General features: G+C 45.9%; 98 protein-coding genes, 2 pseudogenes, 1 riboswitch and 1 other annotated feature (1 of these 102 running past the window's edge). Of the genes and pseudogenes, 82 read left to right on the plus strand and 18 right to left on the minus strand.

The window, feature by feature from the left end; translation table 11 throughout:
* Window positions 1–357: 357 nt before the first annotated feature.
* A complete protein-coding gene (locus tag GC098_RS26650) occupies window positions 358–942 on the plus strand; it encodes a helix-turn-helix transcriptional regulator (RefSeq protein ID WP_171646233.1) in 585 nt (194 codons plus the stop codon).
* 135 nt (window positions 943–1,077) lie between these two features.
* On the opposite strand, the gene GC098_RS26655 is transcribed toward GC098_RS26650, so the two are convergent.
* Window positions 1,078–1,923 (minus strand): AraC family transcriptional regulator, encoded by an 846-nt coding sequence (locus GC098_RS26655; RefSeq protein ID WP_171646234.1) that lies wholly within the window; start codon window positions 1,921–1,923, stop codon window positions 1,078–1,080.
* 176 nt (window positions 1,924–2,099) lie between these two features.
* On the opposite strand from GC098_RS26655, the gene GC098_RS26660 reads away from it, so the two are divergent.
* From GC098_RS26660 to GC098_RS26680, 5 genes are all read left to right on the plus strand, one after another.
* On the plus strand, window positions 2,100–3,584 hold the full coding sequence (locus tag GC098_RS26660) for a tagaturonate epimerase family protein (RefSeq protein ID WP_312880354.1): 1,485 nt from the start codon (window positions 2,100–2,102) through the stop codon (window positions 3,582–3,584).
* Between the two features lie 168 nt (window positions 3,585–3,752).
* The gene (locus GC098_RS26665) at window positions 3,753–5,153 is read left to right on the plus strand and encodes an extracellular solute-binding protein (protein WP_171646235.1); all 1,401 of its coding nucleotides are present in this window, start codon (window positions 3,753–3,755) and stop codon (window positions 5,151–5,153) included.
* 187 nt (window positions 5,154–5,340) lie between these two features.
* Window positions 5,341–6,402: an SGNH/GDSL hydrolase family protein gene (locus GC098_RS26670; RefSeq protein ID WP_171646236.1), complete on the plus strand. Its 1,062-nt coding sequence runs from the start codon at window positions 5,341–5,343 to the stop codon at window positions 6,400–6,402.
* 12 nt (window positions 6,403–6,414) lie between these two features.
* Window positions 6,415–7,977 (plus strand): extracellular solute-binding protein, encoded by a 1,563-nt coding sequence (locus GC098_RS26675; RefSeq protein ID WP_171646237.1) that lies wholly within the window; start codon window positions 6,415–6,417, stop codon window positions 7,975–7,977.
* Between the two features lie 72 nt (window positions 7,978–8,049).
* Window positions 8,050–10,104, plus strand: coding sequence for an alpha/beta hydrolase (locus tag GC098_RS26680; RefSeq protein WP_246358995.1), 2,055 nt, complete (start codon window positions 8,050–8,052; stop codon window positions 10,102–10,104).
* A 322-nt stretch (window positions 10,105–10,426) separates the two neighbouring features.
* Here the strand turns inward: GC098_RS26680 and GC098_RS26685 are convergent, their stop codons facing one another.
* Window positions 10,427–10,735: a hypothetical protein gene (locus GC098_RS26685; RefSeq protein ID WP_171646238.1), complete on the minus strand. Its 309-nt coding sequence runs from the start codon at window positions 10,733–10,735 to the stop codon at window positions 10,427–10,429.
* Window positions 10,736–10,791: 56 nt separating this feature from the next.
* Entirely contained in the window at window positions 10,792–11,085 is a 294-nt protein-coding gene (locus tag GC098_RS26690; protein ID WP_171646239.1) for a DUF3055 domain-containing protein, read from the minus strand.
* A gap of 200 nt (window positions 11,086–11,285) precedes the next feature.
* On the opposite strand from GC098_RS26690, the gene GC098_RS26695 reads away from it, so the two are divergent.
* Both GC098_RS26695 and tyrS read left to right on the plus strand, forming a co-directional pair.
* Window positions 11,286–12,299, plus strand: coding sequence for an HRDC domain-containing protein (locus GC098_RS26695; protein WP_171646240.1), 1,014 nt, complete (start codon window positions 11,286–11,288; stop codon window positions 12,297–12,299).
* Window positions 12,300–12,351: 52 nt separating this feature from the next.
* Window positions 12,352–12,621 (plus strand) — a binding site (T-box leader).
* A 52-nt stretch (window positions 12,622–12,673) separates the two neighbouring features.
* Window positions 12,674–13,933: a tyrosine--tRNA ligase gene (tyrS, locus tag GC098_RS26700; RefSeq protein WP_376773960.1), complete on the plus strand. Its 1,260-nt coding sequence runs from the start codon at window positions 12,674–12,676 to the stop codon at window positions 13,931–13,933.
* Between the two features lie 66 nt (window positions 13,934–13,999).
* Here tyrS and corA read toward each other — a convergent pair whose 3' ends face one another.
* Window positions 14,000–14,935: a magnesium/cobalt transporter CorA gene (gene corA / locus GC098_RS26705; protein ID WP_171646241.1), complete on the minus strand. Its 936-nt coding sequence runs from the start codon at window positions 14,933–14,935 to the stop codon at window positions 14,000–14,002.
* A gap of 303 nt (window positions 14,936–15,238) precedes the next feature.
* Window positions 15,239–15,466, minus strand: coding sequence for a hypothetical protein (locus GC098_RS26710; protein ID WP_171646242.1), 228 nt, complete (start codon window positions 15,464–15,466; stop codon window positions 15,239–15,241).
* A 238-nt stretch (window positions 15,467–15,704) separates the two neighbouring features.
* Window positions 15,705–15,833, plus strand: a riboswitch (SAM riboswitch).
* A gap of 101 nt (window positions 15,834–15,934) precedes the next feature.
* Here GC098_RS26710 and metA point away from each other — a divergent pair.
* The 10 genes from metA (at window position 15,935) to GC098_RS26755 (ending at window position 27,588) form a co-directional block, all read left to right on the plus strand.
* Window positions 15,935–16,879: a homoserine O-acetyltransferase MetA gene (metA, locus tag GC098_RS26715; RefSeq protein ID WP_171646243.1), complete on the plus strand. Its 945-nt coding sequence runs from the start codon at window positions 15,935–15,937 to the stop codon at window positions 16,877–16,879.
* A gap of 35 nt (window positions 16,880–16,914) precedes the next feature.
* On the plus strand, window positions 16,915–18,081 hold the full coding sequence (locus tag GC098_RS26720; RefSeq protein WP_281367135.1) for an aminotransferase class I/II-fold pyridoxal phosphate-dependent enzyme: 1,167 nt from the start codon (window positions 16,915–16,917) through the stop codon (window positions 18,079–18,081).
* The gene (locus tag GC098_RS26725) at window positions 18,081–19,253 is read left to right on the plus strand and encodes a trans-sulfuration enzyme family protein (RefSeq protein WP_171646245.1); all 1,173 of its coding nucleotides are present in this window, start codon (window positions 18,081–18,083) and stop codon (window positions 19,251–19,253) included. Before GC098_RS26720 ends, GC098_RS26725 begins: the two co-directional genes overlap by 1 nt.
* A 136-nt stretch (window positions 19,254–19,389) precedes the next feature.
* Window positions 19,390–20,526: a cyclic dehypoxanthinyl futalosine synthase gene (gene mqnC, locus GC098_RS26730; protein ID WP_171646246.1), complete on the plus strand. Its 1,137-nt coding sequence runs from the start codon at window positions 19,390–19,392 to the stop codon at window positions 20,524–20,526.
* Between the two features lie 656 nt (window positions 20,527–21,182).
* Window positions 21,183–22,124, plus strand: coding sequence for a putative sporulation protein YtxC (gene ytxC, locus GC098_RS26735; protein WP_171646247.1), 942 nt, complete (start codon window positions 21,183–21,185; stop codon window positions 22,122–22,124).
* A 347-nt stretch (window positions 22,125–22,471) separates the two neighbouring features.
* Entirely contained in the window at window positions 22,472–24,406 is a 1,935-nt protein-coding gene (gene thrS / locus GC098_RS26740) for a threonine--tRNA ligase (RefSeq protein ID WP_029194118.1), read from the plus strand.
* A 188-nt stretch (window positions 24,407–24,594) separates the two neighbouring features.
* Window positions 24,595–25,248 (plus strand): 3D domain-containing protein, encoded by a 654-nt coding sequence (locus GC098_RS26745; RefSeq protein ID WP_171646248.1) that lies wholly within the window; start codon window positions 24,595–24,597, stop codon window positions 25,246–25,248.
* Between the two features lie 86 nt (window positions 25,249–25,334).
* On the plus strand, window positions 25,335–25,463 hold the full coding sequence (locus tag GC098_RS40960) for a hypothetical protein (protein ID WP_261302307.1): 129 nt from the start codon (window positions 25,335–25,337) through the stop codon (window positions 25,461–25,463).
* A gap of 145 nt (window positions 25,464–25,608) precedes the next feature.
* Window positions 25,609–27,132, plus strand: coding sequence for a methyl-accepting chemotaxis protein (locus tag GC098_RS26750; RefSeq protein ID WP_246359006.1), 1,524 nt, complete (start codon window positions 25,609–25,611; stop codon window positions 27,130–27,132).
* 78 nt (window positions 27,133–27,210) lie between these two features.
* A complete protein-coding gene (locus GC098_RS26755) occupies window positions 27,211–27,588 on the plus strand; it encodes a hypothetical protein (RefSeq protein ID WP_171646250.1) in 378 nt (125 codons plus the stop codon).
* A gap of 42 nt (window positions 27,589–27,630) precedes the next feature.
* Here the strand turns inward: GC098_RS26755 and GC098_RS26760 are convergent, their stop codons facing one another.
* The gene (locus GC098_RS26760) at window positions 27,631–28,920 is read right to left on the minus strand and encodes an ammonium transporter (RefSeq protein ID WP_171646251.1); all 1,290 of its coding nucleotides are present in this window, start codon (window positions 28,918–28,920) and stop codon (window positions 27,631–27,633) included.
* 268 nt (window positions 28,921–29,188) lie between these two features.
* Between GC098_RS26760 and liaF the strand changes: the two genes are divergently transcribed.
* From liaF to GC098_RS26870, 22 genes are all read left to right on the plus strand, one after another.
* Window positions 29,189–30,301, plus strand: a complete 1,113-nt coding sequence (gene liaF / locus GC098_RS26765) for a cell wall-active antibiotics response protein LiaF (RefSeq protein WP_171646252.1) — start codon at window positions 29,189–29,191, stop codon at window positions 30,299–30,301.
* Between the two features lie 9 nt (window positions 30,302–30,310).
* Entirely contained in the window at window positions 30,311–31,378 is a 1,068-nt protein-coding gene (locus tag GC098_RS26770; RefSeq protein WP_171646253.1) for a HAMP domain-containing sensor histidine kinase, read from the plus strand.
* Complete coding sequence (locus tag GC098_RS26775; protein ID WP_171646254.1) at window positions 31,368–32,018, plus strand: response regulator transcription factor; 651 nt, start codon at window positions 31,368–31,370, stop codon at window positions 32,016–32,018. The genes GC098_RS26770 and GC098_RS26775 overlap by 11 nt, the downstream gene beginning before the upstream one ends.
* Before the next feature lie 87 nt (window positions 32,019–32,105).
* The gene (locus GC098_RS26780; protein WP_171646255.1) at window positions 32,106–32,519 is read left to right on the plus strand and encodes a YugN family protein; all 414 of its coding nucleotides are present in this window, start codon (window positions 32,106–32,108) and stop codon (window positions 32,517–32,519) included.
* Between the two features lie 141 nt (window positions 32,520–32,660).
* Window positions 32,661–34,265 (plus strand): S1C family serine protease, encoded by a 1,605-nt coding sequence (locus GC098_RS26785; RefSeq protein WP_171646256.1) that lies wholly within the window; start codon window positions 32,661–32,663, stop codon window positions 34,263–34,265.
* Between the two features lie 146 nt (window positions 34,266–34,411).
* Window positions 34,412–35,101 carry a response regulator transcription factor gene (locus tag GC098_RS26790; protein ID WP_171646257.1) on the plus strand — a complete coding sequence of 230 codons (690 nt, stop codon included), beginning with the start codon at window positions 34,412–34,414 and terminating at the stop codon, window positions 35,099–35,101.
* Window position 35,102: 1 nt separating this feature from the next.
* Window positions 35,103–36,575 carry a sensor histidine kinase gene (locus tag GC098_RS26795; RefSeq protein WP_171646258.1) on the plus strand — a complete coding sequence of 491 codons (1,473 nt, stop codon included), beginning with the start codon at window positions 35,103–35,105 and terminating at the stop codon, window positions 36,573–36,575.
* A 46-nt stretch (window positions 36,576–36,621) separates the two neighbouring features.
* Complete coding sequence (locus GC098_RS26800) at window positions 36,622–37,578, plus strand: 4-hydroxy-3-methylbut-2-enyl diphosphate reductase (protein WP_171646259.1); 957 nt, start codon at window positions 36,622–36,624, stop codon at window positions 37,576–37,578.
* Window positions 37,579–37,638: 60 nt separating this feature from the next.
* Window positions 37,639–38,160: a DUF2062 domain-containing protein gene (locus tag GC098_RS26805; protein WP_312880355.1), complete on the plus strand. Its 522-nt coding sequence runs from the start codon at window positions 37,639–37,641 to the stop codon at window positions 38,158–38,160.
* A gap of 129 nt (window positions 38,161–38,289) precedes the next feature.
* Complete coding sequence (gene aroF / locus GC098_RS26810; protein WP_171646261.1) at window positions 38,290–39,333, plus strand: 3-deoxy-7-phosphoheptulonate synthase; 1,044 nt, start codon at window positions 38,290–38,292, stop codon at window positions 39,331–39,333.
* Between the two features lie 239 nt (window positions 39,334–39,572).
* Window positions 39,573–40,997, plus strand: coding sequence for a type I glutamate--ammonia ligase (gene glnA / locus GC098_RS26815; protein ID WP_171646262.1), 1,425 nt, complete (start codon window positions 39,573–39,575; stop codon window positions 40,995–40,997).
* Window positions 40,998–41,178: 181 nt separating this feature from the next.
* Window positions 41,179–41,733 carry an NADPH-dependent FMN reductase gene (locus GC098_RS26820; protein ID WP_171646263.1) on the plus strand — a complete coding sequence of 185 codons (555 nt, stop codon included), beginning with the start codon at window positions 41,179–41,181 and terminating at the stop codon, window positions 41,731–41,733.
* Between the two features lie 216 nt (window positions 41,734–41,949).
* Entirely contained in the window at window positions 41,950–43,311 is a 1,362-nt protein-coding gene (bioA, locus tag GC098_RS26825; RefSeq protein WP_171646264.1) for an adenosylmethionine--8-amino-7-oxononanoate transaminase, read from the plus strand.
* Window positions 43,308–44,045, plus strand: coding sequence for a dethiobiotin synthase (bioD, locus tag GC098_RS26830; protein ID WP_246358997.1), 738 nt, complete (start codon window positions 43,308–43,310; stop codon window positions 44,043–44,045). The genes bioA and bioD overlap by 4 nt, the downstream gene beginning before the upstream one ends.
* Before the next feature lie 52 nt (window positions 44,046–44,097).
* The gene (bioB, locus tag GC098_RS26835) at window positions 44,098–45,096 is read left to right on the plus strand and encodes a biotin synthase BioB (RefSeq protein ID WP_171646265.1); all 999 of its coding nucleotides are present in this window, start codon (window positions 44,098–44,100) and stop codon (window positions 45,094–45,096) included.
* Between the two features lie 13 nt (window positions 45,097–45,109).
* Entirely contained in the window at window positions 45,110–46,288 is a 1,179-nt protein-coding gene (gene bioF / locus GC098_RS26840; RefSeq protein ID WP_171646266.1) for an 8-amino-7-oxononanoate synthase, read from the plus strand.
* Entirely contained in the window at window positions 46,285–47,046 is a 762-nt protein-coding gene (locus GC098_RS26845; protein ID WP_171646267.1) for an alpha/beta hydrolase, read from the plus strand. The genes bioF and GC098_RS26845 overlap by 4 nt, the downstream gene beginning before the upstream one ends.
* Window positions 47,033–47,905, plus strand: coding sequence for a malonyl-ACP O-methyltransferase BioC (gene bioC, locus GC098_RS26850; protein WP_171646268.1), 873 nt, complete (start codon window positions 47,033–47,035; stop codon window positions 47,903–47,905). Before GC098_RS26845 ends, bioC begins: the two co-directional genes overlap by 14 nt.
* Before the next feature lie 116 nt (window positions 47,906–48,021).
* On the plus strand, window positions 48,022–49,341 hold the full coding sequence (locus GC098_RS26855) for a DUF1800 domain-containing protein (protein ID WP_171646269.1): 1,320 nt from the start codon (window positions 48,022–48,024) through the stop codon (window positions 49,339–49,341).
* Window positions 49,342–49,356: 15 nt separating this feature from the next.
* Complete coding sequence (locus GC098_RS26860; RefSeq protein WP_171646270.1) at window positions 49,357–50,586, plus strand: DUF1501 domain-containing protein; 1,230 nt, start codon at window positions 49,357–49,359, stop codon at window positions 50,584–50,586.
* A 108-nt stretch (window positions 50,587–50,694) separates the two neighbouring features.
* On the plus strand, window positions 50,695–51,213 hold the full coding sequence (locus GC098_RS26865; RefSeq protein WP_171646343.1) for a mismatch-specific DNA-glycosylase: 519 nt from the start codon (window positions 50,695–50,697) through the stop codon (window positions 51,211–51,213).
* Window positions 51,213–51,833, plus strand: a complete 621-nt coding sequence (locus GC098_RS26870; RefSeq protein ID WP_171646271.1) for an NUDIX hydrolase — start codon at window positions 51,213–51,215, stop codon at window positions 51,831–51,833. The genes GC098_RS26865 and GC098_RS26870 overlap by 1 nt, the downstream gene beginning before the upstream one ends.
* A gap of 17 nt (window positions 51,834–51,850) precedes the next feature.
* On the opposite strand, the gene GC098_RS26875 is transcribed toward GC098_RS26870, so the two are convergent.
* Both GC098_RS26875 and thpR read right to left on the minus strand, forming a co-directional pair.
* Window positions 51,851–52,705 (minus strand): DUF421 domain-containing protein, encoded by an 855-nt coding sequence (locus GC098_RS26875; RefSeq protein WP_171646272.1) that lies wholly within the window; start codon window positions 52,703–52,705, stop codon window positions 51,851–51,853.
* 97 nt (window positions 52,706–52,802) lie between these two features.
* On the minus strand, window positions 52,803–53,657 hold the full coding sequence (thpR, locus tag GC098_RS26880; protein WP_171646273.1) for an RNA 2',3'-cyclic phosphodiesterase: 855 nt from the start codon (window positions 53,655–53,657) through the stop codon (window positions 52,803–52,805).
* Here thpR and serC point away from each other — a divergent pair.
* The 17 genes from serC (at window position 53,656) to GC098_RS26965 (ending at window position 74,162) form a co-directional block, all read left to right on the plus strand.
* Window positions 53,656–54,744: a 3-phosphoserine/phosphohydroxythreonine transaminase gene (gene serC, locus GC098_RS26885; protein ID WP_171646274.1), complete on the plus strand. Its 1,089-nt coding sequence runs from the start codon at window positions 53,656–53,658 to the stop codon at window positions 54,742–54,744. The two genes, thpR and serC, sit on opposite strands and share 2 nt — an antisense overlap.
* A 589-nt stretch (window positions 54,745–55,333) precedes the next feature.
* Complete coding sequence (gene nrdI / locus GC098_RS26890; RefSeq protein WP_047677314.1) at window positions 55,334–55,693, plus strand: class Ib ribonucleoside-diphosphate reductase assembly flavoprotein NrdI; 360 nt, start codon at window positions 55,334–55,336, stop codon at window positions 55,691–55,693.
* Complete coding sequence (gene nrdE / locus GC098_RS26895; protein ID WP_171646275.1) at window positions 55,680–57,764, plus strand: class 1b ribonucleoside-diphosphate reductase subunit alpha; 2,085 nt, start codon at window positions 55,680–55,682, stop codon at window positions 57,762–57,764. The genes nrdI and nrdE overlap by 14 nt, the downstream gene beginning before the upstream one ends.
* A gap of 22 nt (window positions 57,765–57,786) precedes the next feature.
* Complete coding sequence (gene nrdF, locus GC098_RS26900) at window positions 57,787–58,773, plus strand: class 1b ribonucleoside-diphosphate reductase subunit beta (RefSeq protein ID WP_171646276.1); 987 nt, start codon at window positions 57,787–57,789, stop codon at window positions 58,771–58,773.
* A 211-nt stretch (window positions 58,774–58,984) separates the two neighbouring features.
* A complete protein-coding gene (locus tag GC098_RS26905; protein ID WP_171646277.1) occupies window positions 58,985–59,542 on the plus strand; it encodes a glycerol-3-phosphate responsive antiterminator in 558 nt (185 codons plus the stop codon).
* 208 nt (window positions 59,543–59,750) lie between these two features.
* Window positions 59,751–59,996 (plus strand): hypothetical protein, encoded by a 246-nt coding sequence (locus GC098_RS26910; protein ID WP_171646278.1) that lies wholly within the window; start codon window positions 59,751–59,753, stop codon window positions 59,994–59,996.
* A gap of 123 nt (window positions 59,997–60,119) precedes the next feature.
* On the plus strand, window positions 60,120–60,935 hold the full coding sequence (locus GC098_RS26915; protein ID WP_171646279.1) for an HAD-IIA family hydrolase: 816 nt from the start codon (window positions 60,120–60,122) through the stop codon (window positions 60,933–60,935).
* A 42-nt stretch (window positions 60,936–60,977) separates the two neighbouring features.
* Window positions 60,978–63,992, plus strand: a complete 3,015-nt coding sequence (locus GC098_RS26920; RefSeq protein WP_171646280.1) for a lamin tail domain-containing protein — start codon at window positions 60,978–60,980, stop codon at window positions 63,990–63,992.
* Window positions 63,953–65,380 carry a hypothetical protein gene (locus GC098_RS26925; RefSeq protein ID WP_171646281.1) on the plus strand — a complete coding sequence of 476 codons (1,428 nt, stop codon included), beginning with the start codon at window positions 63,953–63,955 and terminating at the stop codon, window positions 65,378–65,380. Before GC098_RS26920 ends, GC098_RS26925 begins: the two co-directional genes overlap by 40 nt.
* Window positions 65,381–65,593: 213 nt before the next feature.
* Window positions 65,594–67,270, plus strand: a complete 1,677-nt coding sequence (locus tag GC098_RS26930) for a glycerol-3-phosphate dehydrogenase/oxidase (RefSeq protein ID WP_171646282.1) — start codon at window positions 65,594–65,596, stop codon at window positions 67,268–67,270.
* A gap of 18 nt (window positions 67,271–67,288) precedes the next feature.
* Window positions 67,289–68,047 (plus strand): MgtC/SapB family protein, encoded by a 759-nt coding sequence (locus GC098_RS26935; RefSeq protein WP_171646283.1) that lies wholly within the window; start codon window positions 67,289–67,291, stop codon window positions 68,045–68,047.
* A gap of 268 nt (window positions 68,048–68,315) precedes the next feature.
* On the plus strand, window positions 68,316–69,629 hold the full coding sequence (locus GC098_RS26940) for an ABC transporter substrate-binding protein (protein ID WP_171646284.1): 1,314 nt from the start codon (window positions 68,316–68,318) through the stop codon (window positions 69,627–69,629).
* Window positions 69,630–69,647: 18 nt separating this feature from the next.
* The gene (locus tag GC098_RS26945; protein WP_171646285.1) at window positions 69,648–70,580 is read left to right on the plus strand and encodes a carbohydrate ABC transporter permease; all 933 of its coding nucleotides are present in this window, start codon (window positions 69,648–69,650) and stop codon (window positions 70,578–70,580) included.
* Between the two features lie 13 nt (window positions 70,581–70,593).
* Entirely contained in the window at window positions 70,594–71,424 is an 831-nt protein-coding gene (locus GC098_RS26950) for a carbohydrate ABC transporter permease (RefSeq protein WP_171646286.1), read from the plus strand.
* 19 nt (window positions 71,425–71,443) lie between these two features.
* Window positions 71,444–72,199, plus strand: a complete 756-nt coding sequence (locus tag GC098_RS26955) for a glycerophosphodiester phosphodiesterase (RefSeq protein WP_171646287.1) — start codon at window positions 71,444–71,446, stop codon at window positions 72,197–72,199.
* Window positions 72,196–73,347: a hypothetical protein gene (locus tag GC098_RS26960; protein ID WP_171646288.1), complete on the plus strand. Its 1,152-nt coding sequence runs from the start codon at window positions 72,196–72,198 to the stop codon at window positions 73,345–73,347. The genes GC098_RS26955 and GC098_RS26960 overlap by 4 nt, the downstream gene beginning before the upstream one ends.
* Before the next feature lie 95 nt (window positions 73,348–73,442).
* Window positions 73,443–74,162: a glycerophosphodiester phosphodiesterase gene (locus GC098_RS26965; protein ID WP_171646289.1), complete on the plus strand. Its 720-nt coding sequence runs from the start codon at window positions 73,443–73,445 to the stop codon at window positions 74,160–74,162.
* A 138-nt stretch (window positions 74,163–74,300) separates the two neighbouring features.
* Here GC098_RS26965 and GC098_RS26970 read toward each other — a convergent pair whose 3' ends face one another.
* Window positions 74,301–75,299, minus strand: coding sequence for a helveticin J family class III bacteriocin (locus tag GC098_RS26970; RefSeq protein WP_171646290.1), 999 nt, complete (start codon window positions 75,297–75,299; stop codon window positions 74,301–74,303).
* Window positions 75,300–75,545: 246 nt separating this feature from the next.
* Between GC098_RS26970 and GC098_RS26975 the strand changes: the two genes are divergently transcribed.
* From GC098_RS26975 to GC098_RS26985, 3 genes are all read left to right on the plus strand, one after another.
* Window positions 75,546–75,704 carry a hypothetical protein gene (locus GC098_RS26975; protein WP_171646291.1) on the plus strand — a complete coding sequence of 53 codons (159 nt, stop codon included), beginning with the start codon at window positions 75,546–75,548 and terminating at the stop codon, window positions 75,702–75,704.
* Between the two features lie 166 nt (window positions 75,705–75,870).
* Complete coding sequence (locus GC098_RS26980) at window positions 75,871–77,031, plus strand: ROK family transcriptional regulator (RefSeq protein ID WP_171646292.1); 1,161 nt, start codon at window positions 75,871–75,873, stop codon at window positions 77,029–77,031.
* A 635-nt stretch (window positions 77,032–77,666) separates the two neighbouring features.
* A complete protein-coding gene (locus GC098_RS26985) occupies window positions 77,667–79,154 on the plus strand; it encodes an extracellular solute-binding protein (protein WP_312880358.1) in 1,488 nt (495 codons plus the stop codon).
* 35 nt (window positions 79,155–79,189) lie between these two features.
* On the opposite strand, the gene GC098_RS40330 is transcribed toward GC098_RS26985, so the two are convergent.
* Window positions 79,190–79,411: a hypothetical protein gene (locus GC098_RS40330; RefSeq protein WP_246358999.1), complete on the minus strand. Its 222-nt coding sequence runs from the start codon at window positions 79,409–79,411 to the stop codon at window positions 79,190–79,192.
* Between GC098_RS40330 and GC098_RS41735 the strand changes: the two are divergent.
* The 7 genes and pseudogenes from GC098_RS41735 to GC098_RS27015 all read left to right on the plus strand — a co-directional run.
* Window positions 79,371–79,658, plus strand: a pseudogene (locus GC098_RS41735) (lamin tail domain-containing protein); the annotation flags it as partial. The gene GC098_RS40330 and the pseudogene GC098_RS41735 overlap by 41 nt on opposite strands.
* A gap of 129 nt (window positions 79,659–79,787) precedes the next feature.
* Complete coding sequence (locus tag GC098_RS26990) at window positions 79,788–81,932, plus strand: fibronectin type III domain-containing protein (protein ID WP_246359000.1); 2,145 nt, start codon at window positions 79,788–79,790, stop codon at window positions 81,930–81,932.
* A gap of 40 nt (window positions 81,933–81,972) precedes the next feature.
* Window positions 81,973–82,575, plus strand: coding sequence for a YdcF family protein (locus tag GC098_RS26995; protein WP_171646295.1), 603 nt, complete (start codon window positions 81,973–81,975; stop codon window positions 82,573–82,575).
* Window positions 82,576–82,596: 21 nt separating this feature from the next.
* Window positions 82,597–83,559, plus strand: coding sequence for an ABC transporter permease (locus GC098_RS27000; RefSeq protein WP_171646296.1), 963 nt, complete (start codon window positions 82,597–82,599; stop codon window positions 83,557–83,559).
* Entirely contained in the window at window positions 83,540–84,457 is a 918-nt protein-coding gene (locus tag GC098_RS27005; RefSeq protein ID WP_171646297.1) for a carbohydrate ABC transporter permease, read from the plus strand. Before GC098_RS27000 ends, GC098_RS27005 begins: the two co-directional genes overlap by 20 nt.
* 133 nt (window positions 84,458–84,590) lie before the next feature.
* A complete protein-coding gene (locus GC098_RS27010; RefSeq protein WP_171646298.1) occupies window positions 84,591–85,757 on the plus strand; it encodes an ROK family transcriptional regulator in 1,167 nt (388 codons plus the stop codon).
* A gap of 31 nt (window positions 85,758–85,788) precedes the next feature.
* A complete protein-coding gene (locus tag GC098_RS27015) occupies window positions 85,789–86,556 on the plus strand; it encodes a Cof-type HAD-IIB family hydrolase (protein ID WP_171646299.1) in 768 nt (255 codons plus the stop codon).
* 315 nt (window positions 86,557–86,871) lie between these two features.
* Here the strand turns inward: GC098_RS27015 and GC098_RS27020 are convergent, their stop codons facing one another.
* Entirely contained in the window at window positions 86,872–87,978 is a 1,107-nt protein-coding gene (locus tag GC098_RS27020; RefSeq protein WP_171646344.1) for a GerAB/ArcD/ProY family transporter, read from the minus strand.
* A 132-nt stretch (window positions 87,979–88,110) separates the two neighbouring features.
* Window positions 88,111–89,259, minus strand: a pseudogene (locus tag GC098_RS27025) (spore germination protein).
* Between the two features lie 313 nt (window positions 89,260–89,572).
* Between GC098_RS27025 and GC098_RS27030 the strand changes: the two are divergent.
* The 6 genes from GC098_RS27030 (at window position 89,573) to GC098_RS27055 (ending at window position 98,561) form a co-directional block, all read left to right on the plus strand.
* Window positions 89,573–91,891 (plus strand): helix-turn-helix domain-containing protein, encoded by a 2,319-nt coding sequence (locus tag GC098_RS27030; RefSeq protein ID WP_171646300.1) that lies wholly within the window; start codon window positions 89,573–89,575, stop codon window positions 91,889–91,891.
* A gap of 195 nt (window positions 91,892–92,086) precedes the next feature.
* Window positions 92,087–93,721 carry an extracellular solute-binding protein gene (locus tag GC098_RS27035; protein ID WP_246359001.1) on the plus strand — a complete coding sequence of 545 codons (1,635 nt, stop codon included), beginning with the start codon at window positions 92,087–92,089 and terminating at the stop codon, window positions 93,719–93,721.
* 107 nt (window positions 93,722–93,828) lie between these two features.
* Window positions 93,829–94,785 carry an ABC transporter permease gene (locus GC098_RS27040; RefSeq protein WP_171646301.1) on the plus strand — a complete coding sequence of 319 codons (957 nt, stop codon included), beginning with the start codon at window positions 93,829–93,831 and terminating at the stop codon, window positions 94,783–94,785.
* Between the two features lie 15 nt (window positions 94,786–94,800).
* Complete coding sequence (locus GC098_RS27045; protein WP_171646302.1) at window positions 94,801–95,679, plus strand: carbohydrate ABC transporter permease; 879 nt, start codon at window positions 94,801–94,803, stop codon at window positions 95,677–95,679.
* Window positions 95,680–95,694: 15 nt separating this feature from the next.
* The gene (locus GC098_RS27050; RefSeq protein ID WP_171646303.1) at window positions 95,695–97,893 is read left to right on the plus strand and encodes a glycosyl hydrolase family 95 catalytic domain-containing protein; all 2,199 of its coding nucleotides are present in this window, start codon (window positions 95,695–95,697) and stop codon (window positions 97,891–97,893) included.
* Window positions 97,894–97,925: 32 nt separating this feature from the next.
* The gene (locus GC098_RS27055) at window positions 97,926–98,561 is read left to right on the plus strand and encodes an SGNH/GDSL hydrolase family protein (RefSeq protein WP_171646304.1); all 636 of its coding nucleotides are present in this window, start codon (window positions 97,926–97,928) and stop codon (window positions 98,559–98,561) included.
* Window positions 98,562–98,668: 107 nt separating this feature from the next.
* On the opposite strand, the gene GC098_RS27060 is transcribed toward GC098_RS27055, so the two are convergent.
* Window positions 98,669–99,382, minus strand: coding sequence for a response regulator transcription factor (locus GC098_RS27060; protein ID WP_047677301.1), 714 nt, complete (start codon window positions 99,380–99,382; stop codon window positions 98,669–98,671).
* Between the two features lie 143 nt (window positions 99,383–99,525).
* Here GC098_RS27060 and trmL point away from each other — a divergent pair, with 143 nt between their 5' ends.
* Both trmL and GC098_RS27070 read left to right on the plus strand, forming a co-directional pair.
* On the plus strand, window positions 99,526–99,990 hold the full coding sequence (gene trmL, locus GC098_RS27065) for a tRNA (uridine(34)/cytosine(34)/5-carboxymethylaminomethyluridine(34)-2'-O)-methyltransferase TrmL (RefSeq protein WP_171646305.1): 465 nt from the start codon (window positions 99,526–99,528) through the stop codon (window positions 99,988–99,990).
* A 183-nt stretch (window positions 99,991–100,173) separates the two neighbouring features.
* On the plus strand, window positions 100,174–100,428 hold the full coding sequence (locus GC098_RS27070; protein ID WP_047677456.1) for an AbrB/MazE/SpoVT family DNA-binding domain-containing protein: 255 nt from the start codon (window positions 100,174–100,176) through the stop codon (window positions 100,426–100,428).
* Window positions 100,429–100,697: 269 nt separating this feature from the next.
* On the opposite strand, the gene GC098_RS27075 is transcribed toward GC098_RS27070, so the two are convergent.
* From GC098_RS27075 to GC098_RS27090, 4 genes are read right to left on the minus strand one after another with little or no spacing between them, the layout of a single operon-like run.
* Complete coding sequence (locus GC098_RS27075; protein WP_171646306.1) at window positions 100,698–101,771, minus strand: phosphodiester glycosidase family protein; 1,074 nt, start codon at window positions 101,769–101,771, stop codon at window positions 100,698–100,700.
* A complete protein-coding gene (locus tag GC098_RS27080) occupies window positions 101,771–102,205 on the minus strand; it encodes a hypothetical protein (RefSeq protein ID WP_047677233.1) in 435 nt (144 codons plus the stop codon). The genes GC098_RS27075 and GC098_RS27080 overlap by 1 nt, the downstream gene beginning before the upstream one ends.
* Window positions 102,206–102,257: 52 nt before the next feature.
* Complete coding sequence (locus tag GC098_RS27085) at window positions 102,258–103,886, minus strand: response regulator (protein ID WP_171646307.1); 1,629 nt, start codon at window positions 103,884–103,886, stop codon at window positions 102,258–102,260.
* Entirely contained in the window at window positions 103,883–105,703 is a 1,821-nt protein-coding gene (locus GC098_RS27090) for a sensor histidine kinase (protein ID WP_171646308.1), read from the minus strand. The genes GC098_RS27085 and GC098_RS27090 overlap by 4 nt, the downstream gene beginning before the upstream one ends.
* Before the next feature lie 157 nt (window positions 105,704–105,860).
* On the opposite strand from GC098_RS27090, the gene GC098_RS27095 reads away from it, so the two are divergent.
* The 5 genes from GC098_RS27095 (at window position 105,861) to GC098_RS27115 (ending at window position 111,413) form a co-directional block, all read left to right on the plus strand.
* Entirely contained in the window at window positions 105,861–106,745 is an 885-nt protein-coding gene (locus tag GC098_RS27095; RefSeq protein ID WP_171646309.1) for a carbohydrate ABC transporter permease, read from the plus strand.
* Window positions 106,745–107,581 carry a carbohydrate ABC transporter permease gene (locus GC098_RS27100; RefSeq protein ID WP_171646310.1) on the plus strand — a complete coding sequence of 279 codons (837 nt, stop codon included), beginning with the start codon at window positions 106,745–106,747 and terminating at the stop codon, window positions 107,579–107,581. The genes GC098_RS27095 and GC098_RS27100 overlap by 1 nt, the downstream gene beginning before the upstream one ends.
* 161 nt (window positions 107,582–107,742) lie before the next feature.
* Window positions 107,743–109,059, plus strand: coding sequence for an ABC transporter substrate-binding protein (locus GC098_RS27105; RefSeq protein ID WP_171646311.1), 1,317 nt, complete (start codon window positions 107,743–107,745; stop codon window positions 109,057–109,059).
* Between the two features lie 104 nt (window positions 109,060–109,163).
* Window positions 109,164–110,393 carry an MFS transporter gene (locus GC098_RS27110; RefSeq protein WP_246359002.1) on the plus strand — a complete coding sequence of 410 codons (1,230 nt, stop codon included), beginning with the start codon at window positions 109,164–109,166 and terminating at the stop codon, window positions 110,391–110,393.
* A 69-nt stretch (window positions 110,394–110,462) separates the two neighbouring features.
* Complete coding sequence (locus tag GC098_RS27115) at window positions 110,463–111,413, plus strand: NAD(P)/FAD-dependent oxidoreductase (RefSeq protein WP_171646313.1); 951 nt, start codon at window positions 110,463–110,465, stop codon at window positions 111,411–111,413.
* Here the strand turns inward: GC098_RS27115 and GC098_RS27120 are convergent.
* Window positions 111,410–112,156 (minus strand): DUF2161 domain-containing phosphodiesterase, encoded by a 747-nt coding sequence (locus GC098_RS27120; protein ID WP_171646314.1) that lies wholly within the window; start codon window positions 112,154–112,156, stop codon window positions 111,410–111,412. The genes GC098_RS27115 and GC098_RS27120 overlap by 4 nt on opposite strands.
* A 149-nt stretch (window positions 112,157–112,305) precedes the next feature.
* On the opposite strand from GC098_RS27120, the gene GC098_RS27125 reads away from it, so the two are divergent.
* Both GC098_RS27125 and GC098_RS27130 read left to right on the plus strand, forming a co-directional pair.
* Window positions 112,306–113,610: a sn-glycerol-1-phosphate dehydrogenase gene (locus GC098_RS27125; protein ID WP_246359003.1), complete on the plus strand. Its 1,305-nt coding sequence runs from the start codon at window positions 112,306–112,308 to the stop codon at window positions 113,608–113,610.
* Between the two features lie 523 nt (window positions 113,611–114,133).
* Window positions 114,134–115,343, plus strand: partial view of a family 4 glycosyl hydrolase gene (locus tag GC098_RS27130; RefSeq protein ID WP_171646316.1) — the 5' portion only. 176 nt of this gene lie beyond the right edge of the window; the window shows 1,210 of its 1,386 coding nt (coding positions 1–1,210); its start codon is at window positions 114,134–114,136; its stop codon lies beyond the right edge, outside the window.

Below are 115,343 nucleotides of genomic sequence, written 5' to 3' on the forward strand. Positions count from 1 at the left end.
GGTTTGAATACAACAATTGTATTTCAGAGGTAGTACCCGTATCAAAGTGTGACGTATTACGCCTATCCGAAATTGATACTTTTATTTGAATCTTGAAAACAACCTCCCAACGGGCCGTCTAGCCTTTGGGAGGTTGTTTTTGTCGATATTGCGTCGGCGTGATGCCGACCGCTTTCTTGAAGAGCATATAGAAATACCCAGCGGGGGCGGATATTATTACGGTGTTCTTTTCGGAAAGCGTCCAAACCTTTTAGGCCGTTGAGTCACTTGTCAGGAAGGTTTTTTGCTTACAATCACATTTTTTTAATATCAATACCATTGACGATTACATGTAAGGAGCAGTTGACAAGATCAACATTGGAGGAGAATCGACGATACGTTGGGTTGGGAACGAACCTGTTGCTCAATATTTCACCTGATGATCGCAGATTGCTGTTTGGGGTGATGTCTAAAGAGTTGGAAGTCACGCTCCGCCAACTGTTCATTTCTCAGAAGTACGATCTAAAGCGGTATACTGAGCTATGTTCCATCATCTATCGGGTGTTTAGTCTTATGATTCCTTTAGATGACTCTGACAAGCATAAACAAGGCAGAGAAAATTGGATTTCCAGAAGCGTCGATTACATGGATACCCACTATATGGAGAAAATTTCAGTACGAGATGTTGCGGATTATCTATCCGTTCATCGGGCATATTTCTCCAAGCTATTTTCTGAGCAGATGGGGGTATCTCCTGTACACTATTTGCAAAAGCTGCGCATGAACAAAGCAGAGGAGCTGCTTAAATCGAGTTATACGATCAGTGAAATTTCGTTGATGCTCGGCTACTCTGATCCTTACGCCTTTACGCATGCTTTCCGTAATTATCATGGTACCCCTCCAGGAAATTGGCGGAGGTCAATGCACGGAGAAGTTAGAAAAGTGATTAGTGAGCAATTGTGAGAGAAGGGACAGGTGCGAGTTTCGCATCTTGTCCCTTCTTTTTTAACTGCTGGTGAGAATGGGCTACTTGTTTGAGGATGACTTCGATTTGTTCCAGTGTCTCGGTTCCAAGCTCAACATCATCGGCTTTCACACTTAAGTAACCGCCGATTGCCGATAGCGAAGAGGTGTTGTTTTGGTCATTTGACGGAAGACACGTCCGAACTGCACAAGTGAACCGAAGCCTACCTGCTCAGCGATCAAAATCACTTTTAGTTTCGTAGTTGTCAGCAGTCGCTGCGCTTCTTGCACACGAACGAGATTCACATATTCAACAAGTGAAAATCCAGTGATTTCCTTGAACATACGGCTTAAATAGGCCGGGCTGATTTCGAATCGCTCAGACAGCTCTTCCAGACGGATTGGTTCAGGATAATGAATATTGATAAATCTCACGATGGTGGAAATTTTCCGATGCAGAGGTGAAACGTGTTCGGGAGATGTGGACGGATGCATAAGGACGAAACGTGCCGTGAATAGCAGAAGCTCGGTTAAATATTGCCGCAATGCGAAAGTTTGCCCAAGCTGCGGCTCTTTCGCTTCATGAATCAATTTACCAAGAATGTCTTCGACCAACCGGCGAGTAGGCAAATCCAGTCGCAAAACGGGTGTAGCATACGTGAAAGCATCGAGAAGAAATGGAGCATCCTCTTTGATATTCGCTAAAAAGCTATCATCGAAATTAATCACTACACGTGCATGTCCTAAGTTGTCCGAGTCTGATGTCGCATGAAGCTCACGCCGATTAATGAGCACAAGGTCTCCAGGAAGAATGAGATACGAACGATCACGAATGAAGTACATACGCTCACCTTCATACAAATAGTAAAGCTCGTACATGTCATGCATGTGTTGAGTCCTCTCGAAAGAACCAGAACGATGAATATGTTGGATATAAAATGGGCCTTCTTCTTCATTGCCGAGGGTGACAGTTCGTGACATAGGTAGGACTCCTTTGGTTCTCTATGATTATTTGAAGTATAGCATGGTTTTTGTGAAAAATATGAATAGTTTTAACGAAAAATAAGAAGAGATGATGAGAAAATTTTCGTACCTTGCGATATGATTAAGCCATGAGAAATGAGTAAACGCTTGCAAAACAAGGGAGGATTTACACAGTGAAACAGCTTATCGAAGCTATTAAATCAGGAAATATAACGACATTTTCTTCACCGGATGTGAAAGTGTATGTATCATCCTATACGCAAGTAGGTAACACTTCCCTTCTAATGGTGCGAACAGCGGCAGGTAAGAAGCTTATCGTTACAGGCGAGGGAGAACTATACGACCAACTCATTGGGGAAAACGTGGACGGAGGCAAAGTGGCTTCGTTATCTCACGAAAATCGTCTGACGCTTAACCAGTTCCTTCCATATACGGCTCCACAGGCATTTGGTACACAAGTAGCTACAATGGGTTTAGGGGATCGACTTGGGATTGCAAGCCCTGGACATATTCAAACGATTCGCGGCAAAGACATTCGCCCTGTACTTGCACAGCAAAGTATTCGTGAACTCGCGCTAACAGGTCGAACATATGAGGATGTTTTGGACGCGGCTGCTTATGCTGTATTCCAAGAGGGATATAAAGATGGGTATGGCGCAGACGGAGATCATTTGAAGAAAGAAGAAGACATCGAGTATGCGCTGCGTCTTGGTTTTACGATGCTGACACTGGATTGCTCGGAAAATATCGACAATACCATTGAATCCAAGTCTGAAGCAGAAATCGCTGCAAAATATGAACAGCTGCCAGCTAGCTTGCGCAATCATTATGAAAAGCGTTACCTAGAGACAGCAGCTAATGTTCCTGGAGCAACGCTTAACTATACACGTCAAGCTTTACAGAAAGATGTCCTGATCTACGACGCAGCGATTAATTTCATGGAAGCTATCTTCCGTAAGTATATCGCGACGCTTGATCGCGCTGTTGATTTTGAAATCTCTATCGATGAAACGGCTACGCCGACATCACCAGAAGCACACTACTTGGTAGCTAACGAGCTTCGCGATCGCGGGGTTACAATTTTCAGTATGGCACCGCGCTTCTGTGGTGAATTCCAGAAAGGAATTGACTATATCGGCGATATCGCTCAGTTTGAACGTGAATTAGCTAGCCATGCCGCGATTGCTGTGCATTTCGAATACAAGCTTAGTATTCATTCCGGCAGCGATAAATTCAGCGTATTCCCGCTCATCGGACAGTACACGAACGGCCTATTCCATATCAAAACAGCAGGAACGAACTGGCTCGAAGCGGTACGCGTCGTAGCGAAGGTTAATCCCTCTCTATACCGCCGCATGCATCAGTATGCGCTTGATCATTTCGGTGAGGCTACAGCTTATTATCATGTGACAACTGACATTAACGCTATCGTCCCATTGGGGGAAGTGAGCGATGCTGATCTACCGGATTATATGGAAGAAAATAATGCTCGCCAACTGCTGCACATCACGTATGGCTTGCTACTTCAATCGAAGAATGCCGATGGCAGCAAACAATTTGCGGACGAATTCTTCCAGACGTTAGCTGAACAAGAAGATGCCTTTGCTGAAGGGCTTCGCTATCATATTGGCAGACATTTAGAGCTGCTAGGTAAATAATTATAGAGTCGATCTCCAGATGAGGAGGTCGGCTTTTTATTTGGTGAGTTGTTAGGGGAGATGCCGTTAATCGGAGTGAGACATATTCGTCCATCGCTTGTAGACCCGTAAGGATTTAAGTATGATTAAACAAGTGAGTGTTAGACAGTAAGATAGTGAGGTAGCTGCATGCAAAAGAGATTAAGCCGCAAACATTTTCGGGTTCGGCTGGAAGATATGATTGTTACGCTGCGTCAAGAAATCTTGTCTGGTAAAGCGGCTATCGGCAGCTACTTGCCTTCCGAAAGTGATCTGGAAAAGCGATTCGAGCTCAGCAATGCATCCGTTCGCAATGGTCTGAAAGTTCTCGTAGAGGAAGGATTTATTGAGAAAATTGCCAGGGTAGGAAATAGGATAACAAGTCCCTCTTCCGAACAAAAGACGGTTATCAAATTTGGTTATGTCCATTCATTTGCTGGACTTGTCGAGATGGAAGAACTGCTGGAAGAGTTCGCTAAGCAATACCCGCATATCGTTGTCCATCCGATAGAACTGCCTTCGGGCAGCTACTCCAAGTCTTTGAAGCAATATATGGAAGCGGAGCTCCTCGATTGTGTAATGATTAATAATAATAATTTTCAGGATTTCGTGGAAAATGACTGTACCCATTTATTGGAGCCGATTGAGCAAATGGATGATTTGTATCCGTTTTTGACGGAACCGTTTCAACAAGGAGGTCACACGCTCGTTCGGCCATTTAATTATTCGCCTGTCGTTTTGTGCTATAACAAAAAGCATTTCGAACAGTCTCAAGTTCCACTGCCGGATAGCAGTTGGGCATGGCGTGATCTTTTTACATATGGTCAACAATTATCTGTGAAGAATGAACGGTTTGGCTTTTATTTTTATTTGCCCTCCCGTAACCGCTGGCCGATCTTCATGCTGCAGAGTGGAACAAGCTTTCAAACCGATGATAGCGGAAACTACCGATTGCATGGAAGCAAGATCATAGAAAGCTTAGAAGCATGCAGAGATCTGCTAGATGTATTTCCAAGAATTCTTTCGGAAAGCAATGCCGATGCGGAAGCGCTTTTTCTGGAAGAAAAAGTTTCGGTTATTATGACAACCTATTTTTTCTTAAATCAGCTGCGAGATTCTAACATTTCCTTTGAGGTCTCCCCATTGCCGGGTTTGCAGGATTCGAGTACGCTGCTCATTATTAATGGGCTAGCTGTTAACAGCCGTTCTTCTAACAAAGAGGCAGCAAAGCTGTTGGTCGACTTTCTGACCACTTATGAGATTCAATTAATGCTTCGCCGCAAAACGTTGAATATTACCGCTCACCGACGTGCCATGGAGTGGGAGGGGGAGGAGTCAGGGTATCGTCCGTCTAGATTCTTTTTATACAGGGAAATAGTCCCCACGTTTCGGCTAATTACGGAATTGGGCCTCAGCAATTACCAATTAAAAAGCATCCAGCGTGATATTATGTTATTTTTATCGGGTCTGCAAAATAGTGCAGCGCTTAGCTCCAGATTGGAACAATTGTTGATCGAAGCTAAAGAAAGCAACATCATTCATTCTTCCTAAGGGTTTTCATAGGTGAACACAGGTGCAGGCTCATCCAAAGAGCTTGTACTTTTTTTATTTCCACCCCATAAAATCACAAGTCGAACCAAAGAAAACCATATTGGCTGCGCTTACATTGATGATATCATAAATATATGAGTTAGATACGAGTCAGAAACAAAGTGAAATGATAGGCGGGGTGACTAACATGCAGCATAATGGTGTTTATTTTCACAATGTCACGGAACTTGAACAGCTGCCATACCTGCCAGGACTTCGATTACACCGGTTTCCGAAGCAGGTTCGTCACAGTTTAACGGAGAAGGGCAGAACGAAGGCGGTGCAGTCGAACGGCTGCGAGCTTCGATTTGTTACAGAAGCGAAGTATGTACAAGTGGTGCTGGCTTCGCAGGAAACGAACGGTAAAGTGCTGGTGTTTAAAGGTGATTTTTTCCATTCTTCTCATCAGTTAGAGGCGGGGGTTGCAACAACCATCCAGTTGGAAGAGCCTGAAAGGTTTGCTCAAGTAATCCCGGAGAAACTGAACAATAGGGCGTTCTCTTCTAATGTTTGGCGCATTTTCTTTGAACGGTTTAGCGCTGTATTCTATGATATTGATGCGTTCGGGTTTGAAGTGAGGCCTCCTCATAAGCATGAGATGCCTCAGTTGACACTTCTAGCTTACGGCTCATCGATAACGCAAGGGGCAGGAGCTTTAAGCCATTACAACGGCTATATACAGCAAGCTGCCCGACGTCTAGAAATTGATGCATGTAACTTGGGACTTAGCGGATCCTGCTTTTGCGAAAAAGAGTTGTCAGATCATATTGCGGAACGCAATGACTGGGATATGGTCTATCTTGAGATCGGTGTCAACATGCGAGCGGTAGTTTCTACGGAGGAATTTGAACAACGCTCATCTTATTTACTGGACAGTATCATTGAACGGCATCCTGAGAAGCCTGTATTTCTGACCTATATTTATCCAAATCGGGCTACGTATTTCAGTGATTATAACCATGATTACAGCGAGGCTGAAAGACGCTATAACGAAATCTTAGCGCAATATACGGCAAATAGAAGCCACCCTTTCCTGCACTTGTTGGACGGGAGTAAGATCGTGGATGACTTTACTTCACTTACTAGCGATCTCATTCATCCTTCTGATTATGGCCATATTCGAATGGGGGAGAAGTTGGCAGGTTTCATGCTTCCAACTGTAAATAAGCTGCGAGAACGGCAAGTGAAACATGGAGTTATTTCCAAATAGGAGGAGATTGATATGAGAAAGAAGTGGCTTTTATCCATAATCAGTGCATCTTTGCTTGCCGCAACCGCAGCAGGATGCTCGCAGGCAGGGAAACAGGAAACAGCAACTGCAGGCAAGCCTGAAGGTGGGAAGGCGGCCTTCTCGATATCCTTCCGGTCCGGGAATATTTCGTATGCGGAAAATCACCCGAACATTAACGAAGAGAAATGGGTAAAGAAGCTGGAGGAGCTAACGAATACAGATTTGGACATCCGCTTAATGTCTCACAAAGAATTCGATCAAAAGATGATCCAGATGTTCGCCATCCATGATATACCCGATGTTGTTCAGGCGAGCTCGGGCTTGACGAATCCGCAATTGGCAGGGTCGGTGCAGGCTGGTGTATTTCTACCTTTAAACGATTTATTAGAAAAGCACGGTAAGAACCTTTTGAAAAAAATACCGAAAGAAGCATGGGAAAAAGAAACGGACGCCAAAGGGAATATCTACGCGATACCAGAGTGGTTATCGAATCCGTCCAGAAGAGCGACTTGGATCCGTACAGATTTATTAGAAAAAACAGGCCTGCCAGAGCCCAAAACGGTTGATGATTACCTCAACGTTATGCGTGCGTTCAAGAAGCTAGGTGTTGAGAATCCATATATGGGACGAGAAGATTTCGTGTATGCGGATGCTTTCTTCGGGGCTTATGATGTTTTCGGTAACTTCTTTATGAAGCAGGGCGATCAAATCGTTCCTAAGTTCTTTAACGTAGAAAATATGCAAAAGGCCATTCAAACCTATAAAACGATGGTGGATGAAGGCTTGATGAATAAAGAGTTTGAAACCATCAATCCGACCAAGTTCAAAAACGATATTTTAGCCGGAAAAGCAGGGATATGGAACATGAATGCCAACTTGTTGATTCAATGGGATCAGCAGTTGAGAGAAAACGTGGCAACCGGGAAGATGAAATTGATTTCATCTCCAACTGGACCTGACGGCAAGGGCGGATTGCGGCTTGTCGGTAACGTGACTAGAGCTTATTTGATTAATAAAAGTGCAAAGGATCCAGCGGCTATCATTAAATTTTTCGATTGGATGGTTAGTGACGAGGCGGAGAAATTTTTTACCTTTGGTATTAAAGGTGAGAATTACACGGAAGAGAATGGCAAACTCAATTATAAAGCGCCAACGAACGCTAAGGATGTAGATGAGGAGACTTATAGACAAATATTACTCTGGTTAGTTCAGGATACGACTTATAACAAAGGAACTTTGAGTCTTACGCCTGAGGGGCAAGGTCTGATGAAACTGTATGATACGGTATTGGCCAAAGAAGGACGTGACGGTATCCAGTTTGATCCGCAGCTGAAGGGATATTTGAAGAATCCTGATCTTGCGCCAACGGGAGATAAGCTTCCGCCTGTTATTCTCACTCATGTTTTGAAAATGGTTTATGGAAAGGAACCGATCTCGGACTATCCGAAAGTTTTAGAAGAGTGGAAGCAAAAAGGCGGCAATGATGTCATCAAAGAAGCTACGGAAAGATTTAACAAAAATGATGGCGTTAATCTATCGAGAACGAAGAACTGATAACTAGGAAAGCGAGGGAGATAAATGAAGTGCTTTCTGCGAAGTATTGAGATACGTATAGCTCTATGCATCATGCTGCTGATGACCGTTGTTTCACCAATGTTTGAAATGAAATCGCTTTCGGCAGAACCGGTAGACACACAGCTCTTTTATGACAGCTTTGAATATGGTAACGGCGTTGCAGTCCCAACAACTTCGCCATCCCAGTGGTCACAAGAAGGTCTGAATGGAAGTCTGGTGAAGACGACAACTAGCGGCATGCATTCAGGTACCTATGGTATAAAAATAGATGCCACTGATTCGCTAAGCCTACGTCTTAGTACGGTTGGATACCAAAATATTCAGTTGAGTTACTGGTACAAATCAAGTGTTACAGCAGGTAGCGTAAGGGTGGAGTATTCCGCAAACGGAGGTTCCACTTGGCTTGCATTGGATCCCATTAATAGAGCGCAAGGCTCTTTTCAACAACGAACGTATATCATCACGGCAGCAACATACACACCTATTGATAATCTTCCGGATGTAAGAGTGAGATTCAGCGTGGACTCTGCGCTAACAGGCAACATCTATATAGATGATGTGACAGTTAGAGGCACTGCCATCTCCAGCACACCGGATGAGCCTTCAATCCCAGAGCCTGAGGGGCCGGAAATCGAATTCTTCTCCGACAATTTCGATGATCCTGATAATTACGGTTCAGAGGGCGGTGTATCCATACCGTCACCCTGGTTACAGGAAGGCGCTGGGGGAAGCGCCGCCAAAACATCAACGTCAACGAGTGCTCCATCTCTGCCCAATTTCGTCAAAATTGATTCTAACGATGGACTAACCTTGCCGCTCAATACGTCTGGATATGGAAACATCAAGCTGAACTATTTTACAAGAGCATCATCTTATATTAGCGGAAGTATGGTCGTGGAGTGGTCAGGGAACGGAGGGAGCAGTTGGACGACTTTAGAAGAATTCAAACTGCCCCAAGGCACTCCTGAGCAAAAAAACAGCGAATCCAACAAATTGAAAACGTGGACACTAGGAGTCGATGCCAACAACAATCCTAATCTTAAGATAAGATTCAGAGTGGGAGATCCCATGCAAGCGAACATGTACATGGACAGTGTATCAATTGCAGGGCAAGCTATTCCGGGGATCCCGCCTGCTGTCACACCGGTGCCCGCACCTCCACCAACCACGAACCCGGTACCTTTTCCCGTACCAGAAGGTGTTACTTTGTATGAAGATGTTGAAATAGGAACAGCGGGCAACCGCCCCCTGTATACCTCGATTGCCGTGCCCGAAACTTTGCCGGCTGCTCCAATGCCTGTCGTTGTTTATATTCATGGTGGAGGCTGGAATCACGGGGACAGGAAACAAGCGCTAGCTAACATATGCGGATATGTGACAAAGAGAGGATATATCGGCGTTTCGCTAGACTACCGCCTCACTCCTGAAGCGCCTTATCCGGCCCAGATTCAGGATGTGAAACTGGCCATTCGTTATTTGCGAGCACATGCCGCTGAGTATCATATTGATCCTGACCGTATCGGAGTTTGGGGCTCTTCGGCGGGAGGCCATCTTGCTTCGCTGCTCGGTACTTCAGGGGATCTCTTAACGAGTGATCAGGTGGTTCTCGATAATGAAAATACGGTAAATGTGCCAGATCTGGAAGGCTCAGGAGGCTGGCAGGAATATTCAGATAAAGTGCAAGCAGTGGCTGACTGGTTTGGGCCTGCTGATTTCACAACTGCTTTTGCGAATAATTATAGCTCTGTAACGGCGCTTCTAGGCGGGAACCAAGCCTTCATGGTGCCAGATCAGGCAAGACTCGCCATGCCCGGTACGTATGCCTCTCCGGATGATCCGCCTTTCTGGATCCGGCACGGGGACGCGGATTCTACGATTCCCTATACAGATAGCGTTACATTTGCCAATCAGCTAACAGCCGCGGGTGTTCCTGTTGTTGACTTCAAAGTTGTCCCTGGGCAGGGCCACGGGTTCACAGGAACAGCATCAGAAACAGCCAATGCGGAGGCATGGGCATTCATGGATCAGTATGTTAAGAATAGGACCGTGACAGAACACATTTTATACAAAAATGGTTACAACCCGGACGGATCCAATGGATCCTAATCCCCCTGGCCCGGCGCCGCATATCAGCACTATCCCTTTTTCTAAGTAAAACAGGTGAGAATGTTGTAGTAAATACAACAATTTTCTCCTTTTAGAAGTGTAAATGGTGAAGATGATGTACGTCATACAACAATTTCCATTAAATCGAGTGAAATAGCTCCAATTTAAGCAAACATGTTGCACTTTCTACAACACTGGAGAGCTTTAAACACTAAGTAAAGAAAATTGTTGTACGTTTTGCAACTTGATGGGTTCTATTCACATCTAAAAACATAAAACGAGCCGAACGTTTGTAGTTTCAACGTTTGGCTCGCTTGTTTTTTTATTCTTCATTTGTAGGTTCGTTTCGATAATCGTCTTCACCTGGATAGTCCCGCTTAATGCCTTCATGCAGCTCTCGATTCTCGTAAGAGAAAGGATTAGGCGGACGTTGATCCTTACGCCATGGTGAGCTCTTTCCCAGCGATTCTGTATTTAGGCTAGTGCCGTATGGACCCTCTGGGAACTCCTCTGGAATTAGGTCATTGCGCTGCGACTCAACCGTCTCTAGATCAGTGAAATCATCGCGGTATTCAGGGATGAAGCCTTCCGCTTCTGTTTTCTTAGCTAGTTGGGGGGATTCGTCAATCATGGATAAAGCCTCCTTATCAGGTTGCTATGCTTTTTCCAGTGTCCCCCGCAGACAGCTTAAATATCCGTAAAATGAATGGAACCAATAATTTGCGACAAGAATTCATTAAGTTCTAGCGCTTGTTCCTCATTCAGTTTATACACATGTTCCAAATATCCTTCTTCAGCCAGATCATCTGGACCAATAACAGCACTGCGTCCGGATTGCAAATCAATAACAAGCTTTTTGCCGAAATAACGGGATGTCGTCATAATTGCCAGATCAAATCGATGCAATGCGTTGCCAACGAAACAAACGAAACGCGTTGTTGTTTCTTCCTGATGGTCATATAAAAAGTCATAATCAGACATGAGGGCCCTCCATTCTCTTTCTAGTATGTACCCCATTATAACCTAAAAAAGCTCGTCAACAAAACATATCTTGCGCCCATCTGACAAACATGGTATGATTTGGATATTAGAAAAAGGGAAGCACCTTTTCAGCTAACTGCTGAAGGGGTGCTTTTTCGTTTTTCTGAACCTATTTTTAGCTACCGTTTGGAGGAGAAGGCATGAACATTGTATTTCTGAACACTTTGGAGAAAGAAGCGGGGGATCATCGCGTTACATCGGCCCAGGTGTCGATTGGGGAAGAACAAGGCATTTGGAATGTCTATTGGAATGAGCCTGATAGTGCTGGTATAATTCAGCAAGATCAGTGGTATCAGGGGGTGAGCTGGGATGAGATGCTGAGTGCTTTCCGTCAGGGGCTGCGGGATAAAGTTCGTTCCGGTTACCGTCCGCTTGTTAGTACGGATTTGGAATCAGCGCAAGGACTGTCAGGCAAAGCTAGAATAACACAGATGTTGACCTACTACTGCGAAGAAAATCCAAGTGAGGAAGTGTACGAAACGCTCCGTGCTTGGAGGCGCGAACAAGCTGCCCGCGAAGGGAAAGCACCGTATATTCTCGCCACGAACCGTGTCCTTCGCATGATCTCCGTCTTCCTGCCTCAGAGCAAGGAAGAGCTGCAGCAAATTCCTGGCTTTGGCGAGCAGAAGACGACCATGTACGCGGCAGATGTGCTCAATCTCACCGCTGAGTTTACACGTTCGAATGGCTTTCCTTTAGATTGGGTGGCAAAAAGCGTAGATACAGTGAAGTTTGAGGCTTGGCTCCACGCTCAGAAAGAGCAAAAGCTGCGTACAGAGCTTGATCGTGAGGTTAGCAAGCGCAAACTTCTTGAGATTGTTGCTGGCGGAGGAAGCTTGGCGGATTTGCAAGCAGTACTAACGATGCCACGCAGGGAACTGCTGCTTTGGGTGGAGGATTTGGAGCGAGAGGGATACGATATGGATCCGCTTGTGGAAGCGGAGCTTGCTTCGATCCCGGAAGAAGAGCAAATCAAAGCATGGAACGCCTTCGAATCGGAAGGTGACCGCTACCTGAAGCCGGTGCTGCAGCGCATCATCGGCACGGAGGAGCTCAAAGGCAAAGAACTTGACCGCGCCTATGAGTGGTTGCGCTTGCTTCGTTTGCGATTCCGCAGGGAGAAGGAAAGGTTTGCTTCTCAAGCTGCAAGCTAGTGTTGACATTGCTTAGGATTATATGATTAAATGGTCAATAATCTAAATATCAATGAAAGCGATGACGAACATGGGCTATGCCCAAAGTAGGAGAAATGCCGCTGCTGCAGAGAGTCGGTGTAGGGTGCAAACCGATGCAAGTATGGCTCCGAATTACAGTTCTGAGTTGGTTAAGGGAACATGCTCGTTAAGGGCATCAGTAGCTTTTACCCGGCATTCATTTGTCGTTATGAATCTAAGTGAAAGAGAAATTTGCGAATGAGAGCGCGAATCCTTCTCTTTAATTAGGGTGGTACCGCGAGACAACCTTCTCGTCCCTTTGTGGACGCGCAGGTTGTCTTTTTTGTATTTAACATGATGAGGAGGATATTACGATGTTGATATGGGATCAGCTTACCGAAATACAGCAGCAGGAAGTGGAACGTCAATTGCTTGTCATTGGGCGGGGTGCTGCCGAAATCGTGCCTGAGGAAGCACTCAAGCAAAAGATCATACACGCTGTGGTTACAGGAAAGCCGTTAAAAGTAAAGCTTGGCTTAGATCCATCTGCACCCGATATTCATATTGGTCACACTGTTGTTTTGCAGAAGCTGCGTCAATTTCAAGATTTGGGACACGAGGTTCAACTCATTATCGGAGATTTCACAGGACGCATCGGGGATCCTACCGGAAAGTCAGAGACGCGCAAACAGCTGTCAGAGGAAGATGTTAAGCACAATGCGCAAACGTATCAGACGCAATTGTCCAAAATATTAGATTTGACCAAGACCACTTTTTACTACAATTCATCTTGGCTTGGAGCGCTTAGATTCGAAGATGTGCTGAAGCTAGCAGGTAAAGTAACGGTTGCACGTATGCTGGAGCGGGACGATTTTGCAAAAAGATACGCGGCTAACCAGGCGATTCACGTTCATGAGTTTTTCTACCCTTTAATGCAAGGATATGACTCCGTTTCTCTTGAAAGTGACATTGAGCTAGGTGGAACTGATCAAACCTTCAATATATTGATGGGCCGAACGCTCCAAAGTGCTTATGAGATTAAAGAAGGACAGGTAGCGATTCTGATGCCGCTGCTCGAAGGCTTGGACGGTGTTCAAAAAATGAGCAAAAGCTTGCGGAATTACATTGGTATCGATGAGCTTCCTAACGAAATTTTCGGCAAAACGATGTCGATTCTGGATTCGCTCATGACCAAATACTACGAGTTAACAACGACCATCTCAAATGAATCCCTGCATGATCTCAAACGAGGGCTAGAAGCAGGTGCCATCCATCCGAGAGATGCCAAGATGAAGCTGGCTAAGGAATATGTGGAAATGTATCATGGTGCGAAGGCAGCAGAAGAGGCGGAACAGCATTTTATAACCGTGTTCCAAAAGCGAGCTTTGCCCGAAGACATCGAAGAAATGTCTCTAAGTATCAGCCAGCTGGAAGAAGGCCAAATCTCCATCATTAAGCTTCTCGTTTTACTAGAACTGCAAGCTTCCAACGGGGAAGCAAGACGCAGTGTGGAACAAGGGGCAGTGAAGATCAATGAACAGAAGATCATGCAAATTCATGACCAAATAACCCTAAAGGAGGGGGATATTATTCAGGTGGGGAAACGGAAGTTTGTTAAAATTAAGTTGATTTAAACAGGACAAAAAGGGCTCCTTGATAGCAGCATTCTGCTCCAAGAAGCCCTCACTTTTCAAAAGTATCTACAGCCATTCTTTTTTACGGAATAATACATACATGCCTATGCCCAATGCACCCATGAACGCCAACACAATTTCATCACCATGAGCCACATGAAGCCCGAGAATGTTATCAAAATTCATCCCGAACACGCCGGTAATGAACGTCAAGGGCATGAAGATGGTCGTGAGTGCTGTAAAGACGCGCATGATCTCATTCGCTCGGTTAGCGACGCTAGACTGATAGGCTTCTCGTAAGTTGCCCATGAGATCGCGCAGCGTATCAAACGTATCCACGATCTTTACGGCATTTTCATAAATGTCTCCGAAATATTTTTGCAGCTGATGGTCAATTAGTCTAAGCTCTTTTTTACCAAGTGTTCCAATCACATCGCGTTGAGGAACAAGTACTTTTTTGAGCCATAGAATCTCTGACCGAAGTCCAATAATTTCATTCAAATGCGACTTCTTCGTTGCCACTAGGATGTCTTCTTCCAGCTTTTCAATCTTGGCCTCGATACGGTCACCGACCGCCACATAATTATCGACGACAAGATCGACCAGATGGTATAGGAAACGATCGGCGCTGTTTACTTCCTCTTCCCAGAGAAAAGGTTTCAAAGCTCGAAGTTCATTGATTTTTTGCCTAGTGACGGTAATAATGACATGTCTGCTTAGAAATAGATTAAGTGCGCGAAGGAAAATTTCTTCATCATCAAATCGAATACTATTAATAACGATAAAATAATGGGAATCGTAGAACTCAATTTTGGGACGTTGTTCCTCTTCGCTTAAGCAATCCTCCACGGCCAAATCATGAAGATGGAATAAAGGTTGAAGGATCTCTAAGTCCTCTACCCCTGCATCAATCCAATAAAAGCCTCTTTCTGGAGGTGTTAGGGCGACAGTCACGTCATCAACCAACGTAAAAATGCCATTCTGAACCCACCGTGTTTTCATCTGATCCACCCCTTTGAATGGAATCAGCCGGTTAGTTCATCATTTAGAGCAAGGCTCCGGATGAAGGAATAACCGACTGCATTCCTACACTATTAAATTGTTTAAGATCCTTGCAGGTTCTACTCCTCGGTTCTCCGTCCAAACGTATGCCCTCCTTTTTCGTCCGTGTCGAATACTTGTCTAGTATAACCCTTCATATATCACGTTTCAAGCCATAAAAGTTTGCTGAAACAAGGTAAATTGTTGTTTAGATAAAGTATGGAAATAATGCTCAGTAGGTGTCAAAAAAATAGCCACCATGACTTACATGGCGGCTTTTAAAATTTTATTTTTAATTTCTTTGTAAATCTCAATTAATTCAGGATCACCGCGCTGCAGCAATACTTCTTCACTGTCAGCACCGTAAATACGGCATAACAGGGCAGCAGCATCCTCTGCTTGTTGAATAGTTGGTTTTGTCGTTTCAATCAGGGCGAAAAAGCGGTTCAATGAGGCAAAAGCAGAGAAGCTATCGATCGTTTGGGTTGACATAAATGACCTCTTTTCATGAAATAAGTTTTATAAAATAGGGTGTTGTTATATATATTTCGTTGTTTTAATATCATATAACCCGTTTTTAAGTTGGCTTAAACATATTTCTTTGATACGTTTTGTATCAATTGTTTTCATAAGGGGACATACCGTTTCAATTTCTTCTCTTGACAAGTCTTTCATGCCTTGACTTTGGTTGAATTTATAGTATGATAATTTTAATCGCATACGTTACATTTTCTTATCAAGAGTAGGTGGAGGGACTAGCCCTATGACACCCGGCAACCGACAAACCTTTGCAAGCAAAGGGATGCACGGTGCTAATTCTTGCGGAAACGCTGATTAAAGCGAATCTGGGAGATAAGAGAAGGACATTGACTTTGATTTTCCATGGCCTTTCTCTGATTCCAGAGAAGGTCATTTTTGCATTTTTTATCCATTTAAAACTAATGAAGAGGAGTGAACAGGATGCCGATCAAGATTCCTGACAACCTGCCTGCCAAAGAAATTTTAAACCAAGAGAACATCTTCACAATGGACGAATCCGTCGCGTATCACCAGGATATACGTCCACTTCGAATTGCTTTATTGAATCTGATGCCAACCAAAGAAACGACTGAGACGCAGCTGCTGCGCTTAATCGGGAATACGCCATTGCAGGTGGAATTCGTGCTTCTGCATCCGAAAACTCATACTTCTAAGAACACTTCTGTCGAGCACTTGGAAATGTTTTATAAAACATTTGAAGATATTAAAGATGAAAAGCTGGATGGCATGATTATCACGGGTGCTCCTGTCGAACAGATGGAATTCGAAGATGTGAATTACTGGGAGGAATTGACGCAAATCCTGAATTGGAGCAAGCACAACGTCACTTCTACCTTGCATATTTGTTGGGCAGCTCAAGCGGGCTTGTATCATCATTTCGGTGTGCGAAAGTTTGCGCTCGAGAACAAGATGTTCGGTGTTTTTCCTCATACTGTTCAGGTACCGAATACAAAGCTGCTGCGCGGCTTTGATGAAGTCTTTCATGTACCGCAATCTCGTCATACGGATATTCGTCGTGAAGACATTGAACAATGTCCGGATTTGGAGATTTTATCGGAATCAGAGGAGTCCGGTGTTTATATCGCCGCAACGAGAGATGGGAAGCATATTTTCGTAACAGGACATTCGGAATATGATGCTTGTTCATTGAAATGGGAGTACGATCGGGATGTGAGTAAAGGGCTTACAATCGAGATTCCCAAAAATTATTACCCGAATAATGATCCGAGTAGACAGCCTTATAATACTTGGAGAGCGCATGCGAATCTTCTGTTCTCCAATTGGTTGAATTACTATGTCTATCAAGAAACACCATTTGAACTGAACGCTAACATCAACGAAAGCTTGGCAAGCTCGCAATTGTAATTCGAACCCATATCCCTGAGGAGGAACTCCCTTTGTTGAAAATCGAAAGTCGTCTCGCCCAAATTGGCTCTATTGAAGAACCCGTTACTGGAGCTATCAGCTTCCCAGTCTACCAAGCTACTGCGTTCCGTCATCCGAAGCTTGGGCAAAGTACAGGATTCGACTATGCACGTACGAAAAGTCCGACACGCAAGGTGCTCGAGGATGCCATTGCTCAGTTGGAGTCTGGAGATGCGGGCTTTGCTTGTTCCTCAGGAATGGCTGCGCTGCAAACCATTTTTGCTTATTTCAGCCAAGGAGATCATCTGATTGTTTCCTTGGACTTATATGGCGGTACGTACCGTCTGCTTGAGAAAATCATGTCGCGCTTTGGTGTGACCGCTACGTATGTAGACACGAATGATTTAGACGGATTGGAAGCGGCTTACCAGCCAAATACCAAAGGGCTTGTCATTGAGACACCGACGAATCCGCTGATGATGATTACAGACCTTGAGCTTGTGTGTACATGGGCTCGTAAGAAGGGCATCGTATCGATTGTCGATAACACCTTGTTAACGCCGTATCTTCAACGTCCTATTGAGCTTGGTGCGGATATCGTTATTCATAGCGCAACCAAGTACCTCGGCGGTCATAATGACGTGCTCGCTGGTCTCATCGTGACCAAGGGCAAAGAACTCTCAGAGCAGATGGCTTTCCTGCACAACTCCATTGGTGCTGTGCTTGGACCGCAAGACAGCTGGCTCCTTATGAGGGGGATGAAGACGCTTGCGCTTCGCATGGAGCGTCATGAGCAGAATGCAACGGCAATCGCAAAGTTCTTATTGGAACACCCGCTAATCAGTGAAGTTTACTACCCAGCGCTTGAAACGCACCCAGGTTATGCGATTCAGAACAAGCAGTCGAGTGGAAACACAGGCATTTTCTCCTTTAAAGTAAAGGATTCAAGACTGATTGAACCGATTCTTCGTCATATAGAGCTCATTGCTTTCGCGGAAAGCTTAGGCGGTGTCGAATCACTTATGACCTATCCGGCTGTACAAACCCATGCGGATATTCCACTCGAAATTCGTCAGCAAATCGGTGTAGATGACCGTCTTTTACGCTTCTCTGTTGGCATCGAGCATATTGACGATCTGATTGCGGATCTATCGAATGCCCTTAGCAAGGCGCAAGCTGAATTGGAAGGAGATTCGCAATAATGAGCCATCCACAAGATGACAAACGCAAGCCGCATGGCAAATTCGCAACGAAGCTCATTCATTTCGGTGGAGAGATCGATGAAGCGACAGGGGCATCCAGTGTGCCTCTGTATCAAGCCTCGACCTTTCATCAAGCCGACTTAGAAGTCTCACCAGAGTATGACTATACCCGTTCCGGTAATCCAACCCGTCAAGCTTTGGAAGACTACATTGCATTACTCGAAGGCGGTACACGCGGATTTGCTTTCGCCTCTGGTATGGCGGCTATATCATCAGCCTTCATGCTGTTGTCGCAGGGTGATCATGTTATTTGTACCGAAGATGTATATGGTGGTACTTATCGCTTACTTACAACGATTATGAATCGTATGGGTGTTGAGTCAACATTCGTTGATATGACCGATATCGCCCAAGTACGTGCAGCATTGAGATCTAACACAAGAGCCGTATTTATCGAGACACCTTCGAATCCGACACTTCGAATTACAGACATCTCTGAAGTAGCTGCTTTTGCTAAAGAGCATGATTTGCTTACGATGCTGGATAATACGTTCATGACACCTTACCATCAGCGTCCAATCGAGCTGGGCATTGATATTGTTCTGCACAGTGCAACGAAGTTCCTCGGCGGACACAGTGACGTTCTTGCTGGGTTGGCTGTAGTAGCTAACGACAATCTAGGTCGCAGAATGAAACAAATCCAGAATGGTATGGGGAACGTACTTGGCATTCAAGATTCTTGGCTGTTGATCCGTGGGATGAAAACCTTGCGAGCTCGTATGGAAATGTCCGAAACTAGTGCTCGTAGACTGGCAAATTGGCTTTCAGAGCAGCCTGATATTGATGTTGTTTACTACCCGGGACTTCCGAACCACCCTCGTAGAGACGTTCATGAAAAGCAGTCTTTAGGCTATGGAGCGGTTGTTTCGTTCGATGTTGGTTCTGGCGAAAAAGCGAAAAAGCTATTGAGCAAAGTACGTATTCCACTCGTTGCGGTAAGCTTAGGCGCTGTGGAGAGCATATTGTCTTATCCGGCTATGATGTCACATGCTTCGATGCCGAAGGAAGTTCGCTTACTGCGCGGCATTACGGACGGTCTTGTCCGGTATTCGGTAGGTCTTGAAGATATCGAAGACATTATTGAAGATTTGGAACAAGCCCTTCGCGGTTAGACCTCCATGAATTCGAAAAATATTCATATTTGAAATGGAATACACCTTGGTAAAAGCAGCATATTGCTGCTTTTTTGGCATGAATATGGTACGATGATTGGATACAAGCCTTCAGAAAGTAAAGGAGTGAGTAGCTTTGAAACCGATTGATCGCATTTTATATAAAGCACAGTCAGGCGGACGAATTGATATAGAGGAATGTATTACACTTTTCGAATCCGATCAAATAGAGAAGATTGGCGACACCGCCAACCAGATTATGAAGAAATGGCATCCTGATCCAATTACGACCTTCGTCATTGGGCGGAATATTAACTATACGAATATTTGTGACGTCTATTGCAGATTTTGTGCGTTTTACCGTCCACCCGGTTCATCTGAAGGTTACGTATTGCCGGATGAAACCATTTTCCAGAAGATCCAAGAGACTCTGGATGTAGATGGGACCGAAATCCTCATGCAGGGCGGCACGAATCCGAATCTTCCATTTAGCTATTACACGAATATCCTTCGAGAAATTAAGAAACGTTTTGACATTACAATGCATTCTTTCTCGCCAGCTGAAATTATGAAAATGAAAGATGTTTCGGATGGTTTATCATTAGAGGAAGTCGTTCGCCAACTGCACGAAGCAGGACTCGATTCTTTGCCAGGTGGCGGCGCAGAAATTCTGGATGATCGCACTAGACGCAAAATTAGTAAGCTAAAAGGTTCATGGCGCGATTGGATGGACGTTATGCAAACCGCTCACAAAATTGGTATGCATACAACAGGTACCATGGTTATCGGATTTGGCGAATCCATGGAAGAGCGCGCACTTCATATGCTGCGTATCCGTGATGCGCAAGATGATGTTCTGTTTCAGAAGCTCAATACACCAGGTTTCCTAGCTTTTATTCCGTGGACATTCCAACCGGATAATACGAACATGAAGGCAGAGAAAGTCACGCCTGAAGAGTATTTGAAGACGCTGGCGATTAGCCGAATTATGCTGGATAACATTCCTAACTTCCAATCGTCGTGGGTGACGATGGGACCAGAAGTTGGCAAGCAAACACTGAGCTACGGCTGCAACGACTTTGGAAGTACCATGATTGAGGAGAACGTAGTCTCCGCGGCGGGTACAACGCACAAGGTCAACGTTAACTCCACGCTGCGAATCATTCGCGAAGCAGGTAAAATTCCTGCACAGCGGAATACGAAATACCAAACATTGCGAGTGTTTGATGATGAGTCGCTCGTTATCGATAAAGATTTCGTGATGCAAAACTAATAATGTAATTTGGAGAGTAGCTGCGGCTGCTCTCTTTTCGTTTTAAATGCACATGAATTTACTTGAACAAGTTATGAAAAAATTAATGTTATTTTCATGTTTGTTTCTGAAAAAGGAGTATAATTGAAGTAGTTCACAATTTAGACAAACATGATAGGAGTGATTCTTGTGAAACTATTCAAAAATTTTCTTCAAGGATTTTTTTATGCTTTTGTCTCAATTGGTGCACTACCATTCTTGCTTGTAAAGAGTATTTTTGAATCATACTTAGGATAATGGCACAAGATCGATAAGGATTTCGTGATGAAGAACTAGCCAAGGATAAACGACTTCGTCGTCCTTCTGGGACGAGCGCGTTTGTCAAGGTAGATGCGAAGCAAAAGTATAAAACTTATACTTTCTTATCTACTAAAAAAGGCCTCCAACTTGGAGGCTTTTTTTACTTGCTCGGCTGACAAAGAATAGAGAAATTCGTAACTTCCGATTCCAGTCCTGTTTGTGCTGATTGAATGCGTCAATTTGCGAGATTGGCATATATTAACTAAAGATTCGACAAAAAAATGAGGAATAGAAATGGCAAATTGTTCGTTGTATATCTGATTCCTATCGACCATATACTCTTAGGAGGAGGACGTATTGATGAAAGGAGTTAGCCGATGGAACTGTTTGCCATTGTTGTAATGAATGCCGATGAGGCCTATGTACGTTCGCTAAGCGCTCAGATAGAACGTGAGCTGCAGCTTTTACATATCGCTGAAAGTGGAGTAACAGCCCAATTTGATCTACATGAAACACATGCTTATATTCGAATAGAAGTGAGAATGAAGGAAAGAGAAATTTCTTCCATTCAAAAAGAAGTAAGGGAAGGACTTGCTGGCGTTTTAGCGGATCACATCATCGCAGAGAAAGAGTCGCTTATTTTGCGTGATTTGATTGTTAAAGAATTTAAATATGAAGCCATAGACGATTTGGAAGCCATAGAAGGGTACTGCAAGCAATCCATGTGTGTCGAGACGGTCATTGAGGAATTGCCTATTTTGAATGGCAGCTCAGCAAGACTTCGCCGCAAACAAATGTTATCGGAGCAGCTCGTGCAGTCTCTGGAGGAAACTCCGCGGCTGAGCTTGGATGGTTTTCTCAAATTTCGCTTACAGGATTATACTGAGGAGCTGCGAGAGATAGCTGAGTATGCCATTGATGAATTTATGATGGATCGCCAGTATCAGGAATTTATTTCTCTATTGCAGTACTTTGTATATATTCAGGAAGCCAAGATCCCCGTTGCTCATCTTATACATAAAGGCGGGCATGAGTTTGTCATCTTGAATGATCAGCTTGAACTCATAGACGCGAATGAATTCGATACAACCTTTAAGTTAGAAGTACTTGAAAAAGATATTAATTTCGAGGACATGATTGTTAGCACACTCATTACGGTATCTCCGGCAAATATCTACATCCATACGCGAGATCCGGAACTTACGATCATCAAGACGATTAGACAAATATTTGAAGATCGAACAACGGTCTGCTCCTATTGCCGAACTTGTGACATCTTCTTGGGTGAAGCCAAGAAACAAGATCAACTGTCCCCTTGACCTTGAGCGATGAGGCAATTATAATAGTGATCGAAGGCGTTAATATCAAAGACATGAACTTTCTGCAAGAACTGCTCAGAGAGAGGAGACTAGGCTGCAATCTCCTTCAGCTATTCAGATCGTTTACCCCTTTGTAGCCGTGTTGTGGAATTCGACCTGACTTGCAGGATCGTTAGTATACAATACCGGAGTCATTCCCGTTACCGAATGCTGATGAGGATTCGCCTTACCCCTGTGGGCATGCAGCGAATCGAACTAGGGTGGAACCACGAGCTGAGCGCACTCGTCCCTTTTGGGATGCAGTGTGCTTTTTTGCGTTCAAAAATGAACCTATAGGAGGAACAAAAATGGTTGTTCAAGTAAAATTACCAGATGGCGCAGTGAGAGAGTACGCAGTTGGAACGACCATTGAACAAGTGGCGGAATCCATTTCATCCGGACTGAAGAAAAATGCGATTGGCGGCAAAGTTAACGGGAAATCTGTGGATCTGTCGTTCTCCTTGGAAAATGATGCAGACGTTGAAATTCTAACGCTCGATAGTGAAGCGGGATTAGAGATGTATCGTCACAGCACAGCGCATTTGATGGCTCAGGCGATTAAACGTATTTATGGTGAAAAAGCGGTTAAATTAGGGATTGGACCTGTCATTGAAGACGGATTTTATTATGATATCGATTTGGAAACACCGCTTAATCCCGAAGATTTGGTGAAAATCGAGAAGGAAATGGAGCGTATTTCCGGTGAGAACCTGGCGATTACTCGCCGCGTTGTTTCCCGTGAGGAAGCGATTCGCATTTTCACTGAAATGGAAGATCCGTTTAAGCTGGAATTGATTCGTGATCTGCCGGAAGACTCGGTACTTACCATCTATGACCAAGGTGAATTCTTTGATTTATGCCGCGGACCGCATCTGCCATCAACTGGCCGAATCAAAGCGTTCAAATTATTGAGCGTTGCTGGCGCTTACTGGCGTGGTGATGCGAAGAACAAAATGCTGCAGCGTATTTACGGCACTGCTTTCCCTAAGAAAGCGCAGCTGGATGAGCATTTGCATCTTTTGGAAGAGGCTAAGAAACGTGATCACCGTAAGCTCGGCAGAGAGCTTAAAATGTTTGCTTTTTCACGTGAGGTTGGGCAAGGGTTACCGCTTTGGCTGCCAAACGGTGCTAAATTGAGACGTACAATGGAACGTTATATTGTCGACCTGGAAGAGCGTTTGGGTTACCAACACGTTTACACGCCAGTTCTCGCTAATGTTGAGTTGTACAAAACATCCGGTCACTGGGATCATTACAGCGAGGATATGTTCCCGAAAATGGTGATGGACAACGAAGAGCTTGTCCTACGTCCAATGAACTGTCCGCATCACATGATGGTTTATAAAAGCGATATGCGCAGCTACCGTGATCTGCCGATTCGGATTGCTGAGCTTGGCACAATGCACCGTTATGAAATGTCAGGAGCTTTAACAGGTCTACACCGTGTTCGTGCCATGACACTGAATGACGCTCATATTTTCTGCCGTTTGGATCAAATTAAAGAAGAGTTCTCCCGCGTTGTGAACTTGATTCGTCAGGTTTATGCGGATTTCGGAATTACAGAGTACCGTTTCCGTCTTTCCTATCGGGATCCTAAGGATACAGAAAAGTATTTCCAAGATGATCAAATGTGGGAAACTTCCCAACGCATGCTGCGTGAGGTTGTTGAAGAGCTAGGACTTGATTTCTACGAGGCTGAAGGTGAAGCGGCCTTCTATGGTCCTAAACTAGACGTTCAAATCAAAACAGCGCTCAAGAAAGAAGAAACACTTTCAACAGCACAAATTGATTTCTTGCTCCCAGAGCGCTTCCAGCTTGAATACACAGGTGAAGATGGTCAGAAACATCGTCCAGTCGTTATTCACAGAGGGATTATCAGTACTATGGAGCGTATGACAGCCTTCTTACTTGAGAACTTCGCTGGTGCGCTGCCAACTTGGTTAATGCCTATCCAAGCCAAAGTCATTCCGGTATCTCCAGCATTCGAAGAATTCTCGAATCTCGTGACTGAGCGTCTACGCGAAGCTGGTATTCGTGTTGAGGCAGATAATCGTAATGAGAAGCTGGGTTATAAAATTAGAGAAGCGCAGCTGGAGAAGATTCCTTATATGCTAGTCGTCGGTGAAAACGAAGTGAAGAGCGAAAGCTTATCGATTCGAAAACGTGGTCAAGGGGATCTAGGAACCCATCCGATTGATCAAGTGATTGGCATGATTAACGAGGAAATTAGCAAGAAACTTTAAGAGTTCAATCCTATAAATGAAGCAGAGAAGATAATCTTCTCTGCTTTTTTTGTTTTCAAATTCAGTTAATTGGGTATGTATAGGGGAGCGTGATTAGGACACCTTAAACAGTGAGTCTGCATCCGGAGGTTTAAAGGTGGTAGGTATTGGACAACCTGCAATAGTAGGGGAGGTATTAAATAATAGTAATGTTAACCAATTTTTTGACTCAGTCTAAATGGTTTAGTGCGTCGATCATCGTTGTTCTGATGGCACTTTTCGGACAAGAGACGACGGGCAAAAGCGACCAAAGCTACACGACGGCAAACTCCGTCACCCATATACAAGATCAGCAGCAAAAGGTTATTCCGGCCAAAACGGCACCTGCTTCACTGCCCGTAGCGCAAGAAAACCTGCAACAAATCAATTATCGTTATGTTCCGAAGTTAGACTCAGATTTGTCCAAGCTCAAGGCAGTCGAAGTGACAGCCACCGGTTATTTTGCAGGTAAGGAATCAACAGGGAAAAATCCGGATCATCCTGAGTATGGGATCACGTATTCAGGTATTAGAGTAAAGCGGGATGATAAATCCTTATCAACGATCGCAGCAGACACGAACGTTTTTCCGCTTGGCACTGTCTTGTTTATTCCCGGTTATGGCTATGGTGTTGTTGCAGATACAGGCAGTGCAATTAAAGGTAAGAAAATTGATCTGTATTTCGACACAAAGGATCAGGTTTATAAAGAATGGGGCAAGAAGACGGTTAAAGTATTTATCGTCAAAGAAGGGCATGGAAAAGTGACCGAACTCATCTGGAATCAACTAAAGGATGAGATCATCGCACCTACCAAAGCGCTATGACGAGAATTAGCTTTTCAGAAAGCCGAACATTTCCATCATAAATTCTCCTGTTTGGGAAATCCTATACTTACAGGAGGTGATTGAACATGGCTAAGAACAAGAACAACAAGAATAAAAATTTGAGCTCGAATGTAGCTCAAGACGTAGAATTTGCTGCTGAAACATCAGTAGCGAACAAACAGCAACAAACGAATACACAAAACCAAAATAAATAATGCAATATCAATAAGCTGAAAAGCGATAGAGAGCAGAGATCTGAAAAGGTCTCTGTTTTTTATTTCTTTTCAACATCTCCTATCTCCGATATAATGTAACAAAAACTAACATTTAGGTTCCTTGTGGGAGGAGTTCCAATTGCTTATGCGCGTAGAAATGAAACACAAAGCTTGGTTGTATGCTCTTATTCTCATTGGTATTACGATAAGTGTATTCGCGTTATTTACTTCCACTCGATGGTTTACGGCTGCAAGTTTGGCTGTTTTTTTGTTTATAGGTATTATTGCTTGGCTTAGTACCAGATCATCAAGATCATCTAATAGTCTCGATATTAAGGGCCAACAAGAGCAATTCCGAACGTTTATACAAGAATCTCAGGTTGTAGCGGACAGATTAGCAGCTGCTGTTGAGGAAGTCAATCGTTCGATCGGACAACTTTTGCAAATAGCCGATGCTTCGATTCAAGGAGAAGAGGATCTAAAGATACGAAGTAATCAAGCCGTTGGACAGTTGCAGGAAGCATTCGCTGCGATTCAGCAGGTAGCGGCTGCAGCAGACCAAATTCTAGATTCATCCTTACATATGCATCAAGAGAGTGAGCAAACCAAAGATACGGTAGTCGATGTATGCCGATCACTGAATGCCACAGATGAAGTCATGAATGATCTACATATTAATAATGATACCATGCAGAGGAAGATTCAGGATTTGACCGGACATACTTCCAAGATTGAAGAAATCAATACATTTATTGCGGAAGTAGTGTCTCAAACCTCGCTGCTCGCGCTTAATGCATCCATTGAAGCGGCCAGAGCGGGTGAGCATGGACGAGGCTTTTCTGTCGTCGCACAGGAAATTAAGAAGCTGGCCACACAAAGTCATGAAGCAGTTACGAAATCTTCCGAACTATTGGCATCCATCGAGAGCGGTGTTTCCCAAGTTGTGACAGCGGTTGCTGAAGAGAAGGCATCTGTCGCTCATGGGATTGCTGAGATGAAAATAATAAAAGACAAGATCGATACGATCTTCGCGTTGATTCTGAACGTCAATAATCTTGTATCGAGTACAACAAGCTCCACCCAGCATCAGTCCTCGCTTGTCTCAGGTACAAGAACATCACTAGGTCAAGTTGTTGATTTGATGAATGAGACGATGTCTAGTGTGGAGATTACCTTGGATCAAATGAAAAAGCAGCGCCATGAAGTATCGATGCTCCAGCATATCAACCAAAATCTAGATCGTTCCTCTAAGGAACTGATACAGGCGATACAAGCGGTAGGTATGCAAAATAAAGAAGGTACGATTCATGTAAATATCCAAGAAATGAAGCAAGTGCTTAGCTCACTTGTACTAATACCTGACATAACTTCATTGCTTGATGGTAAGCATGCCTCCCATTTAGGCACTGCTTTGCAGAAAACGGCCGGAATTGAAGCCATCTGGTCTAACCGCGCGGATGGAACCTTCATCTATTCGATGCCAGAGGCAGGTCTAGTTAATGCAAAAGGCAGAGAGTGGTGGAAGCGTGCGATGGGTGGAGAACTCTTCGTTTCTCCGGAATACGTGTCAGCTATTACTAAAAAACCGTGTATCACGATGTCAAAAGCGATAATAGATGACACGGGAACCCCTGTTGGTGTTGTAGGAATCGATTTAATATTGAAATAAAGGTTCTCAAATCGCTTATTTTGGTGTAAAATAAGATTACTGTTATAAATCTTGACACGGGGAGATAGGTGAGTGATCATGCTGAATGCTTTGCGATTGGACGGAAAACCTCAAAGAACACCAAGGAAAGCTGCAGAGGTACTTCCTTTCTTGGAAGCTTACATTGTCCGCAAGGAACAGCAGGTCCTGGATATTGAGCAGGTAGTAGAGCGCTACGAAATCAAAAGAATGAAAGAAGAGCGCGCTTATCAGACGATGTCATCATTACGCCGCATGTTTTCTGGTAAGAAACCTGACCATCATCTTGCTGTCGAGTATATCCACTATGTGAAGAAACCCATGGAGCAAGTTAGGAAGCTTCGAGCTGAAATTGCCCATGCGAGACAAATTATGAATGAATCCAAACCTGGCGATGTGATCTCAGTACCGGATGAGATTGAAGAGCTGCTTTCTTAATACAAACAAAAAAACCTTCCAATTGGAAGGTTTTTATTGTTCTCATTGACCTTTTTTTAGTTGTTCTAAGTCCAGAAATCCATCCTCTTGGCTGTAAGCCGGAACACCATGGATACCGACGTCCAATCCGACTAATTCCTCATCTCTACTAACTCGCAGTGGAACGATAAGTTGAATTAGCTTCATACAACCCCATGTAATAACGAATCCCCATATACAAATCGTAACAAGTCCTAATGCTTGAACACCTAGAAGGCTGAAGCCCCCGCCATAAAATAAACCAGCAGTACCTTCACGAATCGCGTCAGGCTGTGCAAAAAATCCTACAGCGAGAGTCCCGATGCTGCCGCTGATACCATGAACAGGAAAAGCCCCGACTGGATCATCAATCCGTCTTGCTTCAAGCATTTCTGTTGCATAAACCATTGCGATCCCGCAAATTGCTCCGATGAAAATGGCTGCAGCATCACTAACGAAAGCACAGCCTGCGGTAATGCCGACGAGCCCTGCAAGAGCGCCGTTGATAACCATAGGGGGATCGGCTTTGCGGTAGCGCATCATGGTGAATAAAATGCACGTTGCACTGCCCGCCGCTGCTGCCAGCATGGTGGTTACTGCAATGTGGCCGATCGAAGTATTGGTGGCACTTAGTGTGCTTCCTGAGTTAAAGCCAAACCAACCGAACCAAAGGATAAATGCGCCTACAGAGGCAAGCGGCAAATTGGATGGTGGGACAATATTAGCCGTACCGTTAGCGGAAAATTTGCCAATCCGTGGACCAATGATCATCGCTGCAGCAAGAGCGGAGAAGCCGCCAAGTGCGTGAATGACAGCAGAACCTGCGAAATCAACCATGCCTAATTTGCCGAGCCATCCATTGACGGCCCAAACCCAGTGGCCAGCAATGGGGTAAATTAAACCAGTCATTGCGATGGTGTATAGAATGTAAGCGCGGAAGTTGATGCGTTCGGCTACAGCCCCAGATACGATCGAGATCACAGCGATAACAAAGGCACACTGGAATAGCCAATAAGTCTCATGTGAGATATTTAAAACGATATGTGTTAAATCTCCTCCCATGAAGAAACCGGTAGTTCCAAATAGTCCAGAAACATCTTTTCCGTACATAAGGGCAAAGCCGAATAAGTAAAAAATAAGTGCTCCGAAAGAGATATCAACAAACACTTTCATAATGATACTTACCGCATTTTTTTGTCTGACGAAACCTGCCTCCAATAAAGCGAAGCCGCCTTCCATCAATAGAATCATGGCAGCTGTCAGAACCACCCATATGGTATCTAGGCCGCTAGAAAGCTGTTGGATAGCATCCATAATCTGATCTCTCCTTATGTTTGAGGAATTCTTTGCACCAATTATACGGTTCTGATGATAAACATGTCAACGATATACGTGAGAATACATAACATCTGATGGTTATTGTTCGTTTTCTAAATAATTGATGTCAGTTATTCATTTAATTCTGCGAAAACTCAGTCTCTAGACCGAGGAAACCATCAATCTTTCGTCTCTTTTCATTCATGACTGTATCTTATAAACTAGAGGTATCTTAACAACGTTGTACACAAATGGAGGAAGAAGCATGAATCCGCATATGTTTCAAAGAATAATTTGGGGGCTTGTCCTCGTAACGGCAGGTGTCCTTTATTTACTTAACCAATTAGGGTTTATTGATATTGATCTTGCTTATATGTTTTCCACTTATTGGCCTGTCATTCTTATTTTCTACGGTCTCGTTGGTTTTGTTTGGCAGCGTAAGTATCATTGGGGAGGTTCGGTTTGGAGTTTGCTCGTTTGCTGTATTGGGACGATCTTTCTCTTGAAGAATTTAAAGCTGACCGATCGATCGCTTGGAGAGATGTTTCAGATTTTGGGACCTGTTGCTTTAATTTTATTTGGATTGAATGTGATATTTAAACCTAGCAAGAAAGAGTCACCGGATTGGCCTTCTATTAAAGAAGAGAAAAATCAAGTTAGACAGGCAAGACGTGAAGCTAGAAGATTGCAGCATGAAAAATATAGAAATCCATGGGATCAACCCAAGTGGACTGATGGAGCATCATCGCCTACAAATGATAAGGAGCGTGAAAGTAAATCTACATTTAATGAAGCAAAGCATGAGCTCAGTGACGAAGAGAAAGCTGTACTCAAGGATATTCATGGTGAGTTTCATGATAAGTATAAATGGGATGTCCCTGACGCGCCGGGAGAACCAGATCTAAAGCAACCTCAGCCACCGGGACAACCGAAAATACATGCTTTTAACCATCATGGGCACAAATACGATGATTTTGTACGTAACTTCGACTCCGGTGATGTACTCCATCGGCATGGTTTTATCGGAGATGTGCATCTAGGTCAAGAAGCTTGGGAACTAAAGCCGATTCAGATTTCACATTTCATTGGTGATTCCGTCATAGATCTTACTCGTGCAGCTATTCCCTTGGGAGAAACGACGATTCATGTTTCAGCATTTATTGGTGATGTGAAAATATTTATTCCCAATGATATTGATGTTGAAGTTCGCGTAATGGCAAGTTCTTTTATCGGAGATATGAAAGTGCTTGATCGACGTGAGAGTGGGTTTCTGCGCAGCGTGAGAACTCAGACATCGCAATATGAAGAAGCTGACCGGAAAATAATTGTAACCACGAGCATGTTTATTGGTGACATTACAATCAAAAAGATAGGTTAAGGATGGAGCATGTACAAATTGCGAATGTTCAATATGAAGTGGCAGCTGCTGAATTATTTTCTTATCTCGAGTTTACTCACGGTATCTAGCATATATATTGTGCTTGAGTATTATAAGGAGGAGCTTGTTTCGTGGCAATTCCGCATGTGGTTCGTCATAGCTATTCTCTTGGTCTGTTTAACGGTGGGTTATGTTGCGACCAAGAGATGGCAGCGCAAAGTGGATGAACTGCATGTAGCCATGCTCGAATTGTCCAAGGGGAATTTCTCCAGTCGGATTGAGATGGAACCCGTAGAACCATTCTTGTATTTGTATGATGCTTTTAATAACATGGCCTCTGCCGTTGAAGAGCGTATTCAGCTGCTGCAAAAATTGGGTGAGGCCGAGGCGATTCGAGATCAGGAGCTCACGGAAAATGCTGTGCTTGAGGAAAGACGCCGACTGGCACGGGATTTGCACGATACAGTTAGTCAAGAGCTGTTCGCCATTCATATGTCAGCATCCTCTTTACCCAAAATTCTGGAGAGAAACCCGGATGCGGCTCCGGGCGTTATGAATCAGCTTATTCAAATGTCTCACCATGCCCAGAAGCAGATGCGCGGACTTATTTCGCAATTAAGACCCATCGAATTGGGGGATATGAGCTTACAAGAAGCCCTAGAGAAATGGTTTCCGGAATATTGCCGAAACCATGAGCTGCAGGGCCAACTTGATGTTTCTTTGCGTGAAACGATATCTGAAGCGATTGAACATCAATTTTTCCTCATTATACAAGAAGGTCTTGCGAACGTAGTTAAGCATGCTTCAGCTAAGCAAGTTCGCCTAGCTATATATGAAAGAGAGCACCAATATGTGCTTCAGCTGCAGGATGACGGTCAAGGCTTTGAACGTAGAGACATCCCATCGGCTTCACATGGTTTATCGACAATGAGAGAGCGAGCGCAAAAGCTTGGTGGCGAAGTGGAGATAGACAGCAAGTTAGGATCAGGTACACGAGTTAGAGTACGCATTCCGCGGTTTACGGGACAGTCGAGCTTGCTAACGAAGGAAAGAGAGGGAGAAACAAATGAGCAGTAACATTAAAGTGATGATCGTAGATGATCACGACATGGTTCGGGTTGGGCTTCGAACTTACATCTCATTGGAACCCGGTTTGGAAGTTGTGGGGGAAGCAAGCAATGGCCAGGATGCGTTCGATAAGTTAAATCAAGAACTCTCTCATCAATTGCCGGATGTTATTTTGATGGATCTGACCATGCCTGTTCTGGATGGTATAGGCGCCACCAAGTTGATTTGCGGTAAATTTCCACAGGTTAAGGTTATTATGCTGACCAGCTTCTTGGAGGAAGCGAAGGTTCTTGAAGCCGTCGAATCTGGTGCCATCAGTTATATGCTGAAGACGGTTTCATCCGACCAATTGATTCATGCAATTATGAGCGCTTACCGCGGTATGCCGGTTATGAACTCCGAAGTGTCCTTGGCGCTTACAAGAGGGATTAGGCAGCGTAATAGTACACCCGAGGAAGAAGGGTTGACTTCACGCGAGAGAGAAGTATTGCTTTTGATTGCAGAGGGAAAGAGTAATAAAGACATTTCAGAAGAGCTTTTTATTAGTATCAAAACGGTCAAAACACACGTCAGCAACCTTCTAATGAAGTGTGAATTAGAGGATCGGACTCAGCTTGCTATCTTCGCGCACCGCAAAGGCTTGGTTTGATAATAAGGAACGTACCACACATAAAAACTAGTTTTTGACACATTCTATGCGTAAGTAAAATAATATGAGCGCTTAAGGAGTGTCTGAATGAAAACATTATCATCATCATTGGAGCAGGTTCAAGAATCTTTCGATAGTGTCCGTGAGCACCTGCATGAATTCGATTTTGCGCTGGGTGGCAATTGGGATTACGATCATGGCTATTTCGACCACTACTTAGATGAAGACCATCTAGTTTGGCTGCGTATTCCTTTTCAAGTTGTGACAGGAAGGATTGATGGCGATGCTGAATCAACAGATGCGATCGTCGAAGTGGGAACTCCTTTCGTACTAAAGCATGTTTATAATGAAGGACTTGATCAGGACGCGGAAGCTGAAACCTATGGCGCATTGATCGATCAATTCCAAACTCCGCTCGATCCGGATGCCAAAATCGAAGATAAATGGGTGAAAGAAGCAGCGGGTCTGCTCCATAAAGTGGAACAAGCTTGGATACAATGAGTTAGCCCTTTTTTTACCTCCATTTTATTGTTTTTTAATATTCGTTTAAGGTTATAGGTGCATGATAGAACTACAGAGAACAAGACATCCCTTCAAGAAGCATGCACTTATAACTTTATTAATCAAATGGAGGTAAGACCTATGGAAGACAACAAAAAAGACTATAGCGACTTCTTTAAGCCGCAGAACGACAATAGCAGTAACAATGATCAGGCTAATCGAAATGATTCTAATCATCAAGACCCGCAAGATCCACAAGATCCTAACAAAGCAAGACCTTCCTACTATTATTCGTATGGCCCTTACAAGTCGGCTTTTAACGAAGAAAACGAAGGTCATTCGCTTACAACTTCTTCGTCGGGAACTGAAGGAACCTCCAGTGTTGAAGTTACTCCGCCTAAGAACTTGCGTCCTTTCAGTTTTGGACCTGAAGCGGGCGCTCCACAAGGCTCGGGTCCGTGGGATCCAAACGCAAGAAAGCGTTCATCTGTGAAAAGCGTTTTCGCGGCTTTCATGGCAGGCGCCTTGGTCGTAGGTGCACTTATGTTCAGCGCTGATAAATTGAATTTGTTTACTGGCAATCAGCCTCTAGCTTCGGGTAGCTCCACTGCGGCTGCAACGAAGAGCGGGAGCACTAATGGAGGCGAAGTGAAAAATGTTGGGCTGGACGTTGTTCGCCCAGGGAACATTTCGGCTATTGCACAGAACGCTGGGCCTGCCATTGTTAAGGTTGAATCACTAGTAAAACCGAAGCAATCAAGCCGTGGCGGTAATTCCCTCTTTGATGATCCGTTCTTCCGTCAATTCTTTGGGGATAATGGCGGCGGTAATACAACGCCTAACAATAATCAGAATAATTCCGGCAGTGGTGAACTGCAGCCAGCAGGTATGGGAACAGGGTTTATTTTCGAAAAAACCGGATATATTTTAACTAATGAGCACGTTGTGGACGGTGCTGATGAAATTCAAGTTACGGTAGAAGGTTATGATAAGCCTTTTAAAGCTAAATTGTTAGGTAACAGCTACGATTTGGATTTGGCTGTACTCAAAATCGAAGGCGAGAAAGAGTTTCCAATCCTTCCACTTGGTAAAGCTGAAGATGTGAATGTTGGGGATTGGGTTGTTGCTATCGGTAATCCATACGGCTTTGACCACACGGTTACTGTAGGTGTGCTTAGTGCGAAGGAGCGTCCTATCAGCATTCCAGATGCAAAGGGAACTCGCGAGTATAAGCACTTACTACAAACGGACGCATCCATTAACCCTGGTAACTCCGGCGGACCTTTACTGAACTTGAATGGTGAAGTTATTGGTATTAATACGGCCGTTAGTTCTCAAGCGCAAGGCATTGGTTTTGCTATTCCTACTAGCACAATTTCTTCCGTTCTTGAAAATCTTAAAAACAATGTTCAAATTCCTAAAGAACCAGTGCCTTACTTAGGTGTAGGTTTACAAGATATTGGTAAAGACTGGGTAAGTGAATTGAAGCTTTCGAACACAGATGGAGCATTAGTTGGCAGCGTTCAACGTAAAAGCCCTGCTTTCCAAGCTGGTCTTCGTCAATACGATGTCATTGTAGATATTAACGGAGCTAAGGTGAAAAATTCGCAGGAATTGATTACCAAAGTTCAGGCAGCGAAAGTTGGCGACAAGGTCACTTTGGGACTTATTCGAGACGGCAAGCGTATGGAAGTACCTATCACAATTGGGGATAAAAACGCGCTAGCCGAGACGCCTGCCCAATAATAAAAGATAAATTAAAGAGATAACTAAAGGTTAGTTCGGAATAAAAGGAAGTGGAGTCCCGCGGCCGCAAGCTTGCAGGCTCTGCTTCTTTTTTGCTTGGATAGCGGAATTTGTTACAATGGGTGATAGAAGGGTGGTCAAAGTCGATGAGAGAGAACATAATGGTTATTGATGATGATGAGAAAATTACGTCTATGTTGAGACGAGGTTTGGCTTTTGAAGGATATTCGGTCGTCACAGCGACCAATGGTGCGGATGGCCTCAAGCAAATGTTGACATCGGAACCACATCTGCTGATCTTGGACGTTATGATGCCGCATATTGATGGCTGGGAGGTCGTTCGTCGAGTGCGTGAAAGCGGCAGCGAAGTACCGATTCTTATGCTTACAGCAAAAGATGAAGTCAGTGATCGCGTGAAAGGCTTGGATCTCGGTGCTGATGATTATTTGGTCAAGCCGTTTGCGCTTGAAGAGCTGCTGGCTAGAGTGCGTGTACTTCTTAGGAGGAGAACGGAGCGTCCTGAGCAGCAGACGAATAGGCTCCATTATGAGGATACCATTTTGGATTTGGATACACGTGAGGTTTTTCGCGGTGAGAAACTGATTGAGTTAACAACCAAGGAGTTTGATTTGCTTCACTTGTTCATGCAGAATCCGAAGCGTGTCCTTTCACGGGATATTATTATGGAAAAAATATGGGGCTACGATTATAGCGGTGAATCCAATGTTCTGGAGGTTTATATCGCGCTGCTGCGTCAAAAGACCGAAGAATTTGGCCATAAACGATTGATTCAAACGGTTCGGGGGGCAGGTTACGTATTGAGAGGGGAATCTTAATATGTCTCTTCGCTTGCGGCTAACGCTTTGGTATTCAGGGATATTAGCACTAACCATGCTGCTATTCGGTATTGTTCTTTATTTTTTCTTGAATTATTTCCTATACGATCAAATACGCCAAGATGTGAAAAGGGAGGCAGGCAATAGCTCCTTGCGTATTCAGAAGAGCATTGCTCTTTCACAGAAGGGACTCGTCGTTGATTTGGAACTGGAAAGCAGGGATTTCTACTCTACGAATACGTTTCTGCAATTATATAATGTTACACTCAAAAGCTTTAATCGCTCGGCTAACTTACAATACTATGATGTTACTTTGCCTTTAGCGAAGAATACGATTGATAAATTAAAGCAAGAGGATGGTTTTTTCGAAAAGACCAAGGTACTTGGGCAAGACTTCCTCATTTATAATCAAGCGATTAGGTCCGATGTCCAGAACCAACTAATTGGGGTTCTTCAAGCGGCAGTACCGATTGGCAGTTATGAAAAAACGGCTGTTACCCTTAAATATACGCTGATGATTTGGGCATTACTCACGATTATTGTGGCAGCTTCACTTGGCTGGTTCTTGGCGCGTAAAGCCCTCAAGCCAATTGAACGGGTCATTGACGCCGCGAATCAAATTGGAAGCAGCGATGATCTGGAGAAGCGTATCCACTATGATGGTCCACTTGATGAGATTGGGCGCTTGACGGAGACGATCAATGGGATGCTCTCTCGTATTGAGATCACCTATCTGGAATTAGATGAAGCATACCGCGCCCAGCGCAGGTTCGTATCGGATGCTTCTCATGAGCTGAGAACACCGCTTACAACGATTCGAGGAAATGTCGACTTGTTGGAAAAGATGTGGAAGCAAACTTCGGGGAGTACAGAGCTTGCTACGCCTGATCAAATGCAGATGTCACTCGAGGCTATGCATGATATTGCAGGAGAAGCACAGAGAATGAGCAGACTAGTCAATGATCTTCTTGCTCTGGCGAGAGCAGATGCCGGCGTCCTGATGGAAAAGAAGCCAGTTGAGTTCATGCCGCTCGTTCAAGAAGTGGTGAGACGTGCTCAATTGCTCGAGCATACCGCTGATTGGCAAGTGGGTGATTTAGATGCATTAGAACATGCGGTCGTGCAAGGGAATCGGGATTATTTGCAGCAATTGTTGTTTATTTTCATCGAAAATGCGTTCAAGTATACACCTGTTGGAACCGTAAGGTTCGAGGCGTCGCGAACGGATAGCTTTATTGGTATTCGGATTACCGATACAGGAATTGGCATGGATAAAGAGGATATTCCTCATATTTTCGACCGCTTTTATCGCGCAGATTTATCCAGGGGACTGACGTCTGGAACTGGACTTGGTTTATCGATCGCCAAATGGATTATTGATGAACACGGTGGGTCTATTGAAGTGACAACACGTAAAGATGAGGGAAGTACCTTTATGATTTGGCTGCCAGCAAACTTTCCTCTCCCTGTATAATCAGCTATAATGAAAGAAAATAATGTTTCTTAGGCAGGTGGAAGAAATGGAAGTAGTCCGAATATCACCCAGAGGCTATTGTTATGGCGTTGTAGACGCTATGGCACTTGCTATGCAAACTGCTAAAAACTTAAATCTTCCGAGACCTATTTATATATTAGGCATGATTGTCCATAATGCGCATGTCACTGATTTCTTCAAAGAAGAAGGTGTCATCACATTAGATGGTGAGAACCGGCTTGAAATATTAGAACAAATCGAAACAGGGACGGTCATATTCACAGCTCATGGGGTATCTCCTGAGGTAAGACGCCGAGCCCGAGACAAGGGCCTAACTGTTGTGGATGCAACCTGCCCAGATGTAACGAAGACACATGATTTAATTCGGGAAAAAGTAGCCGACGGCTATGAAGTTATCTATATTGGGAAGAAAGCTCATCCTGAGCCAGAGGGCGCAGTAGGTGTAGCTCCTGACAAAGTACACCTCATCGAGAAGCTTGAAGAAGCCGATCAACTAGACATTAAAGCCGACCGTATTATTATTACGAACCAAACGACAATGAGCCAATGGGACATTAAGCATTTAATGAATCGTTTACTGGAACTATTCCCAAAAGCTGAGATTCATAATGAGATCTGTCTAGCCACGCAGGTTAGACAAGAAGCAGTAGCTGAACAAGCGAAGGAAGTCGATCTAGTTATCGTAGTTGGAGATCCAAAAAGTAATAATTCGAACCGCTTAGCGCAAGTTTCAGAGGATATTGCAGGAGTAAGAGCGTATAGAATATCTGATATCACGGAGCTTAATCGCACATGGTTAACCAATGTACGCAAGGTTGGTGTAACTTCTGGTGCTTCAACTCCGACACCTATAACCAAAGAGGTAATTTCCTACTTGGAAGCTTATGATACGAAAGATGAAACCAGTTGGGATATTACGCGTACTATTAATATGAAGAAGCTCATTCCAGCTGTTAAATCCAAAGCAGCGAGTAGTGAGTGATCTCTATTTATTCCACAGGGCGGGATTGAGACCAGCATGCAAAGCACTCAGAAGGTGAAGATGATGAAAGTGAAAGCTCGCTACGATTGGAAAAGCACGAAGCGCTGGTTTAGATATAAATATTTACTTCTCTTACGTGCCAAAGGCGGTCCTTCCAAGGTAGCACGCGGCTTTTCAATTGGATTGTTTGTAGAGATGTTTACACTACCTACAGCCGGTTTTGCATTCGCTCTTATCTTTCCGTTGGTCTATTTATTAAGAGCTAATTTACCTGGAGCGTTAATTGGTTTTGTGTTTGGAAAAGTGATTTATATTCCATTCTCGATTCTCAATAAGCAAGTGGGGGATTGGTTGGTACCGAAGCACTTTAAGATTTATCTGATCCATCATTTACCCCACATGCTTTCTAACATTATTAGAAGTGGTTTGGATTTGATTGTAGGCGGTATGGTGGTTGGGTTGATACTCGGAATTATTGCTTACTTCCCAATTATGCTCTTACTTAAATACCATGCGAATCGTCGCAAAGAAAAACGTAAAATCCGTAAAGATCAACTTGCCCCTTCGAATACAAAAGAATAGCAAATAAATAAACGCTTGACGAAAACTCGTCAAGCGTTGTATATTTACTTTAGTGATTAAAAGCGTAGAAGCGAACAAGCGTTGAAGTGAACAAGTGTTCCAACCCATATAATAAGGAGCGTGTTTAAGATGATCGCCATTACATCCAACAAAACGTCAGATGAGCGTATTCAGGAAATTGTACAATTCATAGAAAAGCAAGGTGTCCAAGCTCATGTCTCCAAAGGTGAGGATCGCACAGTAATCGGAATTATCGGTCAAGCAGATCCTAAATTAGCAGAACAGTTGCGTCAAATGTCAGGAGTTGAGCAAGTCGTGAAAATTTCCAAATCCTATAAATTAGCAAGTCGTGACTTTCATCCGGCTGATACGGTTATCAAAATTAAAGATGTTGAAATCGGTGGTGAGCAGCTTGTTGTCATGGGCGGCCCGTGTGCTGTAGAAACGCCAGAACAGATTGATGAGATTGCACGTTTAGTGAAAGCAGCGGGAGGTCAAGTTCTCCGCGGCGGCGCATTTAAACCAAGAACAGGTCCTTACAGCTTCCAAGGTGTTGGCGTTGAAGGCTTGATTATGATGGCAGAAGCGGGTAAGAAGCATGGTCTTCTTACAATTACAGAAGTCATGACACCTGAGTATGTTGATGTATGCGCACAATACGCGGACATTTTACAAGTAGGTACACGTAATATGCAAAACTTTGATTTGCTTCGCAAGCTCGGAACAATTCAAACGCCAGTACTGCTTAAACGTGGTTTCAGCTCCACTTATGATGAATTCTTGAATGCTGCTGAATACATTCTTGCTGGCGGTAACCCGAATGTTATGCTTTGTGAGCGCGGAATCCGAACATTCGAAACGTACACGCGGAATACACTGGATTTATCGGCTATTCCGGTTCTTAAACAATTGAGCCATCTTCCGGTGATCTCAGATCCGAGTCACGGTACTGGCCGTAGAGAGCTTGTTGTTCCTATGACAAAGGCATCCGTAGCCGCAGGAGCAGATGGTTTGATCATCGAAATGCACACAGATCCAGACAATTCAATGACTGGCGATGGCGTTCAATCCTTGTTCCCTGATCAATTCGCTAACTTGCTTGTTGATCTTGAGAAGCTTGCTCCGCTTCTTGGTAAAAAGTTTGATACACATAAAGAAGTTATCTTGGCGTAATGGGAATAGTTCTAAGATGACTGGCTTCCTCGAAAGAGGAAGCCAGTTTTCCTATTTATGGATATAGGACAAATCTGTGAAATTGTGTGAGCATAGCTTACACATAAATAAAAAATACCTGACATAAGTATTGACTGTGTAAGCTTAATCGCTATATAATATGTGCAAGATAACAACCAAAAGTTGAACATTAATCATGCAAAGTACGTTGAATGTACGGAAATGGGAGGGTTTTTAAAATGTCAGTTCAAAATGTGTTGAACCTTATCAAGGAAAAAAATATTGAGTGGGTAGATTTTCGTTTCGTAGGTCTTTCCGGAAAAGCACAGCATATTTCTTTGCCTGCTACTGAAGTAGATGAAGAAACTTTCGTTAACGGAGTCGCGTTTGACGGTTCATCCATCCCAGGATTCCGTGGTATTGAACAATCTGACATGGTTATGATGCCAGATACTGAGACTGCGTACATTGATCCTTTCACAGCGCACCCAACTTTGATCATTATGAGCAATATCCATACGCCTGAAGGCGAACGTTATGATCGCGATCCACGCAGCATTGCTCAAAAAGCTGAAGAATATTTGCAAACAACGGGTGTTGGTACAACAGCATTCTTCGCACCAGAATCCGAATTCTTCATCTTTGATGATGTTCGTTACGAAAATGGCATGAACAAGTCTTACTTCGAAGTTGACTCCGAAGAAGCTGGTTGGAACACAGGCCGCAAAGAAGAAGGCGGAAACCTTGCTTATAAAGTTCCAGTTAAAGGCGGTTACGTTCCAGTAGCTCCAATTGATTCCCAACAAGATATTCGTTCCGAAATGTGTAACAAACTTGCTGATGCAGGTCTTCGTATCGAACGTCACCATCACGAAGTGGCTACAGCTGGTCAAGCTGAAATTAACTTCCGTTTTGACACATTGACTAAAACAGCAGATAACCTGCTCAAATACAAATATATCGTTGCTAACACGGCTAGAGAATATGGTAAAGTAGCAACTTTCATGCCTAAACCACTGTTTGGTGATAATGGTAGCGGTATGCATGTTCACATGTCCATTTTCGATGGCAGCGAGCCTTTGTTCTATGAAAAAGGAGCATATGCAAACCTGAGTGAAATGGCAATCAACTATATCGGTGGTATTCTTTACCACGCACCAGCATTGATCGCTTTGACAAACCCAAGTACAAACTCCTTCAAACGTCTGGTTCCTGGTTACGAAGCGCCGGTTAACCTTGTATTCTCCAAAGGTAACCGTTCCGCAGCAGTTCGTATTCCAATCGCAGCTGTGACACCTAAAGGTTGTCGTATCGAATTCCGTACACCAGATAGCACGGCTAACCCATACCTAGCTTTCGCAGCAATGCTGATGGCAGGTCTTGACGGTATCAAAAAGAAAATCGATCCGCGTGCTCTTGGATACGGTCCTTTCGATACAAACATCTATGAAATGTCCGACGCTGAGAAAGCTGAAATCCGCAGCGTTCCTGGTACATTGGATGAGGCTTTGGATGCACTTGCAGCTGATTCCGACTTCTTGATCGAAGGCGGCGTATTCACACAAGATTTCATCGATAACTATATCGAATTGAAACGCGGCGAAGCGAAAGCTGTAGCAATCCGTATTCACCCACACGAGTACAACCTTTACTTCGATTGCTAATTCCTTAGCACTTATACATCAATAACATACGAGCTGCTTCTTTCATAGTTTTCTATGGAGGAGGTAGCTTTTCCATTTATCGATATTAATACTCTTTTAATAATTATTCTAATTAGTGCTGTTATTTGATGGAAATTAAGGTATAATGAATGCATGAATCAGATGTGGAAGGAAGAACAATATGAAAATTACCATGATAGCAGGAAGTAATCAGAGAGCAGCGACAAGTACCAGACTTACTGAATATATCAAGCATCTTGCGACCCTAGAGGGCCACCAGGTGACATTAATTGACTTATATCAAACACCGCTCCCTTTCTATTCACCAGATGATGCAAATGCGGGGCACGAAGCTCTAGAGAAATTAAAAGAAGCGATGCTTGAAGCAGAGGGGATCGTGTTGGCAACACCGGAATATCATAGTGGAATTTCCGGGGTTTTGAAAAATGCGCTTGATCATCTTGGACAAGATCATTTCAATAACAAGGTCGTCTTATCTGTAAGTTCAGCAGGCGGGGCAATTGCTGTAAGCTCTCTGACGCAGATGCAAACCATTGTACGCAATCTGCATGGCATTAACTGCCCTGATTGGCTATCTATTGGAGGCGACCAGCGGAAGAGCTTCCAGACGGGTGTAACCTATCAAGATATCCATCCAGATGTCGAAAAACGTGTTCGTCGTGTAGTTGGTTCATTCCTCGATTTAGCCAAACAATTGACAGTTAAACTAAGATAAAAGTTTCCGATAACAATACGCCATTAAATATATGATGAGTAACGCAAAGTGTAAACTACGCTTTGAGTTGCTCATTTTTTTATGTTTAATAACAGGCTGTGATGATTTGGAATTCTCTTTACAGGGACGTCCTGATCTGCTAAGATAACCACAATCAATTGTCAACCTAAAACGTGATTGTAAGTTGACAATTAAATATACGGATGGTGATCATTTGTGATAACGCATTACGAACGTCTCGCTGCAACGAACAAGTCGCACTTATGGCATCCTTTTACTCAGATGAAAGACTACAACAACGCTGATCCTCTCATTATCGAACGCGGCGAAGGTATCATGCTTTATGATGTCCAGGGAAGAGCCTATTACGACGGTTTTTCGTCAGTTTGGCTTAATGTACATGGACACAACGTACCGGAGTTAAATCAAGCGATTGCGGACCAGTTAGGGCGTGTCGCCCACTCTACCCTTTTAGGAATGGCCAATATTCCGGCAATCGAACTTGCAGAGAAGCTGGTAGGGATCGCTCCGAAAGGATTAAGCAAAGTATTTTATTCGGATTCAGGAGCAACCGGTGTCGAGATTGCGATCAAAATGGCATTTCAATACTGGCACAACCAGGGAGCACGGGGGAAAACAACGTTTATTACGATGAATCAAGCGTATCACGGAGATACGATTGGAGCGGTAAGTGTGGGTGCGATACCGCTTTATCATGATGTGTTCCGCCCCATGCTGTTTCCTTCGCACGTTATTCCATATCCCTACGCTTATCGCCATGAAGGGGGTGCGGCAGAAGCATTGGAAGCTACGATAACTGCACTGCGCAAGTTGCTCGAGACGAGCGCGGATGAGATCGCGGCTCTTATTGTGGAGCCGATTGTGCAAGGGGCCAGCGGGATTATTGTCATGCCGCCGGGCTGTTTACGTGAGATGGCAGCGCTCTGCCGCAAGTATGACGTACTGCTTATCGCCGACGAGGTGGCAACCGGCTTTGGTCGTACAGGCGCTATGTTCGCCTGTGATCTCGAAAATGTATCACCTGATTTGATGGTGGTAGGGAAGGGGCTGACCGGCGGCTATTTGCCTGTGGCAGCGACACTTGCAACGGACGAGATTTACACCGCGTTTTATGCGGATTACCAAGAGCAGAAAACATTTTTTCACGGTCATTCCTACACGGGAAACCCACTGGGCTGTGCCGTTGCTTTGGCCAGTTTGAAGCTGTTTGAAGAGCGCAACATCATTGAAGTAGTTAGGGCTAAGGCGTCCTTTGTCGAGAATAAACTCGCAGCACTTAAGGAACGACCGCATATTGGTGACATCCGGCAAAAGGGACTGATGATCGGAATCGAGCTCGTACGCGATAAAAATTCACGTGAGCCCTACGATTGGGTAGAACGAATCGGCGTTCGTACGAGCATGAGGGCCAGAGAGCTAGGGATGCTGACGAGGCCGCTCGGCAATGTAATTGTCTTCATCCCTCCGCTTGTCAGCACAGAAGCTGAACTTGAATCGATGACAGATATTTTGGCTGAATCGATTGTTGACGTCACGGAAGGTAGTGCAATTTCATGAACAAAGTCAACATGGGATCGATACGCGGATTATTTGTGACAGGCACAGACACCGGCGTTGGGAAGACGATTGTGACGGCAGCCATCACCGCTGCGCTTCGCGCCGAAGGACTGAACGCAGGTGTATGGAAGCCGGTGCAGTCCGGTGCACTCCTTGGAAGCGGAGTTACCGATGCTGAACGGCTGCTGCAAAGCACGGGAATCAATGAGAGGCCAGAGGCGGTGGCGCCATTTACATTTGAAGCTCCACTTACTCCGATGCTCGCCGCAAAGCATGCTGGTGTGACCTTTACGCTGGAGGAGCTTATCTCAGCTGGAGAACCGCTAGCTAAACGTTATGAAGCGCTGCTCATTGAAGGTGCAGGCGGTGTCGCAGTTCCGCTGACCGATGATGCTCTCGTAGTGGACTTGATTTCTGAGCTTCATATACCTGCTCTAATTGTAGCCCGTTCTAGCCTCGGCACGATTAACCATACGCTTTTGACTGCATCATTTCTGCGGCATCATGCAATCCCGATTGTAGGCGTCATAATGAACGATGGTGAATTAACGGAGCGGCATGACGATCCGAGCGCTGATACGAATGCGGAACTTATCGAGCAATACAGCGGCCTTAAGGTCCTCGGTCGATTTCCCTGTATGCACACCGATGTGAATTCAGAAACCTTATTACATACCGTACAAAAAACAATACAACTCGCACCCATCAGACAGGCTTTGAAATTTAATTTATAGCAAATGTTTACGAGAAAGCTTTCCTACGAAAGTGCTAAGGAGGATGAAAGTGATGGAAATTATTGCTGCCGATATGGAGTGGCAAGCGCTTGCCAATAAAGCGTTGAGTGGGGAATGTTTAACGTTAGAGCAAGGGCTATCTGTGCTCGAAGCTGACAATGATGAAGTACTGCCCTTGCTGCAGGCTGCATTTAAAGTGAGGAAACATTTTTACGGTAAAAAAGTGAAGCTGAATATGATCATCAACGCTAAAAGCGGCCTTTGCCCCGAGGACTGCGGCTATTGCTCACAATCCATCGTTTCTACGGCACCGGTTAAAAAATACACCCTGCTTGATAAAGACACGTTGCTTGCAGGCGCACGTGAAGCCATGGCACGCAAAGCAGGAACTTATTGCATTGTAGCAGCCGGAAAAGGTCCGACAGACAAGGAACTAAATCAAGTGGTGGATGCGGTCAGAGAAATCCGTGAAACGATGCCGCTAAAAATTTGTGCATGTCTGGGCATTCTGAAGGACGAGCAAGCTGAACGTCTTGCAGAAGCGGGCGTACATCGATATAACCACAACTTAAATACCAGTAAAGCCAATTACACATCTATCACCACGACCCATACCTACGACCAACGTGTTGAAACGGTGGAAAAAGTAAAGACACACGGCATGTCTCCCTGCTCCGGTGTCATTATCGGCATGGGCGAGACCAATCAGGAAATTGTTGAAATGGCTTATGCACTCCGCGAGATCGATGCGGATTCGATTCCTATTAATTTCCTAAATGCGATTCCTGGAACCCCGTTGGAACATGCGGGCCGCACGCCGTCGATGAAAGCTTTGAAGGTACTGGTTCTGTTCCGTTTCATCTGTCCTTCTAAAGAAATCCGAGTAGCGGGCGGTCGTGAGGTCAACCTCCGTACGCTGCAGCCGCTATCACTGTACGCTGCAAACTCATTATTTGTTGGTGATTATTTAACAACAGCAGGTCAAGAGGTTGGAACGGATCATCAGATGATTGAAGATTTGGGGTTTGAGATTGAATTAAGTGCCCTTTAAGGTGGTGCCGACTATGAATTGGATGGAAAAAGAACTAGCGGCAATGGCGGACGCTTCGTTGATGCGTTCCTTGCGTGCAAGCAGCCCGGTTCCGAAATGTCCTGGCTACATGGTTCGTGAAGAACGGATGCTGCTTAACCTGTCTTCCAATGACTATCTTGGACTCTCCCAACATCCCGCCATTATTGAAGTGATGCGCGAAGCGCTGCTCATCGAAGGCGCAGGCTCCGGTGCATCGCGCCTTGTCACAGGCAACCGAACGGCTTATGGCCGACTTGAAGAAGCACTCGCCGATTGGCAGAACTGCGAAGCAGCGCTTGTTTTTGCAAATGGATATATGGCGAATTCAGGTGTTATTAGTGCGCTAGTAAACCGAGGTGATGTTGTTTTCAGCGATCAGCTAAACCATGCCAGCATTGTGGACGGCACGATATTGAGCCGTGCGGAGCTTGCCCGGTATCGTCATAACGATATGGAGCATTTGCGTGCGTTATTGAATAAGTATCGTGATAAAAGGCGAAAGCTGATCGTTACAGATGCCGTCTTCTCCATGGATGGCGATCAGGCGCCTTTGCGTGAACTCGCTCTGCTCAAACGCGAGTACGGGGCGATGTTGATGGTGGACGAGGCACATAGCGGAGGGATATACGGGGGGCGCGGCGAGGGATTGTGCCATGAACTCGGGGTGCAGGATGAAGTGGATGTCCATATGGGAACGTTCAGTAAATCTTTCGGTGTGTATGGAGCCTATGTATGCGGTAGCCGCACACTCATTCATTGGCTGATAAATAAGACGAGGCCGCTCATCTATTCAACAGCGCTGCCTCCTTCTCTTTTAGCTGGTATTTCAAAAGCATTAGATTTGGTACAGACCGAGCACTGGCGCCGTGAACGGCTTCATGAGGCTGTTATGCTGTTTCGGTCCTCGCTTAGCGCGGCAGGTTTTGATGTCGGTGCCGGCGATTCTCCAATTGTACCGATAATCATCGGCGATAATAATACAGCCCTGCGTTTCAGTGGTGCTCTTGAAGAGGAAGGGATCGCGGCGGTTGCCATCCGTCCACCTACTGTGCCTGATGGTACAGCTAGAATCCGCTTTTCATTGTCAGCCGCTCATTCGGATAAGGAATTGATCGAAGCTGCTGCGAGAATCCGTGCCGTTGGGCTTCAACAAGGAGTGCTAAGACAATGATTGCATCAACAAGCGGCACCATCTTATGGCTGACCGGATGGAGCATGCCGAATACGGTTTTCGATCGACTTCGCGAGTTACTGCCGGATTTTCATCATGTTTCCGTCGATTACAGTGATGCCGATTCTCCCGAGAAAATGCTGCTGCTTACTGAAACGGCAGTAAAAAACATGATATCTTCGGATGTATCTACAGGTAAGACAAGGGCTTTCCGTGGTCCACTGTTGATCGGAGGTTGGTCGCTCGGCGGATTACTAGCATTGAGGCTAGCGGTTAAAGGTCTTGCTGATGGCCTGGTATTGTTTGCGGCTACAGCTCGTTTTACCCGTTCCAAGGAAGAGCTGGACCGCGGCTGGGCAGATGCCTACGTTAGGCAGATGATTAAGGGACTCATGAAGGACCGGCAGGGTGTTGAAATGAAATTTCGACAGAATATGTTTACGGAAATAGAATGGGAGGCCGGTCTTGGTGAAAGATTTCCTCACATTGGCAGTTGGACAACGCCGGCACTAATTGCTGGTCTTCAGATTTTGCGAAGTGAGGAAGTATTGTCTGGGCTGCCGGAAATTAAATGTCCAGTTCTTCTTGTTCACGGCACGGAGGACAAGATCTGCCCTTACAACGCTGCGGCAGAGCTTGCAGCACAATTGCCTCAAGCAGAGTTGTTTTCCATACCGGGCAGCGGGCATGTGCCGTTTTTGGGAAGAGAAGATGAGATTGCTGAGGAACTGAGGCGATGGTGGGATGAGCAGCAGTAGGATAACGAATATTGAGCGTCAATTTAACCGGAGTTCAGCGGGTTCGTATGATGTTTACGCGAATGTACAGCGCATTATGGCAGAGCAGCTTGCGAAATCTCTCATTGCGTGGAAAGGCGAAGAAGCTATAGAGACGTCTAACATTCTTGAGATTGGCTGTGGCACGGGTACTCTGACCGGAATTCTGGTTAACGAATGGTCCAAAGCGTCTATTACAGCACTAGATATTGCACCTGGAATGATCAAAGTCGCGGAGCAACGTGTCCGATCAATTGCAGCTAACCATTTAGCAATCAGTAATAGTCAACCAGATCGATTAAGCTTTATTCATGCCGATGTAGAAAGGTGGTCGGCAGATGTACAAGAAGCCTCGTTTGACCTCATTGTCTCAAATGCCTGCTTTCAATGGCTTAAAAATCCGAAGCAAACGTTACGTCACCTTCGGCAGATGCTTCGTCCTGGAGGCTTACTGGTGTTCACAACATTCGGGCCGAAAACGTTTTACGAGCTGCATCAGTCATTTAATGAAGTGTATCGCACTAATGGCATGGAACCACAGCGACACGGACTGTCGTTTCAATCTGATGCTCAGTGGAAAAACTCGCTCATGGAAGCAGGATTTTCAAGTATCCAAAAAGAGAGTTTGATTCAAAATGAAACGTATGCTTCCGTAAGAGATTTTCTACTTTCGGTTAAAGCAATGGGAGCTAGCACATCGGAAGCTGCTCCTACGCAGGGTCTTAGCTCGCGAAGGCTGTTCGCAGGTATGTATAAGGCATACGAAGATAAGTTCAGCATACAGGGAGGCATCGCTGTCACTTATGATCTCCTTTTAATCCAAGCTAGGGCGTCTCATTAATAGGTTCATGGATAGAGAATCAGATATGTTCTGAGGACTCTATCCTTTTTTTATTTCAACACACTTTTGACACATTTATGTGGTACAGTTTGGAAAATAGGGCGAGGGGGGAGATCATGGGAGTACCATGGACTAACAAGGAAGTCGTTCATTTATTACATCGAGCCGGATTTGGTTCCACTGGGGAAGAAGTTACTGCTTGCATTGCACTTGGTCGTGAGGAAACGGTGAGACGTCTTATTGCCGGAGAAGCGTTGATCGATCAAGCGCCATCGCTAACCCCATTTGATCAACTAACCGCTGATGGTAAGAAATCATTAGATTCGCAGCAATTAGCCGATCAACAAATGTACTGGTTATATCGAATGGCCTATTCCAGTGCGCCGCTCATTGAGAAGATGACGTTGTTCTGGCATGGACATTTTGCTACGGCGAATTACAAGGTTAACGATGTCATGTTAATGGTTCAACAAAATACACTTTTTCGCAAATATGCACTAGGAAATTTCAAAGAACTCGTACTTGCCATTGGCAAAGATCCAGCTATGATGATTTGGCTAGATGTGAATCGGAATAAAAAAGGTAAACCGAACGAGAATTATGCCCGCGAAGCCATGGAGCTATTCACGCTAGGTATCGGTCACTATACAGAGACTGATGTGAAGGAAGCGGCGCGCGCTTTCACGGGATGGACTTATGATAAGAAGGAAAATAAAGTAGGCTTTAATCCTAAACAACACGACAATGATACGAAAACACTTCTTGAAGAAACGGGAAAGCTAGATTCGGATGATGTGATTGAAATTATTTTCCATCAAAAAACACTGCCGATCTTTCTTGCTACGAAGCTGCTCAAGTATTTTGCTACGGACAGCCCATCCGAAAGTTGGATTCAAAAGGTTGCCGAACATATATCAAATAAGGCTACTGTGGGGGAAGTGCTTCAGGAGCTATTCCTATCTGACGAATTCTATGAGGAGAAATTGCGATTATCTCTCATCAAAACACCGGCGGACTATGTTGCAGGTATTCTCAAATGCTGTAAGCTTACTGTTTCGAAGGGGCATGCACAAGCGATGAGGAGGATGGGACAGGAGCTATATTCCCCGCCGGATGTTGCAGGTTGGAGAGGAGGCGCCTCATGGCTGAATACAAGCTCCTTATTATCAAGGTATCAGTTTGCCGAGTCCATCGCCAAGCAACTAAACGGCAAGGTGCTCTTATCGGCAGAGTATACACCTGAACAACAGAACCGTCCGGAAGAATGGGTAAAATTGTGGAGTCAGCGTATGGGAATCACTGATTTATCGGATAAGACTTTACAGGGTTTAAGCGCTTACGCAGACGATACCATTATACATACAAAGCAAAAGAATGCTGGTTTGAGAGGCTTGCTTCAATTAGTACTGATTAGTCCGGAAGCTCAAATGAAATAGCGAGGGGGGAGAAAAGTGAAATTATCGCGAAGAGATTTTCTGCTTAAAGGAACAGCCATGTTTGCGACTTTAGGCCTAGGTGGGGCTTTATTTACAGCAACGGGAAAATCGATTTTTGCTGGCGGTGTTGACGATAACGTTGATGAACCTGTGATTGTTGTTGTTCAGTTAAGTGGAGGGAATGATGGCATTAATACGCTAATCCCTTATGGACAAGGGATTTACTATGATGCTCGTCCGACGCTGGCTTACCAGCAGAAGGATGTACTTGCGTTAGATAATCAAGTAGGCTTGCATCCGAGTTTAGTTGGCCTCGCTGCACTTTATAAACATGGGAAGATGGCTGTCGTACAGGGAGTTGGATATCCAGGACCCGATCACTCTCATTTCCGCTCTATGGAAATTTGGCAGACAGCTGAGCCAACGAAGATTAGTCGAAACGGTTGGCTTGCACGCTATGCAGAGTCTTCTTTGCGGGATAGCAGCAATCCGCTCAAAGCTATTCAGATTGGCGCAGGGGGCAAGGCTTTTGCTTCGGAGAAAATGAGCTTTCCCGTTATCCAATCTTTAGAAACGTATCATCTGATTGATCCGAAAACAGCGATGATGGACAAAAATCGGATCACCAAAGCATTCTTGGAGATGTATGGTGTACAGAATCAAACGGAACAGCTGCGTGTCGTATCAGGCCGTGGATATGAGGCCTTCAAGAGTGTAGAAGCGATTCAAGCTTTAACGGCTACCTATGCGAATAAAGTGGAGTACCCGAAAACTAATTTTGCAAGAGATCTCCAATTAGTATCCAAGCTGCTGGCTGGTAAATCGGGCACAAGAATATTCAATGTACAGATTGGCGGTTTCGATGATCATGCCGATGAGAAGGTACAGCATGCCAAAGTGCTGACTCAAGTCGACGAGGGGCTGACAGCGTTCTATAAAGACTTGGAGGCGCAAGGACTGCAGGATCGTGTTGTTGTGATGATGTTTTCAGAGTTTGGGCGCAGGGTGAAGGAGAACGGAAGCGGCGGAACAGACCATGGAACGGCAGCTCCGATGTTTGTGATTGGAGGCAAGGTGAATGGCGGTCTCTATGGAGCGTACCCAAGCCTGAGCAATTTGGACAATGGGGATTTGAAGTATGAGGTTGATTTCCGCTCCGTTTATAGCACGCTTATTGATAAATGGTTAAAAGGTGATACCACCGCTGTGCTAGGCAAGTCCTATGAGTCTTTAAAGTTTATATAAGGAATGCCGGGGTCCTGTGCCTCGGCTTTTTGTTTTTAGCTGTTCATGGTAACCTATTGAAAAAGGTGGAAAATTCGTCGTGCGGGTGGAGGTGCTTTAACGTTGAGCATAGAGCCAATTTCAGATCATCTAGAGAAGAATTTAAGGATACTTTTCGTGGGGTATAACCCTAGTATACGATCCGGAGAAACGGGTCATCATTATGCGAATCCGAACAATCGCTTTTATCGGATTCTTTTCCAAGCGGGATTAACACCTCGGCTGTATAAACCTCAGGAGGATGGGGATCTGCTGAAACTCGGGTATGGATTTACGAATATCGTGGCTCGCCCTTCGTTAACAGCCGCTGAAATTACGCCTGAGGAATACCGAGAAGGTCGACTTATTTTGAAACAAAAGATCCAGGCCTTTCGACCTCGTGTAGCCTGTTTTGTAGGAAAAGGTGTATATGTGCAGTATAGTGGCCGTAGGGGGATGAATTGGGGGAGTCAACAGGATCCTCTGGTTGAAGGTGTGATCGACTATGTATGTCCCTCTTCTAGTGGGCTTGTTCGGATGAAGCTTGAGGAGATGGTAGCTATTTATAGTGGAATTAAGACTTATATCGAAATGGAGCTGGGTTACTGATGAATATTCCATGGTTGGAATGGGCCAAAGAGATCCAGGCTATTAGTCAAGCCGGTCTTACTTACGGTGAGAATGGCTATGACTTGGAGCGATATGAGGCGCTGCGCAAGATCAGCGTGGAGATGATGAGTTATTTCTCAGAGACACCGATCGATAAGGTGACGGATTTGTTCGCCAGCGACACGGGGTATCAGACGCCGAAAGTAGATATTCGGGCTGTCGTATTGAGAGAGAACAAGCTGCTGCTTGTGAAGGAAAGAGCCGACGGTGCTTGGGCTTTGCCTGGTGGCTGGGCGGACATCGGCCTCACTCCGTCGGAGGTCGCCGTCAAAGAGACCCACGAGGAGGCCGGCTATGATGTCAAGCCGGTGCGATTGTTGGCGGTCTTCGATAAGAAGCGCCACGCGCACCCACCCTCGGCAAATCACGTGTACAAGATGTTCATCTTGTGCGAGCTGGTGGGCGGGGAAGCACTTGAAGCCGGTCTGGAAACGACCGGCGCCCAGTTCTTCGACGAGAGTGAGCTGCCGCCGCTCTCGGTAGAGCGAAACACCGCTGAGCAAGTGCAGCGGATGTTCGAGCTTGCTCGTGACCACACAGCGCAGACGCTGCTCGATTAGCCAAGCGCGTAAGGACTTTACCGCTTTAGTACAGGTTCCAGTTGTGCGATAAGTTCCTCCATTTGCTTCGAGCATAGTTCGTACATCTCTTTTGCAGCTTTAGTATTCGTAGTAAGCCCAAACAACATAAGATCGGCTTCGCACTTTTTTAATGTAGCAAATAGGTTTGCTTTTTCCTGCGGCACAGGTACCATGATCTTGTCGTCAAATAAATCCACATACAATTGGCTGTAAGAATCGACTTGGCCTAGAAATACATTTTCAATCGTCACACCTAATTTATCTAGTTCAGTTTTAAGCCATCCTCTGTTTAATCCGATGGTGGCCAATGCTTCATCCATGATTTCACCGTCCATGATAACCGCTTGGGGCTCCTGTTCAGGTGCAACTTGGATGCCCAAATGTTTGGCAGTCAACGGTTGGTTTTTTCGAGCTAATAGGACATTAATATCCCCATCTGGTTCCATGATCGCAAATTCAACATCAGCCACTTTAAATGCCGATCTCTTTCTTAATTGCTCCATAAGTTCATCGGTGGTGAGCCGTTCTTTCTTTAAATTATCTTCCAAAACTTTACCGTCTCTAATGAGCACAGTTCCTTTACCATCAATAAAATCCCGCATTTTTTTGCTTTTTAGCTGCAAAAATTCAATTCCTAAAGAGCACGCGACCCAAGCGGCTAAGGATACCAACCCTAAATACCAATCTGTCTCCAATGATATGTAAGCCGCGAGATTACCAATTGTAATTCCAGTTATGTATTCGAACAAGGAAAGTTGAGAAACTTGTCTTTTACCCAACAACTTTGTCATAACGAAAAGCACGACAACCGCTAATATTGTCTTTAGAAAAATTTCAATCCATTCGGGCACACCGGATCCTCCTCTTTTATTACATCTAATTCAGTTGGTTAAATTGTTTGTGGAATTCTTGAAAATTATACAAAAATAAGATGTGAATTCCATTGTCTCATGCCTCAAACGGGAACACGCCCAGCGGTTCGTACGCCGGTTGGCGGCCCAAGTGGCTGCGGTAGAGGACGATGTCCTCTACCCGCCACACGGGCCAGCCGCCGGCAGGCGCTCCAACCGCTGCTAGGGCGGAGCGCTTGAAAGGCCCCGCCGCTGTGCGGTAGCGGCGGGCTAGCGTGAGGTGCGGCCGATAGGCGCGAGCCTCGGCCGGGAAGCCGTGGCGGGCGCAGACGCCCGCGACCTCGCGCTGCAGCGCAGCAAGCGCGTCTAGGTCGCCGGCGAGGCCCGCCCAGAGGATCGACGGCGCCGCCGGAGGTCCGAACACGCCGAGGCCCTCGGCGTGCAGGGTTAGCGGCAGCGCAGCTGCAGCAAGCTGGCGCAGGTCGGCTGCCAGCGCTTCGGCCGTCTCGGCGGATGTGTCGCCGAGGAAGCTTAACGTGACGTGGACGTCCTGCGGATGCGTCCACTTTTGGAAAGGCAGCACCTTCTGGATGCTTTCTTTCCATATGTCGAGCTCCCGCTGGACGTCTTGCGGGAGCTGAATGCCTACGAACAGCCGATACATCTCGGAGGCGTTCGTGGAACTTGAGTTGTTTGTTGAACTCGAAGCGTTTCTGGAACTTTGTGCGTTCGTGGAATTTAAGGTGTTGGAGTTTTCAGAATTCGCAGCGTTTGTAGAACTTTCTCCTATCGTATCAAGCAATGTCATAAATAAATTAGGCTCCTTTTGTATCCAAATCTGTTCTCTTCTTCGTTCTTCTCCTAGCATTGCCAACTGAGGTTTTACTTGATGCATGAAGAGAATATTGCTATCATAGCGATAATACAAAAAAGCAAAGGTGTGGTCATTCATGGGAAATAGGGCCTATAACTTTAACGCAGGGCCTGCGGCATTACCGCTCGAAGTATTGCAGAAAGCACAAGAGGAGCTTGTCGAATTTAAAGGTATCGGCATGTCCATTATGGAAATTTCTCACCGCAGCGCGGAGTTTGAGCAAGTACATAATGAAACGCAGCAATTGTTGAAACAAATTTTTAGTATCCCTGATGGGTACCAAGTGCAGTTTCTTCAAGGTGGTGCGAGTACACAATTCGCCATGATTCCGCTTAATTTTCTAAAGCCAGGTAAAGTAGGCAGCTATGTGCTTACAGGTGCATGGGCGGAGAAAGCTGTTCAGGAAGCAAGCTTGTTCGGAGAAGTTGTCATCGCAGCAAGCTCGAAAGAACAGAAATTTATGAAAATTCCGGACTTGAGTGAAATCAACATTCATCCGGATTCCGCTTATTTGCATTTGACTTCGAATGAAACAATTGAAGGTGCTCAGTTCCAGAGTTTTCCAGATACAGGGAATGTGCCGTTAATCGGGGACATGTCCAGTGATATCTTGAGCCGTCCTGTTGATGTTTCGAAATTCGGCATGATCTATGCAGGAGCGCAAAAGAATCTAGGTCCTTCTGGTGTAACTGTGGTTATTGTTAAGGAAGATTTATTACAAGATCTGCCTAAAACGATTCCAACCATGCTTCGCTACGAAATCCATAGCAAAAACAATTCTCTTTACAATACACCACCAGTTTATTCAATCTACATGATGAACCTAGTATTAAAATGGATTCAGGAACAAGGTGGACTAGCTGTCGTCCAGAAAAATAACCTTGAGAAATCAGGTTTAATTTATAGCGCAATCGACCAAAGCGGTGGTTTCTACCGTGGACCTGTTGATGTTGGCAGTCGTTCCGCGATGAATATCACGTTCCGTTTGCAGGATGAAGAGCTGGAGAAGAAGTTCATCAAGGAAACCGAGCAGAACGGATTCGTTGGGTTGAAGGGTCATCGCAGTGTAGGCGGTTTGAGAGCATCTACGTATAATGCTGTTCCTTATGCATCCTGCAAAGCGCTCGCTGAGTTCATGAGTGATTTCCAAAAACGCAACGGTTAAGAAATAAGATTAAGCTATTCATGGCACCCTCGTGTGCACGTGAATAGCTTTTTTTGTTTCTGGATAGGAATGTGGCATCTTCGCTATTAAAGACCTTAGACGGACTCTGAGATGGCTTAATGAGCCTATATTTGGAATGGAATGGATCAATATCTAGTGAGCTCAAAGCCCTAATCTTGTATTCGACAAATTCAAAAAATCAAGTCAAAATTGAAAAAATATTTTCAAAGCCTTCCGAGCCACGCCCTGTCTAGGTTTACGTATTTTGCTAGTCAAAAAGCGCCTTTTTACTCGTTGACAAACACAATATATTGATATAAATTTGAATCTATCAACTAGATATCGTGAAAAAAGCGAAACACACAACTGCTAGAATTTGTGAAAAAATAGGGTCAAATTCCGTTATAAACCGCATGATTGACGCCTTTTTCCTAGGATGCGTATTTCTGAAATTCGCATATTTTGTCGAAAGGCGTTGGCGAATTCCACCTTGGATTGCACGGAATGATTCATTTGTTTACTACATATAGGGTTACTTACATAAGCGGTACTAGATAGTGAATAAGAGAGTGTTAGGAGACGGAAACCCATGCTGATTGCTTACGATTCGAAAACGGGAAATGTTCGCCGATTTATTGCTAAGCTCAAAATGCCTGCGATTCAAATTGAGGAAGCGATGAAAATGGACGAGCCTTTCGTGCTCGTTACCTATACAACCGGTTTTGGTCAAGTTCCTCCGAAGGTAGCTTCTTTCCTAGAAAGCAATGCCTCTCGTCTTATCGGAGTAGCAGCAAGTGGTAACCGCAACTGGGGAGACGGATTTGCCAAAAGCGCAGATACGATCTCACAGCAGTACGATGTGCCTGTGTTAACCAAGTTTGAGTTATCTGGCACCAAAAATGACGTAGAACGATTTGTTCAGGGGGTACATGCAATTGCGGCACATTGAGCTGAATAATTTATTGATGCAACGCGGAGCGGATGGCTTTTTCCAACTAGAGAAGGATAAAGAAGCTGTTGAAGTTTTTATGAAGGAAGTCCACAGTAAAAGCCTCACTTTCCCCGATACTTCTTCTAAAGTTCGTTATATGATCGATCATAACTATTACGAGAACGTATATGAGAAATATACACAAGATGAAGTTAACGATGTTTATCAAGTGGCCCACGATAATCAATTCGAGTTCGCCTCCTACATGGCAGCTTCGAAATTTTATACGGATTACGCTTTACGCAGTGATGACAAGTCCTTATACCTGGAACATTTCGCGGATCGCGTTGCTATTGTTGCTTTGTACTTGGGACGTGGGAACGTAGAAACTGCGCGTGTTCTTGCTGTCTCGATGATGGAACAACGCTTGCAACCAGCAACACCGACGTTCCTTAATGCAGGTAAGAGCCGCCGAGGCGAAATGGTATCCTGCTTCCTGCTGGAGATGGACGATTCTCTTAATTCTATTAACTACGTGCTAGCTACCTGCATGCAGCTTTCCAAAATTGGCGGTGGCGTAGCCGTGAACTTGTCCAAGCTTCGTGGTCGCGGTGAAACGATTAAAGGTGTGGAAAACGCCGCAAAAGGAATTATGCCGGTTCTTAAGCTCATGGAGGATGCTTTCTCCTATGCAGATCAAATGGGTCAGCGCAAGGGTTCAGGAGCTGCTTACTACAACATTTTCGGCTGGGACGTTATGGAGTTCCTAGATAGTAAGAAAATTAATGCGGATGAGAAATCTCGTCTGAAGACACTGTCCATCGGTCTCATTGTACCGAACAAGTTTTACAAGTTGGCTGAAGAGAACCAGCCGTTGCATGTATTTGCTCCTTACACGGTACTGCAAGCCTATGGTAAGCATCTGGATGATATCGATCTCGATGAGATGTACGATGAACTGCTGGCCAATCCGAAAGTGAAGAAAAAGGTTGTCATGAGTGCGCGTGACATGCTAGTTAAAATTGCGACTACCCAACTGGAATCCGGTTATCCATATATGATGAACCGTACGAATGCCAACAAGGATCATGCCTTGAAAGGTATCGGTACGATTAAAATGTCTAATCTCTGTACAGAGATTTTCCAACTGCAAGAAACTTCGGAAATCAACGATTACGGCCAAGATGATCTTATTCTAAGAGATATCAGCTGTAACCTCGCTTCCATGAACATTGCAAACGTAATGGATCGTAAGAAACTGCGCGAAACCGTTCACGAGGGCATGATTGCATTGACTTCTGTTAGTGATATGACGACGATCTGCAATGCGCCGGGAGTTGCCAAAGCAAACCGTGAGCTGCACTCCGTTGGTCTCGGTGTTATGAATCTTCATGGCTACTTGTCTAAGAACAAAATTAGCTATGAGAGTGATGAAGCCAAAGATTTCGTCCGTACGTTCTTCATGGCTATGAACTATTATTCGATTGAGAAAAGTATGGAAATTGCCAAATCCTCGGGGCAAACCTTCGAAGGCTTTGAGCTATCCGAATATGCGAATGGCGACTATTTCAACCGGTACACGGAGACGGATTACCGTCCGCTTACGGATAAAGTGAAGTCCTTGTTTGAGGGAATGCCGATTCCATCACCAAGCGACTGGGCCAAGTTAAAAGAAGATGTAAAAACCAATGGTCTTTATCATGCTTACCGATTGGCCGTTGCTCCAACACAAAGTATTTCTTATATTCAAAATGCTACTTCGAGTGTCATGCCAATTGTAGAACCTATCGAGACTCGAACTTATGCGAACTCAACAACGTACTATCCGATGCCTTTCATGGCACGCGATAATTTCTTTTACTATAAATCTGCTTATCAAATGGATCAGTTTAAGATTCTTGATCTTATTGCTGAAATTCAAACACATGTGGATCAAGGGATTTCAACCATTTTACATGTAAATAGCGATGTTTCGACGAGACAACTTGCTAAACTATACCTCTATGCGGCACACAAAGGACTTAAATCGCTCTACTACACGCGAACGAATCAGCTATCCGTTGAGGAATGCGTCAGCTGCTCGGTGTAATTTGGAAGGGGATTGAATATAAATGAGTACGGCCACTACCCTAAATAATGCCAGGAAAGCTGTGAATTGGAATCGTCCCGATGATGATTTTACGATCACTTTCTGGAATCAAAATATTATGCAGTTCTGGACAGATGAGGAAATCCCATTATCTGATGATAAAATGTCATGGATCACATTAAGTGGTGCAGAACGTGAACTTTACATGAAAGTACTCGGTGGCCTTACGCTGCTCGATACCATGCAAGGCGGCGTTGGCATGCCGAAGATTCTTGAGCATGTCGATGGGCTCCAGCGCAAAGCTGTGCTAAGCTTCATGGGTATGATGGAACAAATACATGCGAAGTCCTACAGCAGTATTTTCACCACGTTGTCTACAACGGAAGAAATCAATGAGCTGTTCCTATGGGTTGAACGCAATCCTTACTTGCAGTTCAAGGCAAACAAGATATCCCACTTCTACGAAAACATTGGAACACCTAAAGAGCTATACTTGGCTATGGCAGCATCTGTCTTGCTGGAGAGCTACTTGTTTTATAGCGGCTTCTATTATCCGCTTTACTTGGCCGGACAAGGTAAAATGACGAGCAGTGGCGAAATTATCGATTTGATTTTACGCGATGAGAGTATTCATGGTCTGTATATCGGTGTGTTGGCACAAGAGGTTTATGCGGAGTTAAGCCCTGCTGAGCAGGATGAGGCATACGCAACATTGTGTGCCTTGCTGAAGGAGCTTCATGCCAATGAGGAAAGCTATACAGAAACTCTCTATGGGCCTTTGGGCTTGGCAGAAGAAGTGAAAGCTTTCTTACGCTACAACGCGAATAAAGCGTTCATGAACCTTGGCGTAGATCCCATTTTCGAAGAAGAGGATATTAATCCGATTGTTCTTAACGGTCTGAGCACGAAGACGAAGCAGCATGACTTTTTCTCGAAAAAAGGGAATGGTTATGTCCGCACGATTCACGTTGAAGCGTTGACGGATGATGATTTCCTTTTTGGGGATTGAACATAAACATGGTTAGCTACGGATTTAACGGAGTGAGATTGTGTTGACAAAAGTCGATACCGATTTTATAATTCAAACTAAATCATATCCATTGAATACGGTTAGGTTCGAATATAGAGAGAAACCCTTTCCCGTGATCATATCCTTCAACTGGAGGGGTATGTTCATTGTGGTCAGGGTTTTTATTTATCTGTTTGAAAGGGGAGTTTATATGTATCCAATAATCGATCTTGTAGAGCATCAAACCATTGCCACCGTACAAAAAGAAGAAGAACTAGAGCTTGCTATAAAGAGTCAGGCCAATATTGTTTTTCTGCTAATGGGCTCCATCTTCAATGTTCAGGAATTGGTGGATAAGATAAAGGGCGCAGGTAAGCAAGTCTTTATTCATGTAGAATTCATAGAAGGAATAGTGGCTGATCGGACCGGAATATCTTATTTAGCGAAAAATGTAAAGCCTACCGGCATCATTTCTACAAAAGGTAACCTCATTCGGATTGCGAAAGACATGAATTTGATGGCCATTCAACGTATTTTCCTAATTGATCACAGCGCCGTGCTAAGAGGGATCAAAGCGGCGGAGCAAAGCCAGCCGGATGCGATTGAGGTCATGCCTGGCATTATGCCCCACATTATCGAGGGGCTAACTTCGATGACTCCCTACCCCATTATTGCGGGGGGACTTGTTGATAATCGGAGGGAAATAGACGAGGCTTTGCACGCTGGGGCGTTGGCAGTCTCTACAGGGAAATCTGAGTTATGGCAATAGCGATTAATTGATTGCGCTTTCATGATTTTTATTATATAGTAGCAATATTAGATTATTTTGTATCTTGGGTAGAGACTAATGAGAACCCCTGATTACACTGTAATTCACTTTCTAATGGGAAAGTGAGTTCATGTGTAGTCGCGGGTTCTTTATCTTTTTAGGGGGACAATTAAAATGGAAATTACCTTACTAGGGACAGCCTGCGCTGTTGGCGGGACGGAAAGAGATAACACCTATTTCCTGGATTCATGAAGCGACAACAGCCGAACGTCCACTGGTTAACCATACGAGCTTACAGGAAATAATTAATTACTATCCATTGGAACGTATTGATAAGGTGGTAGCCGTTCATTTAACCGATACAGAGCCTTATGATCGTGTCCTCGACAGTCATGTTACAGCTATTAAGGATAAAATAATCATTGGCTTTGATTTCATGAAAATTAATCTATGATGATGTGTAAGGGAAAGAGACTAGTAGAATCCCAAACCTATCAGACTGACTTTAGCCGGAAGGTGAAGTCTGTCTTAGGGTTTGGGATTTTTTTCGAATTTATAGATATAGGAGTTGGAACAGATGAAAGATTATGCAGGATATATATTTGATTTGGACGGCACTATTTATTTGGGGGGTCGCTTGATTGACGGCGCAGCTGAGGTGATCGAATCCCTACAATCGAGACAAAAAAAAATCTTGTTTTTAACGAATAAAACGATTGAATCCCGAGATAAATACGTTGCTAAACTGAACGGTTTGGGCATAAAAGTCGGGATTGACCAAATCTTGAGTCCGACGCTGGTTACCATTCGGTTTTTAAAAGAAAAATACGAAGACTGTAAAATATACGTGATCGGGGAAACGTTGATCAAAGAAGAATTCAAGCAAGCGGGGTTTACATTCGCTGAATCACCTGAAGAAACAGATGTAATCATCACCTCATGGGATCGTGAGTTTCACTACTCTCATCTGGATTTTGCCTATCAAGCGATTAAGAAAGGAGCTATGGTCCTTGCCACAAATCCGGATAGAACTTGTCCGACGGAGGGAGGTGATGTTCCGGATTGCGGGGGGATGATCGGAGCTATTGAAGGAGCAACAGGAATGAAAATTGAACTCATTACCGGTAAACCATCCGTTTATATGGCCAAAGCGGCATTGGAAAGCTTGAAGCTGAACGCAGATCAATGTCTAATGACAGGCGATCGGCTTGAAACGGATATTTTGATGGGTAAACTAGCGGGTTTGCATACAGCATTGGTTTTGACGGGAATTACACAAAAGGAAGATATTTCGAAATCAGACTATCAACCGGATTATATTCTTAATTCCGTATATGACCTCTTGTTAGAGGGGGTCATCGAAGAGACTGCAAGTACATTAGAATTGGATTGAAATGAGACGGCGAGATCATGGGTTAATAAGAGGAGGAGAGCTATGAATCGTAAGTTCAAACAAATAGTCGTTCGTTCGGTTGCTCTGTCACTGTTCGCCGCTTCGGTCGTGACCGGGAACGGTATCCCAGCTGTATCGGCATCTGCTGCATCGGCCGTATTTATTACGGAGTTGGTTCCGGACACGGTAAATGTAAATTCAAATGATGGTTACGAATATGTCGAGCTTTACAACGCTTCAGATGAACTGATTGACTTGACGGGTTACAAGCTTAAGGGGAAAATTGACGGTGTTTTTAAATGGGAAGGAACACTTGGCAGTAACGTGCGAATTCCCCCTCGTGAAACGGTGCTGATTTGGACTCAAAATAGTGTGATCAGTGGAAACACACCACAATTGACACGTGATCAGTTCAGAAGTAATTATGGTATCGCTGAGTCCGAACTGCCGAATGAGCGTATACATGTTCTGCAAAACGTTTCTGGCTTGTACAACGGAAGCTCTTCTCAGAAAAATATAGGCATTTCCCTAGTCGACCTGCTCGGTTCGGAAATCGTCGTCGCCACATATTTCGTGGATTCTGATGACGACGATACGTTCGAAAACAAAGGCATTTCATTTAAGCAGCCTTCCTCTGGGATTTCTATGGTACATAACGGCGGAAACAAGACAGCAACGCCAGGACGTATCGCCTCCGATGAAGTGCCGGGAGTGGCGCCGAGTGACGTGATTGCAGCTGGGGGAGACGGCAGCTTGACGCTGTCGTGGACGCAGAGCAGCGATCCAAATGTGATCGGCTACCGGATTCATTCCCGAAACGGTCTTTCAATGGTGTCGGTTACTGATGTGACCTATACATATACCGGGCTGACTAATGGATCCGATTATACGTTTACGTTATCGTCCGTCTATGCTGACGGAGGCGTATCCCCAGCCTCGCTCCCGGTACGCGGAAAGGCGGGCACTCCGGTTATTCCAGCTGTTACGACTGGCTTACAAGCGCTTCCTCGTGATAAGGCGATTCGTTTGAGCTGGGACGCTTCAACCGAGGGGGATGTTGCTGGTTACCGTGTTTATAAAAACGGCGTGCAGCTGCCGGATTTGGTGACAGGCTCCTCCTATGTGGCAACAGGTTTAGCGAATAGCCAAAGTGTTACGTTCGCTGTCTATACCGTCAATCAGTCAGGGTTAATGTCTGCACAGCCCGCAGTGGTTGCACAAAAACCACAGGCCGCCCCCTCGTTTGTAGTTACAGAAATGGCGCCAAACACGAAAAATATCGATTACAAAACCGGTGGGACAGATGCGTTCGAGTTTATTGAGCTGTACAATTCTACCTCTACGCCAATTAACGTCAAAGGATTTATTTTAAAATACATAGCAGGTGCAACCGTTTTTGATTATCCCATCACGGAAAACAAAATGATTGCGCCGCAAGGGACTTTCCTTATTTGGTTCAAAAACACCAACGTACAGCAGGTTGGACTGCCCGAATTCAATCTGGCTTACGGCAGCTCGATTGTGGAGGATCAGATGTTCGTAGTCGTAAATGGCGGCATGTCGAATACGGCGTCACGCCGTGTACAATTTCTAGATCCCGACAATATCGTGCTTACTGACACGACCTACAAAGTTGAAGATATCGGCGAAAGCATCAGTGCCAACTTCATTCCGGATCGCGGCAATGGGGTTGTCTCGACCGACAGAATTTCCATGCAGGCAAATCCGGGTTTTCTGTATCCGGTGCAAAAGGTAGCCGATCCGGCTGATATGGTGCCACCAGCTGCCCCTACTGACATACAGGTAGCGGCTGGTGTCGGCGGAGTGAAGGTGACCTGGAGCGATACGCTCGAGCCAGATGTTGCCTATGTGAACGTATATGTGAATGGCGTGGCGAGAAATAAGCTGCTCATGCCGGAGAATGAGGCGATTATTGAGGGACTGGAAAACAGGACGGAGGTTACCTTACAGGTGAGCACGATCGATACGTCCGGCAGAGAATCCAATTTGACGGCTCCGATCGTTGCAACGCCGACGACTGATGCAATGCCGGAGGTAATGATAACGGAAATTGTCCCCGACACATGGAACACAGAGCCGCTCGAATCGCGCGATGTATACGATGCGTATGAGTTCATCGAGCTGTACAATCCGCATTTGCAGCCGTTCGACCTGAACGGCAAAACAGTGCGGTTCACGCAGCCGAATGACGCTGCGAAAAGCTGGTCTTGGACGTTCGATCAGCCGACCCCCATCGAACCGAAAAAAAGCATTCAATTCTGGGTACGTCCGAATGGGCTCAACTATTTAAAGCCGGACGGATTTAACTTTTTCTATTACGGCTTCCAAGAAGCAAAATATGTTCCAGATTCGGCTTTCGTATATGGCGACGGCGCAGGCGGATTATCCAACAACGGCGGTATCGTCGATATTGTCGAGCCAGACGGTACTGTTCTCGTTTCGGCAACGTATACAGCCGGTCAATTTCTCGAGAAAAAAGGGATTACCTATGCCTATCCGATGTTCGGAGGCACTGACATGCGGATCGTCGGCGTGCAGCAAACCGGGACACCTGGGTTAGTTAACTCTTCGCAAATTCCTCGTGCGTCGACGCATGACCAAACTGCACCTGCCGCACCTGCAAGGTTTCAAGCGGAACCTAACCGAGGTGAAGTGACTGTCAGCTGGCAACCAAATGCGGAATCGGACTTGGCAGGGTATCAGCTGTACATGGGCGGACAGCTTGAGGTTACACTGCCGGCATCGGTAACGTCGTACACGATACCGGCACTTCGGGGTCAGGTTGCGGTTACGTTCGAGTTGAGCGCGATAGATAACTCCGGCAACGAATCCGCGCGCGTAACGGCTACGGCTAAGCCAACCTACCCGCTGATGACTCAGGTAGAACGAGAGCCGAGCCCTGCGAATGCACTTACTGATGGTATATGGCGGCATGGGATGTCGGGGGGAAAGGTCCGATCATACCGGGTCTTGTACAAGGTCATGTTCCTCAGGGGATGTCATATTTTGCAGATAACCAGCATGAATGGATACTGATGGCTGCGTATCACTATACGGGGGATCCCAGCACTTTAGCAATCGTCGATGCAAAGACAGGTACTTTGGAGAAATATGTTAACCTGAAAAATCCTGACGGTTCCATTTACACCGGGCATGCGGGCGGTGTTGCGGTAAGCCGGGACAATATATGGCTATCATCTGGCAAGAGGATGTACCGAATGCCGATTCAGACGCTGATCGATACGCCGGACCAAGGTTTCGCACAATTTGCGGATTCGTTCGGGGTTGTGACGAATGCCTCATTCGCGTCGTATGAGGATGGGGTGCTGTGGGTTGGAGAATACAGCAACCCGCCAACTTATACGACAAGTCCGTCGCATCAGATGCAAAACCGAAACGGGGAGTCTCACTTGTCGTGGATCGTTGGGTATGAGCTCGATTTAAACGACAGACTTCCATCGGATACACCCAGCTTCCGAGAAGAGAGCATGGACAAATTTGTGCCTAAATATGTGATAAGTACCGGTGATAAAATCCAAGGCGTTGCGTTTAACAAGGGAGAAGTGCTGCTCACATACAACCAGGGGCGGCCTTACAACTCGATTGTGCGCTATGCAATGCCGAACGTCTCTGACCTGTCTACGAAATATGCGGAAACATCCATCGGCGGCGTTACCGTTCCGGTATGGTTGTTGGACAGCGTGAATAAAACGGGTTCGATCAATGTTCCAACCGGTGCCGAAAATATGTTCATCCGAAATGAGGATGGTGCCGACAACCTTTATGTGAACTTCGAATCAGGTGCGAACCATATGCGGTTCATGTCGTCATATTCGATGGATCGATTGCTTAAGCTGAATCTTGATCAGCTGCGCGCATATGACAATCGGACATTAGCAGGTATTCCTCAGGAAATGAAGATCGGCGCCCAAGCGCAGGCGATCGTACTCGCAGACCGAGGTAAACGCAATGCAGAGAACGTAACAGGCAGCTATATATGGACGAGCAGCGAGCCTTCAATTATCGAGGTCACAGCGGAAGGGTATATTCGCGGCATAAAACCGGGCACAGGAACGATTACCGGCACGGCCGGCGAGAGTGTGCTCAATGCTTCCGTTCGGGTAACCTCTCCGGATTCGATTCGCGCAGATTTTCCTTCTAGCGGACGGATGACCGAAGGTACGGAGTTCCAGCTTGCGGTCAAAGCTGTTTATGCGGACGGGTCCGAAAGTGATGTAACCTCATTGGCTGCTTATGCGCTCAAAGGTAGTTCCGGGGCTCTCGAGGTAAGCCAATTGGGGTTAGTTCGGGCCATTAAACCGGGTATGGAAATGATTTCGATCGTATTCGATGGAAAAGCGTTTGAATTGAAAATAATTGTTAGCCCAGAAGAGGCCGGGGGAAGGAAACACCAGCCCCGTTGAGCAGTCGAACAAGTCGGAGTGTCCGTATGTAACGCTAGACGAGATCAAGCTGGGCACTGGATCGGATCCATCCGAGGTATGAAAAAAATAAATGAAAAAAACGACTTAATTCCAAGCGGTAGAGACGAAGGAGAACCTCTTTGGAAGAGATGCGGTTTGTTTGCGCATTTTTTCTAAGGGGGTTTTTATATTTTACATGGAGGAGAACCATACATGAGACCTACATTTTCAGCAGCTAACAGATCGATTATTTTAGAGACAATGGCGCAGAGCGAGTTAGATATATTGGTTATCGGAGGTGGGGTCACAGGAGCCGGTATCGCGCTCGATGCAAGTGCGCGCGGTATGAATGTCGGCCTGTTGGAGAAGAACGATTTCGGTTCCGGCACAAGCAGTCGTTCTACGAAGCTTATTCACGGCGGATTGCGGTATTTGAAGCAGGGAGATGTCAAGCTTGTGCAGGAGGTTGGACGGGAACGGGCGATTTTGTACAAAAATGCGCCGCATCTTGTCATTCCCGCACCGATGCTTCTTCCTGTATATAAAGGCGGGACATACGGTTACCTTGCCTCGTCGATTGGTCTATACATCTATGATTGGCTGGCAGGAGTCGCCCGCAAGGAGCGGAGAAAAATGTTTGACCGTAGGCAAACAGCCCAGCTCGAGCCGCTGCTGAAGCAGGATGGCTTGAAGGGAGGCGGGCTATATTTCGAGTACCGTACGGACGACGCCCGGCTAACGATTGACATTATGAAGACTGCTTACGCGCAAGGCGCCAACATCGTGAACTATGCCGAGGTGACGGAGTTTATTTACCGTGACGGTAAAGCGGTGGGTGTTCGTGTACACGATCGCATCAACGGTACGTACACACAAATTAACGCCAAACATATTATCAATGCAACCGGCCCTTGGGTCGATAAGGTGCGGGATATCGACGGTTCCTTGAAAGGGAAACGTTTGTTCTTAACCAAGGGTGTTCATCTCGTTGTTGATTACGAGCGCTTTCCGGTAAAGCAGGCTGCCTACTTCGATACACCGGATGGTCGCATGGTGTTCGTCATTCCACGCGGCAAGGTGACCTATATCGGCACAACGGATACCGTCTATTCGCAATCCATTGAGAGCCCAAGAACGACGATAGAGGATCGCGACTATATTATTCGTGCGGTGAATTTTATGTTCCCTAGCATTGGGCTTACAACGAATGATATCCGTTCCCATTGGGCTGGGCTTAGACCGCTCATTTACGAGGAAGGCAAAGGGCCTTCCGAGCTGTCTAGAAAGGATGAGATTTTCGTTTCCGACAGCAAGCTCATTACCATAGCCGGCGGCAAGCTGACAGGTTTTCGCAAAATGTCCGAGAAAGTCGTCGATCTTGTCGCCAGCGAGCTGCATAACACCACTGGGCGAAGCTACCCGGCTTGCCGTACGGATAAGATTACGGTGAGCGGTGGAGAAGTTCACCTGAGTGGTGCGAGCTATGCGGATTGGAAGAAAGAAATGGTGAGATTGGGAGCTGCACAAGGCGTAAATCAAACGGTCATGCAAGATTGGATTGATACATTCGGTTCGAATGCGCTTCGCATTATGGACCGCCTACCGGCTTTAAAACAGTTAAACATTCCTCTAGAAATGCATTGGCTACATGCAGAGCTGATGTACTGTATGGAAGAAGAAATGACCGTCGACGTGTCCGATTTCTTGAGACTGCATACGGGTTGGACCTATTTCCAATTGAGTAAGGCGGAGAAATATGCTGATGCTGTATTTCAAATACTTTGCAATCACCTGTCTTATGACGGGGCTCAGAAGGAAAAACAGCTCAACATGATGGAATCACTATTCGCTTCTATTAACGATCTCCCGGTAAATGATCATGCAATCTAAAGAAGGGGGTGATCAGAGATGAGCAGTGTATGGCATATTACAGATCTAGAACTTACCATACGAATTCTGCTGGCTGCCGGGTTAGGGGGACTCGTAGGCTTGGAGCGGGAATGGAGCAACCATGCGGCTGGTTTACGCACGCACATTCTCGTCTGTATCGGATCAACGGCAATTATGCTGCTGTCGATATATGGCTTCTCCGAGTTCGTTAACGAGCCGCAAGTGCGGGTAGACCCGGCACGACTGGCAGCTCAGGTTATTAGTGGCATCGGGTTTCTGGGAGCTGGTACCATCATGCGGACCGGCTTGACTGTGTCCGGTCTGACGACTGCCGCTTCCGTATGGGTGGTGGCGGCGATCGGTCTGTGCGTCGGCGCGGGCTTCTTGTATTGCGCGGTGCTTGCAACGGTTATGGTATTACTTAGTTTGGTTGTGCTTAACAAATGGGAAAAGTATTTAATGCGCAATCGGCGAACGATGGAGGTAGTGATCAAAATCGTCGATAAGCCCGGCGTGCTAGGCAATATTGCTACCAAATTTGGCGAGAACGGCATTCACATTGTGAACGTCCAGATGAATCCTGATGGCATGACCGAAGTGGACGGTGTATTGGAGGCGGTCGTGGAGCTGCGTTTCAGTTTGAAGGCAAGCCAAGGGGAGACGTTAATAAAGGCGTTGGATACGATCTCTACATCAGGGCATATTTTGTCTACGGAGTCGAAAACCTTTAGCATGGTATCAGGTTCCCGGAAGTCAAGCAGGCATGCGGTAGGATAAAATTGCACCAATCGATGAACTTCTTGTATACGATGTTAATAAATGGTAAAATATACTGTTGTATTGACTATTACGCAATTATGTGAAATACTAGTAGCAGTGAAAACGCTTTAATTCGTTCATAACGATTGGGTCGGAGATCATTGAGACAGCCCAAGAGACGAACGGACCGTGTGGTAATTGCGCGGCTCCTTTGTTTCTTGTGTCTCAATGCTCTCCTTTTTTCATCTCCAAAAGTAATACCAAAAATGGAAAGGGGATTTTTACAATGAAATTAACTAAATGGTTTCCCTTGCTTGCGGCATCATCTCTTATGTTGACAACAGCAGTTGGCTGCTCGAACGGTGGGGAGCAATCATCGGCGGAAGCTTCGCTTGCACCGGTGGTGGAAGACAACTCGCCGATCACGATCCAATATTGGCATTCTCATGCTGAAGTGCAAATGCCTGCAGTCAATTACATGATTGCCGAGTTCCAGAAAAAGTATCCAAACATCACAGTCGAACCGGTGTTCCAGGGTGCATACGTCGATTTGCATAAAAAGCTGCAGGCAGCAGTCGCGGCCAAAGAAGTTCCGGCCGTTACCAATGTAGAAGTGTCGGTACTTCCGAACTTTGCTGACAGTGGTGTGTTTGCAGATTTAACCCCCTATATCGCTCGCGATAAGGTAGACATGAACGATTTCTCCAAAGGAATGCTGCAAGCGTATTCGTACAACAATAAGCAATTCGGCTTCCCGTTAATCGTTAGTACAAGCGTGATGATTTACAACAAAACGATGCTCGATAAGCTGAATGTGAAACCACCGCAAACATGGGCTGAAATCGAAGATTTCAATAAAAAGGTTACGGTTAAGGAAAATGGAAAAACGAGTCGGTACGCATTCTCCGTACCAGGTTGGGACACATGGTACATGGATCCATGGGTATCTAACGGCGGTGGCGCGATACTGAGTCCAGATCATAAGAAAACGCTGCTTGACCAGCCTGAAGGTCTGAAGTGGATTCAAAACTTCGAAAAATGGACGAAAGAAGGCTCTATGCATATGGGGTACGGCAAAGGTGCTTCGGACACCATGCGCCAAATGTTCTTAGAAGAAAAAGTAGCGATGGTTGAGCATACTTCAGCTGTCTTGAAAACCTACCTGCAAAATGCGAAATTTGAAGTAGGCGTTTCATTCCTGCCTGGCGACAAAGAACGCAAATCGCACATCGGTGGAGCAGGCATTGTTATGATGGATGGAGCTCCCGCTAAACAGAAGGAAGCTGGCTGGAAGTTCGTCAAGTTCATGACTGCAGCTGAGAACAATATCAAGTGGGCGGAAGGCACAGGTTACTTGCCAACTCATAAGTCCGTTCTGGCGACAGAAGAAGGCAAGAAGTACTTTGAGAAGCTGCCGCAGTACAAAGCGGTGTTTGATAATTTCGACAATGTCGTAGGCCGTCCGCAGCACCCGACTTATCCGGAATTCAGCAAGAAGTACATGGAAGTGGTTGGTAAAATGCTTCTTGAAAATGGAGATCCAGTACCGCTTATGAAAGACGCTGTGAAAGAAATCAATGCGATTTTGAACGAAAGCTAGAAAGAAAGGGGAGTCGCCATGAAAGCGACGGAAAGCCAGCCGGTCCGTGTACAGCAAGCGACCAAACGGTCTAATACCCGTTGGTTAGAATACTTGAAAGACTTTTCGTTTGCAGTGCCCGCATTGGTCATATTGACTCTGTTTATCTATTATCCACTCCTAAATTCGTTATACCTCAGCTTTACAAACTGGAATATGACGAAGCCGGTGAAGAAATTCATCGGCTTCGACAACTACGTCTATTTGCTGACTAACGACACATTCTATAAAGTGCTTAAAGTGACATTTACGTATACTATATCGGACGTTGTGCTTACGCTGGGAATCGGATTGTTACTGGCAGTTTTGTTCAACTCGGTTTCGAAGTTTTTCGGATTTATGCGGGCGATCATCTTCATGCCGCATTATATCTCGATGGTTATCGTGTCTATGGTCTTCCTATGGATCTTCAACGGTCGATATGGATTGGTGAACGAATTGATGAGCTGGGTGGGATTGAATCCGATACAATGGCTGACCAATACGAAGACTGCACTTTGGGTGCTTGTCCTTATTGGGGTTTGGAAAGGCGTCGGCTTTACGATGATTATATTCATCGCCGGACTTAGAAGCATACCAGTCGAATATTATGAGGCTTCTGGCATCGACGGGGCGACGAAATGGACGCAGTTTTGGAAAATTACTTTGCCGCTGTTGTCTCCGACAACATTGTTTCTGGTCGTTACACACTTTATTTCTTCGATGCAAGTGTTCCAATCGGTCGATGTCCTCACGAACGGCGGTCCTCTCGATTCAACGAAAGCTATGGTGTACTGGATTTATGAAATGGCGTTTACCGAGTTTCGAACAGGTCGTGCGTCAGCTCTCGTTATCATGTTCTTCCTTATTATCGTCTTGCTGACCATGGTGCAAATGTATGTGTCCAAGAAGAAAGTCCATTACGAAGGGTAGGTGCCAGTGACATATGAAAAATCCGCTGTTTACCAGTACCCGGGTCATTGTCGCAATCATTATTACGTTAATTATGTTTTTCCCTATTTATTGGATGCTGATCACGGCTTTGAAAACATCGAGTGAGCTGCGTATGGCTGTACCGACCTTTTGGCCGGAAAAGCTGATGTGGGAAAACTTCGCAAGCGCTTTCAAGGCGATACCTTTCTATCGTTTTACCGTAAATACGGTTATCCAGACTGTCGGTATCGTATTCCTGCAAATTAACATCGGCATCATGGCTGCGTACGCTTTCTCGAAAGGTACGTTCCCAGGCAGAGATGCCCTGTTCGTTCTTGTACTGGCCGCGCTGATTGTTCCAGAGCAGGTCGTGTTCGTACCTATTTACGTGATGCTGTCGAAAATAGGTTGGATTAATACGTACTACGCATTGATCATTCCACACGCGGCTTCAGCATACGGCATTTTTCTGTTGCGCCAAATGTTCCGATCGATTAATAACGATGTGATTGAGGCAGCTAAGGTGGATGGAGCGAGTCGTTTGCAAGTGCTTTATCGCATTCTGACCCCGATGGCGATGCCGACGGTAGCTACCTTGACCGTCATCAGCTTTATTCACAGCTGGAATGCCTACTTCTGGCCGCTCGTTATGACCAACTCGAATAAAATGCGCGTGCTGACTGTCGGTATTTCCATGATGCGGGATTCCATCGCCGGCGACGAGGCGCTTAACATGCATTTGCTGATGTCTGCCAGTATCTTGGTTATTTTACCTATCGTTATCATGTTTGTGTTCGCACAGAAATATATTGTTGCCGCCATGGCGAACTCGACATTTAAGTAAGAGAGGAGTTTCATGCATCATGACCAAACAACCACTGTTAGTCATCGCGCATCGCGGAGCGAAAGGGGAAGCGCCAGAAAATACGCTGGCGGCTTTCCGTCTCGGACTTGAGCAAGGCTGCGACGCGATTGAATTGGACATTCATTTGTCCAAGGATGGAGAAATTGTCGTTATTCATGACGAGACAATGAACCGGACGACGGACATAAGCGGTAAAGTGAACGAATTGACGCTCGCGGAGCTGAAGCAAGCTGATGCGGGTCGATGGTTTCATGAGAAGTATGCGGGAGAGCGTGTGCCGCTGCTGGAAGAAGTATTCGATCTCGTACCGAAGAATGTCATGATTAATGTGGAAATCAAAAATTCCTATGGGCGTAAATTAGAGCCTGCTTTGGTGGAGCTCATGAGACGCAAGAATCGCATTCAAAATGTCGTTGTTTCTTCCTTCGACCATAAATGTTTGCTGTTTCTGAAGCTTCTTGAGCCGGAAATCAAGATCGGTCTTCTGTATGATTTTACCCCAGGGCAGCATAACCAATTAGCGGCAGGCTTAGGGACGCCGGTGTACTCACTGCATCCCAAGCATACTCGAATCGTTGCTGAAGATGTGCGTGAAGCGGTTGCACATGGTCTTCGCGTATTTGCTTACACGGTCAATGACGAAGAAAATATGGCGAAGTTGATTGATTATGGCGTCTCGGGAATTATTACGGACTATCCAGGCAAGCTGAGGACTTTGTTATCGTATACGGCTAGTGCGGGGGCAGGACGATGAAACGAATGGCATGGATTGTTCTCATTGCAGGATTATCGGCGCTAATGGTAACCGGCTGCCAACAGGGGGCTTCATCGGTTTCGACCACGCCTGCAGCGTCGACGAAACCGGCCGCTAAAGCCGGAGCTGCTAGCGGGGCGGTGAATAAGTCTGGCAACAGCCAGACTGCAGCGACACCTGCCGTTATTACACAAGAAGAAGCGGGTATTAAAATCCGAGTCGACATGCCGGAGATCAAAACCTTTTTGCAAAAAGCAAAGCAAGGTCCCATCGTCCCTGCATTAAAACAAAATGCCATCCCGCAAGGCATGGCCTACTTGGAAGACCTTAAATGGATCCTGGTGTCTTACTACAGAGAAGATGGCAAGCCGAGCTTACTAACGGTAATAGACGTCGGTACCGGGAAAATGGTTAAGGCGTTTGAGCTTCATAAAAGCGATGGCACTCCCTACACGGGGCATGCGGGGGGGATCACGGCAAGTCGGAAGCATATCTGGATTTCTTCGGAACAAGATGTGAACTTTATCAATACGGAAGATATCCTAAAAGCAGATAATGGTAAGCTTACTTTCAAAGGTTCAGTGAAAAACGATACGCGTGCCTCATTTACTACTTACGCTGACGGCGTCTTATGGATCGGCGAGTTTGCTCAAGGCACTGACTACCCGACGGATAAGTCACACTACATGACGAATCGCGATGATAAAGAACACAGAGCATGGGCGGTCGGCTATAAGCTGGATGCGGAGACAGACCTACCTGTGGCAAAAGAGCAGGGGGCGACACCTGCTGTTCCGGACTATATTATGTCGCTGCCGGGCAGCATTCAAGGCATGTTTGTTACAAAGGACGGCATATGGCTCAGTCAATCATCCGGTCGCAATAATGCAAGTACACTGCACTGTTTCGTCAATAGTATGACAGTAGACAAACCGCATACCACAGTGTCAGTTCGGGGCAAAGATGTTCCCGTCTGGTTCTTGGACAGCAAAAGCTTGAAAAGTAAAATGGAAGCACCCCCCATGTCCGAAGGGTTGTTCGAAACGAATGGACAGCTGTATATCCTATTTGAGTCTGGGGCAACCAAGTACAAAACTTCTTCCAGCTACGCGCTGGACAGGATTCAAATTCTGCCGCTTCAGGAGTAAGACCTGGGTGGCAAGCTGTGAACAATTCATGTATGATAATGGAAGTTCGATGAATTAATTCAACTTCATTATCAAACTGAGGAGGATGAGCTGCAATGATTCTAGGCCTAGCCCATAGAGGATACCCGAGGAAGGTTCCTGAGAATACGCTTGCATCTTTTCAAGCAGCTTTAGACTTATCGTATAGTCATTTGGAGTTGGATGTACAGTTAACCAAAGACGGCGTACCTGTCGTTATTCATGATACTACGGTCAACAGGACGACAAATGGCAAGGGCCGAGTGGTGGATTTCATGTTCGACGAGCTGCGGAAATTGGACGCCGGAAGCAGTCAACTGATCCCGACGCTCGAGGAAGTGCTGCAGTTGGCCAAGGGAAAGGCAAAGGTGGACATTGAACTGAAGCAGAGCGGCAATCTGTACCCGGGGCTGGAACAGAAAGTACTTGATGTGGTGCGTTCTTGTGGTGTCCTTGATCAAGTATTCGTGACATCATTCGATCATTATTCGATCGTCCGGATGCGCGAATTGTCTCGCGAGATCGAGCTTGGGCTAGTCCTTTACGGAGCAACGCCTTCTGTCTTTCCGCTTGCCAAGCAAATTGACGCCCGTTACGTTTCAGTCAAATATATTTATTTGACTGACGAATTTGTTCAACGATGCGATGAGCAGGGCATTCAATTGATAGCGTGGACGATTGACGATGAGCAAGATATGCGTGAAATACGCTCCCGATACCCGCACATTTGGGTTTGCACGAATGAACTGGAGCGGTGGAAGATGTGCATGGAGCCGTTCAGATCGATAGTAGATTAATTAAAAATATAGTTGTTACCGGTGCTATTGAATGAAAATGACATAAAGACGAGCTGTTATCTGAGGATAGCAGTTCGTCTTTTTGGCTATTCTAACTTAATTTTTGGTACAGTTTTCGGGGGCTGACCAGTTTGGCGGTTATTGGAATTTGCTATCAGGCACGTAATAAACTTTCTGCGTATTTTGTTTATTTACTGGGTCTGTAACAATAGTAAAATAAACGTTACCGCTTTTTGTCTGTACTCCCTCGATTTCATGGGTTCCCACATTTGTAATATTCACAAGGGTTTTGTATGCTCCTGTGTTTGACATCATAGCAATCTGCGGAGTTTCACCTTCCGCACCGCCTGACGTATATATTTCCGTATTATCGAGCATATCAGCCCCCTGGAAAGATCCGTTCGGTCTGACTATGCTACTTCCCAACTGTGTAAAGCTGGTAACGCAGGCGCTTTTCGCCGTCGCACTGTTCAATTGTACCTGTTCATTGCTGTCAAGAAGCTGGTTCAATGCTACCGTATCATAAATTGCCCAAGTTACGGGTCCGGATGATCCATCAGTTTGTACGCGGAAAATAGTATAAATACTGTTGCCGCCGGCATCAACACGGTATGTCGTACCTAAACTTGTACCGGTCTTATTGGCGTAATTCATATAAGTGAACCGATGAAGATCCGTATAATCAACTGTCGTGCCGGCCGAGTATTCAAGTCTTGCTACCTGGAGCGACCAGTAATACGTTGTTGAAGGATCTGCTTTCGAACTGAAATAAAAGTAATTTATACCATTATATGTGTACATGTCAAGTGTTTGGCAATGACCGGCATTGGTGACGGTCATTTCATCAATGTATGTTGCATCACTTCCGTTTATGAGTAATCTTGAAAGATAGCATGTTCCCCCAGACCGCTGAGTTACGTAAAGATACGTTGAAGCGATATAAGCTTTCTGAACAGCCACGTTGTGATTAAGACCTTTAAGATTGTATGCGAGTGTTGCCGAAGCGTTTACAGTTTTCTGAGGAGTTGCCGCAAATACGGGTAAAACAAACATTCCCGAAATAAGAATTGAGAGAACAATAGAAGTGAGTAGTTTTAATTGCTTTTTAATAAGGCTCAATGCTTGAACTTGAAACATACTGATACCTCCTTTGTTGTGCAATCCTTTACATCTTGATCCAATGCTCCGTGCTACGTGGCCGTAAGCCTCAAGCGGCACCTCCTCTTTGTCGGATGAGCCCGTTCAACAAAATAAAAACCCAAACAATAAGACAGGCTCGCAGGCGAGCGAATCAAATTGTTCGGGTTTTCTCATGGACTCCAACCGTCACATATATTCATATAAGGGGTGTGTAGTAAGCGCTTTCAATGCGATTACATGTTTATGCTAACAATTAGTTTCCAGAAAGTCAAGCGATATTTAGCAACCAGCTTTGCCAAGCTGCTGACAACGGATAAGCTTCCGTCTCGATACGATCGCCGTACGTACGGCAGGCATCTAGTTGCAGGAGCTGGGGCTTCGTTCGTGCGTATCAGACAATGAAAAAAAAATTCTCATACAAGCGTTTTCCCTCTTGTAAAGAAAGGGTTTTCATTTTATTATAATACTTAATAAATCAATTTGATTTATTAAGTAGTTCACCTAATGGTTAGCATATCAATTGTGTATACACCCCGGAACGGCTCAAAGGAGTGGTGAAAGAAATCGAATGACTAGAGTAAGCAGCCAGCAGCTGCTCAAATCGATCAATCAGCAAAAGGTGCTGCATCTTATTTTTAACGAAGGGCCGATCACCCGGGTGGAGCTGGCTCAGCGGACCGGGCTGACGCAGCAGACGGTGACAAATGTAGTCAAGCGGCTTATGCAGGAAAGCCTAGTCTCCGAAGGCGGGACTGTTCCGGGAAGGGGAGGCGGAAAGCCCATTCCTCTCATGGTGAACAGCAGCAGACTTTATGCAATAGGCATCGAAGTGGCGGTCAAATACGTACGCGGTACACTGGTTAATTTCCACAACGAAGTGATCGGTGAATCGCGGGTGGACAACGAGATTAACAAGCATGAAGAGCAGACGCTGGATTACGTCCGGCAGGTGGTGCGCGAGCTACTGGGCATCTTGCCGGACCACGAGCGGTTGTATGGGATAGGCTGCAGCGTCCAAGGCCTGGTCGATGCCAAGCAAGGAGTCGTCATTCGCTCCCCCGGATTGGCATGGAGAAACTTCCCTCTCAGGGAAAAACTGCAGCACGAATTCGGCTTTCCCCTGTTCATCGAGAACGATGTTAATCTAATGGCCACAATCGAGAATCAGCAGGGCCTATTATCAGGTGCGGTCAACAGCCTCATCTTCAAGATGGACTACGGGATCGGTGGCGCGATCATTTTTGGTAATCAGCTGTACCCGGGGGCTTCTCACGTAGCCGGTGAGTTCGGGCATTTCAAAACTTTTACCGGCGAAGATGCGCTGCCATGCCACTGTGGAGGGAGAGGATGCTTGACCACGCTGGCATCCATAAGTGGATTAAAGGGCAACAAGAAGCTGTCTTTGAATGAGTTTAACCGTAAGGTCAGGGATTGCGATGCGGAAGCGTGCGAGCTGTATGCGCTTATCTCGAAGGGCATCGGATTGGCCCTGTGCAACCTGGTGGCGTTTTTGAATCCGGATCACATCCTGTTGGCCGGCAAGCTTATCGAGACATTGGGCGATCTGCTCATTCCGGAACTGCAGCGCGAGCTTAAGGAATCCGTCCCGGAATCGTGCCGGAACGTAAGGCTGCTGCACGTTCAGCAAGAGGTAAATGAAGCCAAACTGGCAGCCGGGCTAGTTATGAAGCATTTTTTCGAGGTTCCCGTAGACAGCCTGGCCTTATGAAGCTTACGTGAAACTCACCCGGTCTAAGCTGAAATAAAGCGTGCTTACCAAACGCGACTTCTTCACAATTTCTTTGCACAGCGATAATATAACCAAAACAATAAGCATTCATACTTACTTTATAAATCAAATTGATTTATTAATCGAGTGCATTTTTCCACTGTAAGGTGATTCAGATGCTGCAGGCCTAACGGCCGTTGAGAGCATACATATTATTTTTAATGAGGAAAGGGCGTGGGAAGGAAAGCAAGAAATTGGCTATAAAGCAAAGAACAGCAATGTGAGTGCCAAGGGCTTTCCGATCGCTAAGGAACCGATTAAACTGAAGTTTGCGGCAGGTTTGGCGGCGGGCAAGAACCGAACTGGAACGATGTGAAAATGTGAAAATTTTCAACGAGTATGAGAAGAAAACGAACATCGATATCGAGTTGTCGATTTAACTTGACCGTGCCTGATGATTTCGCAGTACCGAGATTGGCTTGGCCATTAATTAATGAGGTGAAAAGATGAAGAAAACTTACATTGTCACAATGCTTTCCGCCGTACTCGCCCTTAGCATGCTTACCACAGCCTGCGGCGACGCCAAAGATTCAGAACAGAATGCGTCGGCTGAGACTAAATCGGCCGACCCGATCTTGAACGAAACGGGATACCCGATCGTCAAGGAGCCGCTTAAAATGCAGTTTTTCACTGGCCGCAATTCGGGGGGAGCGACCAATTTCAACGAAGCGATGATCTGGAAGGAATATGCCAAAAAGACGGGCATCGACGTTGACTTCCAGTTGGTCAATTTCGAGAATTTGAGCGAGAAGTTCAATCTGGCGATGTCCAGCGGATCTTATCCGGACGCCTTCCATACGGCCCGCATTACGGCAGCCGATCTGACCAAATATGGAAGCCAGGGTCTCTTCATTCCGCTGAACGACATGATCGACAAGTACGCCCCGAATTTCAAGAAGCTGCTGGACCAGTATCCGTCTATCAAGAAAGGAATCACGATGCCGGACGGTAAGATTTATTCCGTTCCGCTCGTGTACGAACCGGACTTCCTGGCCATTCTGATCAGCCAGAAGATGTGGATCAACAAGGATTGGCTCACGAAGCTGAATATGAAGATGCCCGCAACTCTCGATGAGTATTACGAGTATTTGAAAGCGGTAAAGAACACCGATCTGAACGGTAACGGCAAGAAGGATGAAATCGGCTTCGGCGGCGTGGGTATGGGCTCCATACTCGAGGTGCTCAAGGGCTCTCTCGGCTTGATGAACCGCGGTACGAATCACCGCAACGTCGACGTCGATCCGGCCACCGGCAAGTTGAGATTCATTCCGACTGACGACCGATACAAAGAACTGTTGCAGTATTTGAACAAGCTTTACAGCGAAGGACTGATCGATAAAGATATTTTGACGATCAAAAATCCTGAATTTGCGGCAAAAGGTACGCAAGGTATCTATGGCTCGCTGACAACGAGTTTCCCGGAAACCGTCATGGGCCAGAAAAATTACGAAATCCCGCCTCCGCTGAAAGGACCGCACGGTGACCAAATGTTCACAAACATCCAGAACCAGCTCGTGCAGCCGGGAGCATTCGTCATTACCGATAAGAACAAGCATCCGGAGGCTACCCTCCGCTGGATCGACTACTTCTTCAGCGAAGAAGGACAGAAGACGTTCTTTATGGGCTTCAAGGATGTCACCTATACGGAAACGCCGGACGGCAAGTTCGAGTACAAGGACGAAATCCTCAAAAACCCGAGCGGCATGGAGCAGGCGCTGTTGAAGTACGTCACCTGGCCGGGCGGAAGCTATCCGGGGTACGTGACGAAGAAATACTTCAAGTCGGTTACGGAGAAGATGAATGCACAGCACAAGGCGCTCGAACCGGGTCTGCCGAAGGAAAACTGGCCTGCATTCACGTATACCGTGGAAGAATCCGAGCAAATGAAAGCCATATGGACCGATATCAATACGTACATTGACCAATCCACCGTCAAGTTCGTTACCGGCGTCACCCCGTTCAGTGAGTGGGACAGCTACGTTTCCACCATCAAGAAAATGAAAATCGATGAGTATATAAAGTTTTATCAGGCGGCTGCGGACCGATACAAGAACACGAAGTAAACGGGGAGCGAACACCCCCACCTTACGAAACCATTTTAGGGAGGAATCGGATTGGATGCTAAAAGGTTGTTGAAAATTGTCACGCTCTGCAGTGTTTTTCTGACTGTCACCCCTGTTATGAATTGGAACTCCACCGGAGTCGTCAAGGCCGCAGAGATCGCGCAGCCGATCCCGCCGCTCCTGATCACAGAGATCGTAGCTAACTCGGCGAACAAAATGAATGATGCCGGCAAAGACACCGACGGGTTTGAATACATCGAGATCTACAACAACAGCGACGCTCCTGTCTCCTTGAAAGGATATCAAATTCTGTATTATGCCAGCTCGACGCTGTCCAAGTGGAATCTGACCGCCGATCAGACGGTTCAGCCGCACAACGCAATGGTGCTGTGGGTGAAATCGCCGAATTTGACGGTGACTCTGGATGAATTCAATGCGAGCTATGGCTCGCAGGTCGATGCCGGTCAATTTTACGAAATCACCGGTCAAGGGCTGTCCAATTCCGGCTCCCGCCGCCTGATCATGTCCTCGCCGGACGGGATTGAGATCAGCCGGGCGGAATACGTCGGAATCAACGACGTCTCCGACAACACAAGCATCGTGTATGCCTACCCGACCGACGGCAGCACCCTGATGCGGAAAGTCGCCAACAAGCAGCAGCCGACGCCGGGCGCTTTGACTGCCGGGCAGGCTCCGAGCACGTTCGCACCGGTTCCTCCGGCAAATCTTACGGCCGTCCCGGGGGACCGCGAAGTAACGCTGAACTGGGCAGTGCCGGACGGCGGCTCGCAGACAGCAACCGCCTATCGCGTTTATCTGAACGGCAAGCTGACGGATAATACCGTAACAGGAACTACATATACAAGGCTCACAGGCTTGACTAATTTTACGACCTATACAATCGCTCTGGCTGCAGTGAACGGGACGAACCAAATCTCCGTGCCGTCCGTTGTGAAGGCGAAGCCTGTTCCGCTGGTTACGGATAAAGTGAAACCGGCCGCTCCGGTAGGACTGACGACCCAAACCGGACTAGGCGAAGCGACGCTGTCGTGGCAGCCGAACACGGAAGCGGATATCGCCGCTTATAAGATTTACAAGGATGGCAAGCTCGCCTTGACCGTGAGCGATGCCACATATTCGGCAACTGTACCTGCCCTCACCGGCGGTGCAGCGTACAAGTTTGAGCTTACGGCGCTGGACTCCTCGAACAATGAATCCTTGAAGTCGGCGCCGGTTACAGCTATTATAGCGGCTCACCAGCCCGTCACGCAGGAAAGCATGGGCTTTCAAGTGGATGAACAGTTCCCGCCGTTCGATGAATATTTGAATGTAAGCATCCCTGAAGTCGTGGTTCCCGGCCTGAAGCAAGGCCTCGTCCCGCAGGGGCTCGATTACATCGACGGCAAGGACTGGTTCGTGATCAGCTACTACCGGCCGGACAAACGGCCGAGCGTGCTCTCCTTTGTGGATGCGAAGACGGGCGCCATGGCCAAATCGCTGCATATGTACGGCACGGACGGAGCTCCCTATAACGGACACGCCGGCGGAGTGACGGTCAGCCGCAAGCATGCCTGGATCGCGAATAACAAAAACCTGTATCAAGTGGATCTGCAGGATATCGACACGCTGCCGGACAACACGAACGTGAATTTTACTGCGAACAGCTTTCCAGTCGTAAATAACGCTTCCTTCGTCACCTATGCGAACGGGGCTCTATGGTCGGGAGATTATTATCAGCCTCCGAGCTATGCGACTGATCCGGCGCAGCTGTTAACCAACAGGGACGGAGTCCAATACGGAGCATGGCTGGCCGGCTACAAGCTGGACCCGGTTACGGATAACTTACCGGCCGACAAAATTCCTGCAGCCGGTAAGCCGGCAGTGCCGGATTATATTCTCTCGGTCCAAGGCAAGATTCAGGGCGCTTCCTTCTCCGGGGACGACATTCTGCTTAGCTACACAACGGAAAATGCTTACAGTCAACTGCTGAAATATAAGAATCCGCTGAGCGAAGCGCCGCATACTTACGTTACTATCGAAGACAAGCAAGTTCCCGTCTGGTTTCTGGACAGTGTCAACCAGGAAGACGTGATGACGATCCCGCCTTATGCGGAAGAAATCGTCGTTCGGGGCGGGCGCGCCTATATCGACTTTGAGTCAGGCTCAAATACGTACAGCCCTTATGCTTATTATCCGATTGACCGCATACATTCGATCGACCTGCAGGCTTGGAAGCGATATGACAAGATCTTCATCGAAGGCCCGGCCACGCCGATGACGCATCAAGACGTCGGACAACTGAAGGTCACTCATGAGCTGGGCAAGCAAGGGACGTCAGATGTGACGAAGCAAACCGTCTTTACGAGCAGCAACTCCTCGGTTCTTACCGTCGATTCTTCAGGACGCGTAACGGCGGCAGGCATCGGCGAAGCAACGATTACCGCAGACTATGGCGGACGAAAGACAGCATATACGGCCCAAGTGCAAGCGAAACTGGAAAGGCTGTCAATCCAGGATGTCGACTTCCTCGTGATGGTTAACTCGCATACGCAGCTGGAGGTTGTCGCCACTTACAGTGACGGTTCAACCGCACAAGTCGCCGCCCGTTCGAGCTTTACTCTCTCGAAACCGCGGGTGGCGGAGGTAACGGACGACGGTGTGCTGGTCGCCAAGTCTCCGGGTCGGACCCTGCTGCATGCCGAATTTGGGGGCATGCAAACTAGGGACGTGCCGGTTGTGATCGTGCCTGCCAAACAATACGAATCCGGGAAGCCGTAACGAACATAAGCATTTTAGACAGAGAAAAGGAACGGATTATATGACCATACTGTTAAGCTTGCTGGGAGTTATTATTGCTATACCCGCTGCGTACCTGATTTGGATGCATACCGCCCGGTTAACGCCAGGCAGCGCCGACGCGCTGATCGTGCTGGGCTACCGCTGCGACAATGACGAAATCGATCCGTTACTGAAGGAACGGCTGGATACCGCCGTGCGGCTCATGTCCAGATACACATACCGATGTGTCATCCTGACCGGCGGTTCGGTTGCCTCCAAACGAAGCGAAGCGCAAATCATGAACGATTATTTGATCGGCTGCGGGGTTGACCCGCAGCTGCTTGTTATGGAGACTTGGTCCCGCAATACGGTTCAGAATATGGTGAACTGCGAACTGCTGATGAACGACCGCGGGCTTCAATCCTGCATAGTCGTATCCAACTCTTTTCATATTCGCCGCATGAAATATATTGTAAAATCACTGGGTATGGAAGCGAGGTTCTTTGCTTACCGGCGTCCTGCAGCGATGATGAGGCAGTGGAAGCTGACGTGGCAGGAAATCCGCGCGTTCAAGCTTACCCTGCCTTGGCTGGATAAAGTATCGCGCATGGAACAAAAGCAGATGATGGGCAAAAGCAATTAAAATACAGAGGGGGGCGAACAAATGCAGCATCAACACCAAGCGCACGGTGCAGTCCGCAGGGAAGCCCGGCCTTCCCGCCTGCGCAAGTCTTTATTGCCTTATTTGAGAAACTGGCAGCTTTACGTGCTTCTGATTCCGGTTATCGCTTATTTCGTCATTTTTGAATATACCCCGATGTATGGCGTTCAGATTGCCTTTAAAGATTTTATAGCGAAAAAAGGGATCTGGGGCAGCCCATGGGTCGGTTTTAAACACTTTCAACGTTTTTTCGATAGCTATTTTTTCTGGAGGCTGCTTAAGAACACACTCGGCATCAGCTTGTACCAGTTAGTGGTCGGATTTCCCGTGCCGATTCTGTTGGCGCTGATGATCAACGAGGTCCGCCAGGCGAAATTCCGCAAGTTCGTCCAGACTGTGACATATGCGCCGCACTTTTTATCCACGGTCGTCTTGGTCGGCTTGATCTTCATCTTCTTGAATCCGAATACGGGGCTTGTCAATCACTTCCTTGAGCTGTTTGGTCTCAAGTCGATCTCCTTCATGATTGAAGCGGGCTGGTTCAAAACGATTTATGTGTTCTCGGGCGTGTGGCAGCAGATGGGCTGGAGCTCGATCATTTATTTGGCCGCCTTGTCCGGCATCGACCCGCAGCAGCATGAAGCTGCGAAGGTGGACGGCGCCAACCGGCTGCAGCGCATCTGGCACGTCAACATCCCGGGGATTCTCCCGACGATCGTTATTTTATTAATTCTGCAAATGGGGTCTCTGATGGGTGTGGGCTTCGAGAAAGTATTCCTGATGCAGAACAACCTGAACATGGACAGCTCAGACGTTATTTCCACTTACGTGTACCGGAGCGGGATTCTGGGCGCCCAGTACAGCTTCTCCGCAGCAGTCGGACTATTCAATTCCGTTGTGAATTTTATATTGCTGATATCGGTCAACTTCATCTCGCGCCGATTGAATGAGACGAGCTTATGGTAACAGGAGGGAACAAAACGTGAAACAAACACAGGGAGACCGGATTTTTGACTTCATCAACATTTCACTGCTCCTAAGCATTGCGGCGCTTGTCCTGTATCCGCTGATATTCGTCTTGAGCGCTTCGATCAGCAACCCGATTCATATCGTCTCGGGAGATTTGTGGTTATGGCCGAAGGAGCTCACATTTGTCGGATACAAGCGCATTTTTGAAAATAAGGATATCATGAACGGCTACGGAAATACGATCCTGTATACCATTGTGGGTACCGCACTGAACCTGGTTCTCACGATCTGTGCGGCTTATCCGCTCTCCAGACGGGATCTGAAGGGCCGCAACCTCATTACAGCGCTGATCGTCTTTACGATGTTTTTCAGCGGAGGGCTGATCCCGACCTATTTGCTGATGAAAAATTTGCACCTGTTGAACTCTATGTGGGCTTTGATCCTGCCGAGTGCCATTTCCGTATATAACGTCGTCATTATGCGTTCCTTCTTTCAAAACAGTATTCCTAACGAAATGCAGGAGGCGGCATCGATCGACGGCTGCGATAATTTCCGGATTCTTACGCGGGTCGTGCTCCCTCTGTCGATGCCGATTATCGCCGTAATGATTCTGTTTTATGCAGTCAGCCACTGGAACGCGTTCTTCAGCGCGCTCATTTATTTATCTGATCGGGACAAATATCCGCTTCAGCTTGTGCTGAGGGAAATTCTGATTCAAGGGCAGATGCAGGATATGGTCGACATGACCGACGATACGCTCGTCAAGAAAATGATGGAAGTTGAAGCGATCAAATACGGGGTAGTCGTTGTGGCCAACCTGCCTGTGCTTATCCTGTATCCGTTCCTGCAGCGTTATTTTGTAAAAGGAATTATGATCGGCGCGTTGAAAGGCTAGCTTTTGATGGGACAGACTGGTATGTTTAGGAAGAAAAATATCATCGTTTCCTGATAAAGGGTTTTATCAGGATTCCACGAAAAAGTACCGAGAGTACGCTGCGTAGCTTTGCTTCATCTTTTGGAGGGGTATTATGACAACGGAAAAAACCACCAGCCACCAGCTGTTAAAATCGATTAATCAGCAGAAGGTGCTGCACCTTATCTTTGCCGAAGGACCGATATCCCGCGTGGAGTTGGCCGATAAAACGGGGCTTACCCAGCAAACCGTGACGAATATCGTCAACCGGCTGCTGCTGGAGGATACCGTAGTCGAGGGTACGCCCGGCGCAAGCAGCGGAGGTCGCAAGCCGGTTCCGCTGACGATCAATGTCGCCAACATGTTCGCCATCGGCATCGAACTAGCTGGAAAATATGTCCAGGGGGCTCTGCACAATTTTCGCTACGACCTTGTCGGCGAAGCCAGGCGCCCGGTCGACCGTTACATGAACGAAGACCATATTCTCGCGACCGTGTGCGAGGTTATCGATGAGCTCCTACAGCTAGCGCCGGAACGGAGCCGGATCAAGGGGATCGGCTTGAGCATTCAGGGGCTGGTGGATTCCAAGCAGGGAATCGCGCTGCGGCTGCCTGGTATTGGGTGGGGCCGGTTTCCATTGCAGGAGCGGCTGGAGAATAAGTACGATATGCCCTTCTACCTGGAAAACGACGTTAATTTATTGGCGATCAATGAAAACATGCACGGCAGCCTTCGAGGCTCGTCGAACAATATAACGCTGAAATTCGATTACGGCATAGGCGGCGCGATCGTAGCCCATAATCAGTTGGTGACCGGGTCCACGTTCGTAGCCGGGGAATTCGGGCATTACAAGTCATTCACGGGCGCCAATGTTTACCGCTGCCACTGCGGGGGAACCGGCTGCCTGACTACGCTTGCATCTACAAGCGGACTGGCAAAGAATGCCGGATTGACGCTGGATGAGTTCGCCGAAGGCGTTCGCACCGGCGAGCCGCGGATGGCAGAACTATACGAAACTGTTGTGACGGCGCTCTGCTTGGCCGTAAGCAACGTGGTGACGTTTCTAAATCCCGACCAGGTGCTGATGACAGGCAAGATGCTGGAGTCGTTGGGCGATTTGCTGATCCCGGCCATGGACGAGCGAATTATGGCGAATGTGCCCGAAACGTGCCGTGGGGTGCGGCTGAATTACATGCGGCAGAAACCGGATGAATCGGCTCTGGGCGCGGGCTTGGTGTTGAAGCGCGTATTTGAGGTACCTGTCGACAGCCTGTCGCTGTAATCGGAAGGAGCGCACAGAGGGGATCGAGGAAATGTCGGATTATAAATTGCTTGCTTTGGATATGGACGGCACGCTGCTTACCGACGATAAGCAGGTGACGGAAGAAACGAAGAAATGGCTGCGAAAGGCAGTGGATCATGGGGTAACCGTCATGTTCTCCACTGGCCGGGGTGTGCAGACGGCCAGCTCCTTTTGGGAGGAGCTAGAGCTTGATTCCCCGATGGTCCTGTTGAACGGGGCGGAGATCTGGGAAGGTCCGGGCCGATTGATGGCCCGGACCCATTTGCCCCGCGAAACGGTTCGCCGGTTGCATGAGCTGGCTCTCCGCGAGGATGCGCATTTCTGGGGTTATTCCGTGGAGAGCTTGTCCAGCCGACGCAATTGGGGCGAAGAGCTGTTTGAAATCGACTGGATGAAGTTCGGCATGAAGCATGACGATTTGGCGGTAGTGGCGCGCATCCGTGAGGAGCTGCTCGGCTGGGGCGGGCTGGAGATTACTGCTTCCGCACCGGTCAATGTAGAGATCTCCGTCCAAGGGATCTCCAAGGAAAGCGGCGTGCGGGAGGTTTGCCGACTGCTCGGCATCGACATGACTCAGGTCTTAGCGGTCGGAGACAGCGAGAACGACGTGCTGATGCTGCAGGCGGCGGGGCTCGGCGTAGCGATGGGCAACGCCGAAGAGCATGTCAAGGCGATTGCTGATGCCGTCACCGCCTCCAATAACGAGGATGGTGTCGCCAAGGCCGTGCAAAAATTTATTTTCGGCCTGGACGTAGCCGAGTGCCGGTCGATTGTATAAGGATCGTCACCGCCGGGGGCTGGTGCCTGCTTAAAGGCAAGGCGAAAACAAAGCCGTAAGCCGTAAAAACCGGCATGAAGTGGTAGGCCAAATGACAAGTAATTTATTTTTACGAAAGAAACCAGCAAACCCTTGAGTTTGCTGGTTTCTTGCACTTCAAAACTTATTTGTCACCCAACACGTACTGGCCATTTCGCAACAAATGGGTTCGAAATGTTGTACAAACTGCAACTTCATAATAGCCTTTGGGCGTGTGAAATGTTGTAGAAACTACAACACTGGTGACCACTATAGCCCATCTACAGGGGGGCGATCTCATGGTGTTGGATCTGCTTTACTTGGTACTTTTCTTTTGCGTAAAACGGCCACAATAAGCAAAAGCAGCGGGATGAGCGTCATGATTACCGTTATTTCAAACGGAGCTGCGTTCTTTAAATAAGAATTTAATTTAGAAAAGTTGGGTAACCCCCACATGCTAAACACGATTGAAAATAAGCCAAGCGGAAAGACGACAAACCGGTAATCCGACAGACGAAATAATTGCCCGAAAGAGAAAACTGCCGAATAATAGAAAACCCCGATTTTAACGAAGTTTCCGACGATCCACAGGGCCAAGAGCAAGACCTCCATATTTTCGAATAAATTGCCGAGTTTAATATATCGGAAAGCGATCAGAATGGGGTGGATTTTATTTCCAATGTCTGGACCAAGTAAGAATAAGGTGATGAGATTAACATAAACCATACTCAAGATGACTACACTCATTGAAATCATGCCCCACATCCTACCTTTTGACGGATCGGACAAGCAGGGTAGAAAGAAAGTCATCAAAAAAAATTCGGAAACCCAGGCTTGTGGTGTGATTGTACCCTTGATTACAGGGGTAATACCGTGGCTAAGGATAGGAAATATATTTTTTACGTCCGCATCAGGGATAAGAAGTAACAGAATTAAAGTTGGTATAAGAAAAAGAGGTGTTAAAACCACAGCGCTCCTTGCCAACAGCTCTGCCCCGCCGCGCACAGCAAAAGCACACAAAAGGATTATAGTGGAAATGATTAACAGTAGAGGGGTTTTAAATAGAAAATTGCCTTTAACGAACTCGGCATACTCTCGAGAAATAGTTCCGATCGTATGAAGAGAATACAGGAAGTACATCATACCGATGATTTTCCCTATTATTTTCCCGACAATGTGTTCGCTGTATTGGATAACGGTCTCTTTCGGATAGAGCTGGTGTAAGCGGGTTACCAAATAAACGTTTAGAAAACCAATCAAAGATGCCAAAATCCCAGTCAGCCAAAGATCGTTCTTCGCAGACTGGGCCGCAATCGCCGGGAGCACTAGAAAACCTGTTGCTAACACTGTCGAATACATCATGACGCCTAATTGAAAGGCTGAAATTTTCCCTTTTTCTAACATCACCGCTCACCATCCTTTCCAACTATGACTATACTCCTCCGCGTTTAGAAATCCCTTATTGTTCAACTAGTCCCTTTAATGGTTTGAAAATGAACTCAAGAAACGTAGTAGGTCCAGGTGTATTTGGCAGGTCTAACATGGATAATAAGCAAACGATGAGGAGTAATGGCAACGACGATGACCATCGGTGAAGACAAGGCCGGCCTGAACGGAGGCTTGACCAATAACGAGTGCTCCAACAATACTGACAGCAGAGCCTATCTGTTTAGGTAATCGTGCTCCAGCTTCACGAAGGGCTTCAAAGGTTACTTCCATCATCAATGCTTCGATTAACGCTGGAAAAGGTACCGCTTCCCGAGCAGATGCCATACTGATTAACAATGCGCCAGGTACCATCTCCTGATGATAAGTTAGAATCGCTACATAAATGGACGGAAGCAAGAGAGAGATTAGTGTAAACGAGTAACGTAACCATCGCGTGGCTGTACCAACTATGTAATTAAAATAGTAATCTTCTTGTGTCTGCATTAACGAAAAGAAGGTAATGGGCGCGATCATGACAAATGGAGAACCATCGGTAATAATCGCTATTCGCCCTTCCAGCAAGCTGCTGCAGGTCACATCAGGGCGTTCTGTGCTAAGAAAGAGTGGAAAAGGCGTGTATGGATTATCCACAATCATTTCCTCAATATATCCACTTCCCAGTATGCCATCCATCCGAATACGTTCCATCCGACTTTTGATTTCTTCCGCCAGTGTCAAATCCACGATGCCTTCGATGTAAGCAATGACGACATTCGTCTGGGTGTAATCACCAATTTTCATTGCTTCCATTTTGAGGTGCGGACTCTTGATAATACGGCGTATTTAGGAAGTAGATGTTCGAAGACTTTCAGTAAAGCCCTCACGAGGACTATGGATTCCTACTTCAGCGGAAGGTTCATCTATGGCGCGTTTCTCCCATTTACACAATCCTAAAGCAAGACCGATTGCCTCGTTATCAAGCAGCAGGATCGGATTCCCGCTCGAAAGATACTCACTGCATGTTGAAAATGTATGGAATTCATTGACGCGAGATACGGATATTTTTCGCTCGATGAGTTGCCTGATTTCGATGAATTCTCTGGCTTCCTCCCGCATTAGAGGGGTAATTACATATTCATCAATTCCATCGGCGTCGGCTAATCCTTCAGTGTACATAATAAAGGCTTTTGTTTTTCCATCAATTAAAAAAGAGCGCAAGATAACATCCGAACAATTCGAAAAAATGGATCGAAGCATATCTTCATTTTGCTGTAAATTCGGAAAAAGCGGCTGCTTTTGCTCATTGTCGGGAGGCTGTTGCTGAGTCGGCACTTGTGTGTGTTTGGTTAATAATAATTTGATAAAATACTTAATCAAGAGGGCTCCCTCATTTTGAAATTCAGTGGGGTGGTGAATTCCATATAATTGAAAGTTTAACAGTTGGTTGAACGTAACTTTCCTTTTTTATTCAATATAAGTTCTATCTAAAAATGAAATAACTTCAATCCTTCCATATTTTCTGTATAATGATGGTGAAAGCAGTTACAACATGGTGATGAGGGGTATTCCAATGAGTCTTGCTCGAATTCGGTTCAACAAACGCAGTGTTATCGTCACATGGCTCATATCTTATATCTCTGTCCTTCTTATCCCGATTATTATTAGTGGGATTCTATACGCAGCTGCCTGGCATGTCGTGGAATCGGAAGTCAACCGTGCGAACAATTCAGCCCTGGAGCAGATGGAGCAGGCGATCGATAACAGCCTTCGCGGTATCGAGCGGTTAAGTTTGGAAATCGCTTTAAGTAAATTGGTAACCGGATTCATGAATACGGTGAAGCCATTGACCGATAGTGACTATTACGATTTGGTCAGCATTGCCAACGATCTGCGGGTGTATCAGACAGCGAATGATTTTATTGAGCAAATCTACATCTACTACCGGAATAGCGACACGGTTATATCCACTCGTGACCACACGAACAGCCGTATGTTGTTCGAAAAGATCCACGAGAAAGACGGGATGAGCTACGAGGAGTGGGCGAAGTTTTTTGAGAAGCCTTACATCCAGGAGTACGCACCCATTACGTTTAGGGAAGACGGCCATTCAGTCAAAGCTGTGATGTATGCCAAATCCGTCATACTCGCTAACCCGGATCATCCAGGCGCAGTCATTTTATTTGTCATTAAGGATTCCAAGCTGCTGGATAATATCCCATCCACGTCGGATAAAACCTCGATAGCGGTACTCGATAAGGAAAACCGTCTAGTTGCTTCAACTGGCTTTGAATCTAGAACGGACTTTCTGGATTACGACAAACTTTCTGGTAAAAATGGGATGTTTATCAGCGAGGACTCCGGTAAAAGGGCAGCCGTTTCTTATATCACCTCTGGCAGCACAGGATGGAAATACATATCGACGATTCCCGCCGAATTATATGATGACAAGATGAAATATATGAAGAAGCTGATTTACGCCAGTGTGATCTTGAGCCTTATCATGGGCGGACTTGTCACTTATCTCTTTTTGAGAAAAAATTATAACCCAATCAACCTACTGATTCGGAGCTTTTCTGTGAAATCAGGGATATCCTTTCATGAAGGCTCGAACGAGTACGGATTTTTACAGGATGCGTTGAATAATACGTTTGCGGAAAAAGAACAAATTGATAGGCGGCTGCATCAGCATCGTGATGCCATTCGTTCGCATTTTCTTCAGGGGCTGCTGAAAGGCCGTTTGGAACAAAATGTCCCGATACACGAATCGCTTGCTGCCCATGATATTCGGTTGGCTTCACCGTATTTTGCTGTTCTGTTATTCCATATCGAGCATTTCGGCAAGTTTGAGATCGACGAGTATGCCGCTCCCGAGAAGGTGAGGATGCTGCATTTCATTATTATGAATGTCGCTGAAGAAGTGATCGGTCATCACAATCAGGCCTTCATTACGGAAGTAGACAATATGCAAGCGTGCATCGTAAATTTCGGGACAGATCCGGATTCGCAAGAGTTGAAGCGTATTGCCGAGCAGGTGAAGTCCTTCTTACTGGATCATTTCCATGTCCATTTGACTGTGGCGATCAGCGGCATCCATCAGGAGCTGTATGGAATCCCATCAGCGTACCAGCAAACCTTGGCAGCCTTGGAGTACCGGCTCGTTATGGGGAGCGGGGAAATTATTGGGTACGATGATTTACCAAGTTCAGAAACGGTTAGGCAATCCAGCAGTTATTACTATCCATTGCCTGTAGAGCATCAGCTGATCAATTTTGTGAAGTCAGGGGATTTTGAAAAATCGAGTGCGATCATAGGCGAAATCATCGAGATTAACGTATCGGACGCGTCCTTATCCGTTCCGCTCGCCAAGTGCCTCATGTTTGATTTGATTAGTACGCTGCTAAAAACGATGGATGAAATCGGTACGAGCAGCAATAATCGGGCGTTAATCGTAAAAACTGACCAAATCGACCGATTGATGAGCAGTTCAACCATCAAAGAGATGAAGGTACAGATTCGAGAAGTGCTGAGCCAGGTGTGCCGATTCATTCAAGAAGACCGTCAACAGGAGCACAACCAACTTAGCCAGCAGGTAATCGAGTATGTCAAAAGTAACTACTCTGAGGAGAATCTAAACATCTCGATGGTGGGCGATAAGTTCGGGTTAACGCCTTCCTATTTATCCAAACAGTTCAAAGCACAGACGGGTGAAGCGCTGCTTGATTTTATCAGCAGAACTCGATTAGAAGAAGCAAAGCGGCTGCTTTCTCTTCAAGTCTTATCTGTCACGGACATTGCGAAAAAAGTCGGATACTCCGACATGAATACGTTCAATCGGATTTTCAAGAAATTTGAGGGCATTACACCGGGCAAATACAAAGATATTCAATGACATAAAGAAGCCGTACAAGCATGCTTGCGCGGCTTTTCCGTTTTTACATAGCGATTGCGTAAATTGAAGGTTGATTATTATCGATTTTAATGATGCAGTTTCGGTTTTAACGATATCCGATTCATGGTTTTCGTAACATAATGAAATCACGGTGCACCGAAGTGCATAGAAGCAATTCATACGAGGGGGATTTACATGGGAAAATATGTGAACAAGAAGTCTTTTAGTATGGCATTAAGCGTTGTAGTGGCATCTAGTGTGTTCGTTGGTTGTTCCAAACAAGAGGCAGGTGTGAGCACGACTTCACCTAAAGCATCTGCTGCCCCAACAGTGGCTGGAGCTAAGTATCCAATTAGTACGCAAGAAACGTTAACGTCTTGGGAACAGATCGACACCAATTTGGCATCTTTTGTTCCTAATCTGGCGGAATCGCCGTTCGGCATGCAGCTTGAGAAAGAAACCGGTGTGAAAGTGAAGTATACACATCCGGCTGACGGGCAATCGAAGGAGCAGTTTAATCTAATGATTGCATCCAATAAATTACCGGATGTTATTGAATATAATTGGGGCGGAGGCGGGACTGCCGCTTATCCAGGCGGACCTGAGAAAGCGATTGCCGATAAAGTCATTCTTCCACTCAATGATTTGATCGACAAGAGTGCGCCGAACCTAAAGAAATTGCTTCAGCAGGACAAAGAATTAGACAAGATGATCAAAACAGACAGCGGCAAATATTACGCATTTCCGATGATTCGTCCCGACAATGGATTAGTGTTCCGAGGGCCAATGATACGTAAGGACTGGCTGGATGAATTGAACCTGCAGGTTCCGACGACGATCGATGAATGGTATACGGTGTTAAAAGCGTTCAAAGAAAAGAAAGGCGCAACCGCACCATTTACCGCCCAGTATAGCAGTGAGCTGAACATCCAGGACGCATTCATTGGCGCCTTCAAAACAGCCAATCGGTTCTACATCGATGATCAAGGAAAAGTCAGATACGGTCCAATCGATCCACAATTTAAAGATGCTCTGACCTTACTTCGTAAATGGTATGCGGAAGGACTGCTTGATAAAGACTTTGCACTTAACACGGATTCCAAGGCGTTAGACAACAAATTAATGAGTGACAGTGCGGGAGCAACTATAGGTCTATTAAGCGGAGGTATGGGGAGATGGATGGATACCGGGAAGAAGAAAAACCCGAAATTCCAGCTGGTTGCAGCTCCATATCCGACTTTGAAGCAAGGGGAACGCGCTTTTATCGGTCAACGTGATTTCAAGTATAATCCGGTTGCCAGTAAAGCCGTGTCAGGCGATTCGAAGAACGCTGAGCTCGCGGTTAAATGGATGGATTATGCGTACGGTGAAAAAGGCAGCTTGCTGTTTAACTTTGGTACTGAAGGCGATAGCTATAAGATGGAAAACAATGTCCCTAAATTTAGTGAAAAAATCACTAAAAATGAGAAGTTTAACCTTCAACAAATGGTATCTCAATATACGAAACCAAATGGTCCTTTCCTAGGTGACGCACGAAAAAGCTTCAATACGTTTAAGGAGCAGGACGAAGCGATTAAAATTTGGGGTGAAACGGATGCAGCCAAGCATGTTATGCCGCTTTTCATTACACCAACAATAGACGAAAGCAAAGAAGTTGCCAAATTGAACACAGCGATTTCGAGCTATAAAGAAGAAATGTTCGTGAAATTCATCATGGGCAAGGAACCCATCGAGAAGTTCGATGAGTATGTAAAACGCATTAATGAAATGGGTATCGATAAGGTGACGAAAATTTATCAGGATGCGCTTGACCGCTATAACAAAAGATAACACCTTTTGGGCATCTTGCAGGTGAATACGGAATACTACGCCTCTATAGTAAGTGGCTTGTATTCACCTGCAAGGAATTTGCCTAAGGAGAGAGAGGGAGCAGAGAAATGAACACAATCAGTTCTGAAACGGTCATACCCTTCACAGTGAAAAAGAGATCCCGACTAGGGATATTGATCGATATCCGTAAAAATAAACTGCTTTATGTGATGCTCTTTCCCGTGCTGCTTTATTATGTAATCTTCCATTATGGGCCGATGTATGGTGCGATTATCGCCTTTAAGGATTTTTCTCCACGCCTAGGCATTTGGGGGAGCGATTGGGTAGGCTTTGAGCATTTTCAAGCATTCTTTACCGGACCTTATTTCTGGAGGACAATAAAAAACACAGTACTTATCAGCTTTTATCAGCTATTGTTCGGATTCCCGGCACCGATCGTGCTAGCGCTTCTTCTCAATGAGGTGAAACATGCCTTATTTAAACGCACGGTGCAGACCATTACGTATATGCCTCATTTTATTTCACTAGTTGTTATCTGCGGCATCATCAAAGATTTCACCGTCAGCGACGGCGTATTGAATGACGTGATTGTCTTTTTCGGCGGGGAACGAACGACATTTTTACTTGAACCGAGCTTTTTCCGTTCCGTCTATGTATCTTCAGGTGTCTGGCAGCATATCGGTTGGGGAACGATCATCTTTCTGGCGGCTTTGACCGGCATTGATCAGGAACAATATGAAGCGGCTAAAATAGATGGTGCAGGCAGGTGGAAGCAGATGACGAATGTGACGCTTCCAGGCTTAATGCCAACGATCATCATACTGCTCATTTTGGAGATCGGAAGAATGATGAACGTCGGGTTCGAAAAGATCATTTTGCTTTATAACCCAGGTACTTATGAAACGGCGGATGTGATATCTTCTTACGTGTACCGGGTTGGTTTGCAAGATTTCAATTATAGCTTCAGCTCAGCGGTTGGCTTGTTTAATTCGATGATCAATTTTATTCTGCTCATTTGTTCCAACTGGTTAAGCCGTAAATTTAATGATACTAGCTTATGGTAGAAAGGAGGCATAATCATGCTGAACCGGGCAACATTTTCAGAAAAAAGCTTTGATTCTATCAATGTGATTTTCTTAACATTCCTGATGATCATTACGATATATCCTATCGTTTATGTGGCGTTTGCCTCTATTAGTGACGCTGGAGCTCTGATGGGGCACAAAGGCGTTTTATGGCGGCCGCTCGGATTTTCACTGGATGCCTACACGAATGTGTTTCGAAACCCCATGATCCTGAAAGGATACGGGAATACGTTTTTTGTTGTGCTGGTGGGTCTGTTTATCAATATCGTGCTTACAGCATTCGGGGCCTATGCGTTATCAAGGAAAAGCTTGGCTTACCGTAAACCACTCCTGCTGTTTATCGTGTTTACCATGTTTTTCAGCGGTGGATTGATTCCTCTCTATTTGACGATTAAAGGAGTTGGATTGGTCGATTCGCTGTGGGCGCTCATTATTCCTCAAGCCATTAACACCTTTAATCTCATTCTGATGAAAACCGCGTTCGAAGCGATTCCTGATGCCTTGGAGGAGTCGGCCAAAATAGATGGCGCGAATGACTTTGTCATTTTATTCAAGATCATTTTGCCGCTTTCTATGCCGGTTATTGCCGTTATGTTATTGTATTATGGCGTCAGTCATTGGAATTCTTGGTTCAATGCTATGATTTTCTTGCAGGACCGGTCGCTCTATCCGCTGCAGCTTGTGCTGCGCGAAGTTTTGCTCCAAGGGGAAGCAAGCTCAAACTTAGGGGCTTCGGATGGCGCCTCGGCAATGCTCTCAGTTACGTTGAAGTACGCGACCATTATTGTGGCAACGGTACCGATTCTGCTTGTTTATCCGTTTCTCCAAAAATATTTCGTCAAAGGCGCTCTGATCGGAGCGATTAAAGGATAGGGGAGGCCGCTGGTAATGAATGACATAGAATGGGAACATTTTATGGCCGACAATGATATGGAATGGGTCGTGAAGCCTGTCAGTTGGGATGAAGGGGCCTTCATTGGTAATGGTTCGATCGGCGCTATGGTATATGGGGAGGAAAATGCGACAAAACGGCACGTGCTCCGTTTTGTCACGGGACGCACAGATGTAACAGCAAACCGGACGGATAAACCCGGATTTCCTCCACGCGTACCCATAGGTGAGCTTGACCTAGAGATGGAAGGTATGATTTACCATCCGACGAGCATGCGGGTGGACTTATGGAACGCGGAGCTTCGTGCTAATTTGACGACGACCCGGGGCGAGGTAAAGCTTCGTTCCATTGTTCATAGCGAGGAATCGGTTATGGCCATCGAGATCGAGACATCAGAAGGGGAGAGCGCTACGCAGTTTGCGTGGTACGCCTATCCGGAAGTTGATCACGTGCTGAAAAACGCTGATGGCTTTAATTTAAATCAATATATACCTGCAACTGATCTGGAAAAAACGGTTAGAGATGGTGTGAACCTTTGCATTCAGCGATATTCAGGCGAGGATGGATGCGTTACAACGTGGAAGGAAGTCCAAATGTCGCCGAATCGCCGAATTTGCTTCATGTCCGTTATTAAAGGGCACAACGAAGCAGCAATTGGTAAAGCGGTTGATGCGGTTCTTCAAGCTTCTAGCATAGATTTTGATGTATGGGTGGGCGTTCATCGTCAGTGGTGGCACAACTATTATAAGCAAAGCTTCATTTCGGTTCCGGATGGTCGGCTCCAAAGCTTCTATTGGATACAAATGTATAAGCTGGCCTCTGCCACGCGTGCGGATCAGCCCTTGATCGATAATCAAGGTCCGTGGCTTACTTCAACGCCATGGCCAGGCGTTTGGTTCAATATGAATGTGCAAATGAGTTATTCACCGGTGTATACCGCAAATCGATTGGACATAGGGATGTCGCTTGTTCGCGCATTAGACGAAAACAGGGAAAATCTAATAACCAACGTTCCGGAGTCCTGCAGGCATGATTCCTCAGGACTTGGTCGCAGCTGCAGCTATGATTTGCGAGCCAACGTAGATGATGAAGTAGGGAATTTGAACTGGATTTGCCATAATGTGTGGCGGCAGTATCGGTACAGCATGGATGATGAGATGTTGAAAACTATCTTATTTCCTCTTTTACGCAGAAGTGTAAATTATTATCTTCACATTCTTGAAGAAGGTGATGATGGCTGTCTGCATCTTCCGCCTACCATTTCACCTGAATATGGCTCCTTTATGAAAACTAAGGTACGCGACGCGCATTACGATCTTGCTTTGCTGCGCTGGGGCTGCCTGACCCTTTTGGAAATATGCCAACGGCTGACTGTGGAAGATCCGCTTACCGGGAAATGGAAGGAAGTTCTGGAGAGGCTGACTCCGTTACCTGTAGATGAGACTGGGTTTATGATCGGACAAGACACACCTCTTGCATACGGTCACCGACATTTCAGCCATCTGCTTGCGATTTTTCCACTCCATTTGATCGGCTGCGACAAGGAAGAGGATCGGAAGCTGATCGCAACTTCGCTTCGTCATTGGATCGGAAAGGAAGGCGACTTGCGCGGCTTCAGCCTTACTGGGGCGGCTTCTATAGCTTCTATTCTCGGCTCAGGAGATGAAACCTTGCGTTATTTGCAATCGTTGATGTTGATCATTAAACCGAATACAATGTATAAAGAAGCAGGGCCTGTCATCGAGACGCCCCTAGCCGGTGCAGAAGCGATGCATGACATGCTGCTTCAAAGCTGGGGCGGCAAGATACGAGTATTCCCAGCTGTGCCGGGCGAGTGGCAAGAAGCGTCTTTCGAAAATTTGCGAACCGAAGGAGCATTCTTAATCAGCGCGGTGCGACGTGATGGTGAAACCCAAATGATTCGAGTGAAGAGTTTGGCCGGGGAGCCGTGTATCATCAAGACAGGCTGGAGTGGTGTAATTCGCTGGACGGTATCTGGAACCAGAGTTGCCGAGCATACCGTCTATATAAAAGCGGGTGAAGACGAAATCGTTTTGGATTTGAGCAAGGGGGATGAAGCGATCCTCTCACGAGGTGCTGAGATGCCTGACTGGCGAATCAATCCCGTGGAATCACCGCGGAAGGTTTCTTGCTATTTCGGCGGACATAAGCCTTGGCGTCTTTACGGATTTTAAAAGATTACATTCAGAGTAGGAGGATGTGCGAAATGGGAGTGCCATTCAAGCAAGGTGACATCGTATTATTTCAAGGTGACAGTATTACGGATGCCGGCAGGGTGAGGGAAAATCCAGCTGATATGGGTAAAGGGTATGCGCTGATGACAGCAGCACTGTTCGGTTCAACTTATCCGGAACAACAGGTCACATTCCTGAACCGGGGGATTAGCGGGAATCGAGTGAAAGATCTGCAGTCTCGTTGGGAACAGGACTGCACTTCATTGCAGCCGAGCTGGGTTTCGATCTATATCGGTATTAACGACTGCTGGAGACGATACGACCGGAACGAACCTACATCTGTGGAACAATTCGAAGAAGGTTACCGGGAACTGCTTGTCCGCACGAAAGAGGAGCTCGGGGCCAAGCTTATTATGATCGAGCCATTCGTGCTGCCGGTGCCGGAAGACAGGAAGCTGTGGCGGGAGGATCTCGATCCCAAAATAAATGTCGTGCGTGAGTTAGCACGGGAATTTGGTGCCCTTTTGGTTCCGCTTGACGGGATATTCGCGCAGGCTTCGATGCTCGCACCCTCCAGCTTCTGGGCACCAGACGGCGTACACCCGTCTTCGGCAGGACATGCACTTATAGCCAAAGCTTGGCTTAAGGCGGTCGGAGCGGCAATATAAGTGATGGCCTTATATATATGCGTACATAAAGAAAATCCCCTGAGTTATCAGGGGATTTTTCGTATTGGTGCTCCGCCGAATGCGGAAGGGGAAAGGCGAAGAGGCGATTAAGCCAGCGATTCCTTCACAACAGGTTCAGTTAGCTTATAGCCAACGTTCCTGATGGTCATAATATATTCCGGATTGCGCGCATTGTTCTCAATTTTATCTCTCAAATGAGAGATATGCACATCGACGATGCGGGTATCTCCGAGGAAGTGGTAGTCCCACACGCCATGGAGAAGCTGCTGCCTACTAAGGACTTTGCCGCGATGCTTACACAGGAAGAGAAGCAGCTCGAATTCCTTAGGTGTAAGTTCAATCGGAGAGCCATTCACCATGACTTCGCGTTGATCGGCTTTTATTGCGATTTGGCCAATCGTGATGGGCGCATTTTCTGTCGAGGACGGTAAGGTTTGGATTCGCCGATGTATGGCCTGTATACGAGAAATGAGCTCCTGTGGTGAAAAGGGTTTGGTCATATAATCGTCAGCACCGTTATCCAAGCCGGCAATTTTATCCGTGAGATCCTGCATAGCTGTAAGCATAATAATAGGAACGAGGTTATTCTGGTTTCTAAGCTTGCGGCACACTTGGAACCCGTCCATCTTCGGCAGCATTAAGTCGAGAACGATGAGATCGGGGCGAAACGTTTGGATGGCATCGAAGACAGCTTCGCCATCGAATACGCAATGGACCTCAAAGCCTACAAGCTTCAAGTTGAATTCTATAAGCATGGAAATGGAAGGTTCGTCATCAACAACTAGTATTTTCTTTTTCATCGATGGGTGGACTCCTTTTATCGAGGATAACTCTATTATGACAGCGCTCTATCATCGAGATATTAAGATAAAGTTAACGCTGTGTAAAATTGCATTCCGCATTCGCTTATAATAGGATAGAGATTGAGGTGAATTTGACAGAGATGGCATTTCATATTGTATTAGTAGAACCCGAGATTCCTGCAAACACAGGTAACATTTCCAGGACGTGCGCAGCGACAGGCACGTATCTCCATTTGGTTAGACCGCTTGGCTTTCAGACGGATGACAAGACGTTAAAACGTGCTGGATTAGACTATTGGCACTCGGTTAAGCTCGAGTATCATGACTCATTTGATGAGGTGCTAGAGGCTTACAAAGAGCATCGTTTTTTCTTTGCAACAACGAAGGCAACGAAACGATACACAGATTTTACATTTCAGGACGGAGATTTTTTTGTATTTGGCAAAGAAACCAAAGGACTTCCTGAGGATCTGTTAGCTCAGCATCCCGAAACATTGCTGCGGTTGCCCATGTCAGATGCGGTCAGATCGCTCAATTTATCGAATTCAGCAGCGATCATGCTGTATGAGGGCTTGCGGCAGACCGGCTTCGTTGGTCTTGATTAGAGCTTAAGGCCTATCAATATTAGGGCTGAGCCGACATATTTGACAGGAAAAGAAAGTTTCGGCATGTTATTAGCAGGAGTTTCTTAAATAACGGCGAATAGTATTCCGTATCAGTCCGTATAGATATGCTAGATGAAGTAGAGAGCATGGAAAACGTGAGCGGAAGAGAGGTGAAGTCCTATGATGAAGCCAGCCGGAGTCGTTCGTAAAGTCGATCAATTGGGACGCATTGTACTGCCTAAGTCGTTAAGAAAGCGATATCAAATGAATGAAGGAGATCCTGTCGAAATTTTGGTACAGGGTGACCATATCATACTGGAGAGATATCGTCCAAAATGTGTGTTCTGCGGAAGTATGGAAAGTGTCAGTGAATTCAAAGAGCGCTATATTTGCGGCGTTTGTGTAACTGAAATGAACTTGCTAAAGGTTAGAGCATAAGAGTAATAAAAGAAAAAGCATCGTTTCTCCTAGCGGAGAAGCAGATGCTTTTTTTCTTGCAGCTTATAGACCTTTTGTTTTGTCCTCGTTATAGGAAGCCGTCATCATAGCGACGATGAATAATACAAAAACGGTGTTAACGAGCCAAAATGTTGTTGATAAACCAAACATTGCTGCACCTCCTAATATAGGGATCTTCGAGCATAGTTAAGGCTTATTATACCCAACCATTCTAAAAAAAGAAACGAATAAAGTGTGAATAATTTCGGTTATTTAAAAAATAGAAAGTTGGTGGCCAGAGGTCTAAGCTTCCCATCGGACGGGCGATTGATGACACTGCCCCCCATGACTAAAGTGGTAGAGCCGCCCCCATCCAAGTTATACGCATCCACAATGCCTAATTGCTGCATTTTGTCCTGCAGCTCAGCAAGTGTTGCTCCTGAATTACCGCTCTCGTCGTAACCGTCGGTCACAATAAACAACAGCTGGTCGTGCTTGTAGTTAGCCATGATGGTCCGCGCTGCTCTTGCCGGTGAACTTTGCCACTGATAGGGAATCGACATCTTGTTACCATTCTTCAGGAGAACCGGAACGAAGGTAGATCCCATAAGTGGGTTCAACTTGTCGAGCTCAGACTGAGAACTGAACTTACCGCCAATGAGCTTGCGGTCTGTATTCAGACCAATGAAGGTTGTATCGTTGTTGGTAGGAAAGAAGCCATTCACATACTTCCCATTCATCATTGTTGTATCCAGGGGATAGCGTTTGCCTTTATTGTCATCGGCGAAGCCGCCTGCATTCACACCGGCGATAGCCCCATAACGTGTGACAGCATCTAGTGTTGTCTCACTGGAGCCAATTTTATCCTTGCCGAGCACAAGTTTAATGGCCTTATCGCTCTTAAGGTTTACTTTAAGCGCATAACCTTTATAGTTGCTTTCATTCAAAGCGAAAAGTTTCAAGTCGATATTCCCGGAAGAAGCTTGTCTGATTGGGCTGCCGAGCTTGGCTGTTATCCGTGTATCATAGATAATGCCTGGTTTGGCAGCTTGTGCCGCAGCGTTCTGGAGCATGGCCGCCACTTCTGTGGCACTTTTCTCATAAAGTTCGAAATATTGCTGAATGATGGATTTGGTTTGCGCGGCGTCAGCATTCGCTTTGGTCAGCAAGTTATCAAGCGTAAGTGTTTCTTGATGAAAAGAGATCGGCGTAGACGCCTTATGTACCAACGGGTTGATAGGGACATTCGCTGTAACGAATAGCAACCAAATCAGCATCCCCAGAAAAGGGGCGCTTGCAAGTAGAAGGACGCGGTTGATTTGTTGAATGCTATTTACGTTCATTACTTTAGCACATCCAGATTCTTTTGCAATTCTTCCAACTTCTTCTTTACGTCGGCAAGCTGCGTATAAAGCTGGTTGCTGTTATCGGTTTTGCTGTTAGCGCTGTCCTTCGTGAAAGCCAGCAATTCATTCAGTGAATCTACCTTGGTCTGTAAAGCTTTCATATCTGTCGTAACGCTATCTTTCAATTGGGTTACTTGCTTCTGATAGTCTTGTTGAACCACTTGCAGTTGTTGCTGGGTTTGCTGTGCGATATCGGTTGCAATTTTTTGCCTCAAATGCTCTGTGTACATCATAGCTGCGGCGACTCCGATTGCGATCAGCATGACCCAACCCACAAACAAGTATACGTACGTTTTCTTTCTTACCTTGGTAGCCTTCGAAGCAGCGCGAGGGAAAGAATTCGCAGTCGTAGTCTCGATGGGCATGTTCATGAAAATCACCTCTATTTACTAGTATAACATATTCCATATTTTTTACAGAATTTTAGATAGGATTCGCTGTTTTTCGATATTCATTTGGGGTGAGTCCCTCTAGTTTTTTGAAAACTTTGCTGAAATATTTCTCGTCCTGGTAACCGACCATCTCCGCTACTTGTGAAATCCGAAGATGTGGATTGCGCAGCAAGATTTTTGCTTTACTCATGCGAATTTGGCCTAAATAGTCCGAAAGGTTTACCTCGAACTCTTGTTTGAATTTCCGTGAGATGTACTCGCGGCTAAGATAGAATCGATTAGCGATATCCTGAAGCGAGACATCTTCGTGATAGTGCTTCTGAAGGAACTCGGCGATTTCAAAAATAACGCTTTTGTCCTTCTGCTGACTCTCAAGAAGAAGCTTCGATAAGTGAACAATACTCCGAGTGAGTTCCTGCTGCCAAAGCGAGAGGGATAGGATCCCATGCTCATCAAGCGGAACGATCAAACTGGATGGCTCATCCAGGAGCAGCTGTTTGACCTGATCTTCACTAATGTTAGAGAAAAATTGCTGTACCCAACGGCGCTTCATCACCCTGTACTCCCGCCACCAATGGTCGAGTTGTTCGAGTGTAATGGCTTCGCTCAATTTGACGGCGTCCATCCATTCTTGAATCGTGTCTTGAATTTGGTCTATGCTGCCACTGCGAATAGCGAGTTGAATCCGTTCCTCATATTGGCTGAAAGTGAGTGCAGGTTGAATCGTTTTGGCTGTTTTCAATGTACTGTGAATCCAAGTTTCCTTGGATTTGAGATTTCGCTGTCTGAGGGCATCACGAGCTTCCTGATAGGATAAAGCCAAATCCGTTGGGAAGGAGCGAGAACTTCCGATGCCGAAGTCCACGCGAGTATGAAGCGCGGTGCGTATACCTTCATTAATTTTAGCTAGAAATGCCTCAGAGCCAGATTGATCCTTCCATAGAAGCAATACAATTTCGTTATCGCTGTTCCAATGGCGGAAAGCATAGCCGCGCTGATCGTTAATGAGGAATTCATTACATATGTTAATGAGAGAGAAGAGCAGTAAATCCAGATTATGACTGAATTTGTTCTTCACACTGCGTTCCATTGTATCTAAAGATAAAATAGCGACACGACATTCTCGAATAGTCCGAGATAAATGAAGCTCTTTCTCGAGCTGCTCGGCTGCTTGATCATAAGCTGAGGGTTCACTAATTAGGTTCGATAGCAGCTTGTCCCAGTACATGGGTTTAATTTGGTTCATTTCGATATTCAGTTCTCGATTGGTATGACGAAGCTCCTCATCCTTATTCCAAGCCTGGATGGCTTTATCTAACGCTTCATTTAACTGTTCGGGATCAATGGGCTTCAATATATAGTCCGTTCCCCCATACTTCAACGTATGGCGAAGTAGAGAGAAGTCGTCATGGCCGCTAATGACGATCGTCTTCGAGTCAGGAGCATGCGTATGCAGCCACTCGAGTAATTTGACCCCATTCATAATTGGCATCATCATATCGGTCATGATAATCTCAGGATGATGGGTGTTCACCATATCAATGGCCGATTCACCATCTTGGGCCTCCTGAATGGTTTCTATGCCATACTGTTTCCAATTGACTAGCAGACGGATGGCGTCGCGCACATGCTTTTCATCATCGACAAGTAATACTTTCATTCCGTTTGCTCCCTTTTCATAGGAATGTGAATGACAATCCTAAGACCTTGTGGTTGTACATGTTCAATATCAAGAGTTGCATCATCGGTAAAATAGAGCTGTACTCGGGTTAGCACATTACTAAGTCCAATACAGGCTGCATCGGTTATGGATGGGGCATTCAGCCGGCTTTTTACCTCGCGCAACCGCTCCTCCGTTATACCAATCCCATTATCCTCAATAATGAGCTTTAAATATTCATCCTCACGATCTGTAGGCATCGTTGCCTGAATACGTAATAAGCCTGTGGTTTCACTTGGTTTAAAACCATGCTTAAAATAATTTTCCACAAGCGGTTGAAGGATCATCTTGGGTACAGAGATTGCTTTTGTGCTTTCTTCTATGTCGTAAATAATTTCAAATTGATGCTCGAATCGCTGTTTTTGCAGCTCGAGATAAGCTTTAATATGTTCAATTTCCTTACGCAAAGGAACAACCGATTCGTTGGTGTTCATACTGTAATGCATCATTTTAGCCAGATACGAAATTAAGGCGTAAATCTTTGGAGCCTCGTGCTGTAAAGCTAATGTACCGATAGATTGCAGTGCGTTATTCAGAAAATGCGGATTGATCTGGGCTTGCAGTGCCATGAGCTGATTCGATTTGTTTGCAAGCTCTAAGCGGTATTCGCGCATGACCATTTGATTTAAATCTTGCATCAGGCCATGGAATCGATTGGCGAGAATGCCCATTTCATCCGTTCGAGTGAGCTCGATATCGGCATTCAAATGGCCTAACTGAACCTGTCCCGCCTGTATGCGTGTGATATAACGAAGTAATTGTTTGATAGGCTCTGTAAATTTAATGCTGATATAAATGGTTCCGGCAATGACAATCAACATAAACAGAGTAAGGATCAAAGAATTAATTAAAGTTAACTGTCTGGCATTTTTCGTTAATTGCTCATAGGGAAGCCGCTTCACGATCGTCCAGTTAACATAGTCAGTTTTCATTTTTTCATAAATATTTATCCCCGCATAAGCGCCGTTTTTCCATTCATAGGAACCTTTTTGGAGATCACTATAAATCGCCTCATTCCCCCAGCTTGCTTCAAGAGGTTGTCCCCATTTAGAAACATCAGGACCGAACACGATGAACCCCTTATCATCCAGGATATAAAGTTCTTCTTGGTCATGGGTGAATAAGCTTTGAGATATTTCTGAGACTAGATTCAGCTGAAGATCAATGATCAGCTCACCAATCGAGATGTTGCTTGGGGAGTACATAATTTTACGATGCATAGATAGGACAGGGGTTGGAGCAGAATACACATTAAGTGCAATATTGTAATTATGGCTTTCATGAGTGGTTTCAAAATAAACGGTTTTGTTCTCGGGGAACTGCCGAAGAGATTCATATTTACCGATCGTGCTTCCTTGAATGTCGCTGCTCGCTAAATAAGAACGGTCGCTAACGGAGGCGTAAAGATAAATTTGTTTGATCTCTTTAACCGAGTGGGACATGACCTGCAGTCCGCTTTTGATAACCTTATCACTCATGTAGTCGATTTCTCGCTCGGTTTGCAGAATATCGTAAAGATAACCAACAGATGAATACTGACCTGTATAAATCGTAGTGGATGCTTGGACAACACCATTTAAGTAGTTCAACAAATTCATTTTTGCTTGAGATATCAGGGCCGAATTATTCGTAATTGTGTCTTCTGTGACTTTCTCCTTGGTGAATATATAAGAAACAACAATGGATGTAGTGAATGGAACTAAGGTCGCAATAAGCAGAAAAAGGATTAATTTATTGCGTATACTATGACGAAACAAGGTGCATCAACTCGGTTTCTTTTTAGACTTTTCACCCTACATTGTAGCAGGAGAGGTCAACAAATTCCACCTAATGCATCACGATAATCAGTGTTTTGCCAAGAACAAGGGCTTTATACTTAGGGTATAGTTACATAATCGTAAGGGGGAAATTCCCATGAAGGCCAACAAAGGGTTAGCAGGACTTATCCAACAATGGGTGTTTATCGGACCAGCGTTGATCTTTTTCGCGCTCATTGTTGTTACTCCTTTTCTCATGAGTATTTATTATTCATTTACCGAGTGGAATGGTGTGACAACAACCGTGAAGTTCAACGGTTTAGACAATTTCAAACACCTTCTTTTTCATGACACGGACTATCGCAACGCATTCTGGTTTACAACAAGAATAACCGTGACGGATGTCATTCTCACGAATCTTGTCGGGTTTCTTTTGGCGCTCTTGCTCACACAGGCACTGAAAACCAGAAATGTACTGCGTACTATTTTCTTCATGCCAAACGTTATTGGGGGATTACTGCTTGGTTTCATTTGGCAGTTTATTTTCGTCAAAGGGTTCGCGACGTTAGGCGATTTGACTAATATCAGTTTTTTCCAACTTCCTTGGTTGGGTGATGCACCTACAGCCTTCTGGGCAATCGCCATCGTTAGCATATGGCAAGGTTCGGGCTACTTAATGATCATTTATATTGCGGCACTTTCGAATGTGCCCAAAGATATGGTTGAAGCGGCTTATATTGATGGTGCTACGCGATTTCAAGTTCTTAAGAACATTATCATTCCACTCATTATGCCAGCTGTAACCGTATGTTTGTTCCTGACCATCTCATGGAACTTCAAGATGTTTGACCTGAACTTTGCCTTGACTAAAGGCGGACCATTCAACTCAACAGAATCTGTTTCCATCAATATTTATCAAGAAGCGTTCCGGAATAACAACTATGGTTTAGGTACAGCAAAAGCGCTAGTATTCTTCGTTGTAGTGGCCATTATTTCGACCATCCAAGTCATGTATACGAAACGCAAGGAGGTTGAAGTTTAATGGAATCCGTCAAAAAATACTCTGGTCGACTATTCTCACTCGAGGTGCTTGGTATCTTGGTTGGGCTATTATTCCTAGTCCCTTTCTACTTTGTCATCGTCAACTCCCTTAAGACATTTCCGGAGCTAGCCGCCAGCACAGCGAAACTTCCGTCAAGCTTATATCTTGATAACTATACGAAGGTATGGACAATCATGAAGTTCCCAAGTGCGTTTATGAATTCTTTAATTATTACAGTACTCAGTAATGTGGGGCTTGTATTGATCAGTTCCATGGCCGCTTATCGAATGGTTCGCAAATCAAGTAAATTCAACAATCTTGTATTTATTGCTTTCGTTGCTGCTATGGTGATTCCGTTTCAATCCATCATGATTCCGCTTGTGCGCGTCGCGAGTCAAGTTGGACTTATGGATAGCAAGTTCGGATTGATTATTTGTTACTTTGGATTCGGTGTTTCACTAAACGTATTCTTGTTTCATGGTTTTATTAAATCCATTCCGCTTGAGATTGAAGAATCAGCCACTGTGGATGGCTGCTCGCCGTACGGAGTATTTTGGCGAATTGTTTTCCCGCTGTTGAAGCCGATGTCTACGACCGTCATTATCTTAAACAGTTTATGGATATGGAATGATTATTTGCTTCCTTCACTCGTGTTAAATAGTCCAGATCTGAGAACAATACCTTTAGCAACATTCTCATTCTTTGGTCAATATACGAAGCAATGGGATTTGGCCTTGGCTGGTTTAACACTTGGCGTCCTGCCGATCGTTATTTTCTTCTTGGCCATGCAGAGACATATTGTAGAAGGTATTACGGCAGGTTCGGTAAAAGGTTAACAGTTTTGCAAATATGTTCAAAATCTTCCACCTTTATGTTCAATATCCTCTGTGTTAAGGGTCTAAGTAAGTGTTTACAATAAACCATGTAAGCTGATGACGAGTTAACGAAACGTTATCAGGGTAAGCTGATTGAAACTTAAAAGGGAGGCTTTACCTAAATGAAAAGATTAACAATGATCAGTATGGCTGCCGTACTTTCACTATCTCTAGTTGCCGTTGGCTGCGCAAAGAAAGAAACTGCGCCAACTCCATCAGCAACAACGGGTGGAGCGGCAACACCAGCACCTGCAGGCGGTAAACAAGTCACGATTAAAATGTTCCAATTCAAAGTAGAAATCGCCGATCAACTTGGCAAGCTCGTTCAAGAATATCAAAAGCTAAATCCAAACGTTAAAATTCAGGTGGATACAGTTGGCGGCGGTGCTGACTACGGCGCAGCTTTGCTTGCGAAGTTCAACTCCGGCGACAAACCGGATATTTTCAACAACGGTGGTTTCACGGATCTCGATAAATGGATCGAAAACCTAGAAGATCTTTCCGATCAACCATGGGTAAGTGATCTTGTAGACGTAGCTAAAGAGCCAATGACGAAAAACGGTAAAATATATGGACAACCGCTGAACCTTGAAGGTTATGGTTTCCAATACAATAAAGACTTGTTTGCACAAGCTGGCATTACTGAATTGCCAAAAACGCTCACACAATTGGAAGATGCAGCTAAAAAGCTTCAAGCAAAAGGAATTACACCTTTCGAAACCGGTTATGGCGAGTGGTGGGTACTAGGTAACCACTTCGTAAACCTACCGTTTGCTTACCAAAAGGATCCAAATGCCTTCATTGACGGTTTGAACAAAGGAACAGCAAAAATTCCGGGTAACGAAGTATTTAATCAATGGTCGAAATTATTTGATCTGCAATTGAAATATGGTAACAAAAATCCGCTTCAAACCGATTACAATACACAAGTAACTGATTTTGCTACTGGTAAAGCAGCAATGACACAACAAGGTAACTGGACACAAGTCCAAATCACGAAAACAAACCCGAACATCAAAATTGGCTTCTTGCCAATGCCGATCAGCGATGACGCTGCTGCGAACGATAAATTGTTCGTTGGTGTACCAAACAACTGGGTTATCAACAAAAACTCTGCTGTGAAAGACGAAGCTAAGAAATTCTTGAACTGGATGGTAAGTTCTGATGTAGGTAAGAAATATATTACGGAAGAATTCAAATTCATTCCAGCATTCAAATCCATTCCTGCTGATGAGAAAGTTCTAGGACCTTTGGCAGCTGACATCATCACTTACAGTAAAGCTGGTAAAACACTTAGCTGGAACTGGTTCAAATTCCCAGGCGGCGAAGCTTCCAGTAAAAAATTCGGCGATATTATGCAAGGTTATGTAGCGAAGAAGTATACGAAGGATCAAATGTTTGAGGAATTCCAGAAAACATGGGATAGCCTTAAGAAGTAACTCAATAATGGGTGGTAATAAAGCCTCAGCGCCAATGCTGAGGCTTTTTGCTGTTTAACAGAAAAGGAATAGGCTGTTACAATAAAGAGGACTGGAGGTCTATGATGATAATAAGAATCAGGTCTTGGCTGCATAGCAGAGGAAATTCACTTCCGCGTGAGAAGCAATTGTCTCGTGAAGCCGTAATTTCATTAATTATTCATTCTATTTTTCAATTTGGCGCTTCCATGTCGGGCGTGTTCTTAAACTTATACTTATGGCGGTTAACGCACAGTGTCGTAGTGAATGGTACATACAGCATGGTCGTTTTCATTTTAACACCGATAGGCTTTGCACTTGGCGGCCTCATGATTAAGAAGAAAGACCGAATGGTATCGTATCGTCTAGGTATCATGCTCATAGGTCTTTTTTATTTGAGCGTCATTCTAGCCCAAGAGAAACTGGTCGAATATTATATGCTATTTGCCATTTTTAATGGACTTGCAGGTGCTTTTTACTGGGTAGGTTATTTAACCCTGATGTATGATGTGTCTAACGAGCAGAACCGGATTCGATATCTTGCATTCAATATGATTTTTTTCACAGCAGCAACCTTAGCGGGGCCGGCACTTGCCGGATTCATTATCCGATTAAAAGAAGGACTAAGCGGCTACACCATAGTCTTTTCAATAGCATTCTGTATGTTCTTACTAGCGGCACTGATTTCATTGAAAATTAAAGCTTCAGGTGGACATCATCGAGTTTATTATTTGAAGCTAACTGGTCTTATTATGAAGAAAGAACGTGACTGGTTGAAAGCGCTGTTTGGATTTTTGGGAATGGGTTTGCTCCAAGGGACAATGCTTTTCTTACCGAATATTCTGCTTTTCAAAGTGATGCCGCGTGAAGATATTGTGGGCTACCTCGGTGTATTATACTCAAGTCTATCGATCGTAATGGGCATTTTTATATCTAAATACGCAAATGCTAGTAAAGCTCGACTTTATTTAGCCATATCAACACTTGGTTACCTTATTGGTGTATCTTTTTTACTAGGGAGTGTTAATGTATGGACCGTTGTAAGTTTCATGATTTTGCACTCTATTTTCGCACCGCTGCAAGGGAATACAATGACAGGCTATTATTATGGTCTCATTGCGAAGCTGCCGCTTAAAGGCCAATTGAAAGTAGAAAGTATGGTTGTTCGGGAATTTTTCTTGAATGTTGGGCGTGTGATTTCAATTACCTGTTTAATCTCATTTGGCAGTGATTTGGATGGGGGCTGGATTCCATGGATTTTAATGACTGCAGCTATGTCACAAATTGCCCTTGTATGGTCGATTAAGAATCAATAAGATGAGCATGAAAGCGCGTTAACTCGGATATCCTAGGAAGTAGATGACAGGAGAAGAGGACGTGCGGTTATGGAACAATATGACAGCATGATTGTTGGCGGAGGTATTGCTGGACTTCAAGCAGCCATTCAATTAGGGAGATATGAGCATCGTGTGCTTGTTATAGATGCCGGCTATGGCCGGTCTACACTATGTAAAAGCTACCATAACCTTTTGGGGTGGCCAGATGGTGTATCGGGTGAAGAGCTTCGCCGATTAGGGAGGCTTCAAGCTGAGAAGCTTGGTGTTACTTTCGCTAAAGATGAAGTTGTACAAGCTGTAAACAAAGGTAAACCTGGGGATGGATTTGAGCTATGGGGGAAGTCTGGCAAGGGATATGAAGCCCCAACTTTACTCTTGGCTACAGGACTTCTGGACCGTATTCCCGAGCTGCCCAATCTGAAAAACTGTCTAGGGCTGACTGTTTACGTCTGTCCTGATTGTGATGGCTATGAGATAAAAAACAAACAGACCATTGTGATGGGTTCTGGTGATTCTGGAGCGGGAATGGCCCTGACGCTTAGTACGCGTACGGACAAGCTCACCTATGTGAATCATGAGCAGAAAGCTGTGAAGAGCGAGCTATTAGCAAAGCTGAAGGATAAGAGAATCACCTATGTCGCGGAAGATATTAGGGAGGTGATGGCTGAAACCAATGGCTTATTTCGCGGTGTTGTTTTGGCAAATGGGGAGCGAATCGGTGCGGAGCGCGGGTTTATAGCCTTCGGCGGGAATGAAGTGAAGTCGGATTTGGCCCGGCAGTTAGGCGCGGAGCGAATGGAGAATCGCCACATTGTAACGGATCCCCGCAGTAAAATGACGAGTGTGCCATTCGTCTGGGCAGCAGGGGACGTGGGTGTTCATGCGGAGCAAGTGACTATTGCCATGGGCGAAGGGGCGCAGGCGGCGATTTGGATGAACAAAGCGCTGCTAATGTTGAAGGAAGAAGCGAACATACATGGAGTTGTTGTTCGCTCTTAAGGGTTTAAAGTAGGTAGGATAGTAGATGAGTCGGACGTCTCCGCCCCGGGAAAAGCAGCTAGAACATGGGCATACTCCGCTAACGCTTGCACCCCAAGTGGGGTGATATGATAAATGCCGCGGCTTTGGCGTACGAACCAGCGGTAGTAGTTTTTTTGAAGTAGGGAGCTTACGGCTTTGTTGCTCGTAAAGTCACGCAGAAGACGCGGGCTAAGTGGTCCATGCTGTTGCAGTAAGTAGGCGCAATGCAGCGATTTTTCACGGTAGGCAGTCATAAGCTTCTGTTTTGAGCTGCCTCCGACGTTGTAGTCCCCACTGCGTTCATGAAATTCGTTTACAACTTTCAAGGCAGCACGCTTATTTTGGCGTAATTGATAGGGAGTAGGCTCGCAGACGAGATCCACTGCGGGCTGTTTGCGTTTGAAAAATTGAACGGTCAGTACACCTAGGCCGAGCATGCGGCATAAACGTCGAATCTCTTCCCATTGCAGTCGATGCGGAGCTCGTCCTTTATTGGGAAGCTCGAAAGCGACATAGACCTGATCCGTCAGCCGCAGACGATCGATGCCTTGCACGAGGAGCGGGATGTTGAAGCTTTTTTTTAATTCGACAATGATAGGCGGCTCATCACCGCGAATGGCAACTAAGTCGCAATGCTTAATCTCTGCGCGAACGGTGTAACCTCGCTGCTCGAAATAGTGTTTAATGGGAGCGTAAAGCTCCGTTTCTGTTTGGATAGGCATGAGGTTAGTGATCTCCTCTCTAGTTACAATATTTGCAGCCAGAATGTGTTACATTATAGCATAGCTTTTGCTAGAATAGGGGAAGAATCACTTGTACGTACATGTTGAAACGGAACGGTAGAGCCAGGAGACAGAGGAGGATGCGTGGGATGAGTGAGATATTGGATGTCTGGCTAGGAAAGAGTATGGATTGCGCTTGCGGGTTGCGGCACGAAGTACCGATTAAGCGGATCGTTATTGAACGAGATGCGCTGACGCAGGTGGCCGGGTATGTAAAAGAAGCCGGCTATGAGGAAGTGACGCTTGTCGCGGACGGGAGGACGTATCAAGCGGCTGGAGAGAAGCTGCGCGATCTGCTGGAAGCCGCGCAGGTGAAGGTAAGCATCAGCGTGATTCGTGAGAACGCGATGGGGGAAGTGGCGGCCGATGAAGAAGCGATTGTCCAGGTGATGCTGGACACGCCGCTTTCATCGAAGGTTTTGGTGGCCGTGGGCGCGGGCACCGTCCACGACATCGTGCGCTTCGTAGCGCATCGCACGAATCGTCCGTTCTTGTCTGTGCCGACGGCGCCGTCCGTGGACGGCTTCGCGTCAGTGGGCGCGCCGCTCATCGTCCGTGGCTTCAAGCAGACGATCCCGGCCTGCGCGCCGGAGGCCATCTTCGCCGACCTCGCGGTGCTGGCGAAGGCGCCGCAGGCGATGATCGCAGCCGGCCTAGGCGATATGCTCGGCAAGCACACGTCGCTGGCCGACTGGTCGCTTGGCCGTGTGCTCCTCGGCGAGCACAACTGCGAGCTGAGCGCTCGGTTGACGCTGGAGGCCGTGGAGCTCTGCACGGCTCATTTGGACGAGATCGCGCAGCGCACGGATCTCGGCTTGCTCCGGTTGATGGAAGGCCTGATCCTATCAGGCCTTTCCATGCTCATGGTCGGCCACTCGCGGCCGGCCTCCGGGGCTGAGCACCATCTCTCCCACTACTGGGAGATGGTGCTTCTGCAGCAGCGCCGCCGGGCGCTGCTGCACGGCGCGAAGGTCGGCGTCGCGACCGTGCTCATGGCGCAGCGCTATGAGGCGCTGCAGGGGCTCACGGCCGACGCGGCCGCTGCGCGCCTAGCACAAGGCCATGTCCCCAGTGAACTTACGGATGCGGATCGCATCCGGCAGGTCTATGGGGACATGGCTGAGATGGTTATCGCCGAGAATTTCCCGGCGAATGGCACGGCTGTTGATGCGCAGGCGCTGAAGGCGCGCATCGCCGAGAAGTGGGGCGAGGTGCAAGCCATCGCCCGATCGGTCCCTGCCCCAACGCAGCTCATCGCATGGCTCGAGGCCGTGCAAGGACCGGTGACGCCGGAGCAGCTCGGTGTGGAGCCGGAGCTGGTGGAGGCGTCCCTGCAGGATGCGCTTTTCGTGCGCAACCGATTCACGATCCTACGTTTACAGCGTCTGCTGTAGACGCTTTATCTTTATATAAGGCTGTCCCTCAAGTAGATAGATCTACTTACTTGAGGGGCAGTCCTTTTTTTAATCATCCTTCTGGTAAGAATCCGAATTGGGTCTCAGGGCGAAAACCGCAACTCCATTGGAGCAAATCCAATCAAATGCTCTCTCAAGCTCTGAAAATCGCCATTCCATTGGATTTTTTCCAACCAAAGAGCTGATTTATCGTCTTAAGACGGACTTCTATTGGATTTACTCCAATGAAGTGGACTCTTAGGCTGTAAATGGCATGTTTAGCTATCGTAATTTACTACAATAGCCCAATAATTTAGCACATCCAATTACAGGACAATAGGTGGTAAAATTTGGATTGGATACTACCCTGCCGAACTAAAGCCTTTGCGGATATGTTCATCCTTCGTGCTTGAAAGTGTAAAAAACCACAACCTGACTTAATTTTTGCCATCCCGCAATGTGGAATTGTTCACTATACTGGTAGCGTATGCAAGACGGTTCCAGGACAAGAAGGAGGGGCAATATGAAATTTGCTAATGAGAAAGTCAGCGATATCCAAATCGCTTATATTGGTGGAGGCTCGATGTATTGGGCGAAAAATCTGATTGCCGATCTGGCGCTTGATGGTCAATTGTCGGGCACCATTCGTTTGTTCGATCTTGATTACGGTAAGGCCAAAAATAATGAAAAGCTGGGTAATTCGGTTTCCGATTATGCAGAGACGAAATCCAGATGGACTTACAAGGCGTATCCGACGCTCCAAGAGGCGCTTAGCGGATGCGATTTTGTGTTTATCTCGATCCTTCCCGGAACATTCCGGGAAATGGAATCCGATGTACATGAACCGGAAAAATACGGCATTTATCAGGCCGTTGGCGATACGACTGGACCTGGTGGCCTTGTCAGAGCTCTGCGCACGATTCCCATGTATGTGGAAATAGCACAAGCGATTGAGCGTTTTTCACCGGATGCCTGGGTGTTCAATTACACGAATCCAATGACGCTCTGTACGCGGACGCTTTTTGAAGTGTTTCCGAAAATTAAAGCACTAGGCTGCTGCCATGAGATTTTCGGTGTGCAAGGTCTTTTGATTCGTATGCTGCGCGATATGGAAGGAATTGAAGGTGTGCATCGGGATCAAGTCAAAGTGAATGTGCTGGGCATTAATCATTTTACTTGGATCGATCAAGCGACGTATCAAAATATGGATTTAATTCCGATGTATCGGAAGTTTGTTGATAAATACTATGAATCCGGATTTGAGCACAACAAAGATGCTTGGGTCACGAACACCTATACGGCCGCCAACCGCGTGAAGTTTGATCTGTTTCGGCGCTATGGCGTTATTGCAGCGGCAGGTGATCGCCACTTGGCGGAATTCATGCCTCCTTGGTATTTGAAAGATCCGGAGACGGTTCGTTCATGGAAGTTCGGCTTAACGACGGTACAAAGCCGAGTCGAAAAGCATGCAGCAACGGAGCTTTTTTACGGTAAGCTGCTACGTTCCGAGGAGAAACTGCCGCTCAAGGCATCAGGAGAAGAAGAGGTCAGACAGTTAAAAGGTCTAATCGGGCTTGAACAATTTGTAACCAATATTAACGTTCCAAACGTTGGACAAATGAAGGGAATACCTCTGGGAGCAGTAGTGGAAACGAATGCTGTGTTCTCAGCGAATAGTTTGCGTCCGGTCTACGCGGGCGAGCTTCCGATGGAAGTTAATAATCTGGTCTTGC

Source organism: Paenibacillus phytorum (assembly GCF_013141715.1).
Lineage (GTDB): Bacteria > Bacillota > Bacilli > Paenibacillales > NBRC-103111 > Paenibacillus_E > Paenibacillus_E phytorum.

Bases quoted from the DNA above. Each gene is read 5' to 3' on its own strand.
- GC098_RS26655 (WP_171646234.1), bottom strand. From the start codon at position 1,923: ATGTCACGAACTGTCACCCTCGGCAATGAAGAAGAAGGCCCATTTTAT.
- GC098_RS26665 (WP_171646235.1), top strand. From the start codon at position 3,753: ATGCAAAAGAGATTAAGCCGCAAACATTTTCGGGTTCGGCTGGAAGAT.
- GC098_RS26670 (WP_171646236.1), top strand. From the start codon at position 5,341: ATGCAGCATAATGGTGTTTATTTTCACAATGTCACGGAACTTGAACAG.
- GC098_RS26675 (WP_171646237.1), top strand. From the start codon at position 6,415: ATGAGAAAGAAGTGGCTTTTATCCATAATCAGTGCATCTTTGCTTGCC.
- GC098_RS26680 (WP_246358995.1), top strand. From the start codon at position 8,050: ATGCTGCTGATGACCGTTGTTTCACCAATGTTTGAAATGAAATCGCTT.
- GC098_RS26685 (WP_171646238.1), bottom strand. From the start codon at position 10,735: ATGATTGACGAATCCCCCCAACTAGCTAAGAAAACAGAAGCGGAAGGC.
- GC098_RS26690 (WP_171646239.1), bottom strand. From the start codon at position 11,085: ATGTCTGATTATGACTTTTTATATGACCATCAGGAAGAAACAACAACG.
- GC098_RS26695 (WP_171646240.1), top strand. From the start codon at position 11,286: ATGAACATTGTATTTCTGAACACTTTGGAGAAAGAAGCGGGGGATCAT.
- tyrS (WP_376773960.1), top strand. From the start codon at position 12,674: ATGTTGATATGGGATCAGCTTACCGAAATACAGCAGCAGGAAGTGGAA.
- corA (WP_171646241.1), bottom strand. From the start codon at position 14,935: ATGAAAACACGGTGGGTTCAGAATGGCATTTTTACGTTGGTTGATGAC.
- GC098_RS26710 (WP_171646242.1), bottom strand. From the start codon at position 15,466: ATGTCAACCCAAACGATCGATAGCTTCTCTGCTTTTGCCTCATTGAAC.
- metA (WP_171646243.1), top strand. From the start codon at position 15,935: ATGCCGATCAAGATTCCTGACAACCTGCCTGCCAAAGAAATTTTAAAC.
- GC098_RS26725 (WP_171646245.1), top strand. From the start codon at position 18,081: ATGAGCCATCCACAAGATGACAAACGCAAGCCGCATGGCAAATTCGCA.
- ytxC (WP_171646247.1), top strand. From the start codon at position 21,183: ATGGAACTGTTTGCCATTGTTGTAATGAATGCCGATGAGGCCTATGTA.
- thrS (WP_029194118.1), top strand. From the start codon at position 22,472: ATGGTTGTTCAAGTAAAATTACCAGATGGCGCAGTGAGAGAGTACGCA.
- GC098_RS26745 (WP_171646248.1), top strand. From the start codon at position 24,595: ATGTTAACCAATTTTTTGACTCAGTCTAAATGGTTTAGTGCGTCGATC.
- GC098_RS40960 (WP_261302307.1), top strand. From the start codon at position 25,335: ATGGCTAAGAACAAGAACAACAAGAATAAAAATTTGAGCTCGAATGTA.
- GC098_RS26750 (WP_246359006.1), top strand. From the start codon at position 25,609: ATGCGCGTAGAAATGAAACACAAAGCTTGGTTGTATGCTCTTATTCTC.
- GC098_RS26755 (WP_171646250.1), top strand. From the start codon at position 27,211: ATGCTGAATGCTTTGCGATTGGACGGAAAACCTCAAAGAACACCAAGG.
- GC098_RS26760 (WP_171646251.1), bottom strand. From the start codon at position 28,920: ATGGATGCTATCCAACAGCTTTCTAGCGGCCTAGATACCATATGGGTG.
- liaF (WP_171646252.1), top strand. From the start codon at position 29,189: ATGAATCCGCATATGTTTCAAAGAATAATTTGGGGGCTTGTCCTCGTA.
- GC098_RS26770 (WP_171646253.1), top strand. From the start codon at position 30,311: ATGTACAAATTGCGAATGTTCAATATGAAGTGGCAGCTGCTGAATTAT.
- GC098_RS26775 (WP_171646254.1), top strand. From the start codon at position 31,368: ATGAGCAGTAACATTAAAGTGATGATCGTAGATGATCACGACATGGTT.
- GC098_RS26780 (WP_171646255.1), top strand. From the start codon at position 32,106: ATGAAAACATTATCATCATCATTGGAGCAGGTTCAAGAATCTTTCGAT.
- GC098_RS26785 (WP_171646256.1), top strand. From the start codon at position 32,661: ATGGAAGACAACAAAAAAGACTATAGCGACTTCTTTAAGCCGCAGAAC.
- GC098_RS26790 (WP_171646257.1), top strand. From the start codon at position 34,412: ATGAGAGAGAACATAATGGTTATTGATGATGATGAGAAAATTACGTCT.
- GC098_RS26795 (WP_171646258.1), top strand. From the start codon at position 35,103: ATGTCTCTTCGCTTGCGGCTAACGCTTTGGTATTCAGGGATATTAGCA.
- GC098_RS26800 (WP_171646259.1), top strand. From the start codon at position 36,622: ATGGAAGTAGTCCGAATATCACCCAGAGGCTATTGTTATGGCGTTGTA.
- GC098_RS26805 (WP_312880355.1), top strand. From the start codon at position 37,639: ATGATGAAAGTGAAAGCTCGCTACGATTGGAAAAGCACGAAGCGCTGG.
- aroF (WP_171646261.1), top strand. From the start codon at position 38,290: ATGATCGCCATTACATCCAACAAAACGTCAGATGAGCGTATTCAGGAA.
- glnA (WP_171646262.1), top strand. From the start codon at position 39,573: ATGTCAGTTCAAAATGTGTTGAACCTTATCAAGGAAAAAAATATTGAG.
- GC098_RS26820 (WP_171646263.1), top strand. From the start codon at position 41,179: ATGAAAATTACCATGATAGCAGGAAGTAATCAGAGAGCAGCGACAAGT.
- bioD (WP_246358997.1), top strand. From the start codon at position 43,308: ATGAACAAAGTCAACATGGGATCGATACGCGGATTATTTGTGACAGGC.
- bioB (WP_171646265.1), top strand. From the start codon at position 44,098: ATGGAAATTATTGCTGCCGATATGGAGTGGCAAGCGCTTGCCAATAAA.
- bioF (WP_171646266.1), top strand. From the start codon at position 45,110: ATGAATTGGATGGAAAAAGAACTAGCGGCAATGGCGGACGCTTCGTTG.
- GC098_RS26845 (WP_171646267.1), top strand. From the start codon at position 46,285: ATGATTGCATCAACAAGCGGCACCATCTTATGGCTGACCGGATGGAGC.
- bioC (WP_171646268.1), top strand. From the start codon at position 47,033: ATGAGCAGCAGTAGGATAACGAATATTGAGCGTCAATTTAACCGGAGT.
- GC098_RS26855 (WP_171646269.1), top strand. From the start codon at position 48,022: ATGGGAGTACCATGGACTAACAAGGAAGTCGTTCATTTATTACATCGA.
- GC098_RS26870 (WP_171646271.1), top strand. From the start codon at position 51,213: ATGAATATTCCATGGTTGGAATGGGCCAAAGAGATCCAGGCTATTAGT.
- serC (WP_171646274.1), top strand. From the start codon at position 53,656: ATGGGAAATAGGGCCTATAACTTTAACGCAGGGCCTGCGGCATTACCG.
- thpR (WP_171646273.1), bottom strand. From the start codon at position 53,657: ATGAATGACCACACCTTTGCTTTTTTGTATTATCGCTATGATAGCAAT.
- nrdI (WP_047677314.1), top strand. From the start codon at position 55,334: ATGCTGATTGCTTACGATTCGAAAACGGGAAATGTTCGCCGATTTATT.
- nrdF (WP_171646276.1), top strand. From the start codon at position 57,787: ATGAGTACGGCCACTACCCTAAATAATGCCAGGAAAGCTGTGAATTGG.
- GC098_RS26905 (WP_171646277.1), top strand. From the start codon at position 58,985: ATGTATCCAATAATCGATCTTGTAGAGCATCAAACCATTGCCACCGTA.
- GC098_RS26915 (WP_171646279.1), top strand. From the start codon at position 60,120: ATGAAAGATTATGCAGGATATATATTTGATTTGGACGGCACTATTTAT.
- GC098_RS26920 (WP_171646280.1), top strand. From the start codon at position 60,978: ATGAATCGTAAGTTCAAACAAATAGTCGTTCGTTCGGTTGCTCTGTCA.
- GC098_RS26925 (WP_171646281.1), top strand. From the start codon at position 63,953: ATGTCATATTTTGCAGATAACCAGCATGAATGGATACTGATGGCTGCG.
- GC098_RS26930 (WP_171646282.1), top strand. From the start codon at position 65,594: ATGAGACCTACATTTTCAGCAGCTAACAGATCGATTATTTTAGAGACA.
- GC098_RS26935 (WP_171646283.1), top strand. From the start codon at position 67,289: ATGAGCAGTGTATGGCATATTACAGATCTAGAACTTACCATACGAATT.
- GC098_RS26940 (WP_171646284.1), top strand. From the start codon at position 68,316: ATGAAATTAACTAAATGGTTTCCCTTGCTTGCGGCATCATCTCTTATG.
- GC098_RS26945 (WP_171646285.1), top strand. From the start codon at position 69,648: ATGAAAGCGACGGAAAGCCAGCCGGTCCGTGTACAGCAAGCGACCAAA.
- GC098_RS26950 (WP_171646286.1), top strand. From the start codon at position 70,594: ATGAAAAATCCGCTGTTTACCAGTACCCGGGTCATTGTCGCAATCATT.
- GC098_RS26955 (WP_171646287.1), top strand. From the start codon at position 71,444: ATGACCAAACAACCACTGTTAGTCATCGCGCATCGCGGAGCGAAAGGG.
- GC098_RS26960 (WP_171646288.1), top strand. From the start codon at position 72,196: ATGAAACGAATGGCATGGATTGTTCTCATTGCAGGATTATCGGCGCTA.
- GC098_RS26965 (WP_171646289.1), top strand. From the start codon at position 73,443: ATGATTCTAGGCCTAGCCCATAGAGGATACCCGAGGAAGGTTCCTGAG.
- GC098_RS26970 (WP_171646290.1), bottom strand. From the start codon at position 75,299: ATGTTTCAAGTTCAAGCATTGAGCCTTATTAAAAAGCAATTAAAACTA.
- GC098_RS26975 (WP_171646291.1), top strand. From the start codon at position 75,546: ATGCTAACAATTAGTTTCCAGAAAGTCAAGCGATATTTAGCAACCAGC.
- GC098_RS26980 (WP_171646292.1), top strand. From the start codon at position 75,871: ATGACTAGAGTAAGCAGCCAGCAGCTGCTCAAATCGATCAATCAGCAA.
- GC098_RS40330 (WP_246358999.1), bottom strand. From the start codon at position 79,411: ATGTATTCAAACCCGTCGGTGTCTTTGCCGGCATCATTCATTTTGTTC.
- GC098_RS26990 (WP_246359000.1), top strand. From the start codon at position 79,788: ATGCGGAAAGTCGCCAACAAGCAGCAGCCGACGCCGGGCGCTTTGACT.
- GC098_RS26995 (WP_171646295.1), top strand. From the start codon at position 81,973: ATGACCATACTGTTAAGCTTGCTGGGAGTTATTATTGCTATACCCGCT.
- GC098_RS27000 (WP_171646296.1), top strand. From the start codon at position 82,597: ATGCAGCATCAACACCAAGCGCACGGTGCAGTCCGCAGGGAAGCCCGG.
- GC098_RS27005 (WP_171646297.1), top strand. From the start codon at position 83,540: ATGAGACGAGCTTATGGTAACAGGAGGGAACAAAACGTGAAACAAACA.
- GC098_RS27010 (WP_171646298.1), top strand. From the start codon at position 84,591: ATGACAACGGAAAAAACCACCAGCCACCAGCTGTTAAAATCGATTAAT.
- GC098_RS27015 (WP_171646299.1), top strand. From the start codon at position 85,789: ATGTCGGATTATAAATTGCTTGCTTTGGATATGGACGGCACGCTGCTT.
- GC098_RS27020 (WP_171646344.1), bottom strand. From the start codon at position 87,978: ATGTTAGAAAAAGGGAAAATTTCAGCCTTTCAATTAGGCGTCATGATG.
- GC098_RS27030 (WP_171646300.1), top strand. From the start codon at position 89,573: ATGAGTCTTGCTCGAATTCGGTTCAACAAACGCAGTGTTATCGTCACA.
- GC098_RS27035 (WP_246359001.1), top strand. From the start codon at position 92,087: ATGGGAAAATATGTGAACAAGAAGTCTTTTAGTATGGCATTAAGCGTT.
- GC098_RS27040 (WP_171646301.1), top strand. From the start codon at position 93,829: ATGAACACAATCAGTTCTGAAACGGTCATACCCTTCACAGTGAAAAAG.
- GC098_RS27045 (WP_171646302.1), top strand. From the start codon at position 94,801: ATGCTGAACCGGGCAACATTTTCAGAAAAAAGCTTTGATTCTATCAAT.
- GC098_RS27050 (WP_171646303.1), top strand. From the start codon at position 95,695: ATGAATGACATAGAATGGGAACATTTTATGGCCGACAATGATATGGAA.
- GC098_RS27055 (WP_171646304.1), top strand. From the start codon at position 97,926: ATGGGAGTGCCATTCAAGCAAGGTGACATCGTATTATTTCAAGGTGAC.
- GC098_RS27060 (WP_047677301.1), bottom strand. From the start codon at position 99,382: ATGAAAAAGAAAATACTAGTTGTTGATGACGAACCTTCCATTTCCATG.
- trmL (WP_171646305.1), top strand. From the start codon at position 99,526: ATGGCATTTCATATTGTATTAGTAGAACCCGAGATTCCTGCAAACACA.
- GC098_RS27070 (WP_047677456.1), top strand. From the start codon at position 100,174: ATGAAGCCAGCCGGAGTCGTTCGTAAAGTCGATCAATTGGGACGCATT.
- GC098_RS27075 (WP_171646306.1), bottom strand. From the start codon at position 101,771: ATGAACGTAAATAGCATTCAACAAATCAACCGCGTCCTTCTACTTGCA.
- GC098_RS27080 (WP_047677233.1), bottom strand. From the start codon at position 102,205: ATGAACATGCCCATCGAGACTACGACTGCGAATTCTTTCCCTCGCGCT.
- GC098_RS27085 (WP_171646307.1), bottom strand. From the start codon at position 103,886: ATGAAAGTATTACTTGTCGATGATGAAAAGCATGTGCGCGACGCCATC.
- GC098_RS27095 (WP_171646309.1), top strand. From the start codon at position 105,861: ATGAAGGCCAACAAAGGGTTAGCAGGACTTATCCAACAATGGGTGTTT.
- GC098_RS27100 (WP_171646310.1), top strand. From the start codon at position 106,745: ATGGAATCCGTCAAAAAATACTCTGGTCGACTATTCTCACTCGAGGTG.
- GC098_RS27105 (WP_171646311.1), top strand. From the start codon at position 107,743: ATGAAAAGATTAACAATGATCAGTATGGCTGCCGTACTTTCACTATCT.
- GC098_RS27110 (WP_246359002.1), top strand. From the start codon at position 109,164: ATGATAATAAGAATCAGGTCTTGGCTGCATAGCAGAGGAAATTCACTT.
- GC098_RS27115 (WP_171646313.1), top strand. From the start codon at position 110,463: ATGGAACAATATGACAGCATGATTGTTGGCGGAGGTATTGCTGGACTT.
- GC098_RS27120 (WP_171646314.1), bottom strand. From the start codon at position 112,156: ATGCCTATCCAAACAGAAACGGAGCTTTACGCTCCCATTAAACACTAT.
- GC098_RS27125 (WP_246359003.1), top strand. From the start codon at position 112,306: ATGAGTGAGATATTGGATGTCTGGCTAGGAAAGAGTATGGATTGCGCT.